We start from the raw sequence: 112704 nt of genomic DNA, 5'->3' as shown, positions 1-112704 counted from the left end.
GCCGAGATCCCTGCGCTCATCGCCGAGGGCAAGGGCGACGTGATGATCACCGAGACCTACGAGGCCGTGGTCTACAGCAAGGCCGACCCGCGCCTTCACGCCGCCTTCATCGACGCGCCGCTCACGCCCAAGAGCTACCTGGGCTTCATGCTGCCCAAGGACGATGCGGACTACACCCGGGTGATGAACTTCGTTTGGGGCCAGGTGGACAGCCGGGGCGTGCTCAAGCAGGCCGCCGACAAGTGGCTCAAGTGATACTGATGATGACGATGGTGGCGCCCGCCTGACGGTGCGAACCCGCGCCCTGTGGCGGGCGCGGCTGCCGCAGAACCGGCGTGCGGCTGCTGCAGATCACTCCGCAGGAATCTCGGGCTCGATCAACTGCGCCAGCAACTGCAGCGATTCCTGCCACCCCAGGTAGCACATCTCGGTCGGGATCACTGCAGGGATGCCGGCCTGCACGATGGACACCTCGGTGCCCACCAGCACCTTCTTGAGCACGATGCTGGTGCGCATCTCGCCGGGCAGGTTGGGGTCGTCGAAGCGGTCGGTGTGCACGATGCGCTCGCCGGGCACCAGCTCCAGGTACTCGCCGCCGAACGCATGCGTCTGGCCGTTGCCGAAGTTGGTGAACTGCATGCGGTAGGTGCCGCCCACGCGGGCATCCAGGCTCAGCACCCGGCCCGTGAACCCGTGGGGAGGCAGCCATTTGCACATGGCGTCTGCGTCCAGAAAGGCGCGGTACACCCTCTCTGGCGGGGCGCGCAGCACGCGGTGCAGGGTGACTGTGCCGCTGGCTGCAGCGCTGTGGCTGCTGTTGTCGCTGGGATCGCTGGTCGTCATGGGTTGTCTCCTTGGGGTGTCAACTACTCAGGGTGGATGAAGAAGGTGGGCAGCAGCGGGGGTCGCAGCTGTTCACATTCCTACGACGAACGGGGCAGGCCGTTTTCGACAACAGGCGGCCGGCGCCGGCATTTTTTTCTGAACGCCTGGCGCTGTCCAGCCCTGGCCTCAGGCGGCCACGGTGCGCACGCGAAAGCTCTCGCTGCCCTCGGCCCAGGCCAGCAGGCGGTCGATGTTGGGGTGCTTGCCAGGGAAGGCCTTGGCGTCTGCCGTGTGCTCGGCATACCACTCCAGCCCCAGCGCAGCGGCGGCCGGCGTGATGCTGCCGCCGTACAGGGCCGCCAGCGCGGCGTAGACGACCAAGGAGCCCGTCTGGCCGGGCTTGTTCTCAATGGTGGCCACGACCTGGTCGCCTGCATCCAGCAGCTGCAGGGCTGTGAGGTGGGTGGTGGCGGGGAGTTGCTTGAGGCGGTCTGCGAAGTTCATGGAAAAGGATGGGTCAAGAATAAAAATGGTTGCTACCGCCCGACAGAAAAGCGGCAGGTGCTATCAAAAAAAGAGCGCATGTGCTGGAAATCGCGCGCCTGCATTGTCCGCGACGCTAGCGGCCGCTCGATGCTGCAATGGCCGTGGATACAGCTTCGGTCGCGTTGACCAGATCCTTCACGAGCCGTTCATCTACATCAAGCATGCCTTCGTACTCACCCTGGTTGCGCACGTTGTGGCACTTGTCCAGCACACGCCAGACCGGCGGCCCCAACCCCAAGGTGTGCGGCAGTACCTGAAAGACAATGTAGCGATTGCCCGCGCGGTAGCCCCGACGCCGTAAAGCCGCCAGGCACAGGGCGTGTGCGGCGTTGTAGGCCAGATCAAACCTGCTTTCCAGGGCAAGGGCTGCGTTGTGCGCATCATGCAGGCGTGCTCTGCCAGTGCGCAGCAGGCCGGCAATCTCTGCCTCATCCGGTGGCTCGGCCTTGAGCTGTTTGCCGGGGCCAGAGAGGTTTTCAAGTGCTGGGTGCATGGAGTTGGGCCTCGCTGCCGATCAGCCAGATCTTGGGTTGCTCCCAGACGCGGTGGACAAACGCATTGTCATTGTCAAGGCGCTTGAACCAGTCAGCCGGGCTGTACAGCGTAGGGTTGACCTTGCGGCCCAGCGACACGGTGGCGCCTTCCAGAGCATCAAATACCTCGCCATAGCCCAGGGTGTCACTGACGATCATCACATCCACATCGCTGTGTGCCGTGTCCTGCTGACGCGCCACCGACCCATAGACGAATGCGCCATCGATGTGTGCTGCGAGCGGTGCCAGCGCCGAGCGCAGCACGTCGGCCAACCCCATGGTCTTGAGCACGAGGCCTCTCAGCTCGACAAACACCGGGGCGCTGGTGTTGGCTTGGTAGTGCTTCTGGTTCCCCTGGCGGCTCACCGTCAGCAGTCCTGCCGCCGACAGGGCTGCCAGCTCCCGCTGCACTGCGCCCGTTCCCGATTGCGCCAGTGCTATCACTTCGTTGGCATAGAAGCTGCGGTCAGGCGTACCAAACAGCACAGCCAGCACACGCTGCCGTACCTGGGGGAAAAGCGCATCGGCGATGGATAAGTTGCCGGTGAGATCAGTGGATGTACCCATATTGGGTTTCATCATACCTATTTTGGGTTTTTTTCTATGCCTGCCACACCCCAAACCCGGCCGAGCGCAGGTCGATGCCGATCTCGATCTCCCGGTCCACCGCGTCTTCGTAGCTCATGGGGTTGAAGCCTTCGTACAGGTCGGGCAACAGGCGCAGGCCGTATTGCGTGACGAACCGGTTGGCCTGGATGCCCGCCTTGTGCTTGTCGAACCGCACGTCCGGGTCCAGGCCCGTCATGCCCACGTACACGCAGGGCTTGCCGTCGATGTAGCCCGGGTTGTTCTTGCGAAAGCGCGGCTCCAGCAGCACGTCCTTCGAGAGCTCGACGACGTAGACGTGGTGATGGAGTTTGCGGCGGCGCATGGGTGGGTCGGTGCGTGGGCGCTGGTGGGCAGGACTGCGGTAGCTGGTTGGCCCGGCGCCACAGGCTGGGGCTGTGGCGCCGGGCCGGTTGTTCACTCGTCGTCGTTCCCCTGGCCGTCGTCACGCAGGCGGCGGTCAAGCTTGCCGCGCAGCGATTCGGTCTCTTGCAGGAACTGGTCCACCGGCACGGCAGGGGCCACGCGCAGGCTGGGCGGGAACAGGCTGCTCATGTACAGCGCGGAAGACAACCGCATGTTGTTCAGCCACTGTGCACCCAGCCACGACGGCACACCCACCACCACGGCGGCCACCACCATCAAAGCCAGGCCGACCCGTCGGCGTGGAAGCACGGTGGCCAGGTGGGCGTACAGCGCCCCTGCCAGCACCACCATGGCCAGCACGTTGGCGAACTGCGAGAACACTTCCAGTGAAAAAGCGAATGCCGTCAGATGCGCCACCACATGCACCGCATCCACCGCCAGGGCTGCGGCGCAGGCAATGCGCACATGGCGCCAGAACTGCAGCTGGCCCGCAAACACCTTGTTGACCGCTGCCCACATGCCCGACCAGGCGCCCAGCACGAGCAGCATCATCAGCAGCACGCTCGGCAGTGCCTTCAAGTACTGCAACGTGTCCCGGGCCTCCAGCCACGAATTGCCGGCTGCCGTGGCCACCATCAGCGTCACCAGGGCGGCTGTGGTGCCCGCCGTGCGCCACGGAAACGTCGGCAGCGCCTGCTCTGGGGCGATGGGGGTGTCTGCCAGGCGCAGCGCGACGTGGGTGCGGCCCAGGTCGATCTGCGTGCCTTCCGGCCAGTCGAAGCGGTCGCCTTCGCCGTGGCGCTTGCGGCCCAGGCGTGCGCCGTTGCGGGTGTGCAGTACCTGCACCTGCACGCCCATGGGCGCATCCACCGCGCGGTCGATGCGCAGGTGCGTGGGTGCCACGTGGGGGTCGTCCAGCACGAGGTCGCAGTCGAGGCCCCGGCCCACGGTGACCGGCCAGCGCGTGATGGGAGCGCGCGCCAACAGGGCGCCGTGGCGGTCGAAGGCTTCGATCAGTCCGAGGGTCGGCATCATGGTGCGGCCTCCCAGCGGAACGCCTTGAGGTAGTGGCTTGCCAGCTTCATGCCGTTGTCGAAAGCGATGCCTTGCACGTCCAGGCGGCCCAGCACGCCCTGGGTGGGCTGGTTGGTGCTCGCGGCCAGCACCGTCATGGTGTACAGGCCGGGCAGCTTGCGGTAGGCCGACATGCAGATCACCACGCGCATCGGCAGGCTGCCAGGGTCCACATAACGTTCGGAGCAATCGACCGCCGTCTGGTGGCGGTTGCCGCGCCGCAGAAACTGCTCGTTGGCAAAGCTTTGCGAGTACATGCGCCCGAACCGGGCGGCACCCAGGGTGGGGGCGTTGTAGGTCTCGTAGGCCAGGCGCACCGCGCCGGTGTTGAAGTCACCCGCCACCACATCGCTGTCGGCCCGGCACTGCGTGCGCTCCAGGTTCAGGCCGGGAAAGGCAGGATCGCGCCCCGAGCCCCAGCACCGGGCCAGTGCGTCGTCCGGCACCGGCACGCGGTAGTTGCCATGGCGCTGCTCGCGAAACGGTGCTTTTAGGAACCGGTCCGTCAGCAACTGCTGATGGCCCGTCAGCTGCCGGGTCATCTCGCCGTACGCGGGCTGGGTGATGGGCTCGGCAGCCGCTGCGCGCTGCACCAGCGCCTGCGCGAACTCGGCAGGAATCAGAAAGCTGACCTGCTCCCCATCGAGCCGCTTGGCCACGTTGATACCCAGCACCCGCCCCGCATCGTCCACCGCCGGGCCGCCGCTCATGCCGGGGTTGAGCGTGCCGCCAAAGAAAATGCGTGGGTAGAAGCTGCGCCGCACCAGCCCGTTGTAGGTGCCCTCGGTCACGGCAAACCCGATGTCCAGCGGGTTGCCCAGCGAATAGATGCGCTCGCCCTGCGCCAGGGCCTCGGTGGCGGGCCGAAAGCTCAGCACCGGCGCCGCGGCGGTGCGGGCCTTGGTGCGCAACACGGCCAGGTCGTGCTGCACATCGAACGCCAGCAACTCCACGTCGCCTTCCTGCCCCTCCATCGTCACGTACACGCCGCGATACCGCTCGGGCTCCAGCGCAAGCTGGCTGGCCACATGGAAGTTGGTGACGATCAGGCCGTCGGCGGACACGAAGAACCCCGAGCCGATGGACGCCTGCGTGTCGGCATTGCGCAGCAGCGTGCGGATCTGCACCAGCTTGTCGCGCGACAGCTCGTAGATGCGCCGTGCGTCGCGCGACAGCGCTGTGGCGGGCACCGGCACGGCCGCACCTGCTGTGGAAGGGTCTGCACTGCCGGTGGCCTCACCGCCAGGCGCTGACGGAGCTGTCGGTGCTGCCGGTGCTGCCGGTGCTGCCGGGCCGGGCGCCAAGGGCGGCAGCCCGCCTGCAGGGCGTGCTGTGCTGGCAGGCGCTGTGGGCGCAGGCGGCGCAACGGGTGCGTTCTGGGCGTGGGCTGACATGCAGGCCAGCAAGACAACGAAGGGTGTGACGAGCCGAATCGGCCAAGGCAGGGGAAGGGGCATCGGGGTATTCTATGAACGCTCTGCACTGTGCCCCGCGCCGGCTGTGGAGCCACCCCACGCCACGCACCCCCATTTCGCTTTTCACACACGCCACACCACCGCCATGCCAGACACCCATTCCTACCCCATCGGCACGCCCGGCCAGCCCTGGGGCGCCGCAGAGCGCGACCAATGGCGCGCTCGCCAGGTGCGCCAGCGCAGCTACGCCGATGACGTGCTTGCCGCCATCGAGGCACTGCGCGGCCGATTCGATGTGGAGATGTATGGCGATGTCGTTTATGCCGACGCCCACCACGCGGCAGAGCGCTTTCCCCTGCGGGCCCTGCGCAGCCGCCAGTGGAACGAAGGGTCGCCCAGCGTGCTGGTCACCGGCGGCGTGCACGGCTACGAAACCAGTGGCGTGCACGGCGCGCTGCGCTTTGTGGACACGCAGGCCGAGCGCTTTGCGGGCCGGGTCAACCTGCTGGTGGTGCCCTGCGTCAGTCCCTGGGCGTACGAGCGCTTCCAGCGCTGGAACTTCGACGCCATCGACCCCAACCGGTCCTTTCGCGAAGGCTCACCCGCGCAAGAGGCTGCCGCGCTGATCCGCCTGGTGGCCCCGCTGCGCGGCCAGTGGGCCGCGCACATCGACCTGCACGAAACCACAGACACCGACGAATCCGAATACCGCCCCGCCGTGGCCGCGCGCGACGGCAAGGTGTTCGAGCCGGGCAGCATCCCGGACGGGTTTTATCTGGTGGACGACACCGACAACCCGCAGCCCGCGTTTCAGCAGGCGATCATCGATGCGGTCAGCCGGGTGACGCACATTGCGCCTGCGGATGACCAAGGCGAAATCATCGGCTCACCGATGGTGGCGCATGGCGTGATCCACTACCCGATGAAGCAGTGGGGCCTGTGCGCGGGCATCAGCGGGGCGCGCTACACCACGACGACGGAGGTGTACCCGGACAGTGCGCGTGCCACGCCGGAGCAGTGCGTCGATGCGCAGGTGGCGGCGGTGTGTGCTGCGGTGGAGTTCGTGCTGGCTGAAGCGTCGAACTGAGGGGCTCTGCCGTTCAAGGCAGACGTCGCTGGGCTTCTTGGCCGCTCTTACAGGGTGCTTCCCAGCGCGCCCAGCAACCGGGCGCTCACTTCGGCCGCATCGGGCGTGGCGAACTGCATGTTGTGCTGATCGGTCAGCGCGCCGTGGCCCGGCTCCATGCCGCCGTCAGCGCCGTAGCCCATGGCTTTGAATTTCCAGACCGCGCCGATCTTTTTGAGTGAACCCAGGTGTGCGCCATCGGCCGTGTGGACTGCCACCACCGATTCGTTGACAGGCAATAACTGCAAGGGGCCTGCCACTGGGCCGGGCGGCATGTGGGCGAAGGTGGGTTTGACGGTAGGCGGTTGTTCGGGCGGGTTCAGCATTGCGCGGTTGTATCTCAAAAAGGGAGGTGATCACTACATCGCTGGCCTGGCAGTGGGTTCTTCCGTGATAACGCGCGGGGGATTGCAGGTCGGACGACATTAGCTGAAGGGACGCGCAAAATGGTTTGACCGAGACGATCGATTCAGCGCCGTGTGTTCGTTCTACAGCCGCCGAATTTCTCTCGACTTCAGACGCAATCAGCTATCGCGCCTGCCGGATTCCAGTGCGCTGTTGCCGCCTTCAGCTTTGCGTTGCAGCAGACAACTCACCCTACCTCGGAATGGGCGTGGCTGAGAACTGTGGGATGGGATATACCTACCGCATACCAGCACGAACAGTCAGCTGGGTCAGGGGGACGGTTCCACGAAACCACGAAGTGCAGAGATAACTCGATGCCGCCTGCTAGTGGGCCGACCTGAATCCGGATTCCTCTTTCGGAATAGAGCACTGAGTGCTGCGATGCAGAGATAGCGATCTCGGGCCCCAGCCGTTTTGCAAAACAGTCGTAGTCTTCAGTCCCAACGATGATCTTGTAGCCGAGCCCCTCCCAGCCCTGGGCTTCAAGCCATTCACCAGTTTCCGGCCCTGTACAAAGCGGCACATCGTCGGCCCAACTGCATTCGAACGTGACGCCTTCTGAGGCTTCGCCCGGCGTGCACTGCAGCAACACGATGTGGCAGCCAAGAACAGACATGCCGTCTGGAAGCGCTGGCTCGACGGATTTCCTGAATATGCGGGGGGCCTGATCCCACGCCCCACCGCCCACGCCGCTGCTTTTTGCGAGGAGTGAGAGATTACCGAGTGGAGTTGAAATGTATTGGCGCACTACGTTTTTCTTGACGCTGATTGCTGGAGCACTTGCGCGCGCTTAGGGCCATGGGTATCGGAGCCGCCAACACGTTTCACCCCTCCGGTGATCTCTTCATGATCGAGAAAATTTACTTCCCCCAGGAGTCCTTCAACCCCACCGCCAAGTTAAACACCGGCTTCCCCGCCCGGTGATCCACCCGGTCCGCCACAAAGTACCCGTGCCGCTCGAACTGGAACTTGTCGTCCGGCTGGGCCTTGGCCAGTGACGGCTCCACGATGGCCGTCACCACCGTCAGGCTGTTCGGGTTCAGGCTCTCGATGAAGTCCTTGCCGCCCGCGTCAGGCTGGGCGTCCAGGAACAGGCGGTCGTACATGCGCACTTCTGCATTCACGCCGTCGGCCACGCCGACCCAGGTGATGGCGGCTTTCACTTTGACGCTGTCGGCGCCGGGGGTGCCGCTCTTGGTGTCGGGCACCACGGTGGCCAGCACTTCGGTGATGGTGCCGTTGGCGTCCTTGTTGCAGCCGGTGCATTCGATGACGTAGCCGCCCTTCAGGCGCACCTTGTTGCCCGGGAACAGGCGCTTGTAGCCCTTGGGCGGCACTTCTTCAAAGTCTTCGCGTTCGATCCAGACTTCCTTGCCGATGGTGAAGTGGCGCTCGGGGCTTTCCACGCCTTCAGGGGGGTGGGGCAGGGAGGGCAGGGTGCAGGGCTCCAGGTGGCCGGCGCCCATGACGTCGTCCCAGTTGGTCAGTACCAGCTTGACGGGGTTGAGCACGGCCATGCCGCGGAAGGCCTTGAGCTCCAGGTCTTCGCGCAGGCAGCCTTCCAGGGTGCTGTAGTCGATCCAGCTGTCGCTCTTGGTCACGCCGATGCGCTCGGCAAACACCTGCAGCGATTCGGGCGTGTAGCCGCGGCGGCGCAGGCCGACGATGGTTGGCATGCGCGGGTCGTCCCAGCCGCTGACCTTGTGGTCGTACACCAGCTGGGCCAGCTTGCGTTTGCTGGTGATCACGTAGGTGAGGTTCAGGCGGGCAAACTCGTACTGACGGGGGGGCGGGTTGTTCAGCAGTCCGCCTTCCGTCAAGCGCTCCAGCAGCCAGTCGTAGAAGGGGCGCTGGTCTTCGAATTCGAGCGTGCACAGGCTGTGGGTGATCTGCTCGAGCGCGTCTTCGATGGGGTGCGCATAGGTGTACATCGGGTAGATGCACCAGGTGTCGCCCGTGTTGTGGTGTGTGGCGCGGCGGATGCGGTAGATGGCCGGGTCGCGCATGTTGATGTTGGGGCTGGCCATGTCGATCTTGGCGCGCAGCACCATGGAGCCGTCTTCGTGCAGGCCGGCCTTCATCTCGCGGAACTTGGCCAGGTTCTCGGCCGGGGTGCGGCTGCGGAAGGGGCTGTTCACGCCGGGCTTGCCGAAGTCGCCGCGGTTGACGCGCATCTGCTCGACGGTTTGCTCGTCCACGTAGGCGTGGCCGGCCTCGATCAGGTATTCGGCCGCGCGGTACATGAAATCGAAGTAGTCGCTGGCTTGGTAGGGCGGTGCGCTGGGGTGGCCGTTCCAGTCAAAACCGAGCCATTTCACGGCATCGATGATGCTGTCGACGTATTCGGTGTCTTCTTTTTCGGGGTTGGTGTCGTCAAAGCGCAGGTGGCATACGCCGCCGTAGTCACGCGCCAGGCCGAAGTTGATGCAGATGCTCTTGGCGTGGCCGATGTGCAGGTAGCCGTTGGGCTCGGGCGGGAAGCGGGTGCGGATCTTGGCGGGGTCGGGTTGGCCGGCCGCATGGTGGGCGGCGTCGCCCGGGGTGCCTCCCCAGCGGCGGGTGGCGTAGGTGCCTTTTTCCAGGTCGCTTTCGATGATCTGGCGCAGGAAGTTGCTGGGCTTGGCGGCTTCTGGGGCTGGTGCAGTGGCAGCAGCCGGTGTGCTGGCGGCTGGATTGACGGGGTTTTGGGTGCTCATCGGGTCATTTTAGGGCCCGGTTTCGTGAACGTTTACGCATGGAAACGGTCGAATGTACTTCCAGACACAACGTAAAGACAAATTTATGCCATCCTTTTGCCTACCTGGTGCGTTATGTACCGGTGAGGCGAGTCCATTTGGCTGGCTGTCCTCATTCAAAAGGAGATATCCATGACGAAATCCCGTTCTATCTATGCCTTGGCAGCTTCCGCTGGTGTAGCGCTGGCCCTGCTGGGTGGCGCGGGCGCCGCCCAGGCCCGCGACGTCAACTGGTCCGTGGGCATCGGCGTTCCGGGCGTGGTGGTAGGGGCCAGCAATGGCGGTTACTACGCACCCGCCCCGGTGTATGTGGCCCCCCCGCCTGTGTACTACGCGCCTCCACGGCCCGTGTACTACGCTCCCCCGCCAGCGTACTACGCCCCTCCACCTGCCGTGGTGTACTACGGTGACCGTGGCTACCGAGGCCATCGCCACCATCATCACCGCCATGACCGCGGCTACGGCCGCTGGGATCGTTGATCGTCCCAGCCCAGGTAGCCAGGCCTGACCGGCCCGGTTGCCGCAACTTGTAACCAACCTCTTGGGCGCTAGTCGCTCACAGGCAGCGTCTTTGCACAGGCTGCCTTTTACAGCGGCCTTCGGGCCGCTTTTTCTTTGGGGCGCGCAGGTGGCGGCACAGCATAATTTGGCACCCTTGCCCGCTGCATGGCGGGTGCAACCCCTCGGAGTGCATGTTTGTGAAAACCGTTTTCGTCCTCAATGGCCCCAACCTGAACCTGCTGGGCACGCGTGAACCTGCCGTGTACGGCGCGCACACCCTGGCCGATGTCGAAAAGCTGTGTGCCGACGCCTGCACGCGCCACGGTTTTGCGCTGCGGTTTCACCAAAGCAACCACGAAGGCGCGCTGATCGACTGGATCCACGAAGCAGGCCGCCTGCACGCGGCGGGCGAGCTGGCCGGCGTGGTGATCAATGCCGGGGCCTACACCCATACGAGCGTGGCGCTGCACGATGCCACCAAGGGCACGGGCATCACGCTGATCGAGCTGCACATCAGCAATGTGCACGCCCGCGAGCCGTTCCGGCACCATTCGTACATGGCCGCGGCCGCCAAAGCCGTGATGTGCGGCTTTGGCGTGCTGGGTTATGGCCTGGCCATCGACGGGCTGGCGCAGTTGCAGTCCCAGCAGGCAGCGGCCTGAGCCTGCTGGCGCTACCCGTCTTGTTTCTGTTGCACGCTAGCCCAGTACGCCCATGGCCACCGCATTGACGCCCCCACCGCTGGAGGTGCCCGAAGACGAGGTGGAGATCACCGCCATGCGCGCCCAGGGCGCGGGTGGGCAGAACGTCAACAAGGTATCGAGCGCGGTGCACCTGCGCTTTGACGTATGGGCGTCGTCTTTGTGCGAAGGGGTCAAGGAGCGCCTTTTGTCCCTGCGCGACAGCCGCATCACGCAGGACGGCGTGGTGGTGATCAAGGCGCAGCAGTACCGCAGCCAGGACCAGAACCGTGCCGACGCACTGCAGCGCCTGAACGCGCTCGTCAACACGGTCGCCGTGCCGCCCCGCGTGCGGCGTGCCACGCGGCCGACCTATGGCTCGCAGCAGCGGCGGCTGGCGGGCAAAAGCCAGCGCAGCGAAACCAAGGCGCTGCGCGGCCGAGTGAAGGATGGGTCCTGAGAGCTGTCAACGGACCCTGAGCAGGTTGCCGTTGTCGGGGTGGCGATTTTTTGTTGCCCGGCGCATTGGCAGTTTTACCGCCTCATTAGCACCACCCGTGGAACGATCTGTCTGATGCACAGGGCTTGGTATCGCGGGCTGTCGGTCCTACATTCAATGCATCCCCCCCACGCAATGAATCCAAAGGACATCGCCATGTCTGCCACCGCCCCTGCTTCCCCTGTTGTTCCTGCACTGTTCGTCTCGCACGGCGCGCCGCTGTTTGCGCTGGACGCGGGCACCACCGGCCCTGCGCTCACGCAGTGGGGTGACAGCCTGAAGGCGCAGTACCCCGGGCTGCGCGGCGTGGTGATCATGTCGCCCCACTGGATGGCACGCTCGCCGCAGGTCATGACGGGCCCGCAGCCGGACACTTGGCATGACTTTGGCGGGTTTCCGCCCGCGCTGTACCAGCTGCAATACCCGGCCCCGGGCTCGCCCGCGCTGGCGCAGGAGGTGCTGGGCTTGCTGCAGGCTGCCGGCGTGGCAGCCCAGGGTGATGCGGCCCGCCCGTTCGACCATGGTGCCTGGGTGCCGCTGATGCATCTGTTCCCGCAGGCCGATGTGCCGGTGGTGCAGGTGGCCCTGCCCGTGGGCGCTGGGCCGGCCGAGGTGTACGCGCTGGGCGCGGCACTGCGCAGCCTGCGCGACCAGAACGTGCTGGTCATCGGCTCGGGCAGCATGACGCACAACCTGGCCGAGTTCTTTGGCGGCGAGCGCGAGCCCGCGCCCTACGTGCTGGAGTTCAGCCGCTGGATCGAAGCGGCCCTGGCGCGCGGCGACATGAAGGCGCTGCTCAACTACCGCAGCGAGGCGCCGCACTCACGCCGTGCACACCCGACCGAAGACCATTTTTTGCCGATCTTCTTTGCGCTGGGCGCCGCGGGCGACGATTTGCAGGCCCACTACCTGAGCCGCGAGGTGATGTACAGCATGCTGTCGATGGATGCGTTTGCCTTGCAGCCCGTGCATTGAGACGCCCCAGTTCGCCCACCTATCTATCTTCAAATCCGGCCCTGCCGCTCATCCATGCTTGATCTACCGCTCACCTTTTTGCAGCGCCCGGCCGCTGCCACCTCGCCCCGGCCCTGGCTGCTGGTGCTCATGCACGGCGTGGGCAGCAACGAGCAGGACCTGTTCGGCCTGGCGCCGCACATTCCCGAGCGTTTTCATGTGCTGAGCCTGCGGGCTCCGTTTCGCATGGGGCCGGGCTCGCACGCGTGGTTCGACTTTTCCATCGAGCCCAACGGCGAGCGCACCATCAACGAGGAGCAAGAAGCGCAAAGCCGCGCGCTGGTGGCCCAGGCCATCGCGTCCGCCGCAGAGCAACTGGGCATTCCGCCCGAGCGGGTGGTGGTGGGCGGCTTCAGCCAGGGCGGCATCATGGCGCTGTCGCTGCTGCTGACCCAGCCCGCGCTCATGCAGGCGGCCATGGTGTGGCACAGCCGCCTGCTGGCGCAGGTGCTGCCCCTGGCCGCGCCGCCCGATGCGCTGCGGGGCAAGCAGCTGTGGCTGAGCCACGGCACGCACGACAACGTGATCCCCCTGGCCCACGCACAGGCCATCGCGCAGCACATGGGCCCGCTGCCCGTGGCGGTCACGTACCGGGAGTTTCCAGGCGCGCACGAGATCCGCCCGGCGGAGCTGTCCGCCACCGTGACCTGGCTGGACTCGCTGGCTGGCCCGCCGGCGGCTTTCTGACCCGGCGGGCGGGGGCATAGGCCAGCACACCCACATCCTCCTGCGCACCGCAGGGCTGCCCGTGCCGTGCCGCGCCGCTCGCGCAGCGGTCGCGTGGCGAGGTCTGGGAAGGCACCGGCATCGCCCAGCGGGTACATGGCGTTACGCACCGGGCGCAGGCGCGGTTTCCAATGGTGCATTGCACCCCGCACGGGAACGCATGGCGGCCCACGCCGTCGTACCCATGGCGTGCCCCATGCACCGCCACAGGAGACCCGATGCCCGATCACGACACCGCCGAGTTTCGCCCCGCACCCGAGGGTGCATCGCCCCTGCCCAAAGTCGCCCTCGCAGCCCTGGGCTGCGCGGCCATCGCGGGCGCTGCGTGGTGGTTCTGGCTGCGCCCCGCAGAGCCCCAGCCCGCGCCATCACCGCCCCCGGTGGCTAGTGCGCCTGCAGCCCCGGCAGCTGCACCCCCCCTGCCCGAAGCCTCGGGTCCGCAGAACCTGGTCGATGGCCTCGCGCCCGCCGATGCCGCCTTGCCGCCGCTGGCGGAATCGGACACCCGCGTGACGGCCTTGCTCGGCGAACTGCTGGGCAGCGACAAGGTGACCAGGTTTCTGTGGACCGAAGGCTTCGTGCGCCGCGTGGTCGCCACGGTGGACAACCTGGGCCGCGCCCAGGCGCCGTCGCGCATGTGGCCGGTGCAGCCCACGCCCGAGCGCTTCACGGTGGAGGGTGTCGAGGGCGCGCAGACCATCGCCCCCGCCAACGCAGCGCGCTACAGCGCGGTGCTGGCCTTTGCCGAGGCCGTGCCGCTGGACGCCGCGGTGGCGCTGTATGCACGGCTTTACCCGCTGTTCCAGCAGGCGTATGAAGAGGTGGGCTACCCCCGGCGCTACTTCAACGACCGCCTGGTGGCCGTGCTGGACCACCTGCTGCTCGCGCCCGAGCCCAAGGGGCCGCTGCGCGTGAAGCTCCTGCCGGTGAACACCGACGTGCCCGACCTGCGGCCCTGGGTGCGCTACGAGTTTGCTGACCCGGCGCTGCAGGCCCTGTCGAGCGGCCAGAAGATCCTGGTGCGCATGGGGCCCGCCAACGCGGCGCGGGCCAAAGCGCTGATCCGCGAAGTGCGCCAGCGCGTCGCCACCGGAGCGGTGGCCCGCAAGCCCGTGCCGTAGTCCCGCACTGCGTGGGGCCGTGGCGGCAGGCTGTGCGGTGGGGATGGGCTTGGGGGCTCCAACCCCTGCGGCGGGTCAGGCCTGCGCCGGCCGTGGGCCGTGGCGCAGGGTCAGCAAGGTGCCCAGCGTCAGCGCTGCCAGGGCAAACGCCGGCCCGCCCAGGGCGCCCACGTGGTCCACCATCAGCCCGCCAAAGATGGCGCCGTTGGCAATCGCGATCTGAAACGCCGCCACCAGCAGCCCGCCCGCGCCCTCCGCCTGGTCGGGCGCGGCCCGCACGATCCAGGTCTGAAAGCCCACCGGAAACGCGCCGAATGCAAAGCCCCACAGCGTGACCGCCACCGCCGTGATGGCCGCCGACTGCCCGGCCACCAGCAGCACGGCGGCCAGCACGGCAATGACGGCACCACCGGCCACGATGGCCTGGCGCTCGCTGCGCCCGGCGATCCATCCCCCCACGAAGTTGCCGAAGAAACCGCCCACGCCATAGCCCAGCAGCACGGCCGTGATGGTGGCCACCGACAGGTGGGTGACCTGCTCCATCAGTGGGCGAATGTAGGTAAAGCCGGCAAAGTGCCCCGAGATCACCAGCAGCACCGCCAGCAGCGCCACGCGCACCGGCGGGCGGCGCAGCAGCTCGCCCAGTACCTTGAGGTTGGGGTTGTCGCGCGGGGGCAGGGCGGGCAGGGCCACCAGTTGCACGGCCAGCGTGACGAGGCTGATGCCGCCCGCCGCGACGAAGGCGCTGCGCCAGCCCCACATATCGCCCATCCACGCGCCGATGGGGGCCGCACACACGGTGGCCACCGACACCCCGGTCAAGATGAACGACATGGCCCGCGCAAACAGCGAGGCCGGCACCAGCCGCATGGCCAACGCTGCCGACATAGACCAGAACCCGCCCAGCGCCACGCCCAGCAGCACCCGCGCCGCCAGCAGCGTGGCCATGCTGCCGGCCAGGGCCGACATCACGTTGGACAGCACCAGAAGCAGCGTGAAGGCGATCATCACCAGCCGGCGGTCGATGCGGCGCGTGAGCAGCGGCAGCGACGGGGCGGCCACGGCGGCCACCAGCGCGGTGACGGTGACCGCCTGGCCCGCGGCCCCATCGCTCACGCGCAGGTCGCTGGCCATGGCGGTCAGCAGGCTGGCGGGCAAGAATTCGGCCGTGACCAGGCCGAACACGCCCAGCGCCATGGACGCCACGGCCGCCCAGCGGGCCTCGGCGGGCTCGGGGGTGGCGTGGGGGACGGGTTCGAACGCCGATGCAGGTACGGAGTCGGCATCGGCCACGGCGCCCATGGGCGCATCCAGGCAGGTGGAGCAGGAAGAAGAGGAGGACACGGGCAAAGCCTTGGGTTGGAACGGACGTCCATGCTAGGGATAAGATGTCGGCGTTTCCATGCCGTAAAAGCCGAAATGCTTGACTTTTCATCCAGATCGTTTGACCAGGTGCCGCAGCCGCCGTGGGTGGAGCCGCCGGACCTGCTGACCCAGATCCTGCTCGGCCTGCGCCTGGACGGCGTGGAGTATGGCCGCTGCGTGCTGCACCCGCCCTGGGCCATCGCTTTTCCGGCGCAGCGCTCGGCGCGGTTTCACTTCGTGGGCCACGGCGGCGCCTGGCTGCGCACGCCGGGCAGCGAATGGCAGCGCCTGAACATGGGCGATGCAGTACTGCTGCCGCACGGAAGCTTCCACGTGCTGGCCAGCTCGCCCGACGTGCCGCCGGTGGACATCGACTCGCTGGCGCGCAAGGCCGTGTCTGAAAACATCTACCTGGTGGATGGCCGCGAGGCGGGCCGCGCGCCCCTGGGGGCCCCGGTTGCGCCGCCCCCGCCGCTGGCGCCCGACGTGCTGTTCAGCGGCGCGCTGCGCTTCAACCTCGACCCGCTGCACCCGCTGATGGCCATGATGCCTGCCGTGATGATGGCCGGCGACCTGGCGCGGCGCGACGCCACCGTGCCCGTGCTGCTCGACGCCATGGAGCGCGAGGTGGCGCAGGACCGCATGGGCGCCTGCGCCATCCTGGCGCGCCTGGCCGACGCCCTGGCGGCCAGCATCATCCGCGCCTGGGTGGAATGCAGCTGCAACAGCCCCACGGGCTGGATCGCCGCCGTGCGCTGCCCGCGCATCGGCAAGGTGATCGCCGCCATCCACGCCGAGCCCGAGCGCGACTGGAACGTGCCGCTGCTGGCCGACCTGATGGGTGCCTCGCGCTCGAGCTTTTCCGAATCGTTCACGCGCACCATGGGGGAGAGCCCGGCGCGCTACGTGGCCAAGGTGAAGATGTCGCAGGCCCGCCGCTGGATCGCACGCGACGGCATGCGCGTGGCCGTGGCGGCCCATCGGCTGGGCTACGAGTCCGAAGCCTCCTTCAGCCGCGCCTACAAGCGGATCATCGGTCACCCGCCCAGCACGGCGCGTGCGGAGTGATGGAAGCTGGACGATGGAGGAAGAGCAGGGCGCTGGAGCCCGAACGCTATGCCCGGGGCAGCGGCAGCGCCGTCTTGTAGCGCACCTGCTTGAGCGCAAAGCTCGAGCGGATCTTTTCCACGCCGGGCATCGGGGCGAGCTGCTCCACGATGAAGCGCTCCAGCGCCGAAATGTCGGCCACGGCGACGCGGATCAGGTAGTCGCTGTCGCCGCTCATCAGGTAGCACTCCATCACCTCGTCGTGCTCCGCGATGCGGCGCTCGAAATCGGCCAGCGCCTCCTTGCTCTGCGCCTTGAGGCTGATGCTGATGAATACGTTGAGCCCCAGCCCCAGCGCCGCCGCGTTGGCCAGCGCCACATAGCGGCTGATGACGCCTGCGGCCTCCAGCGCCTTCACCCGCGCAAGGCACGGCGAGGGCGACAGGTGCACACGCCGCGCCAGCTCCACGTTGGACAGGGAGCCATCGGCCTGCAGCTCGGCCAGAATGCCCAGGTCCAGGGTATCGAGTTTCATATGCTGCAGTTTATTGTTTTTGCGGCATAAGCTGCTGGTATTGCGCTGCATCGGCTGCAAAACGGCAACTCATTCGGGGTGGGCATGGCTACAGTGCTCTGCATGAACGCGCTCACACCCCATAACCTGCTGCTGGCGCCCGGCGCCGTCCCCGACATCGACCCCGAGGAAACCGCCGAGTGGCGCGACGCCTTCCTGGCCCTGGTGGCCACCGAAGGCCCGGAGCGCGCGCGCCACATCCTGCAAGAGCTGGTGCGGCTGGCGCGCACGCAGCGCATTGGTTGGCAGCCGGACCTGAATACCCCGTATGTGAACACCGTGGCCGCGCAGGACCAGCCTGCCTTCCCCGGTGACCTGGCTGTTGAAGAGCGCGTGGCCTCCATCGTGCGCTGGAACGCGCTCGCCATGGTGGTGCGCGCCAACCAGGCGTATGGCGAACTGGGTGGCCACATCGCCAGCTACGCCAGCGCGGCCGACCTGTTCGAGAGCGGCTTCAACCACTTCTTCCGCGCCCGCGAAGGCGTGGGCGAGGGGCAGCACCGGGGCGACCTGGTGTTCTTCCAGCCGCACAGCGCGCCGGGCGTGTATGCGCGGGCGTTCCTCGAAGGCCGCCTGTCCGAGCAGGACCTGATGCACTACCGCCAGGAGCTCACCGCGCCGGGCGCGGGTGCGCAGGGCCTGTCGAGCTACCCGCACCCCTGGCTGATGCCGGACTTCTGGCAGTTTCCCACCGGGTCGATGGGCATCGGCCCCATCAGCAGCATTTACCACGCGCGCTTCATGCGCTACCTCACGCACCGCAACCTGCTCGACTGCAGCCAGCGCAAGGTCTGGGGCGTGTTCGGCGACGGCGAGATGGACGAGCCCGAGAGCATGAGCGCGCTGACCCTGGCCGCGCGCGAGGGCCTCGACAATCTGGTCTGGGTGGTCAACTGCAACCTGCAGCGCCTGGACGGCCCGGTGCGTGGCAACGGCCGCATCATCGACGAGCTGGAGCGGCTGTTCGCCGGCGCGGGCTGGAACGTGGTCAAGCTGGTCTGGGGCAGCGACTGGGACGGCCTGTTTGCCCGCGACCTGACCGGCGCCTTGGTGCGCACGCTCGAAGGCACGGTGGACGGCCAGATGCAGACCTTTGCCGCCAAAGACGGCCGCTTCAACCGCGACAACTTCTTCGGCCAGAACCCCGAACTCGCGGCCCTGGCCCAGGGCATGACGGACGAGCAGATCGACCGCTTGAAGCGCGGCGGGCACGACCTGGTGAAGATCCACGCCGCGTATGCCGCGGCCGCGCGCCACCAGGGCCAGCCCACCGTGATCCTGGCGCACACCAAGAAGGGCTACGGCATGGGCACGGCCGGCCAGGGCAAGATGACCACGCACAGCCAGAAGAAGCTCGACGAGACCGACCTCATCGAGTTCCGCAACCGCTTCAACCTGCCGCTCACCGACGAGCAGGCCACGAGCCTCGCGTTCTTCAAGCCCGCGGAAGACAGCCCCGAGATGCGCTACCTGCGCACCCACCGCCAGAACCTGGGCGGCTACCTGCCGCGCCGCGAGACGGCCTGCGAGGTGCTGCCCGTGCCGGCCATCGAGGGCTATGCACAGTTCGCGCTGCAGGCCGATGGCAAGGAGATGAGCACCACCATGGCCTTCGTGCGCATGCTGGGCAGCTTGCTCAAGGACGCCACGCTGGGCCCTCGCATCGTGCCCATCGTTGCCGACGAGGCGCGCACCTTCGGCATGGCCAATTTGTTCAAGCAGGTCGGCATCTACAGCAGCGTGGGCCAGCGCTATGCGCCCGAGGACATCGGCTCGGTGCTGAGCTACCGCGAGGCGCTGGACGGCCAGATCCTGGAAGAAGGCATCAGCGAGGCCGGCGCCATCGCCAGCTGGACGGCCGCGGCCACCAGCTACAGCGTGCACGGCCTGGCGATGCTGCCGTTCTACATCTACTACTCGATGTTCGGCTTCCAGCGCGTGGGCGATGCCATCTGGGCCGCCGCCGACCAGCGTGCGCGCGGCTTTTTGCTGGGCGCCACGTCGGGCCGCACCACGCTGGGCGGCGAGGGCCTGCAGCACCAGGACGGCAGCAGCCACCTGGTGGCTGCCACCATCCCCAACTGCAAGGCCTACGACCCGGCCTACGCGGGCGAAATGGCCGTCATCGTCGACGCCGGCATGCGCGAGATGGTGACCGAGCAGCGCGACGTTTTTTACTACGTCACGCTGATGAACGAGAACTACGCGCAGCCTGATCTGCCCGCCGGTGCGGCAGAAGGTGTGCTGCGTGGTTGCTATGTTTTCAGGAGCTACCCGCGCTTGCTGGACGAGCGGCAGGGGGCTTTTTTACCTCAAACCGTGACCCTTCTGGGCTCGGGCGCGATCCTCACCGAAGTGGTCAAGGCGGCAGAGTTGCTGGCCGCCGAGGGCGTGGAGGTGACGGTGATCAGCGTGACCAGCTGGAGCGAGCTGGCACGCGACGGCGTGGCGTGCGAGCAGCGTGCCATCGCGGGAGAAGATGAGCCGGGGACCCCCTGGCTTGCAGCGCAACTGGCCGCCACGAGCGGACCGGTGATCGCTGCGACCGACTATGTGCGTGCCGTGCCTGAGACGGTGCGCGCCTTTGTGCCGGAGGGGCGCAAGTACCTGACGTTGGGGACGGATGGGTTCGGGCGCAGCGATACGCGGGCGGCGTTGCGTGCGTTCTTTGGGGTGGATGCGGAGGCGGTGGTGCGGGCTGCGAAGTTTGCGATGGGGGCTGCAGCGAACCGGTGACGGGTTGGGTGCTGTCTGCGTTGCCGATTGCGGGGGCTGTACCTGGGTGCTCTCCTGCCAGTGTTCTTGCGGGGGGCTGTGCTTGGGTTGAGGGCGGAGGCCGGGGTGTGCGCCCGGCGGCGCAGTAACTTTCTCTTGCGTCGCCAAGAGAAAGTCACCAAAGAGAAGGCGACCCCCAGTCTGCGTCCCCCNCGGTAGAGGCCGATTTCACTGCCACAAGTGTTCTTGCGGGGGGCTGTGCTTGGGTTGAGGGCGGAGGCCGGGGTGTGCGCCCGGCGGCGCAGTAACTTTCTCTTGCGTCGCCAAGAGAAAGTCACCAAAGAGAAGGCGACCCCCAGTCTGCGTCCCCCATTCGCCCTGGCGGGCGAACGGGGGCAACCTGCGATGCTCGGGCCGGGGGTGGCGTCGCAGAACTCGCTGCGCGGGGCCGTTGGCCCCGCTCCGCTCAAACATCTGCGACGAGCTAGATCACGAAGCGTGTGTGTCCTGCGGCACACACGCCCACCCCCGGNCTCGCTGCGCGGGGCCGTTGGCCCCGCTCCGCTCAAACATCTGCGACGAGCTAGATCACGAAGCGTGTGTGTCCTGCGGCACACACGCCCACCCCCGGCCCTGCGCTTCTCGGCGCAGCCAGCAGGGGGTGAACACCACCCGGCTGCTGCCTGGGCAGCGGCGCCGGGGGTGGGGGACGCGCTGCGCGCTGCCCACAGGGTGGGTGCGGTCGCACTGCCCGAGCCGATGGGCTGCGAGTTGACCAAGGCTCCATAAATCCATACTTCGTCTGTAGACAACTGCCCGCCGCTTCTCCAGCATTTGTGACACGCCAGATCGCGAAGCGACCGTGCCGCATCGCGCGCTGCCCACAACACTGGCGCGGCCGTCCTGCTCAGGCCGAAGCGCAGCGAGGCAACCCGGGCCGAGCGAAGCAATGGCCCGTGTGGAGCCCGCTCCCCACCCCTGCTGGCTGCGCCGAGAAGCGCAGGGCGTGGGGTGGGTGCGTGTGCCGCAGGACACACGCACTTCGTGNGATGGCCCGTGTGGAGCCCGCTCCCCACCCCTGCTGGCTGCGCCGAGAAGCGCAGGGCGTGGGGTGGGTGCGTGTGCCGCAGGACACACGCACTTCGTGATCTGACTCGTCGCAGATGTTTGAGCGTAGTTTGGCCCGCGGCCAAACGCAGCGAGTTCTGCGACGCCACCCCACGACCGAGCATCGCAGGTTGCCCCCTTCGCCCAACGGGCGAAGGGGGACGCAGACTGGGGGTCGCCTTCTCTTTGGTGACTTTCTCTTGGCGACGCAAGAGAAAGTTACTGCGCCGCCGGGCGCACACCCCGGCCCCGCCCCTCGCAAAGCCACACGGTAACCATGCCAACGCAGCCAAACACAGCCACGCACTAGTCGAACACAAGCCCAACTTAGCCCAACTCACCACCCCCCAAACCGCCCCCATTCCCCCACCACCACCCCACCGTCCACCGCCCGATACTCCCCATACTGCGCCCCCGTCGCACACGCATGGTTCGGCAAGATCCGCAACTGCATCCCCACCGGAAACCGCCGCGCAATATCCCCCACGCCCGGCGCATCAGAACCACCGGCCAGCGACAGGATCCCGTGCTCCTGGTTCGCACCACTCAGCACATACCCGTCCAGCACAGCCCCATCCACATCGCACACCTGCCCATACCCATAGTCGCGCGACTGCTTTTGCGTCCCCCGGTCGCGGCTCATGGCCATCCAGCCGGCGTCCACGATGGCCCAGCCCTTGTCCACCTGGTGGCCGATCACGGTGGTCAGCACGCTCAGCGCGATGTCGTCGGTGCTGCACACCCCCACGTTGTGCATCACCAGGTCGAAGAACACGTACACGCCCGCACGCACCTCCGTCACGCCCGTGAGGTCGCGGGCCGACAGGGCCGTGGGCGTGGAGCCCACGCTCACCACGGCGCAGGGCAGGCCCGCTGCGCGCAGGCGTTCGGCCGCGTGCACACAGCCGGCGCGCTCCTGCTCGGCCAGGGCGGTGAGGGCCTCGGGGGTGTTCAGGTCGTAGCTGCCGCCCGCGTGCGTCATGACGCCGGCCAGGCGCATGCCGCCCGCGTGCAGTACCCGGCCCACGTCGATCAGCGCGGCTTCATCGGGGCGGATGCCCGAGCGGTGGCCGTCGGTGTCCACCTCGATCAGGACCTCGAGCACCTCGCCGTGCTCGCGGCCGAAGTCGACGATGGCCTGGGCTGCGGCGACGTTGTCGGTGACGATCTTCAGATCACATCCCTGGCGGCGTAGCGCCAGCACCTGGGGCAGTTTGTGCGGCACGGTGCCCACGGCGTACAGGATGTCGGTGATGCCGTGCGCAAAGAACTGCGCTGCCTCCTTGAGGGTGGACACGGTGATGCCCTGCGCGCCGGCCGCGATCTGCGCCTGGGTCACGGCCGGGCACTTGGCCGTCTTGGCGTGCGGGCGAAAGCGCACGCCCAGCGCGTTCATGCGCTCCTGCATGCGCGCGATGTTGCGCTGCATGCGCGGCAGTTCGATCAGCGCGGCGGGCGTGTCGACCTGTGACAGGGGGATCGCAGGGGAGGTGGTGGGGGCTTCTTGCATGGCAAAGGGTCCTCGTTGTGTGGCTGGATCACCCTGCGAGCAGGGCGAAAAAACGCTCCATGTCCACATTGCCGCCGCTGATCAGCACGCCCACTTTCTTGCCCTTGAGCTCTGCAGCCTGTGCACGCGCCGCCGCAAAGCCCAGGCAGCCCGTAGGCTCCACCACCAGCTTCATGCGCGTGGCAAAAAAGCGCATGGCGTCCACCAGCTGGGCATCGCTCACGGTGAGGATGTCGTCCACGTCGCGGTGGATGATGGGGAAGGTGATGTTGCCCAGGTGCTGCGTCTGCGCGCCATCGGCAATGGTCTGGGGCGTGTCGATGTGCACGATGGAGCCGCTGCGAAACGACTGCTGTCCGTCGTTGCCCGCCTCGGGCTCCACGCCGTAGAGCTTGCAATGGGGCGACAGTGCACGGGTGGCCAGGGCCGATCCCGAGAGCAAGCCGCCGCCGCCCAGGCAGACGAAGAAGGCGTCCAGCTCGCCCACCTCTTCGAACAGCTCCTTGGCCGCCGTGCCCTGGCCGGCGAGCACGTCGGCATGGTCATACGGCGGGATCATGGTCAGGCCATCGCGCTCGGCCAAGTCGCGGGTGATCTGCTCGCGGTCTTGCGTGTAGCGGTCGTAGAACACCACGTTGGCGCCGTAGCCCTGCGTGGCCGCGACTTTGGAGGCGGGGGCGTCCTGCGGCATGACGATGGTGGCGGGCATGCCCAGCTCGCGCGCGGCCAGGGCGATGCCCTGTGCATGGTTGCCCGACGAGAACGCGATCACGCCGGCCTTGCGCTGCGTGGTGTCGAACTGGGCCAGCGCGTTGTAAGCACCGCGGAACTTGAACGCACCCATGCGCTGCAGGTTCTCGCACTTGAAGAACACCTGGGCGCCCATCTCCTCATCTAGGATGCGCGAGGTGATCACGGGCGTGCGGTGCGCAACGCCCGCAATACGGCCAGCGGCGGCCACGACGTCGTCGTAAGTGGGGAGACTGTTTGCAATCGGGGTGGTAGTGGTCATGGCAACGATAGGTGGTGGTTGAAAGCGGGATGGAAGCGGAATGAAGAGGGGAGGGTGCTGGAGGGCTGGTACCTGTCACCACGGCCAGGCCATCGCAGTGCCCACGCCCTGCGCCACGGCCCGCGTGTGCAGCATGCGGGCGACGGTGAGGTCCTGCAGGGCCAGGCCCGTCATGTCGAACACGGTGATGTCCTGCGCGTCACGCGCCACCTGCACCTGGCCCGTGATCACATCGCCCAGTTCGGTGCAAGGCAGGCCGGGTGGCGCCCACTGCAGTTCGCCCATCTGGCAGGCTTGCGTGGCGTCGTCCACGACCACGCGTGCGCGCTCCAGCAGGCCTTCGGGCAGCTCGCGCTTGCCCCTGGTGTCGGTGCCCACGGCGTTGATGTGCGTGCCCGGCTGCACGGCCGCTGCGTCGAACAGCGTTCCGCCGCCCGGCGTGGCGGTGATCACCACGTCGCTCGCGGCCACGGCGGCATTCGCGTCGGTGGCCAAGGCGATGTCGCAGCGGTCGGCAAACGCCGCCTCAAGGCCTTCGTTTCGCTGCCCACCGTGCGCCACATAGCGCACCCGCCGCAGCGCGGGCAGCACCTGCAGCGCAAAGCGCAACTGCACGCGCGCCTGCACGCCGGTGCCGAAGAGGCACAGCTGCTCGCTGTCCGCCCGTGCCAGTTGCTGCAGCCCCAGCGCGCCGGCCGCGCCCGTGCGCTCGGTGGTGATGGCATTGCCATCCAGCACACACAGCGGCCGGCCGGTGGCGGGGTCCATCAGCATGACTGTGGCCTGGTGCGGCTCGCCGCCCTGCGCGCGGTTGGCGGGCCAGAAGCCCGCGGCCTTGAATCCCAGCAGCCCCTGCGCGGGCACGTCGCCCGACTTGATGCCGAACACACCACCCGTGGCCAGGGCCTCGCGCACCACAGGGAACACGCGGCCCGCGCGCTGGCTGTGCAGGGTGAAGGCCTCGTGCACGGCGGCCAGCACAGCCTGCGGCTGCAGCAGGGTGCTGACCTGGTGGGTGTCGAGCAGCAGCAGGGCGGCCTGTGCGCGGTCGATGGGTGTGGGGTGGGCGCTCATGCCGTCACCTCACTTGGCCACGTCGCCATACACCGTGGCGCGCGATACACCCAGGTGCTGCGCCACCACCTCCATCGCGCGGCGTACCTCCAGGCTGCCCGACTCGCGCAGTTCGCGTAGCAGCGCGCGCCGCTCGGTGGCTTTGAGGGCCCGTGGTGCGGTAGACAGGCGCGCGGCGAACTGGTCGATGCGCAGGCGGATCGCATCGGCCCCCGCAGGGTCGAGCGACTCGGTGAGCCCCGTGTCGCCGTCGATTGCGGTGAACTGTCCCACCACGCTCTGCAGGCTGCGAAACAGCGTGAGGTCTACGTTCAGGCACAGCGCGGCGATGTACTCGCCCGACGAATCCTTGATGCCCACCGATGTGCTCTTGGCCTGGCGCCCGTCGGCAAACTGGTTGGCGTAGTTGGCGATGACCTGCGGGTAGTCGGGGTCGGCAATGCGCGCCAGGCCCAGCTCGGTCGTCGGCTCGCCCACGGCCCGGCCCGAGAGGTTGTTGTGGATCGCGAGGATGGATTGCCCCGGGTCCAGCAGGTCGTGCACGACCACCTCGCAAAACGGCGCAAAGGTGGCGGCCAGGCCCTGCGCGACCTGCTCGATTTGCGACAGCAGGACGGTGTGTTCGGCGGTGCGGGGGCGCGCTGGCCGTGCAGTCCGTTGACGGAGTGTTGGTGGCGTGGAAGGCGTTGGGCGGGTCATGTCGACAATTTATCCAAAAATGGACAAATTGTCAAAATCTGGAATCCAGACTCAATCGCGGAGCCGAGTCATCCGGCCGCTACGCAGCGTCATTTGGACATGCGCCAACGACAGCCTTCAGTCGTATCCACCGCAATGCAACGCTGCGCTGGTCAACGTGCAGAGCGGCACGACGCTGCGGCAGAGCGCGTGTCAGTCCGTGTGGGCAGGGCGCTGAAAGAACGCGTCCAACACCGGCATCAACGTCGGGAACTCCTGCCCAAACCGTTGGCGATTCACGAAGTAGGCCTCGCAGGCCACGGCGAAAAACTCCGAAGGCGAGGTCGCGCCGTACGCATCCAGCCAGGGCCGCTCGGCGCCGAAGCGTTCAGACATGATCACGCGTTCGCGAAACTGCTCGTACGCCGGCTCCCAGGCGGACCACCAGGCCTCGTACGCGGCGCGGCCGGTGCGCGCGCCCATGAAGCCGGATGGCAATGGCGGGCAGCCGTTGGGTTCGCCGCTGCGCATGTCGAGCTTGTGCACGAACTCATGCACCACCACGTTGTGCCCGCGCTCGGTGTTCTCAGCCGCGTTGGCGATGTGCTGCCAGCTGAGCATGATGGGGCCGCGGTCCATCGCCTCGCCCAGCAGCACCTGGGCCTGTTCGTGCACCACGCCGGCTTCGTCCATCACCTGCCGGCGTGCCACGGCTTCGCCAGGGTGCAGCACGATGGTGACGAAATCGTCGTACCACTTGAGGGCCTTGGCCGGGTCGCCCCAGTGCAGCAGGGGCAGGCAGGCCTGGGCGGCGATGTCGATGGCCATCGCGTCGGTGACCTCCAGGTCGTGCGCGCCGTGGAACCGCTTTTCGTGCAGGAACAAGGCGCTGAGCGCCCGCAGCTTGGACTGGTCGTGCAGCGACAGTTTGGCCAGGAAGGGATAACGCTGCAGCGTTTGCAGCCACAGTGCGGCCGAGATGTCGGGCACAGGGGCGACGGTGGTGCGCACGTGGCGCCAGAGCCGGTTGAGGATGGGGGGCATGGTGTCAGAGCATGCCCGCAAAGGCATGCCGCTGGAATTCAAGACTCACCCTACCTGGGGCCAAGGGGGATGCGTTCCAAGCCCGCTTGCGACAAACGCAGTGTTTCCAGGCGGGGGGGCAATGCGGCGGCATCCCAGTCGCTGAGCACCACGCGCTTCAGGTCCGGGGTCAGGGCATGGGTGGCGGGGCGGTGGGTGTGGCCGTGCACCATCGTGCCGGCCCCGGCGGCCTGCAGCCAGCTGATAGTGGCGGGGCCATCCACGTCGGCGTAGGTGACGCCGGATTGCTTCTTGGCCTCGCTCTCCTGGCGGATGCCGCGGGCCTGGGCGCGGCGCGTGGCCAGGGGCTGGGCCAGAAAGGCCTGCTGCCAGGCGCTGCTGCGCGCCTGGATGCGAAAGCGCTGGTAGTCCACATCGTCCAGGCACAGCAGGTCGCCGTGGCTGAGCACGATGCGCTGGTGGCCGAAGACAAGGACCGTGGGGTCTGCGAGGCCGGTCATGCCGGTACGCTGCAAGAATGCGGGCCCCGCCAGGAAGTCGCGGTTGCCGTGCATGAAGTACAGCGGCCGGCGCTGCGATGCCGCGCAGAGGGCGGCGCAGCCCTGGGCCTCGAAGCTGCCGGGCTCGTCGATGGCGTCGTCGCCCACCCACACCTCGAACAGGTCACCCAGAATGAACAGCGCGTCAGCCGTCGTGGTGTGCAGGTAGTGCTCGAAGGCCGCCACCGTGGCCGGCTCGCTGGCCTGCAAATGCAGGTCTGAAATGAATTCGACCGTGCGCCAGTGCGAGGGAGCGATGAGCTCCTCGAACCGGGGCACGGTCGTGGTCACAAAAAGGCTTGGGCTTGTGCTTATGTCGATCATCCCCTGGGCTGCGTGATGTACGCGGGGCCCGCAACCGGGGCCGCCGCAGCGCCACAGGGGAATGTCATGTTCAGAGTGCCACGGCCTTTTCGATGATCACGTCTTCCTTCGGCACGTCGTCGTGGAAGCCCTTGCGGCCCGTCTTCACGGCCTTGATCTTGTCTACCACGTCAGTGCCGCCGACCACCTTGCCGAACACGGCATAGCCCCAGCCCTGGGCCGACGGTGCGGTGTGGTTCAGGAAGCCGTTGTCGGCCACGTTGATGAAGAACTGGGCGGTGGCCGAGTGCGGGTCGCTGGTGCGGGCCATGGCCACGGTGTAGTTGGCGTTCTTCAGGCCGTTGTTGGCTTCGTTCTCGATGGGCGCGTCCGAGTTCTTCTGGTTCATGCCGGGCTCGAAGCCGCCGCCTTGCACCATGAAACCGGGGATCACGCGGTGAAACACGGTGTTGTTGTAGTGGCCCTTGTTCACGTACGACAAAAAGTTGGCCACCGACTTGGGGGCCTTGGCTTCGTCGAGTTCGAGGGTGATGACGCCGTAGCCGGCAATGTGCAGTTCGACTTGGGGGTTGCTCATGGCAAGGTTCTTTCGATCAATGAATCAATGAATCAGCAAAAAAAGGGATCACTTCACCAGCGTGGCGGAGTTGATGGTGACGGGGGTGTTGGGCACGTTCTGGTGCGGGCCCTTGTTGCCCACGGCCACGGCCTTGATCTTGTCGACCACGTCGGTGCCGCTCACCACCTTGCCGAACACGGCATAGCCGTGGCCGTCGGGTTTGGGGGCATTCAGCATGTCGTTGTCCTTCACGTTGATGAAGAACTGCGAGGTGGCTGAGTTGGGGTTGCCTGTGCGCGCCATGGCGATGGTGTAGTTGTCGTTCTTGAGGCCGTTGTTGGCTTCGAGCGCGATCGGGGGCTTGGTGGGCTTTTGCTGCATGTCGGCAGTGAAGCCACCGCCCTGGATCATGAAGCCGTTCATCACGCGGTGGAACACCGTGCCGTCGTAGTGCTTGTCGTTCACGTAGGCGAGGAAGTTCTCGACCGTCTTGGGTGCCTTGGCAGGGTCGAGTTGCACGACGATGTCGCCCATCGAGGTGGCCAGCTTGACCTTGGGGGCCTCTTGCGCCTGCACATTTGCTACGGAAAACGTAGCTGCCAGCGCAATGCTGGCAAGCGCCAGGGTCGAATTTCTTCTGGAAATCATCCAATCACTCCTTCGAAAAATATCTGCCATTGTTGGCCCCGCCGCGCCCAGTACTGGCGCTTGACCGGGCCCGTGCGGGCGCCTTCGGCGACTTCGCCGAACGTTACCACCATGGTGTCGGCGGAATCTGTCCACCGAAGGTAAGACTTGTCTTTGAGATGGAGTTCCCGGCCCTGCAGTGCGCGGGTCTCGGCCTTGAGCACGTGGGTCCACTCTTCGAGCGGCTTTTTGCGGTAGGTCTGGAAGTCCGGCGCATAAAAGCCCAGCAGGCGCGTCATGTCGCCCTGCGTTTTCGCGTTGCGCCAGGCGTTGAGCACGGCCTCGAACGACTTGCGCTCGGCGTTCACGCTGTGCGGTGCCACCCACTGCAACTGGCGGGCGATGACGACGGGCGTCGAGCGGGGCTCCACCGTGCGCAGGATGCGCTCGAGGTCGGGGTTGGCCAACACCAGGCAGCCATCGGTGGCCAGCGGTGCGCGCGCGAACTGGTCGGGCGGGGTGCCGTGCAGCCAGATGCCGCCGCCGGTCTTGCCCCGGCTTTGGTCCAGCGGGTTGGGGTAGTTGATGGGCAGGGCGCCCGCGCCGTAGAAATCCTTGAGCGTGGCGGGGTCCAGGCGGCTGGTGATGAAGTACACCCCGAGCGGCGTGCGCTGGTCGCCTTCGGCGGCTTTTTCGGTGCCCAGCTTGCCGACGGACGCATAGTAGTCGGCCACCAGCTGCAGGCCCTTGCCCGTGTTCTCGAACAGGTACAGGCGCGAGCGGGATGCGTCCACGGCGATGGCATGGCGCGAGCGCGGCGACAGCTCCAGGAACTGCGCCGGGATGGTGTTCGCGGGCGGGCGGCTGCGCTGCGCGTCGACGCGCTGGCGCGACTCGTTGCGCAGCTCTTCGAGCACGGCGGAGGCCTGGATGCTGCGGGTGGAGTCGGGCACGGGCACGTCGCCCATGCGGCGGATGGGCCGCGTGCGCGACATCATCAGGTCGCCCACGGCCAGCTGCGCCAACTGAAAGTTGGGGTAGTCGCGCGCCAGGCTTTCGGCCTGTGCCAGAGCCTCGCGCTGGCGGCCTTCGCCGATGAGCTTGTACACCGCCAGCAAGCGCGACTCGGCCTGGCCGTCGCGCAGCTCGGTGGGCTTGTCTGCAGGCTTGGCCGCGTGGGTGGGCTCGGCAGCGGCGCGGCGCGGCTTGTGGCTTTGCGCCAGGGCCACCGGTGGGGCGGCCTGCACCAGCGCCGCCAGCAGCAGGGTGCCAGCCGCGGCCCGGCGGCGTCGTGCGGTCAGCTCCACCAGCATGCGTGTCTTTGGTTCAGAGGTGGCAGAAATGAAAAAACGCCTGCGCGGCAGGCGCAGGCGCTGTGTCTGGCGCCACGATCAGCCGCCCGTGGATTCGCGGACGATGGCCCAGCGGCCGTTGTTGTTCACCAGGTCCAGCGTCTTGCGGCTGGTGACGTTGAGCGAGTCGGCGCTGTAGGCCTGGCGAAAACTCGCCTTGGCCTTGTCGCCGCTGACGGTCACGCTGAGGTCCGACACCCGCACGCTGATCTTGGACTTGCCCACGATGCGCGATTCGCGCTCCTTTTCCCAGGCGGCACGTGCCTGGCGGCCGGGTGGGTCGAAAGACTTGTCGTACGCACCCAGGTAGGCGCTCATGTCCTTGGCGGCCCAAGCTGCGGCCCAGGCCTGCACGGCGGCGGTGACTGCTTGCACGGAGGCGTCGGACGCGGCTGCGGCTGGGGCAGGAGCCGGGGTGGCAGCCGGAGCCGGTGCGGCAGAAGCTGGGGCCGCTGCTGCAGCAGGCGATGGCGCGGCGGCTGGTGTGGGTGCTGCAGCGGGTGCAGGGGCTGGTGCCGCCTTGACCGCCGGTGCCGGTGCTGGTGTCGGCGCTGGCGTAGCGACCACCACCGGCGCGGGCGCAGGGGCAGGCTTGGGCGTTGCAGCAGCCACGGGGGATGGCGCGGCAGCGGCTGCCGGGCGGCCCGACTTATTGGCAGCATCGGCAGAGAACAGCTCGCGGATCAGTGCCAGCTTGGGCTTGACGGTGTTGGCGTTGGTGGCGTCGAGCTGCAGGGCCTTGTTGTAGGCCTGGCTGGCCAGCTTGGCGTAGATGTCGCCCAGGTTCTCGTGCGCGGTGGCGTAGCTCGGGTTGGTGCGGATCGCCATCTCCAGCGCCGTGCGGGCCTTGTCGAGCTGGTTCTGGTTGGCGTAGAGCACTGCCAGGTTGTTGTAGGGCTCGGGCAGCTCCGGGTACTCTTCCGTCAGCTTGGTGAAGGTGGTGATCGCGTCGGCGGGCTTGCCGCTGTCGGCCTGCGCCACGCCGCGCAGAAAGCGCAGTTGCGGGTCGCGCGGGTTGGCTGCCAGGCGCTGGTCGGCCTTGGCCAGCGCTTCGGCGGACTTGCCCGTCTTGAGCAGTTGGGCGATGTCTGCGTAGTCATCGGCATGCGCCACACCCGTGCTCAACAGCGCGGTCAGCGCCACCAGGCGCAGAAGTCGTGGAAGTGTGCAGAGGACTGGCTTCATGGGGGGATTCCGGGGAGTTGGGCAGCGGCCCGCAGGAGCGGGGGCTTATACTGCGGCGGATTGTAGCTGAGGGGGTTGTCATGACGGAACGCTGTTGCCGCGGGTGATTTCGCTGTAGGCCCCACGCCGGGCCAACCCTCGCCGGGGGCCATTGCCCCCAGCTGCCGGGTGAATTTTCATTCACCCACCACCCCATCCCCCGTTACCAAAATCCCATGAGTTTGCGCATCTACAACACGCTGTCGCGTGCATTGGAAGACTTTTCCCCGCTCGAACCCGGCCATGTGCGCATGTATGTGTGCGGCATGACCATCTACGACCTGTGCCATATCGGCCACGCCCGCATGATGATGGCGTTCGACGTGGTGCAGCGCTGGCTCAAGAGCAGCGGCCTGCGTGTGACCTACGTGCGCAACATCACCGACATCGACGACAAGATCATCAAGCGCGCGCTGGAGCGGGGCATCACCATCCGCGAGCTCACCGACGAGATGATCGCGGCCATGCACCAGGACATTGGCCTCTTGGGCATCGAGCCGCCCTCGATCGAGCCTCGCGCCACCGAGTACGTGCCCCAGATGCTCTCGCTCATCGGCCAGCTGGAAGGCAAGGGCCTGGCCTACCGCGCGAGCAACGGCGACGTGAACTACTCCGTGCGCAAGTTCGACGGCTACGGCAAGCTGTCGGGCAAGTCGCTCGATGAGCTGCGCGCCGGCGAGCGCGTGGCCGTGCTGGACGGCAAGGAAGACCCGCTCGACTTCGTGTTGTGGAAGTCCTCCAAGCCCGAGGAGCCGCCCGAGGCCAAGTGGGACAGCGAATTCGGCTCCGGCCGCCCCGGCTGGCACATCGAGTGCTCGGCGATGTGCGGCGCCACGCTGGGCGAGACCTTCGACATCCACGGCGGTGGCGCCGACCTGCAGTTCCCGCACCACGAAAACGAGATCGCCCAGAGCGAGGGCGCCACCGGCAAGCCGCTGGCCAAATTCTGGGTGCACAACGGCTTCGTGCGGGTGGACAACGAGAAGATGTCCAAGAGCCTGGGCAACTTCTTCACCATCCGCGACGTGCTCAAGACCTACGACGCGGAGACGGTGCGCTTTTTCATCGTGCGCGCCCACTACCGCAGCGCGCTGAACTACAGCGATGCGCACCTGGACGACGCCCGCCAGGCCCTGAAGCGCCTGTACACGGCGCTGAGCCTGGTGGCACCTGCGCAAGTCCCCGCCATCGACTGGACGAACCCCTACGCCGCGCGCTTCAAGGCGGCGATGGACGAAGACTTCGGTACGCCCGAGGCCGTGGCCGTTCTGTTCGACTTGGCCAGCGAGGTCAACAAGACCCGGTCGGCCGAACTGGCCGGCCTGCTCCAGGCCCTGGGCGCTTGCCTGGGGATTCTGCAGGGCGACCCCAAGGCCTTTCTACAGGCCGGTGCCGGTGCCAGCGGTGCCGACATCGAAGCGCAGATCGCCGCCCGCGCCGCCGCCAAGGCCGCCAAGAACTTTGCCGAGGCGGACCGCATCCGCCAGGCACTGCTGGCCCAGGGCATCGTGCTCAAAGACTCCGCCGCCGGCACCACATGGGAAGCAGCGCAGTGAGCCCGTGTTTAATGCAAAAAATGCGCCTGTCGCACGTGGGATAAGCGGTGGCAGCTACTAAAAAGATAGCGGGCGACACCGCGGACTCGCCGTTGGCGCCCCCCACGCCGGAATACTGGGCCGAGGCCTGCAAGCACCTGATGAAGAAGGACCGGGTGATGAAGCGCCTGATCCCGCAGTTCGGCGACGCCGCGCTGCGCACACGTCGCGACGCGTTCGTTACGCTGGCGCGCTCCATCGTGGGCCAGCAAGTGTCCGTGACCGCGGCGCAGGCCGTATGGGAGCGCTTTGTGGCGCTGCTGCCGCGCGGCATGAAGCCCGCCAGCGTGCTCAAGCTCAAGATCGACGACATGCGCGCCGCCGGCCTGTCGGCCCGCAAGGTGGACTACCTGGTGGACCTGGCCATTCACTTCGAGAGCGGCAAGCTCCATGTGAAGGACTGGGCGGCCATGGACGACGAGGCCATCATTGCCGAACTGGTCGCCATCCGCGGCATCGGCCGGTGGACGGCCGAGATGTTCCTCATCTTCTACCTGATGCGGCCCAACGTATTGCCCCTGGACGACCCGGGGCTGATCGCCGGCATCAGCCACAACTATTTTTCGGGCGACCCCGTCAGCCGCAGCGACGCGCGCGAAGTGGCGGAAGCCTGGAAGCCCTGGTGCAGCGTGGCGACTTGGTATATTTGGCGCTCGCTCGACCCCCTGCCGGTGCAGACTGAATGAACAGATGGAACGGTGGCTTGAACGGCTGACGACGCCGCCTGACGCGCTTTTACAAAACTCGTTACATGTCGGTTACAGTGCGGGCCATTCGTGGCCGCCGCTTACCGGCATGAGCCTTTAGGAGAATAACGTTGGCGAAAAAGACCTTTCTGGATTTCGAACAGCCCATCGCGGAACTCGAGTCCAAAATTGAAGAACTGCGCTACGTGCAGACTGAAAGTGCCGTCGATATCTCGGAAGAAATCGACCAACTCAGCAAGAAGAGCCAGCAGCTCACCAAGGACATCTACAGCGAGCTGTCGCCCTGGCAGATCACCAAGATCGCCCGCCACCCCGAGCGCCCGTACACGCTCGACTACGTGCGCGACATCTTCACTGACTTTGTCGAGCTGCACGGTGACCGCCACTACGCGGACGACCTGTCCATCGTGGGGGGCCTCGCGCGCTTCAACGGCCACGCCTGCATGGTGCTGGGCCACCAGAAGGGGCGCGACACCAAGGAGCGCGCTGCGCGCAACTTCGGCATGAGCAAGCCCGAGGGCTACCGCAAGGCCCTGCGCCTGATGAAGACGGCCGAGAAGTTCAAGCTGCCCGTGTTCACCTTCGTGGACACGCCCGGCGCCTATCCGGGCATCGACGCCGAAGAGCGCGGCCAGTCCGAGGCCATCGGCCGCAACATCTTCGAGATGGCGCAACTGGAAGTGCCCATCATCACCACCATCATCGGCGAAGGCGGCTCCGGCGGCGCGCTGGCCATTAGCGTGGGCGACCAGGTCGTGATGCTGCAGTACGCGATCTACTCCGTGATCAGCCCCGAAGGCTGCGCGTCCATCCTGTGGAAGACCAGCGACAAGGCCCAGGAAGCAGCCGATGCGTTGGGCATCACCGCCCACCGCTTGAAGGCCCTGGGCCTGGTGGACAAGATCGTGAGCGAGCCCGTGGGCGGCGCCCACCGCGACCACAAGCAAATGGCCGCGTTCTTGAAACGTGCCCTGGGCGATGCGTTCCGCCAGGTGGCCGACCTCAAGGTCAAGGACCTGCTGGACCGCCGCTACGAGCGCTTGCAAAGCTACGGCCGTTTCAGCGACACCAAGGCGGACAGCCGCTGATCCTGCTGTGCAGCATTGCGCGGCGTCAGACACGCCGGCATGCATTACATCTATGGACAAAGACAAAGACAAAGACGGCCCTTCGGGGCCGTTTGTCGTTTGAGCCCAACGCAGTAAAGAGCGCAGGTGTAACCGCTGGCGAAGGGGTTGCAACCGGATGTAGCATGGTTGTGCCCTCCGCCGTCGGGGGATGCAGGAGTCCCCATGTCGTTGCTCAAGTCGCTCAAAGGTCAAATTCTTGCACTGTCGTCGGCCTGCCTGGTGCTGGCACTGCTGGTGCTCACCGTGGCCAATTTTCTGGTGGCGCGCAGCCAGGCGCGGGACAGCCTCATTGAAGAAAGCCTGGCCACCGCCAAAAGCCATGTGGAAACCATCGAGGAGTGGGGGCGCGGCAAGGCGTTGATCGTCGCCGCCTCCGTGGCGGCATTCCACGAGCCCGAACCGGTCAAGACACTGGCTTTGCTGCGCGACGCAGGCAAGTTCTCCACGTTCTACTTCGGCTTTGCCGACAAGAAATACGTTTTCTCGGAAACGCGCAACCTGCCGGCCGACTATGACCCGACCGCGCGGCCCTGGTACAAGCAGGCCGCAGCGGCTGGCGGCCCGGTCATCACGCCCCCCTACATCTCCGCATCCGATGGCAAGCTGGTCGTCACCTTCGCGTCGCCGGTGGGTGCGGGGTCGGCCCTCAAGGGCGTGGCTGCGGGCGATGTGTCGATGGAGTCCGTCGTGGCCACTGTGTCGTCGGTGCGGCCCACGCCCCAGAGCTTCGGCTTCATGGCGTCGAGCGACGGCAAGATCATTGCCCACCCTGATGCAGCACTCACGCTCAAGCCGCTGACCGACCTGGCGCCCGCCCTCACGTCTGACAAGCTGCAGGCTGCCGCCAAAAGCCGGGAGCTGCTGGGCATCGAGATCGGCGGCCGCCAGCGGCTGCTGACGGTGGTGCCCATTGCGGGCACCAGCTGGATGCTGGTCGTGGCGCTGGATGAAAGCGAAGCGCTGGCCCCCATCCGCGCCATGCTGACCACGTCGGTCGTGTCGAGCATCGTGGTGCTCGCGATTGCGGTCGCGCTGCTCGCCGCGGTGCTGACGCAGCGCCTGCGCCGCCTGACCCAGGTGCGGGACGCCATGCACGAGGTGGGCGAGGGCGACGGCGACCTGTCGCGCCGCATCGACACCCACGGCGAGGACGAGTTGGCCCAGATCGCATCGAGCTACAACAACTTTGCCGGCAAGCTCTCGGGCGTGCTGGGCCAGATCCGCGAGGCCAGCGGGTCGGTGCGCGTGGCGGCCGAAGAGATCGCCACCGGCAACCAGGACCTGAGCGGGCGCACCGAACTCACCGCATCGAGCTTGCAGGAGACCTCGGCGTCGATGCAGCAGCTCACCGAAACCGTGCGCCAGAACGCCGACGCAGCGCGGCAGGCCAACCAGCTCGTCGCCCAGGCGTCCAGCGTGGCTCAGCATGGCGGTGCGGTGGTGGGCAACGTGGTGACCACCATGGACAAGATCAACGCGGCCTCGCGCAAGATCAACGACATCATCGGCGTGATCGACGGCATCGCCTTCCAGACCAACATCCTCGCGCTGAACGCCGCGGTCGAGGCCGCGCGTGCCGGCGAGCAGGGCCGGGGTTTTGCCGTGGTGGCGGGCGAGGTGCGCAGCCTGGCGCAGCGCAGCGCCGAGGCCGCGCGCGAGATCAAGACGCTGATCAACACGTCGGTCGAGCAGGTCGAAAACGGCTCGCGGCTGGTGAACGACGCGGGCACCACCATGACCGACATCGTGACATCGGTGCAGCGTGTCACGGACATCATGGCGGAGATCACCGCGTCGACCAACGAGCAGAGCACCAGCATCGGCGAGGTCGGTCAGGCCGTAGCGCACCTGGACCAGATGACGCAGCAGAACGCCGCGCTGGTGGAGCAGAGCGCGGCGGCGGCGCAAAGCCTCAAGGACCAGTCGGTGCGTCTGTCCGAAGTGGTGGGCACCTTCCGGCTGTCTACCGATTCGGCGCACTCCGCGCCGCGCCTGACAACGTCGCGCGGCTGACGTCCTGTGGATGCCGCGGTCGCCGATGCGGCTGCAGTGCGGGACGCTGCAGCGCTGGGGTAGCGATGGGACAGCAATGGGGCGGTGTGTGCGGACGCCGCGATAATTCGCCCCTATGGGAATGGGTTGCTGTCGTTTGGAACTTATAGAACGCGTCATCGTGCGTCGTGTCGGCGTGTGTCGTGCTGATCGGGCCGGGCACGTCACAACCGCAATGTCAGAGGGCCTGGCGTGACACAACCTTTCGACGCCGCTATCCAGGCATTCGCGCCAGCGCTTCCGTTGGCCGTGGGCCTGAGCGGCGGCGCCGATTCCACCGCCTTGCTGCTGGCCTGCGCGCGACGCTGGCCCGGCCAGGTGCGGGCCATCCACGTGCACCATGGCCTGCAGGCAGCCGCCGACGGCTTCGAGCACCACTGCGTGGCCCTGTGCCAGGACCTGAACGTGCCGTTGGCCATCCGCCGCCTGGATGCGCGGCCCGCGCCCGGCCAAAGCCCGGAAGACGCGGCCCGACAGGCCAGGTACAAGGCTTTGGATGCCGTAGCGCTGGATAGGCAAGCGCCAGAAGCTATCAAATCCATAGCATTGGCCCAACACGCGGACGACCAGGTCGAGACCGTGCTCCTGGCCCTGTCGCGCGGTGCCGGCGTGGCAGGCCTGGCGGCCATGCCCGCGCAGTGGGAGCGGTCAGGCCTGCAGTGGCACCGCCCGCTGCTGCAGGTGTCCGCGGCCGATGTCCGCAGCTGGTTGCGCGCCCAGGGCCGCACCTGGGTGGAAGACCCCACCAACACCGATGAGCGCTTTACCCGCAACCGCATCCGAGCCCAGCTTCTGCCCGCCCTCGAGGTCGCCTTCCCCGCGTTTCGCGACACCTTCGCGCGGTCTGCATCGAACGCAGCGCAGGCCGCAGAGCTGCTGGACGAGCTGGCTCTCGAAGATGCGCAACGGGTGGGCACGCCGCCCTCGATCCAGCTGTTGCAGGGCCTGGGTCGGGCGCGCCAGGCCAACGTGCTGCGGCACTGGCTGCGCACCGTCCACCAGACCACTCCCGCCGCGGCGCAGCTCCACGAGCTGCTGGGCCAGGTCGCGGCCTGCACCACACGGGGCCACCGCATCCACATCAAGGTAGGGCGGGGCTTCGTGGTGCGAAACGGTGCCCACCTCGATTGGTGCAGTCCCCAGGTGTTGGTCCGCTAATCTGTCCAAACCAACGGCATTTGATCGTTCACCACACGGCCGCACCTCGATGGGCTCTGCTGCGCAACCACGTGGGCGTGGCCGCCGAGATGTTCGGCGTGCTGAGGGCAGCACGCATCATCATCCAGATGATCTCCCCCTCCAACATCACGAGGCCTCGGTCGTGATCGACGAGAAATACGTGGAGCTGGCAGTGCGCAGCCTGCACGAGGCATTCGCGCAGCCTCAGCACGCCGCCTGATCCGCCAGAACCGCCTCCGAAATGAGGCATAATAGTGGGATTGGAAACGTGACCGAGTGGCCGAAGGTGCTCCCCTGCTAAGGGAGTATGGGGTGTAGAGCCTCATCGAGGGTTCGAATCCCTCCGTTTCCGCCAAGATAAAGCCTAAGTGATTGACTCACTTAGGCTTTTTTCTTTAGCGGGGTGTTTTCCCGCTCAGACATTCGCCCAAAAATGACCCGGTAGAGTTTTCAGGTGTGCCGCAATCGATTGCACAGCTGCTTTCCTGGAGATGTTTTCATCCACTTTGGTGTCACGCGCAGGCTGATTGGCGTGGCCCTCGTGGTGGCAAGTGGGGCAGTACACCGCCGCCTAAAATCAGGTATGCGCCACGATGCTCCCATTCCCTTTCTATCCGGTGGCGGTCGTGCCACGGAACTGATTCTCCGCCGTGATTGGTCAGGGCATCCTTTGGGGCAGCCGGAACAATGGCCCGAGGGACTCAAAGTAGCGCTCAGTCTGGTGCTCAACTCTCCCGAGTCCATGATCCTGTGCTGGGGTCCCCAGCTGCACTTTTTCTTCAACGAGACCTACATTCCATTGCTCGGTCCCCGGGTGGACTGGGCCATGGGTGCCTTGTTCGATGAGGTCTGGTCGGATGCGCTCGAGCAGGCCCATCCGATCATTGCCGAGGCGATGGCCGGCAGGAGCCAGCGCTTCAATGATCTGCACTGGAAGCTGTCCACAGACCGCGGCATGGCGGACACCTGGTGGACGTTTTCGTACTCGCGCATTTTGGGCGCCGATGGTGAGGTGGCGGGACTTTTCATCTTCACCAACGAAACCACGGCCAAAGTCCTGGCGGACACGGCCCTGCGCGAAAGTACCGAGCGTCAGCGCCAGACCCTGCAGCAGATGCCTGGATTCGTCAGCATTCTGTCTGGGCCGGAGCACAGGTTCGAGTACGTCAACGATGCCTATGTCGAGATATCCGGAGCCCGCGATTTCCTCGGCCGTACGGTGCGCGAGGTGTTTCCGGAACTGCAGAACCAAGGGTTCTACGAATTGCTGGACAAGGTCTATGCCACGGGAGAATCCTATTCTGCCCAGGCCACGCCGATCCACCTCGACAATCGGGCCGCAGATGAAGCAGACCGCTACATCGACTTGCGGTATGAGCCTGTCCGTGACCCCCGTGGCGCCGTCACCGGCATTTTTGTCGGCGGCTACGACGTCACCGAACAGGTCAAGGCTCAGCGCGCCTTGGCCGAAGCCAACCAGAACCTGGCGCAGAGGGTGAACAGCACAGTGCGCGAGTTGATGGCCACCGAGGATGCTTTGCGGCAGGCCCAGAAGATGGAGGCAGTGGGGCAGCTGACGGGAGGTCTGGCCCACGATTTCAACAACCTGTTGACAGCCATCACGGGCTCCCTGGAGTTGATGCAGCGGCAGATTGCACAAGGCCGGACCACGGAAATCAATCGCTATGTGACGGTGGCCCAGGGGGCTGCGCGCCGCGCAGCCGCATTGACCCATCGATTGCTGGCATTTTCCCGTCGCCAGACGTTGGACCCCAAGGCCGTGGATGTCAACCAACTGGTCGCTGGCATGGAAGAGCTGATCCGCCGCACGGTGGGACCCGCCATCCACATCGAGACGATCGGAGCGGCCAACCTTTGGGCCACCCTGGTTGATGCACCGCAGCTCGAAAGTGCGCTGCTCAACCTGTGCATCAATGCGCGCGACGCCATGCCGCATGGCGGCCGCATCACCATGGAAACCGCGAACGTCTGGATGGATGCGCAGGCGGCGCGAGCGCAAGGCCTGGCCGCTGGACAGTACGTGACGCTGAGCGTGACGGACACCGGCGCTGGCATGACGCCGGAAGTGCAGGCCAAGGCATTCGATCCCTTTTTCACCACCAAGCCCATGGGCCAGGGTACTGGCCTCGGTCTGTCCATGATCTACGGCTTTGCCCAGCAGTCGGGTGGGCAGGTACGCATCCATTCGGAGGTGGGCGTTGGCACCACGATGTGCATCTACCTGCCGCGCCACACCGGCACGCAAGACAATAGCCTGCCATCGGACAAGCAGTTCGTGCCACTGAGCTCGCAGAACGGAACGGTGCTGGTCGTGGACGATGAATCCGCCGTGCGCATGCTGATGAGCGAGGTGCTTCAGCAACAGGGTTACACCGTGCTGGAAGCCGTCGATGGAAGTACGGGACTGCGGGTGCTGCAGTCCGATTCCGTCATCGATCTGTTGGTCACCGACGTGGGATTGCCCGGCGGCATGAACGGTCGTCAACTCGCCGATGCAGCCCGCACGGTGCGTCCACGGCTAAAAATCTTGTTCGTCACGGGCTATGCCGAGAACGCGCTCGTTGGAAGCGGGCACCTGGAGCCTGGCATGGCGGTGATGACAAAACCCTTTTCGATCGATGAGTTCGGTATGCGTGTTCGCGAGATGATCTGAGAGTGGAGAGTGGCCGTCGGACGAATCCCATCGCGCCCGCAGCCGCGAGGATTGGATTCTCGGGGCCACTCAATCAGGCAATGTGGCGTGTGGCAGCGAATCTCCAAGCTAATGCAGTGGATTGCCGAAGCAGCCAGCAGCGAGCGGATTACGGCGTGCCCGTGCCTGCTTAAAACACACGGATTTCAGCAAGGTCGGGGATGTACCTGTCCTGTAGGCTCCAGCCGACGCCACGCAACGGCTTTTACCCGCGCTCGGCCAACTCATCGGCGCCTAACCTATCGGTCATGCAAAGCCATATTGCTTGCATAAAACCTAACGGAGGAATCACCATGAATACCGATCAAGTCAAGGGCGCTCTGAAAGAAGTTGCTGGTAAGGTTCAAGAAAAGACCGGCGAAGTGATCAACAGCCCTGAGCAGCAAGCCAAGGGTGCCGCCAAGCAAGTTGAAGGCAACGTTCAAAAGAACTACGGCGACGCCAAGGAAGCCATCAAGGACGCTGCAAAGTAACCTTGAGTTGACCTGCATACTTTCGGGGTTCAGCCCCGAAGGATGACCAAAAGCCCTGTATCAGACAATGTGCAGGGCTTTGTTGTTTGCGCCTGGGAATGCTCGATGTTCGAAGGCGTGTAGTCGCCCCTCCGCCCATCGAGCCCAGATGCTCGAATGGCCGTCAATGGTAATCATCACGCTGCAAAAACGTTGGAAAAAGAAGAGGCCGCATTAGGCCTCAGCCATCACTCTTCGATAGAAGCACTCCACCGATCACCCCAGCCCCGAGCCCCGACGCGAGCAATCTCGCGGCGGTCGCGTTTGGTGGGGCGGCCTTCTTGCAGGGTGGCAGATGGCTCCGGGGCCAGCCGGCGTTGTTCGGCCAATTGCTCGCGGGCGGCGGTGCTGTCCGGCGTTTCTTCGTACAGCTGTTGGGCTACGGGGGCAGGGCCGCGGTAGCCGCTCAGGCCGCGCACCACGACGCTACGGGCCACGGGGCCCTGGCGCAGGGCCACGGTATCCCCGCAGCGCAGGTCGCGGGCCGGCTTGGCCGCCTGGCCGTTGACGGTGACGCGGCCTTTGGATATCTCTTCCGTGGCCAGGCCGCGGGTCTTGTAAAAACGGGCGCACCAGAGCCACTTGTCCAGGCGCATTGTCTCCAGCGTGGTAGTCATGCAGCAGATTGTGCCGCGAGTGCGGCGTCAGCATTGTCAGTCGAGGTTTGTGACAGGGGTAGGCGCACCACGGCGTCCAAGCCTGCTACGCGGCTGCCGGCCATGCGGTTGGTCAGCACGATGCTGCCACCGAGCGCGTGCACGATTTCGTGGCAGATCGCCAAGCCCAGGCCGCTGCCGGTGCGCACGTCGCCGGCAGAGAAGGGCTGGAACAGGCGCGCTGCCAGCTCGTCGTCGATGCCGCTGCCGTGGTCGCTCACCGTGAGCGCCACATGGCGGCCATCGGTGCGCAAATCCACCGTCAGCTCGCTGCCCAGCGGCGCGTGGCGCACCGCGTTGTGCAGCAGGTTGCGGCTGAGCTCGCGCAGCATCCATTCGTGCGCCTGCACCGGCGCCACTTCGGTGTGTATGCCGAAGTCCAGGTCGCGCTGGGCGATCAGCGGAGAAATTTCCAGCGCGACCGTGCGCAGTATCTCGTCCATGCGCGTGATGGGCGGCGCGCTTTGCTGGCGCAGTTGCTCCACCTTGGCCAGAGCCAGCATCTGGTTGGCCAGCTGCGTGGCGCGGTCTACGGTGTCGCTGATCTCCTGCAGCGCCTGGCGGGGCTCCACGTCGCCGCGCAGTGCCGATTGCACCTGCGTCTTCAGCACGGCCAGCGGCGTGCGCAGTTGGTGCGACGCATCGCGCACAAAGCGCTTTTGGTGCCGCAGCAGGTGGCGCAGGCGCTGCATGACTTGGTTGGTGGCGTCGATCAGCGGCTGCAGCTCACGCGGGGCGGACGGGGCGGCGATGGGGCTCAGGTCGCCCTCCCTGCGGGCCTGAAGCTGGTGGCTGAGCTGGCGCACCGGGTTGGTGGCGCGCTGCACGACCAGTGCCACGGTCAAGGCCACCACGGCGATCAGCAGCGCCTGGCGCAGCAGGGTGTTGCGCAGGATCTGCAGCGCCAGGGTCTCGCGCACCTCCAGCGTTTCTGCCACCTGGATCACGGCCATGGCGCGCCCGCTGGAGCTGGCCACCGGCTGCAGCAGCACGGCCACGCGCACCGGCAGGCCGCGAAAGGTGTCGTCATAAAAATCGACCAGCGCGGCATAGGGCGGGCGGGTAGGGATGGTGCCGCGCCACAGCGGCAGTTCGTCAAACCCCGAGATCACCTCGCCTTTGAGGTTGGAGACGCGGTAGTACATGCGGCTCTGGTTGTCTGCCTCGAACGCTTCCAGCGCCGAGTAGGGCACGGTGGCACGCAGGTGGGCGTTGTCGTCGTAGCCCGTCACGTCCAGTTGCTCGCTGATGCTCTTGGCCGACGCCAGCAAGGTCCGGTCGTAGGCGGTGTGCAGCGAGGCCAGGGTCTGGTGGTACAGGCTGTAGGTGTTGTAGGTGATGAACACCGCCACCGGCACCAGAATGCCCAGCAGCAGGCGCCGGCGCAGCGAATGCGGTCGAGGCTCCCGGGGCGTGCGGGCCGTGGCGGTGGGTGCCTCGCGGTCCGTCATGCGTCCGTCCGCAGCAGGTAGCCCAGGCCGCGCAGCGTCATCAGCGTCAGGCCCGTGCCCACCAGCTTCTTGCGCAGCCGGTAGACCACCACTTCGATGGCCTCGTACTGCACGTCGAGCTGGCCGGGAAAGACCAGCTCATACAGCCGCTCTTTCGTCACCGCGTGGCCGGGCTGGGCCAGCAGCGCGTGCATCAGGGCCAGCTCGCGCGGGGTGAGTTCCATGACCTCGCCGTTCAGGTAGATGGCGCCGCTGTTCGTGTCGTAGCGGATGGCTCCGATCTGCAGGATGCTCGGGGGCAGGGCGGTGTTGGCCACCGGGTCCGCGCTGCGCCGCACCAGGGCCCGCAGCCGGGCCTCGAGTTCGTCCAGGTCAAAAGGCTTGGGCAGGTAGTCGTCCGCACCCGAGTTCAGCCCCATGATGCGGTCGCCCACCGTGCCACGGGCGGTGAGGATGATCACCGGCGTGCGCAGCCCGCGCGTGCGCGCCTGCTGCAGCACCTGCAGGCCGTCGAGCCCCGGCAGGGTCAGGTCCAGAACCACCGCGTCCGGCGGCTGCGCGGCCCACTGCGCCAGCGCAGCCCGCCCATCGCCCACGGGCGTCACCTCCATACCGCGCCGGGTCAGGGCCCGGTGCAGCGTGGCCTGCATGGTGGGGTCGTCTTCTACGAGCAGCAATTTCATGCGCGGGACCATATCACTGTGACGGGCAGGCTGTATGCATCCAGCCAGATTTGCAAAAAGGCATTTCGGGCCCTTCACAGAGTCTATCTGCCGACACCCCCGCTGCGACACCGGCGCGCCCTAATGCCAGGCCACGGGGTGCGTCCCCCTTCAGGGGGAAGGCGCGCAGCGCCTCAGGGGGTTTTCCCTAAGCGTTTGGACAGCCGTTTGACAGGCAGGGCGCGCATCATCGAAAGGTTCGACAAACCATAAGGAGAGCTGATGCGTCGCGATACCTTCCTCAAGTCCCTGGCCGCCATGGCAGCCGTGGGTGCCTTGCCGCTGTCTGCCCATGCTGCGGCAGCCATCAAGATGATGATTCCTGCCAACCCTGGTGGTGGCTGGGACACCACGGGCCGTGCCCTGGGCAAGGCCATGCAGGATGCCGGCGTGGCCAGCTCGGTCACTTATGACAACAAGGGCGGCGCTGCCGGCGCCATCGGCCTGGCCCAGTTCGCCAACGCCAGCAAGGGCGACCCCAACGCGCTGATGACCATGGGCGCCGTGATGCTCGGCGGCATCATCACCGGCAAGCCACCGGTCGGCCTGGACAAGGTGACCCCCCTGGTGCGCCTGAGCAGCGAATACAACGTGTTCGTGCTGCCTGCCAACTCGCCCTTCAAGTCGATGAAGGACGTGGTCGACCAGCTCAAGAAGGACCCCGGCAGCGTGAAGTGGGGCGGCGGCTCCCGCGGATCCACCGAGCACATCGCAGCGGCCATGATCGCCCGCGAAGTGGGCGTGGACCCTGCCAAGATCAACTACGTGGCCTTCCGTGGGGGCGGTGAAGCCACTGCGGCCATCCTGGGCGGCAACGTCACCGTGGGCGGCAGCGGCTACAGCGAGTTCGCCGAATACATCACCGCCGGCAAGATGCGCGCCGTGGGCGTGACCTCTGCCACGCGCCTGAAGGGCGTGAACGTGCCCACGCTCAAGGAGCAGGGCATCAATGTGGAGATCGGCAACTGGCGCGGCGTGTACGGCGCAGCCGGCATCACCGCCGAGCAGCGCAAGGAACTGGTCGACGCGCTGTCCAAGACCTACAAGCACAAGTCCTGGCAGGACGCCATGGAAAAGAACGGCTGGACGCCGGCTTGGCTGGCGGGCGACGATTTCGCCAACTTCGTGGATGCCGAGTTCGCCAGCCTGCGCGCCACGATGGCCAAGTCCGGAATGATCTGACCGGCTGCACGCCCGGGGGCGGCGCGCGCACTGCGCTGCGCCGCCGCACCGGGCAGCGCGCCATTCAGGGCTCCATGCAGCCCTGTCGTTGTTTTCGCGGAATAAAAACATGACACAACAACATTCCTCTCGCTCCACGGGCTTGCAGACCGTGGTCGGTGCCGGCGTTCTGGTGCTGGGCTGCCTCTTGGCCTGGGGCGCCACCTCCATCAGCTCCGAGGCGGGCTATGGCGGCGTGGGCCCCAATTTCTTCCCTTGGGTAGTCGCCATCGTGCTCGTGTTCTGCGGTGCACTTTCCATCCTGCAGGCCCGCACGGGCGGCTTTCGTGACCTGGAAGAAGCGTCTGGCGACGAGCAGGCCCACTGGAAGGGCTTCGTCTGGGTGTCCGCAGGCCTGTTGCTCAATGCGCTGCTGATCACCACCATCGGCTTCATCCTGAGCTGTGCGCTGTGCTTCGTGCTCGCGGTGCGGGGCTTCAAGAGCTCCGAGGGCAGGCTCGATCTGGGCGCCAAGGCCTGGATCAAGGACCTCTTCATCGGTGTGGCCGTGGCCGCGCCGGTGTTCTGGATGTTTACCCAACTGCTGGCGATCAATCTGCCCGGCCTCACGAACACGGGATGGCTGTAAAGCCCGCACACCATGGATACCTGGAACCTTCTGCTGCAGGGCTTCATCACTGCAGCCACTCCCATCAACCTGATGTGGGCCTTCGTGGGCTGTGTCATCGGCACCGCCGTGGGCGTGCTGCCCGGCATCGGCCCCGCAGTGGCCGTGGCCATGCTGCTGCCCATCACCGTCAAGGTGGAAGCCACCGCATCGATGATCTTCTTTGCGGGCATCTACTACGGCGCCATGTACGGTGGCTCGACCACCTCCATCCTGCTCAACACGCCTGGTGAGGCCGGGTCCATGGTGACGGCCATGGAGGGCAACAAGATGGCCAAGAACGGCCGCGCCGGTGCGGCGCTGGCCACGGCGGCCATGGGCTCGTTCGTGGCGGGCACCATCGCCACCGTGCTCGTGACCTTCTTCGCCCCCGTGGTGGCCGAATACGCCGTGCGCCTGGGCCCGCCCGAGTACTTCATGCTCATGGTGCTGGCCTTCACCACCGTGAGCGCGGTGCTGGGCAAGAGCACGCTGCGCGGCATGGTGGCGCTGTTCGTCGGCCTGGCCCTGGGCCTGATCGGTATCGACCAGCTGACCGCGCAAGCCCGCTACACCGCCGGTGTGCCCGAGCTGATGGACGGCATCGAGGTGGTGCTGATCGCGGTGGGCCTGTTCGCCGTGGGCGAAGCCCTGTACAACGTGATGTACGAAGGCAAGACCGAAGAGACGCAGAACAAGCTGACCAGCACGCACATGACCAAGCAGGAATGGCGCCGCTCCTGGCCCGCGTGGCTGCGCGCCACGGCCATCGGCTTCCCGTTCGGCACCGTGCCGGCCGGCGGCAGCGAGATCCCGACCTTCCTGAGCTACGCGGCCGAGAAGAAGCTGAGCAAGCACAAGGAAGAGTTCGGCACGACCGGCGCCATCGAAGGCGTGGCCGGCCCCGAGGCCGCCAACAACGCAGCCATCACGGCCACGCTGATCCCGCTGCTCACGCTGGGCATTCCCACGTCGAACACCACGGCGATTTTGCTGGGCGCGTTCCAGAACTACGGCATCCAGCCCGGCCCGCAGCTGTTTACCAGCAACGGCGCACTGGTGTGGGCGCTGATCGCGTCGATGTACATCGGCAACGTCATGCTGCTGATCCTGAACCTGCCGCTGGTGGGCCTGTGGGTCAAGCTGCTCAAGATCCCCAAGTCGTACCTGTACGCGGGCATCCTGGTATTTGCGACCCTGGGTGTGTACGGCATGCGCCAGAGCGCATTCGACCTGGTGCTGCTGTACGCCATCGGCCTCTTGGGCGTGGTGATGCGCCGCTTCGACTTCCCCGCAGCGCCTGTGGTGGTGGGCATGATCCTCGGCCCGCTGGCCGAAGCGCAGATGCGCAATGCGGTCGCCATCGGCGAAGGCAAGTGGACCATCTTCTTCGAGCGCCCCGGTTCGCTGACGCTGATGATCATCGTCGTGGCCGTGCTGATCCTGCCCCGCCTGGCACGCCGCTGGGCTGCCCGCAAGCTGGCACTCGCGCAGGGTTAGACCCAGACCCGACCGGCTGTCTGCACCAACAAAAAAACCGCGCCTCCCAGCGCGGTTTTTTTATGGGTCAGCAGCAAAGTCATCGCAAGCCAGACACCGAAGGCCCTGACGTCCTTCCATGCCCTCCCCACCAGGCGGCTTGCTCAACGAGGCATGATTCTATCATAAAATGCGAATAGTTCTTATTTGCAAGGGTGGTGCATGCATTCACTTCCGCAGGAGTTTCTGGCGCTGTGCCGCCAGCTGGGCGACGCACAACAGCGCTGCAGCGCCGCCATCGCCATGCAGGCTGCGCAGATCGATGCCTTGACCGCCGAGGTGGTGCGCCTGCGCGGGGCGGTCGTGCTGCGCGACACGCGCCTGGCCATTGCCCGGGACGAGCTGGAGCAGCTGCAAGCTGCGCACCCCGGGCTGCCCCGCCGCAAGGCCATGGCGCGGCACATAGGCCAACTGGCAGAGCGCATCACCGCCTTGTCGCGCGAGTGCCTGCGCTGGCGCCAGGCAGCGTCGCAAGGCGCGCGCGCGGCGGTGCAGGAAGGGCTGGGAGGGGCTGACAGGGCAGGGCTGATTCATCCGCCAGCCACTGCCGCAGCGCATGTTTCGGCACCGCTGCCTGCCGCACCGCTCCCGCCTGCGGCGCAGGCCTTTCAGCCCCGGCCCCATGCCATGGTGCGCAACGATGTCGAGGCGGCAGAACACATGGCCCTGGATGCCAACCTGGCCGCCGCCGACCTGGTGATCTGCCAGACCGGCTGCATCAGCCACGACCAGTACTGGCGCGTGCAGGACCACTGCCGCCGCACCGGCAAGCCCTGCATCCTGGTAGACCAACCCCTGGCCGTGCGCGAGGCTGAGGTGCTCGCGGCGATCCAGCCCATGGTGGTGCTGCGGATGACGCGGTCGCAGTATCCGGCGGGGGTGGACGGAGGCATCGAGGCATCTGCACTTTTGAATGAAAATGCCACCTAGCGCTGGATGGTAAAGCGCCAGCAGCTATATTTTGTATAGCAAATGGTGCTTGCAGTACCTGCACCCGCCGCCGCGGTGGTGCGGCCCCGCCCAGCGCCGCCGCGCTACCATCCGCGGATGTCTTTGCTCACCGATGACGCCCCCGCCCTGCCGCTGGACGCCCAGGGCATTCTGGAACTGGCGGCGCGCTCCATGTTCCAGCTGTTCTCCAGCGTCAGCCAGGGCATGTTCCTGGTGGACCGCAGCGGGCGCATCGTGTGGGTCAACGAGGGGTACCAGCGCTTTCTGCCCGACCTGGGGTTCTCGTCGGTCGACCAGTTCGTCGGCCGCACGGTCGAAGAGGTGATCCCCAACACCCAGATGCGCCGCGTGCTGGAGACCGGCCAGCCCGTGCTGATCGACCTGCTGACCAACAAGGCCGGCACCTTCGTCGTCAGCCGCATCCCGCTGCGCGACGACGCCGACCGCGTGATCGGCGCCATCGGCATCGTGCTGTTCGACCACCCCGAGACCACGCTGCAGCCGCTGATCAGCAAGTTCGCTTTGCTGCAGCGCGACCTGGACGACGCGCGGCGCGAGCTGGCCAGCCAGCGCCGGCGCAGCCTGGCCGTGGCGGGCGATGGCGAGCGGCGCTCCAAGTACACCTTTGCCAGCTTCATCGGATCGAGCCCCGCCGCCGCCGAGGTCAAGCGCCAGGCGCGGCGCGCGGCGCAGTCGCAAAGCCCCGTGCTGCTGCTGGGCGAGACGGGCACCGGCAAAGAGCTGTTGGCCCACGCCATCCACGCGGCGTCCAGCCGCGCGGGCGGCCCCTTCGTCAGCGTCAACATCGCCGCCGTGCCCGACACCCTGCTGGAGGCCGAGTTCTTCGGCGTGGCCCCCGGCGCCTACACCGGCGCCGACCGCAAGGGCCGCGACGGCAAGTTCAAGCTGGCCGATGGTGGCACGCTGTTCCTCGACGAGATCGGCGACATGCCGCAAAGCCTGCAGGCCAAGCTGCTGCGGGCGCTGCAGGAAGGCGAGATCGAACCCCTGGGCTCCAACAAGCTCGTGCCCTTCAACGTGCGCATCCTGGCCGCCACGTCGCGCGACCTGGCCGCACTGGTGCGCGAAGGCAAGTTCCGCGAAGACCTGTTCTACCGCCTGCACGTGCTGCCGGTGCGCGTGCCGCCGCTCAGGGTGCGGCGCAGCGACATCCCCGCGCTGGTCGAAGCCCTGGGCGAAGACCTGGCGCTGCGCAACGGCACGCCCCCGCCCGAGCTGCTGCCCGACGCGCTGGCCCTGCTGGCCGGCCAGCCCTGGCGCGGCAACATCCGCGAGCTGCGCAATGTGCTGGAGCAGGCGGTGATGCGCTCGGACTCGCAGTCCATCGATGCCGCACAGCTCGAGCGCGTGCTGCGCGAGGCCGGCGTGGAGCCCGCAGCACCCGTGCAGGACACCACCGCCGTGGTGGTGGAGGCCGAGGATGAATCGCGCTACCTGCGCCCCCTGGCCGAGCAGGTAGCCGAGCTGGAGCAGCGCGCCATCCACGCCGCCATGAAGGCCCATGGCGGCAACAAGCTGGCCACCGCACGGCAGCTGGGCATCTCGCGCGCCACGCTCTATGGACGTCTGGAAAACCCTGAATAAATTTCAGGCAAATGTCTGAAATTCAGGCAATTTGACTGTATTGATTTCAGGCATAGGCTTGGCGGTACTCAGAAAATTTCTTTGAAAATCAACAGCTTGCACCTTGGCACGAACTGTGCAATGTTCAGGCATCAACACAAAGGAGACATCGCCATGCACCGTCGCACCCTGGTCGCCCTCGCTGCCGCAGCAGTCACCGCAGCCGCCACGCTGTCCGCCCCCGCGTTCGCCCAGTCGTCCGGCGAGATCCGCATCGCCCACATCTACAGCAAGACCGGCCCGCTGGAGGCCTATGGCAAGCAGACCCAGACCGGCCTGATCATGGGCCTGAACTACGCCACCGGCGGCACCATGACCGTCAATGGCAAGAAGCTCGTCGTCATCGAAAAGGACGACCAGGGCAAGCCCGACCTGGGCAAGAGCCTGCTGGCCACCGCGTACTCCGACGACAAGGCCGACATCGCCGTGGGCCCCACCTCGTCCGGCGTTGCGCTGGCACTGCTGCCCGTGGCCGAGGAGTACAAGAAGATCCTGCTGGTCGAGCCCGCCGTGGCCGACTCGATCACCGGCGACAAGTGGAACAAGTACATCTTCCGCACCGGCCGCAACAGCAGCCAGGACGCCATCTCCAACGCCGTGGCGATCGACAAGGAAGGCGTGACGGTGGCCACGCTGGCCCAGGACAACGCCTTCGGCCGCGACGGCGTCAAGGCCTTCAAGGACTCCATCAAGAAGGCCAAGCTCTCGCACGAGGAATACCTGCCCGCCGCCACCACCGACTTCACCGCCGGTGCCCAGCGCCTGATCGACAAGCTCAAAGACCAGCCCGGCCGCAAGATCATCTGGATCGTCTGGGCCGGCGCCGGCAACCCGTTCAAGATCGCCGACCTGGACTTGAAGCGCTACGGCATCGAGATCGCCACGGGCGGCAACATCTTGCCGGCCATGGCCAGCTACAAGAACTTCCCCGGCATGGAAGGCGCCACCTACTACTACTTCGGCATCCCCAAGAACCCGGTGAACGAAGCCATGGTGGCCGCGCACTACAAGGAGTTCAAGACCCCGCCGGACTTCTTCACCGCCGGCGGCTTCAGCTCGGCCATGGCGCTGGTCACCGCGCTCAAGGCCACGGGGGGCGACACCAACACCAACAAGCTCATCAAGACCATGGAAGGCATGAGTTTTGAGACCCCCAAGGGCAAGATGACCTTCCGCAAGGAAGACCACCAGGCCATGCAGAGCATGTACCACTTCAAGATCAAAGTGGACCCGGCCTTCGCCTGGGGCGTGCCCGAGCTGGTGCGCGAGATCAAGCCTGAAGAGATGCAAGTGCCGATTCGCAACAAGCGATGAACGGTTTGCGTGGCCCCGCTGGCTGACGTCCGTTCAGTCCGGCGGGGATCCATCCTCGCGGGGGCGGCCGCCCCTTTTTTTCCAGTGGATTGATGCATGAACCTCCGGGTCTACACGGAGGCTGGGTCAGACTTTCTCAAAATTATTTGGAGACAAGACAACATGGCTTTCAATTTCATCCGGGCGGCTGCAGCAGGGGCTGCTTTGGCACTGTGCGCATCAGGCGGCGCTCACGCTGCCGTCAACCTCCCCGCACTCAAGATCGACAAGACACAGACCACCGTGTCGGGCCTGTCGGCCGGCGGCTTCATGGCCGTGCAGCTGCACGTGGCGTACTCGGCCACCTTTGCCAAGGGCGCGGGCGTGGTCGCCGGCGGGCCGTTCTACTGCGCCGAAGGCTCCATCATCAACGCCACCGGGCGCTGCATGGCCAGCCCCGCCAGCATCCCCACCAGCACGCTGGTGAGCACCACCAACACCTGGGCCAGCCAGGGCCTGATCGACCCGGTGGCCAACCTGCAGAACTCCAAGGTCTACCTGTTCTCGGGCACGCTCGACAGCGTGGTCAAGACCGGCGTGATGGACGCACTGCGCACCTACTACAACAGCTTCGTGCCCGCGGCCAACGTGGTCTACAAGAAGGACATCGCGGCCGAACACGCCATGGTCACCGACGACTACGGCAACGGCTGCTCCACCAAGGGCGCGCCCTACATCAGCGACTGCAACTTCGACCTGGCCGGCGCCATGCTGCAGCACCTGTACGGCACGTTGAGCCCGCGCAGCACTGCTGCGCTGCCCACGGGCAACTACGTCGAGTTCAACCAGAACCAGTTCATCACCAACCACGGCATGGCCACCACCGGCTGGGCCTACATTCCGCAGGCCTGCCAGGCGGGCGGCACCGCCACCTGCAAGCTGCACGTGGTGCTGCACGGCTGCAAGCAGAACATCAGCGACGTGCAGCAGCAGTACGTGCGCAACACCGGCTACAACCGCTGGGCCGAGACCAACAACATCGTGATGCTCTACCCGCAGACCAGCACCGCAGCCACCAACAGCTGCTTTGACTGGTGGGGCTACGACAACGCCAACTACGCCAAGAAGTCCGGCCCGCAGATGGCCGCCATCAAGGCCATGGTGGACCAGGTCTCCAGCGGCGGCGGCACGACCAACCCGCCCACCAACCCGGCCTTGCCCGCCCCCACGGGCGTGAGCACCTCGGGCGCCACGGCCAACTCCATGGTGGTGGGCTGGAGCGCTGTCTCGGGCGCGGCCAGCTACAACGTCTACCGCAATGCGAACAAGGTCAACGCGCTGCCGGTGAGCGGCACGAGCTACACCGACACCGGCCTGGCCGCCTCCACCACCTACAGCTGGACGGTGCGCGCCGCCGACGCCAACGGTGCCGAGGGTGCGGCATCCACCGCTGCATCCGGCACCACGCTGGCCGCGTCCGGCGGCGGTGCCACCTGCACCACCGCCAGCAACTACGCCCACACCATGGCCGGCCGGGCGTATGTGTATGGCGGCTACACCTTCGCGCTGGGCTCCAACCAGAGCATGGGGCTGTGGAACATCTTCGTGAACAACACCTTGAAGCAGACCAGTCCGAACTACTACGTCATCGGCACCTGCCCTTGATCGCCAGGGCACGCAGTGCGATACAGAATCAAATGAAATGAAATGAAGTGACCGCCTGGCGCCTGGCCTTGAGGGCAGGGTGCCAGGCCCACGGACCCAGAGCGCCTCACAAAGCTCAGCGCAGCGGTTTGGGCTAGGCGCTGCGCCGCAGGCAGTACGCAAGTACGACAAGGCGCAGCAACGACGCCCAAAGAGCTTTTTGAGACGCTCTAAAAGAGAGAACAAAGACAGTGAAAGTGAAGCACTACCCATGAGCACCTTGTCCACCAAGGACTTGACCATCCGCTTCGGCGGCCACGTGGCGGTCAACGCCGTGACCTGCTCCTTCGAGCCCGGCACGCTGACCGCCATCGTGGGCCCCAACGGCGCGGGCAAGACCACGTACTTCAACCTCATTTCGGGACAGCTGCGCGCCACGGCGGGCAGCGTCACGCTGGGTGGGCAGGACCTCACGGGGCAGTCCGTCTCGGCGCGCACGCATGCAGGCCTGGGACGGGCGTTTCAGCTCACCAACCTGTTCCCCAACCTCAGCGTGCTGGAGAACGTGCGCCTGGCCGTGCAGGCCACGCAAGAGGGCAAGCACCGCCGGGGCCTGAACCTGTGGAGCATCTGGAGCGACCACCGCGACCTGACCGACCGCGCCCGCGCCATCCTGCAGGCCGTGGCGATGCTCGACCGGCAGGACACGCCTGTGGCCAGCCTGCCGCACGGCGACCAGCGCAAGCTTGAAGTCGCGCTGCTCATGGCGCTGGAGCCGCAGGTCTACATGTTCGACGAACCCACGGCCGGCATGAGCCACGACGAGGCCCCCGTGATCCTGAACCTGATCCGCGAGCTGAAGAAAGACAAGACCAAGATCATCCTGCTGGTAGAGCACAAGATGGACGTGGTGCGCGAGCTGGCCGACCGCATCATCGTGTTGACCAACGGCACCCTGGTGGCCGACGGCGTGCCCTCCGAAGTCATCGCCTCGCCCGTGGTGCAGGAAGCCTATCTCGGCGTGACGAAGGAGGCGGCCGCATGACGACCCCCAACACCCACAACAACGCGGGCAACCTGCTCGAACTCAAAGGCGTGCACACCCACATCGGCGCGTACCACATCCTGCACGGCGTCGACCTGGCCGTGCCCAAGGGCCAGCTCACCATGCTGCTGGGCCGCAACGGCGCGGGCAAGACCACCACGCTGCGCACCATCATGGGCCTGTGGCATGCGTCGCAGGGCAGCATCCACTTCGCGGGTCGCGACATCACGGCCATGAACACGCCCGCCATCGCCGGCATGAACATCGCCTACGTGCCCGAGAACATGGGCATCTTCGCGGACCTCACGGTGAAGGAAAACATGCTGCTGGCCGCGCGCGGCGCCAAGAACGCCGCGCAGATGGACACGGCCCGGCTCGAATGGATCTTCCGGCTCTTCCCGGCCGTGGAGAAGTTCTGGAACCACCCCGCGGGCAAGCTCAGCGGCGGACAAAAGCAGATGGTGGCCGTGAGCCGCGCCATCGTCGAGCCGCGCGACCTGCTCATCGTGGACGAGCCCAGCAAGGGCCTCGCGCCCGCCATCATCAACAACATGATCGAGGCGTTCGACCAGCTCAAGAAGAGCGGCGTGACCATCCTGCTCGTCGAGCAGAACATCAACTTCGCCAAGCGGCTGGGTGACACCGTCGCCGTGATGGACAACGGCCAGGTGGTGCATGCAGGCAGCATGGCCGCGCTGGCGCAAGACGAGGCATTGCAGCGGTCGCTGCTGGGGCTGGCACTATGACAAACACTCTGAATTTCAAGCCTTTTGGTGCTCTATCGCTGGATAGGCAAGCGCAAACAGCTATCAAAAGCGTAGCAAACTCTGCCACAGCACCCACACGCCCAGGAGGTCCGGCATGAGCATCATCGCCCGCGACTTCGACTGGAAACCCCTGGCGCTGGTGCCGGCGCTCGCGCTGGTGGTGCTGCCCTTCATCGGCTCGCCCAGCACCTGGCTCACGCTCACGGTGGCGGGCCTGGCCATGGGCATGATCATCTTCATCATCGCCTCGGGCCTCACGCTCGTGTTCGGCCTGATGGACGTGCTCAACTTCGGCCACGGCGTGTTCATCGCGCTCGGTGCCTTCGTCGCCACCAGCGTGCTGGGCGCCATGGGCGACTACACGCAAAGCGCCGACCTGTGGCGCAACCTGATGGCGGTGCTGCCCGCCATGCTGGTGGCCATGGCCGTCGCAGGCGCGGTGGGCCTGGCGTTCGAGCGCTTCATCGTGCGGCCCGTGTACGGCCAGCACTTGAAGCAGATCCTCATCACCATGGGCGGCATGATCATCGGCGAAGAGCTGATCAAGGTCATCTGGGGCCCCGCGCAGATCCCGCTGCCGCTGCCCGAAGGCATGCGCGGCTCGCTGCTCGTGGGCGACGCCGCCATCGAGAAATACCGACTGATCGCCGTGGCGGTGGGCCTGGTGGTCTTCGGCGTACTGGCCTGGACGCTGTCGCGCACCAAGGTCGGCCTGCTCATCCGCGCGGGCGTGCAGGACCGCGAGATGGTCGAGTCCCTGGGCTACCGCATCCGCCGCCTGTTCGTGGGCGTGTTCGTCGTGGGCTCGGCCCTGGCGGGCCTGGGCGGCGTGATGTGGGGCCTGTACCAGCAGAACGTGATCCCGCAGATGGGCGCGCAGGTCAACGTGCTGATCTTCATCGTGATCATCATCGGCGGCCTGGGGTCCACGGGCGGCGCCCTCATCGGCGCGCTGCTGGTGGGGCTGATGGCCAACTACACCGGCTTTCTGTTGCCCAAGGTGGCGCTGTTTTCCAACATCGCGTTGATGGTGGCCATCCTGCTGTGGCGTCCGCAGGGCGTCTACCCAGTCGCCAACCGTTGAAGAGGAGCCCCACAACATGCTGAACCGACTTCTCTCCGGCGACTACCCGCGCAGCAAGTTGCTGGCGGTGATCCTCGTGGCCATCTTCCTGGGGCTGGCGTTCGCGCCGTTCCTGTTCCCGGGCGTCAAGGCGCTGTCCGTCGCGGCCAAGGTGCTGATCTTCGTGGTGCTGGTCGCCAGCTTCGATCTGCTGTTGGGCTACACCGGCATCGTGAGCTTTGCGCACACCATGTTCTTCGGCATCGGGGCCTACGGCATCGCGGTGGCCACCACGCGCATGGGGCCGACCTGGGCCGCACTGGGCGTGGGGCTGGGTGGCGCGCTGGTGCTCTCGCTGCTGCTGTCGCTGGCCGTGGGGCTGTTCTCGCTGCGGGTGCGCGCCATCTTCTTCGCGATGATCACGCTGGCCGTGGCGGCGGCGTTCCAGACGCTGGCCTCGCAGCTGTCGGACATCACCGGCGGCGAAGACGGCCTGACCTTCAAGGTGCCCGAGATCTTGTCACCCAGCTTCGAGCCGTTCGACGAGCCCTTCCTGGGCGTCACGCTGGACGGGCGGCTGCTGTGCTACTACCTGCTCTTCGTGGTGGCCGTGGCGCTGGTGCTGGCGCTGCTGCGCATCGTGAACTCGCCCTTCGGCCGCGTGCTGCAGGCGATCCGCGAGAACGAGTTCCGCGCCGAGGCCATCGGCTACCGCGTGGTGGTGTACCGCACCACATCCAGCGTGCTGTCGGCCCTGTTCGCCTGCTGCGCGGGCGCCATGCTCGCGCTCTGGCTGCGCTACAACGGGCCGGACACCTCGCTCAGCTTCGAGATCATGATGGACTGCCTGCTCATCGTCGTGATCGGCGGCATGGGCACCATCTACGGCTCGGCCATCGGCGCCGTGCTGTTCCTCGTGGCGCAAAGCTACCTGCAGGATTTGCTGCGCCTGGGCAGCGAGGCCGCGTCGGGTCTGCCCTGGCTCTCCGGGCTGCTGTCGCCCGACCGCTGGCTGCTGTGGCTGGGCGTGCTGTTCGTCCTGTCGGTCTATTACTTCCCCACCGGTGTGGTGGGGCGCCTGCGCGCGGCCGCGGCGCGCAAGGCCTGAGCACCACACGTCCGCCAGCGCGGACGTGGGTGGCGCCCGCAGGAGCGGGCGTGGGTGAGGTGCGGGGTAGCTGTGTAAAAAAGTGAAGACAAAAACAGGAGACAAGCACATGGTGAAGAAAAGCATCCACGGGGGCCTGCGCCCCTTCGTCCCCGCGGCCCTGGCGGCAGCGGTCCTCGCGGCCTGCGGCGGCAATGGCGGTGACAGCAGCAACAACAACGCACCCGCGCTGAACGCCAAGCCCGCGTACCTGGGCGCCATCAGCGAGACCAGCTACGACGGCACCAGCAACGACCTGCTGACCGCAGGCCTCGGGGCCAGCGGCCTGGCCGCAGCCCTGCCGCCGGCCTCTGCCGACCCGCTCAAGCCCACCGCGGCCGAGCTGCGCCGCACGGCCATCCACACCAACTACCGCGGCATGCTCGACATGACCGCCGCGGGCGGCTACGGCCTGCTGTACGGCCCCAACGTCGATGCGCAGGGCAAGGTCACCACCGGCGAGGGCAAGGTGGCGGGCACCGAGTACATCGCCTTTGCCGACGACGGCACGGGCCGCAAGAACGTCACGCTCATGGTGCAGGTGCCCACCACGTTCAACCCGGCCAAGCCCTGCATGATCACGGCCACCACCTCGGGCTCGCGCGGCGTGTACGGCGGCATCTCCACCGGCGAATGGGGCCTGAAGAAGGGCTGCGCCGTGGCCTACTCGGACAAAGGCACGGGCGGCGCACCGCACGACCTGCAAAACGACACCGTGCCGCTCATCGACGGCACACGCGCCACCGCCGCCGCGGCGGGCAAGAACGCGGCCTTCAACGCCGGCCTCACCGCCACCGAGCTGGCCGCCTTCAACACCGCCACGCCCAACCGCTTTGCCTTCAAGCACGCGCACTCGGGCCAGAACTCCGAGAAGGACTGGGGCACTACCACGCTGCAGGCGGTGGAGTTCGGCTACTACGTGCTCAACCAGCGCTACGGCAACACCGACGCCGCCGGCCAGCGCCTGAAGACGCTCACGCCCGCCAACACCATCGTCATCGCGTCCAGCATCTCCAACGGCGGCGGCGCCGCCATTGCCGCGGCCGAGCAGGACACGCAGGGCCTCATCAGCGGCGTGGCCGTGTCCGAGCCGGCGCTGGAGCTGCCGGCCAACCCGGGCGTCACCGTGCGCCGCGGCAGCACCACCGTCGCCGTCACGGGCAAGACGCTGGTGGACTTCACCACCTACGCCAACCTGTACCAGGCCTGTGCGTCGCTGGCGGCCTCGGTCAGCACCAGCCCCTACGCGGCTGCGTACGCTGCGGGCTTTGCCAGCGCGGCGCTGCCCATTGCGCCCAACCGCTGCGCGGCACTGAAGACCGCCGGGCTGCTGTCGGCCTCCGCCACCGCCACGCAGGCCGAAGAGGCGCTGCAAAGGCTGCGCGACTACGGCTGGGAGCCCGAGTCGAACGACCTGCACGCATCGCTGGCCGCGTTCGAAGTCGCGCCCGCCGTGGCGGTGACCTTTGCCAACAGCCTCTCGCGCGCCAGCGTGAAGGACCACCTGTGCGGCTTCAGCTACGCCGGTGCCACGGCAGCCGGTGCGGTGGCGCCGCTCGCACCCGCCGCGCTGGCGGGCATGTTCGCCACGGGCAACGGCGTGCCGCCATCGGGCGGCATCCAGCTTATCAACAACCAGGGCAGGCTGGGCGCCGCGCGCGACTTTCTGTCGGTGTCCGAGTCCGGCGTGGCCGACTGGAACACGCCCGGCGCGCTGTGCCTGCGCAACCTGGTCACCGGCACCGACGCCGCCGCCAAGAAGCTGCAGGCCGGCGTGGACGAGACCCGCCGCAACGGCAACCTGCGCGGCAAGCCCGCCATCATCGTGCACGGCCGCGCCGATGCGCTGCTGCCCGTGAGCCACACCTCGCGCCCCTACGCCGCGCTGAACAAGAAGGTCGAGGGCGCGGGCAGCAAGCTCAGCTATGTGGAAGTGGCCAACGCCCAGCACTTCGACAGCTTCATCGGCCTGCCCACCGTGCTGCCCGGCTACGACACCCGCTATGTGCCGCTGCACGTGTACCTGAACCACGCGCTCGACGCGGTGTACGAGCACCTGGCCAACGGCAAGGCACTGCCCGCCAGCCAGGTGGTGCGCACCGTGCCGCGCGGCGGCGTGGCCGGCAGCGCGCCCGCCATCACCGCGGCCAACGTGCCACCACTGGCCACCACCCCCGTGGCCGCCAACGCCATTGCCGTCACGGCAGCAGGCGCCATCACCATCCCTGACTGACCGCAAGGAGCTTCGCAAGACCACCGCAGTCCAGCCCCCCAGGGTGAGCACAGGCCCCGTGCCCGCGCTCACCGGAAGGCTGCGCGAACGACATCCGAACGGAGACACGACACGATGGAAAAGCTCAAACGATGGACCCGCTGCGCAGCCTCCAGGCTGGCGTCAATGGCGTCAATGGCGGCAATGACGGTGGCTGTGTGCAGTGCCGCCCTGGCGCCCCCGCTGCACGCGGCCGAGGTCGTGGTGGGGCAGGTGGCCCCGCTGTCGGGCGTGCTGGCCAGCACCGGCGCGCAGATGGTGCTGGGCGGCAAGATCTACTTCGACTGGGTCAACGCCCAGGGCGGCGTGCACGGCGCCACCATCCGCCAGGAGGTGGTGGACGACGCGTACAAGGTCGCAGACACCGTGCGCCTGACCCGCGGCATGCTGGCGCGCCCCGACGTGGTGGCGCTGTACGGCTTTGCGGGCACCGCCAACATCACGCAGCTCTTGGCCGACGGCGTGCTGGAGCAGGGCGGCGCCGCGCTGGTGGCGCCGTACACGGGCGGCGAGTCGCTGCGCAGCCCGTTCAACCCCTGGATCTTTCATGTGCGTGCGGGCTACGTGGACGAGACCGAGCACATGGTGCAGCAGCTCACCACCCTGGGCATGAACCGCGTGGCCGTGATGTACCAGGACGACGGCTTCGGCAAGGCGGGCCTGGCGGGCGTGGAGGCGGCGCTGGCCAAGCGCAACCTCAAGCTCGTGGTGGCCGCGGGCTACGAGCGCAACACCGACCAGGTCGATGACGCCGTCAAGGCCATCAAGGCCGCCGATGTGCACGCGGTCATCATGATCGCCATCAACAAGCCCGCCGCCGCGTTCATCCAGCGCTATCGCGAGCAGGGCGGCGGCGCGCAGCTGTACAACATCTCGGTGGTGGACCCGACCGAGCTGGTCAAGCTCGCGGGCATCAAGAACGCGCACGGCCTGGGCATCAGCCAGGTGGTGCCCTACCCCTACCGGCCCCAGCTGCCCGTGGTGCGCGAGTACCAGTCGCTGCTCAAGAAATACGCGCCCGACGCCGAGGTCAACTACACCAGCTTCGAGCAGTTCCTGGGTGCCAAGGTGCTGGTCGAGGCGCTGCGCCGTGCGGGGCCTGTGCCCTCGCGCGCCCGGGTGGTCAAGGCGCTGGAATCGCTGCAGAGCTACGACCTGGGCGGCATCACGCTCGGCTACTCGCCCACCAACCGCATCGGCTCGCGCTATGTGGAGGTCACCGTCATCGGCAGCAACGGCCGCCTGATGAAATAGTACGGATATGCCTTCAACCGTTGAACGTCGTTGGTTCGCCTTGCCGTGCTACAGCACTGTCTGCGGCTCCCGCCTGGTTGAACGGTCGAATGCACATCCGTCCATGCCGCCCCGCATACGCAGCCGCCCGCCGTTTTCCATTTTCGTTTTCGTCCCCAAAGGTTGCCACCATGTCCCCCACTTCGCGCTACGCCACCTGCGCCGGCTATGAGATCCACTACATGGAGTGGGGCGCACCCGATGCGCCGGTGGTCATCGCCTGGCACGGCCTGGCGCGCACCGGGCGCGACATGGACGAGCTGGCGGCCCACCTGGCGCCACGCTTTCGCGTGATCTGCCCCGACACCATCGGCCGGGGCCTGAGTCAGTGGGCGCGGGCGCCAGAGGACGAATACCAGTTGTCTTTCTACGCACGCATCGCGGCCGACCTGTTCGACCAGCTCTCCATCGACAAGGCGCACTGGGTGGGCACATCGATGGGCGGGGCCATCGGCACCGTGTGCGCGTCGGGCCTGTTCGAGCCGCAACTCAAGGGGCGCATCACCAGCCTGCTGCTCAACGACAACGCGCCCCGCCTGGCCGATGCGGCGCTCGAGCGCATCAAGGCCTATGCGGGCCAGCCGCCATCGTTCGGCACGGTGCAGGAACTCGAAGCGTTCTTCCGGCAGGTGTACCAGCCCTACGGCTGGCTCAGCGACGCGCAGTGGCGCCGTCTGACCGAGACCTCTACCCGCCGCCTGCCCGACGGCCGCGTGACGCCGCACTATGATCCGGCCATGGTGCAGCAGTTCACCCACCACACCAACGACTACCTGATCTGGGACCACTACGACGCGCTGGACATCCCCGTGCTGTGCCTGCGCGGCGAGCAGTCCGACCTGGTGCTGAGCGACGTCACCGCCGAGATGCTGACCCGCGGCCCCGGCGCGCGCGGCCAGGCCCAAGTGATCGAAGTGGCCGGCTGCGGCCACGCCCCGGCGCTGAACGTGCCCGCGCACTTTGCGCTGGTCGACAGGTTTCTGGTGCACGGCGTGAAGGACCCCGGCCCGGCCGAGCCCGCCGTCGTGCGGTCTGCCGGCGGCGCTGGCCTGCATGCGAAAGCGCCGGTGCAGTACCGCGCCGCCACGCACCTGCAGTGGCCGTGATGGCTGTGATGATTGCGGCACAGCGATGAAGAAACTGCTGGCGCTGACCGCCTCGCACCTGCTGGCCGTGGCAGTGGGCTTTGGCGCGGGGGTGTACGTGCTGCCCATCCTCATCGCGCCGGCCAGCCCCACGCAGCAAGACCTGCAGCCCAGAGCGTCCACCGCGCAGTGGACGGCCACGCTGCGCCGCGACCTGAAAGGCAGCGACGCGCTGCACTGGGGCGAGGGCACGGTCCACATCGGCCCGCATAGCATCAGCCTGCAGGGCAGGCTGGCCCCCGGGCCCGACTACAAGCTCTACCTGTCGCCCCAGTTCGTGGAGACCGAGGCCGACTTTCTGCGCATCAAGCCGCAGATGCTGCGCATCGGCGACGTCAAGACCTTCGACAACTTCATCGTCCCGGTGCCGCAGGGCGCAGACCCTGCCAAGTTCAACACCGTGGTCGTGTGGTGCGAGACGTTCGGCCAGTTCATCACCGCAGCGCAGTACCGCTAGCGGTGCGCGACCCGGTGGTGGCTGTCGGGGCTTTGGCGGTTGCCGCAGCCGTGGTTACGGTTGCTGCTGGGCCAGTTGCGCCAGGGCAGCCTGCACGCCCGCCAGGCCGCCGACCCGCTGGTCGTTGATGAAGACCTGCGGCATCTGCCGTACCGACGGCCCGCACTTGGCATAGAAAGCCAGGCGCTCGGCCTCGTCGTCGATCTTGATCTCTTCAAAGGGCAGGGCGCGCGACTGCAGCAGCTTCTTGACGGAGTCGCACTGCGGGCAGGCGGACTTGGAATACACGGTGATTTTGAGCGTCATGGGCGCAAGTTTACGGGCGCCGCCGCCCGCCTGCGCGGCTGGGGGCATCGGCCGGCTGCGGCACAATGGCGGCGGCAGGGGTGTTGCTGCCTGGTGCCGGGCTCGCCATGCACCACCCGCCTTCACCGCAGCCAGCCGCCCCGTTCAACTGTCTGTTCAATCCGCACGCCCAGCCACTGCACCCTGGTATCTCTGCACACCCATGCGCATGCGCAAGAAGCACGACCTGCCGCACAAGACCTGCCTGCACTGCGGCCGGCCCTTCACCTGGCGCAAGAAATGGGAGAAGGTGTGGGACGAGGTGAAATACTGCTCCGACCGCTGCCGCAGCGAACACAAGCGCCAGCGCCCCGCCGGTGGCGGCAGCACCGGCCCCTGACCGGCCAGCCCGCAGCGGCCTTCGGCCTACAAGCCCGCTGATGGATCGTTTTGCAGATGGAAGCCTCAGCGCTTCTCCGCCTCACGGCGTCACGGCGTCAGCGCCTGAACCGGTCCCCATTGAAATACGTCAGCTCCACAAAATCCGTCCCGTTGTGGTCCTGCGGCCCATACCGCAACTCAAAGCCACCCATGTCGTACGGCCGCATGGAATGCAGCGCCTCCATCAGCTTCTCGCGCGACGCGGTGCGGCCCGCGCGGCGCAGCGCCTCGATCATCAGGCGGCCGCTCACATAGCCTTCGAGCGACGAATACCCCGGCGCGCTGCCCTCCACGCGCTTGAGCGCGGCCTGGTAGGCCTTCACCACCGGTATCGCCACGCTGTCGGGGTTGGGCACCACCTGCGCCACCGTGATGCCCTTGGCCGACTCGCCCAGCGCGGCCAGCAGCGGGCGCGAGCCCAGGAACGAAATCGAAAAAGCCGGCGCCTTCACCCGCGCGCGCAGCGCCTTGTAGAACGGAATCCCCATTGCCCCCACCGACAGCGACGTCAGCGCATTGGGCTGCCACGCCGCAATCTCGTCCACCGCACGGGCAATGCCCTCGGGCGTCTCGGTCACGAGGAACGCCTTCCACGCCGTGTTGCCATACGCCTTGGCCGCCGCGTCGAACGCCGCCAGCGTCGCCTTGCCAAACGGGTTGTCGAAGTACGCCACCGCGCACTTGGTGAACCCGGTGGAGCCCAGCTGCTGCACGATCTTGCTCAGCTCCTGCGCATAGCTGGCACGCGCATGGAACACCAGCGGGTTGAAGGGCCGCAGCGCGTCCGACCCCGTGGCCGGCGCTATCACCGGCACCTTGGCCGCCATGGCCACCGGCAGCGCGCCCATCACGCTGGTGGTGCCGCCGCAGCCCAGCAGCGCAAAGGCGCGCTCCTGCTCGACGAGCTTGCGGGCGTTGTCCGTGGCCTTGGCCGGGTCGCCGCCGTCGTCCAGGCTTACCAGCTCGAGCTTGCGCCCGTCCACGCCGCCCTTGTCGTTGGCCTCGATGAACGCGGCGTTGATGCCCTTGTTCATCTCCACAAACGGAAAGGCCAGCGGCCCGCTGAGCGCCGCCGTCTGGCCGATGCGCCAGGCCTCGGCAGGCTGCGCGTGCACCCACGCGGGGGCCGTGGCGGCCGAGGCCGCCGCAGCGGCAGTAAGCAACCGGCGGCGCGTGAGTGGCGGCGGGGCGCAAGGGGTTGCAAGGGTGGGCATGGGCCGGGTCTCCTGTCGTTATGTGTCCTGCCAGCCGGGCCCGCACAGGGCGCACCCGCCGCTGGCGGCGCGGCCAGTATCCAGCGCGGCCCGGCCCGCACCGGTCGGGGAAAACACTGGCTGCCCCCCCCCGCGCGTCACCTTGGAGACTGGCCCCGGCCCGCGTCGTGGCTACCCACGCCTGCGCAACTGGGCCCACCCATCGTGCCGCTCGGCGCTGCCCGAACATAATCCAGCGGCAGCGCCACACCACATCCCTTTGACCACCCCCATGACCCCACCCCCGCCCCGCGCCCACACCCTGCGCTTGGTGCTGGGCGACCAGCTCAACCCCCTGCACAGCTGGTTTGCCGAGCACGATGCCGGCGTGGTCTACGTGCTGATGGAAGTGCGGCAAGAGACCGACTATGTGCTGCACCACGCGCAAAAAATCCTGGCCATCTTCGCCGCCATGCGCGACCTGGCGCGCCAGCTGCGCGCGGCCGGCCACCGAGTACGCTACGTCGCCATCGACGACGCGAGCAACCGCCAGTCCCTGCCCGGCAACCTGGCCGCGCTCATGGCGCACTACGGCGCGCAGCGCCTTCAGTACCAGCACCCCGACGAATGGCGGCTGGACGAGCAACTGCGCACCTGGGGGGCGGAGCAAACCTTTGCCGTCGAGGCCGTGGGCAGCGAGCACTTCTACACATCCCGCACCGAGGTGGCCGACACGTTCCGAGGACGCCCGCAGTGGCTCATGGAGCACTTCTACCGCCGCATGCGCCAGCGCCACCGCGTGCTGATGGACGAGGTGGGCGAGCCCGAAGGCGGCCACTGGAACTACGACCACGACAACCGCAAGCCCTGGCCCGGCACGCCCGCCACCCCGCCCGATGCACGCCCCACGCACGACCACAGCGCGCTGTGGGCCACCATCCAAGCCGCGGGCGTGCAAAGCTTCGGCAACCCCCAGGCCGCGCAACTGCGCTGGCCCCTCAACAGGGCACAAGCGCTGGCGTGGCTGGACCACTTCATCACCACCACGCTGCCGCACTTTGGCGCGTACGAAGACGCCATGAGCACGCGCAGCGCGCGGCTGTTCCACTCGCTGCTGTCGTTTGCGCTCAACACCAAGATGCTGAACCCGCGCGAGGTCGTGCAGCGCGCCGAGGCTGCCTACCGCGCAGGCACCGCCCCGCTGCCGGCGGTGGAGGGCTTCATCCGCCAGATCCTGGGCTGGCGCGAATACGTGCGCGGCATCTACTGGGCCCACATGCCCGGGTACGACGAGCGCAACGCCCTGGGCCACACCGCGCCGCTGCCCGACTGGTTCTGGACCGGCCACACCCGCATGCGCTGCATGCAGCACGCCGTGGGCCAGTCGCTGGAGCACGCGTACGCCCACCACATCCAGCGCCTCATGGTCATCGGTAACTTCGCGCTGATGGCGGGCCTGAGCCCCGCCGCCGTGCACCGCTGGTACCTGGGCGTTTACATCGACGCGTTCGAATGGGTGGAGGTGCCCAACACCGTGGGCATGAGCCAATTCGCCGACGGAGGCCTGCTGGCCACCAAGCCGTACGTGAGCAGCGCCGCGTACATCGACCGGATGAGCGACTACTGCACCGGGTGCCACTACGACAAGAAGCTGAAGGTGGGCGAGCGTGCGTGCCCGTACAACGCGCTGTACTGGGACTTTTTTGCGCGCAACGAAGCAGTGCTGGGTAGCAACCTGCGTCTGGGCATGGTGTACCGCCAGCTGCAAAAGATGCAGGGCCCGCAACTCGATGCGCTGCGCGAACATGCTGCTGGCCTGCGCACGCGTCTGGATGCGTTGTAGGCCCGCCGTTCCTCCAACCACTCGCCACCTCAACCGCAGGATCGCGCCATGTCTGAATCACAGCACCCTGCCACGCCGTTGACGTCCCTGCAGTCTCTGCCCCACGGCTACCGCGCCCTCGTTATCGGTGCCACCGGCGCCATTGGCGGTGCCCTGCTGGCCCGCCTGCGGGCCGACCCCCGTTGTGCCGACGCTGTAGGCCTGGGCCGCCACACCACTCCGGCAGTGGACCTGGACGACGAGGCCACCATTGCCAACGCCGCCCAGCACCTCCAGGCCCAGGGCCCGTGGCACTGCATCATCCACGCCGCCGGCATGCTGCACGGCCCCCACGGCCTGCCTGAAAAGCGCCTGGGCCAGATGAACTACGCGCAGATGGAGGCGACCTTTCGCACCAACACATTTGGCCCAGCGCTGGTGCTGGCCCACTTCGCGCCGCTGCTGCCCAAGCAAGAGCGCAGCCTGCTCGCCGTGCTCTCGGCGAAGGTGGGCAGCATTGGCGACAACCGCCTGGGTGGCTGGTACAGCTACCGCGCATCGAAGGCCGCGCTCAACATGCTGCTCAAAACGGCGTCCATCGAAATGGCCCGCACCCATCCAATGGCGGTGCTGGCGGCACTGCACCCGGGCACTGTCGACTCGGCGCTGTCGGCGCCGTTTCGCGGGGCAGAGATAGGGCGGCCTGCCGAAGAGGCCGCTGCCGATTTGCTGCGCGTGCTCGATGGCCTGAGCGCGGAGGCCACCGGGGGCTTTTATGCGTACAGCGGTGAGGAGCTGCCGTGGTGACTGCACGGCTCAATGCTATTGTTTTGATACCGTCTGCCGTTGAGGGACAAGCGGTAGCGGCCTATTAGGCTTAAAAAATGCCGCTGGTGCGACTTCACATCGGCATGCAGGCGGCCGTCATCCTTGCCCTGACGCCGTGGATGAAACCGAGTCACGACCGGCCGGCTCCTACAGCGGGCCAATCCCAAACTTGCGCAACCGATAAGCCATCGTCGCCCGGCTGATCCCCAGCAGCCTTGCCGCAGCAGCCACATTGCCCCCCGCGCTGTGCAGCGCCTGCCGCAGCAGTTGTTCCTCGGCCTGGTGCAGCGGCGCAATCGCTGGCGGGGTGGTGGGCGCCGGGTTCCAGCTGGGTGCCGGGTGCGACGGCGGTGTGTTTTGCCGGGCCACTGCAGCAGCCCCGCGTTGTGCCTGCCCCGCCGCATGCAGCGTGCCGGTGCTGTTCGCATTCAAGTGCAGCGACATGCCGCCGCAGCCGTGCTGCTCACCGCCGGCAAACAAGTGATGCGGCTCAATCGGCTCGCCGTCGGCGGCCAGGATCACGCCGCGCTCGATCAGGTTCTGCAGTTCGCGGATGTTGCCGGGGAACGGGTGGTGGAACATTGCCTTGACCGCCGCCTGGCTGAAGCCCGGCACCTGGCGCTGGTGCTTGCGCTGGTAGTGCGCCAGAAAGTGGCTCATCAGCAGGGGGATGTCGTCGCGCCGGTCGCGCAGCGGGGGCAGGTGGATGGGGAAGACATTCAAGCGGTAGAACAAGTCTTCACGGAAGGTGCCTGCGCGCAGCGCCTGGCGCAGGTCCACGTTGGTGGCGGCGACCAGGCGCACGTCCACGCGCACGGTGCGGGTGCCGCCCACGCGCTCGACCTCGCCCTCCTGCAGCGCGCGCAGCAGCTTGCCCTGGGCGACCAGGCTGAGCGTGCCGATTTCGTCCAGGAAGAGGGTGCCGCCGTGCGCGCGCTCGAAGCGCCCGGGACGCGATGTGCCAGCGCCGGTGTAGGCGCCGCGCTCCACGCCAAACAGTTCGGACTCGACCAGCGTGTCGGGGATGGCGGCGCAGTTGATGGCCACGAAGGGCTGGTCTTTGCGCGGGCTGATGCGGTGCAGCATGCTGGCGAACATCTCTTTGCCCACGCCCGATTCGCCGGTGAACAGCACCGTGGCATCGGTGGGGGCCACGCGCTGCAGCATGTGGCACGCGGCGTTGAAGGCGGACGAGGCGCCGACCATGGTGGCCTGGGCGGTCTGGCCTTGTGCACGCACCGCCGCGGCAGTGCCAGCGCTGCTGGGCGTGGCCGTTGGGCCCGCTGGCACGCCCAGGTACGTGGTGCGCGCCTTGCCCTGCGCCCCGCCGGGCAGCGACGCGGGTGGGGTGCCTACGAAGTCCTGGGCGTTCAGGTAGAACAGGTCCTGCTCGGGGTCGTCCCACAGCTCGGCCGACTTGCCCACCACGCGGCAGTGCGCGGCGCCGGACGAGCGGCAGTCCACCTCGCGAAAGACGATCATGCGGCCGAACAGCGTGCTGACGTAGCCGGTGGCGTAGCCCACCTGCATCCAGCAGGCGGGCGACCCGCCCACGCCGTAGGCCGCGATGTGCTCGTCGTCTTCGCTGGAGTTGTGCCACAGGAACTCGCCCTCGTACGTGCCTGCGTCGGCGTCGTACCGGGCGTGGACGACTTCTACCTGCACCACGCCCTCCAGCGCGTGCAGGCGGGTGCCGGCCATGGCGGCGGCGGTGGGTTCAGCGTCGGGCCACTGCTGGCGCACCAGGCGGGCGTCGCGGGCACCGCTCACGTAGCCTGCGCGGGTCAGCAGGCCACGGGCCTTGTCCAAGCCGATGCTGTCGATCAGCTCGCGCCGCAGCGATCCCAGGGCTTCGGAGTGCAGCAGGATCATGCGCTGGTCCTGCAGCCAGATGCGCCCGTCACCGGGCGAGAAGAACAGGCATTCGCTGATGTCGGCCACCGTAGGATGGGCGTGCTGGCTCACTCCGACAGTGTCAAACCCGCCCAGGGCAGACGGCTCGGCCGCGGCAAGCAACCCCCCGGCCTGCACGGTGGCGGTGCTGCGGCTCAGATCGGCCAGGGACACACGGCGTCGGGACATGGAGTTCTCCAGCAGTCATCAACAATGGATCAGAAAGTGATCAGAAAGTGATCATTTGAGCAATTGGTGAAATGCCAATTGTTTATGAATGGTAACTATTTGCCCGCCAAAGATCGCACCCGCCCACCGTGTTCGAGCCTAGGGAAAGTCCGTAGCGCCTCCTCTCAAAAAGCCCCCGTCTGCGGCGTGTCAGGGGGTGGTGGCCCGTCGGTCTGGTACGCCCGTTGCAATGGGAGGTGACACCCCCGCGGCACTGCGGTGGGTGGCGATGTCAACCAAGGAGCAATGCAATGGGTGTTTCAGAAAAACCGGGCCTGCTGGACAACCGCCTGTGGGCGGGCAAGGCCTTTGATGGAGGATGGGAAACGTCGCTCGGCACGGCGCGTGACGCGGTCGAGCCCGCCACGGGCCAGGTGCTCAGCCGCGTGGGCATTGCCAGTGCGGTCGACATGCAGGCCGCCATTGGCCGGGCGCAGCAGGCGCAGGCTGCCTGGGCGGCGACGGGGCCGCGCGAGCGTGCGGCGGTGTTCCACCGTGCGGCGCGCATTTTTGAGCAGCACTTTGATGAACTGGCCCTGGCCGTGGCCCGCGAAACCGGCGGCATCCTGCCCAAGGGCCAGCACGAGGTGCGCGAGGCCATCACGCTGAGCCACCTGGCCGCAGCCCTGCCGATGCAGGCACAGGGCCAGGTGCTGCCCAGCACGCCCGGCCGACTGTCGATTGCGCGGCGCGTACCGCATGGGGTGGTGGGGGTCATCTCGCCGTTCAACTTCCCGCTCATCCTGGGCTTTCGCTCTGTGGCCCCGGCGCTGGCGCTGGGCAATGCGGTGGTGCTCAAGCCCGACACGCGCACACCGGTCAGCGGCGGCTTCATGATGGCCCGCGTGTTGGAAGAAGCGGGCCTGCCCCAAGGCCTGCTGCAGGTGGTGCCCGGCGATGCCGAGGCCGGCGAGGCGCTGGTGGTGGACGAACGCGTGCCCATGATCGCCTTCACCGGATCGCCCGCTGTGGGCCGCCGCATCGGCGCGCTGGCGGGGCAGCACCTCAAGAAGGTGTCGCTGGAGCTGGGCGGCGCCAACAACCTCATCATTCTGGAAGATGCCGACCCTGATGCTGCGGCCAGTGCGGCTGCGTTTGGCGCGTGGTTTCACCAGGGCCAGATCTGCATGGCAGCCAACCGCATCCTGGTGCACGCGTCGATCGCCGACGCGATCCTGCAGCGCCTGGTGGGCAAGGCCACGCACCTGCCCGTGGGCGACGGCGCCAGCGGCCAGGTGGCCCTGGGGCCGATGATCGACGCCAGGCAGCTGCAGCGCTTCGACCAGGTCATCCACGACAGCGTGGCCCAGGGCGCCAAGCTGGAGGCGGGTGGCACCTTTCACGGCCTGTATTACCAGCCCACGGTTCTGTCGTGCGTCAAGCCGGGCATCCGTTCGTTTGACGAAGAACCCTTCGGCCCCGTGGCCAACCTCGTCACCTTCCGCACCGACGACGAGGCCGTGCAGCTGGCCAACACCGGCCAGGGCGGCCTGGCTGCCGCCGTCATCAGCCCCGACGTGGGCCGCGCCATGGCCATCGGCCAGCGGCTGCGCGCGGGCATGGTCCACATCAACGACCAGACGGTGAACGACGAGTGCACCAACCCCTTTGGCGGCCCCGGTGTGGCGGGCAATGGGGGTAGCGTGGGCGGGCCTGCGGACATCGACGAGTACACGCAGTGGCAGTGGATCACGATCAAAGACGCGCCGCCTGCCTTCCCGTTCTGAACTTGCAAACCTTTGGTGCGGCGTAGCCGCACCAAAGACCTGTGCTCGCCCTCTCACCAAAAAAACAGGAGACAACTTCCATGACCCTCAACAACAAAACCATCGTCGTCACCGGCTGCTGCTCGGGCATCGGCGCGGACTTTGCCAAGCTGGCCCGCCAGCAAGGCGCCCGCGTGATCGGTGTGGACCGCAATGCGCCCACACTCACGCTCGACGGCTTCGTGCAGGTCGACTTGGGCGACCCGGCCGCCATCGACGCCGCCGTAGCGCAGCTACCCGCACAGGTGGATGCGCTGGCCAACATTGCGGGCGTGCCGGGCACATCGCCCGCCGAGCTGGTGGGCCGGGTCAACTACCTGGGCCTGCGCCATGTCACGCACCGCCTGCTGGAGCGCATGGGCGAGGGCGGCTCCATCGTCAACATCGCATCCATCCTGGGCGCCGAGTGGCCCCAGCGGCTGGAGCAACACCGCACCCTGGGCGCTACCGCCAGTTTTGACGAAGGTGCGAAGTGGCTGGCTGCCCACCCGGTGGCGCAAGACACTTGCTACCAGTACTTCAAAGAGGCGCTGATCGTGTGGACCACCACGCAGTCGCAAAAGATATTCATGGAGCGCGGCGTGCGCATGAACTGCGTGGCCCCCGGGCCGGTGTTCACGCCCATCCTGGGCGACTTTGTGCAGATGCTGGGGCAGGACCGCGTGGAGAAAGACGCGCACCGCATGAAGCGCCCCGCCTTCAGCGATGAGGTGGCACCCGTGATCGCCTTTCTGTGCAGCGACGCGGCGCGCTGGGTGAGCGGCGCCAACATCCCGGTGGACGGGGGGCTGGCGTCGACCTACATGTGATCCGCCGAGTGCTGCAGGCCCGCAAACCAGTCACTGCGCAGTCACCGCGCAAGCACCACGCTATCACTGGCCCCAGAACGCGTCCTCCTGCGCCGGGTCGCTGGAGAACAAACGCACCTCCACGATCTTTCCATCGCTGATGCGCAGCAGATCCACGCCGGGCTGCTGCAGCGTCAGGCCGTCGCGGTGGCCCGCGAATTCAATGCTCACGGCCACCCAGTCTCCGTTGGCCATGTAGTGGTCGGCCCGGGTGATCGCGAATGTCCCGTTCGACACGGCCATCATCCGGCCCAGCATCTGGCCCACGGCAGCAATGCCGTGGTGGGTGCCCGAGAACTGGTTGTTGCCGGGCTGGTGCCAGACCACGTCGGGCGAGATGACGTGGGCCAGGGTGGCTTGGTCGCCGGTCTGGGCAGCCTTGATGTAGACCTGGGCGATATCGATGGGGTGCATGGGGTTTCCTTGGGTCAGCGTGAAGCGGGTTGGTTGTGGTTATCGCCCCCGTGTGGTGTGATGGGCGACGAGGTGATTGTTGGACAATCGAATGCCAAAGAACCGGTTGAAACGGGCCGGATGGCTGTCACTTCAGGACATTTCTCTGCAGCCTTGCACCACTCGCCACCATGGCCCCACGTCGCCCCCAGCCCACTGCAGCGCGCCAGCCCGACATCCAGCACCTGAGCTATCAGCCGCAGGGGCTGTACCCGCTCGATCTGGAGATATTCCGGGTCTCGGACCTGCGCAAACGAGTGGGCGGCGAGGCGCTCGCGTCGACGTACCGCTACGCCTTTCCCACGCTGATCTTCGTGACGGAAGGCACCTGCATCCATCTGGTGGACTTCGAGTATGTGCGCTGCGGCCCGGGCTCGGTGCTGGTCCTGCGGCCCGGCACAACCCACAGCTTTGGAGACGCGCAGGACTGGGATGGCTGGATGGTCCTGTTCCGCCCCGAGTTCCTGTGGTCAGCGCCGCCGGCCGTGCACGCTCAAGCACCGGTGGAAGGGCTGGAAGGGCTGGACGGGCTGCCGCCGCCGTGGGTGCTTGATGGCAGCACCGCGCAGGTCGTCGCCCACACCATTGCGCAGATGCACCACGACACGCAGACCAGCGCAGCGTCGCTGCAGGCCCCTGCCTTGTTGCGCTACCAGCTGTACGCATTGCTGACGCGGCTGCGCATGGCGCACGAGCAGCAGTCGGCGCAGCGCGCCGCCCCGGGGCGCGCGTTGCAAAGGTTCAAGGCGTTTGAATTGCTGGTGGAAAAGCACTTTGCCACCTGGCACCAGCTGCCCAGGTATGCGCAGCAGCTGGGCTGCTCTGAAAAAAGCCTGGTGCGCGCATCGCTGGACGCGGCGGGGGTCACGCCCAAGGCCTTCATCTCCGCCCGCGTGGTTCTGGAGGCCAAGCGCCTGCTGGCCCACACCGTCTGGCCGGTGGCGCGCGTGGCCGAGAGCCTGGGCTACAACGACCTGGCGAACTTCGCCAAGTTCTTCAAACGAGAGGCGGGTTGCACCCCCACCGAATTTCGCAACAGGCAGACCACCCACCACACCCGCCCAGCGGAGTAGGCCGGGCGCCCGGCCCTGGCACACGCAACCTGATCGGCGCCGCCGCCGCGCGTGGACCGCCGCGTATTGTCGGCCGCTGTCCACCGCGTCGGGCACGCTGCGGTTCTGCACGTGGCGCCGCCACGGCCGATGTGCCTTGTGCAGCGCCAACATCTGCCATACCGCACCGCAGAAGGCCGCCTGGCCGTGCCTGGCCGCCTACGCGGGTGATTGCGACCGTGCGATGACAGCGATGACCTGCTCCAGCGCAGTGGTGCCTGCCCGCTGCACAGCGCTGGCATCGCTCGTGATATCGATGTGCGAGCTATTGAGGCCCACCGTCATTTCCGTGAAGCCCGCCAGCGCAGCGTTTGAGAAATGAGCGCCCGCCAGCGCCAGCGGCCATTCTTCTGGCGGCAGCACCGCCACATCCACCGGCTTGTCGATGGTGGCCGACACCGCGTCCGCCACATCGTGCGGGCTGTAGTCTTGCGGCCCTGTCAGCGTCACTGCGCAGGTCTGCGTCCATTCTTCCTGCATCAGGGCAGCGGCAGCCCTGCCGACATCCACCGTGGCCACCATCGGCAGCCGCCGTTGCGCTGGTGCCAAGAACGTGGGCAAGGTGCCCGTGCGCACCGCCTGTTGAACCAGCGGCGTCCAGTTCTCCATGAAATAGGCCGCGCGCAGAAAGATGGTCGGCACGCCCGCGTCGCCCACCCGCTGCTCGAACACGCGGTTCATCGCTATCCACCCGATCTTGCTGTCACGGTCTGCGCCCACCGAGGACAAGGCCACCAGCCTGGGCACGCCCGCGGCGACGGACGCTTTGGCTACCGTGTCGGCGATCAGCGCCGCCCGCTCGAACAAGTCTTCATGGCCATAGTGCTGAGGGCAGACCACATAGGCCCCCCGCACGTTGCGCAGTGCGCGCGCCATGGACGCCACATCCGTCAGGTCGGCCACGGCCACCTCTGCGCCGCGCTCGGCCCACGGTTGGCCCTGGGCCGGGTTGCGCACCACCACGCGCACCCGTTGGCCGGCCTGCAGCAGCGCGTCGGCGGCGGCAGCGCCGGTGCGGCCTGTCACGCCAAATACAGCGTAGGGCAGTGAGGAAACAGTCATGCAAAAACTCCTATTCAAGATGAACAGGAATGGTGGATGATGGCCCGCAATGCATCAATGACATGGAAGGCATACCGAGAATGCACCCAGTGGATTTGTCGATGGTCGACCTCAACCTGCTCAAGCTGTTTGAAGCACTCGTTCGCGAGCGCAGCGTGACCCAGGCAGGCCTGCGCCTGGGCTTGAGCCAACCGGCCGCCAGCCGGGCACTGGGGCGCCTGCGCCGCATGCTGGGCGACCAGCTGGTGGTGCGCGGCAAGCTAGGGCTGGACCTGACGCCGCGCGGCGAAGCCTTGGCAGGCCCGGTGAGCAAGCTGCTGGACGATGCACGCGGCATCGTGTCGCCCGCGGTCTTCGACCCCGCCGCGGCCACAGGCCGCATCACCATCGCCGCGCACGACCACCTGAGCATCGTGGTGCTGGCCGGCCTGGTAGCGCGCCTGGAGCGCCAAGCGCCCGCGTTGAGCCTGCACATCGCGCAGCCCGCCGGCGACAACGTGCGGCTGATCGAACAAGGCACCGCAGACCTGGCGCTGGGTATCTTTGATGCGCTGCCCGGCAGCCTGCATCGGCGGGGGCTCTATACCGACAGCATGGTGTGCGTGGTGCGGGCCGGCCACCCTGCGGCGCAAGGTGCCTTCGGGCTGGACCGTTACGTGGCACTGCGCCATGTTGCGGTGACGATTTCAGGCGTGGGAGAGAGCGCTGTGGATGTCGCCCTCTCAGCCCAGGGGCTGACCCGCCACGTCGCGCTGCGGGTGCCGCACTTTCTGGCGGCCGCCATGCTGGTTGCAGACAGCGACATGGTCCTGACCCTGCCCAGCCGGTTTGCACGTTTGATGGCCAAGAGGCTTCCGCTGGCGCTGCTGGACTTGCCGCTGCAGGTGGCGCCGTTGTCACCGGCCATGATCTGGCACGAGCGGTTTCACGGCGACCCGGCGCATGCGTGGGTGAGGCAGCAGCTGGTGGATGTGGCTGTGTCGTTGGGTGTGGAGGCGTAGGCGGCGTGTGAGCACCGCGCCGCAGGCGCATTGGCGGCAGTGGCCCGATTGCGGCCCTGCTGTGCGTCGCGGCAAGCACCCGGTTGCGGCCAACTTCTCCGTCGCAGCCCTACATCGCGGTGCGAGCGCTACGACGTGCGCGCACCGTTGATCGTCACCTCGCGTCTTTCTGATCAGTCCGTATTGACATATCTATCTACTAGTAGGTAGACTGCACTCATGGCTACATCAGACACCGCTGCAGACATTTTGAGAACCGCGAGGACGCTGCTCGTGGCGGGCGGCTATGACAGCTTTAGCTACGCCGACATCGCCAAGGTGGTCGGCATCCGCAACGCCAGCATCCATCATCACTTTCCGAGCAAGGCGGAGTTGGTGCAGGTGCTGGTCAAGCAGTACCGCGAGGAGGCTGCGGCTGGCATGGCGGCGTTGAGCGAGAGCGTGCCGGATGCGCTGGCACAGCTTCGCGCCTACGTGGGGTATTGGCAAAAATGCATCTCGGACGGCAGTGCGCCCCTGTGCATCTGCGCGTTGCTCGCAAGCCAGATGCCCATTCTTCCGGAGGCTGTGGCGCTGGAGGTTCGTGCGCACTTCAATGCCCTGTCGGCTTGGCTAGAGCAGGTCCTGCGGGCCGGCATGCGGCAGAAGTCTGTGCACTTGAAAGGGACTGACGCCGCCGAGGCTGAAGCATTCATCGCCACGGTCCACGGCGCCATGTTCTCAGCCCGCGCCTACGGAGATCCGGCGGTGTTCACCACGATCGTCGGCCCGTTGCTTCAACGCCTTGAGAAATCTCCCGCAGCGTGATCGCGCGTGGCTGTCGTGCCACCGAATCGCGCAGATGTTCCCAATTGACCCACCACAGGAAACCCCATGTCTGGAATCTCCCTCATCGGTTGGCTGCACACGCTGGGCAGCCTGCCTGCCATCCCCGCCGCCATCTACATGTTCGCGCGCAGCGGAAGGATCGTGCCGCGGTCACGTCTCGGCGTGCTCTATCTGGTCTGCATGCTGATCGGCGCAGGCACGGTGTTTCTGGTGACTCACCAGGCGGCCGGGTATGCCGTCGGTGCGCTGACGCTCCTGTTCCTGGCGGTCGGGTATGGCGTCGGACATCTCCCGGCTTTGAAGCGGGCTTCAAGCTATATCGAGACCATCGCACTCACGCTGACGTTCTTCCTGCTGATGGTGCCCACCGCGACTGAGACGCTGAGACGCCTTCCGCCCGGCGATCCTGTCGTGTCGAGCCTTCAATCGCCGCTGCTCCAGGGCGTACACATCGCGCTGCTTGCGTCGCTTGTCGTGGGACTCACGATCCAGATCGTGCGTCTGCGCAGGCGCAAGGGTGCCTTCGGTCAGAGCGGTTCTCTTTGAAACGTGAAGGGCGTCTCTGACACCTTTTATTGAAACACGCACACGCCCGATGACTGACTTTTGGCGCGGTACATCGCGCTGTCTGCGGCGCGCAGGTAGTCGTCCACCGTCGCCAGCCCGGATGCACTGCTGACAAGTCCAATGCTCGCGCCACTGATCACGGTGTGTTCGCCGACCACATAAGGCGCTGCGAGGGCGGCGGCGATCTGATGGGCGCGGTTGCTGGCCTCAGCGGGATCAATGGACTCCAACAGCACATTGAATTCGTCGCCACTCATGCGGGCGACCATATCAACCGCCCGCACGCAGGATTCGAGCCGCCGCGCCACCTGCTGCAACAGCCGGTCGCCCACATGATGTCCGTAGTTGTCATTGACGGCCTTGAACCCGTTGAGATCCAGCAGCAGCACGGCGAACATTGTGGTTCCATCGCGCGTTGGCACGCCATCACCATTCGCAGCCTCGTTCTGGTGCAGCGCCATGAGATTCGCGAGGCGATCGCGGAACAACGGCCGGCCAGGCAAGCTGGTCAGCGCATCGAAGGAACTGCCACGGTCAGCCAGATCGATCAACGAGCCCGCCATGCGCACCGCAACGCCGTCTTCAAACTCGGCGAGCCCGCGCCAATTGACCCACACCAGCCGTCCAGCCGCGTGGAACGCGCGGAAATCCACCGAAAAGTTCGGGCTGTTCCCCGACAGATGCCTGCGGTAGGCCACCTGCACGCGCACGCGATCTTCGGGATCGATGAGTTGCTCCAGAAAGCTCCAGCCACCGTCGTGTACATGATCGCCGCTACCCAGCCCGACGATCTGGTGAAAGCGCCCGGACACATGCAGGGCGTCGGTTCGCAAGTCCCAGTACCAGATGCCGTCATTGGATCCGAGGGTCGCCAGCGAATAGCGGTTTTCGGAGCGCAACAACTCCAGTTCGGTGTTCTTCTGCCGGGTGACGTCGATCATCAGACCGATCATGCGGTTCGGCCGCCCCGGCTCGACCACTGCGCGGCACAGATCGCGCACCCACACGACCTTGCCGGATTTCGCAATCAGCCGATAACTCATCTCGTAGGCATAGCTGTGCGTCGCGTTGTAGGCGGCATCGTCGATCATCAAGGCAGCCTCCAGGTCGTCGGGATGCACATGCGCCCGCCAGAAGCCCGGGTCAGACCGCCACTCCTCCACGGAGTAGCCGAACAAGCGTTCGACCTGGGGGCTCAGGAAAGTATTGCCCACGCCGATTTCAGCTTCCCACACTACGCCGTCAATGGTTTCCAGCAGGCGCAAGAAGCGCTGGCGAATCTCCACCAGCACCTGCTCGGTGACCTCGTTGATCTCGATCAGCACACCCTGGCGGCTGATCACCCGCTCCTGCGCATCCGTCTCCGGGTGGAGTTTCAGACGCACCCAGCGATAGTTCGCGTCGGCAAATCGCAACCGGAACACCGGCATGCCCGAGCGCATGGTGCCAATGTCGCCGGCATGCACAAATTCAAGCAGAGACCTGCCGAGCGCTGCCTCCACCGAATGGCCGGTGAGTGTTGTCCACGCCGGATTCAAATAAGTGATCTCCCACACCGCATCGGTCTGCACCACCGCCTCGGGCAGCAGTTGCAGTAGTTTTGCGGACGTCGTGAGAGTGATAGGCATGCAGGGCTGTCGCGAAAAGGGAATCAGGTGAAGCCAACGGATAGCAAAGTCAACCACACCAGATCAAGTATGGGAGGGGTTTTGGGCAGGCTAGCGCCATAAACCACTGACGAGTCGTTGGTCGATTGGCAGGTCATGATCGAAGCAGTTGCTCAGCCCGTCGAACGTGAATGACGGCAATCAACGTTGACCGACTGCTTTCCTTTGGTCGCCACCGACCGCTACGAGTCAAAACCGTCAGTCTAAGATACTGAGAAGCGGTCGGTTCCGCGGTACCAGTTGAGTCGCGAAACGATATGGCAGCAGTACCTTCTCCAGCGCCACTCGGGCCGGGGAAAGTCGAAGCGCCCAACAGTCGCTTCGCTGCATTCAGCGCGAGCACAAGCGAAACCGGCGACTGACTCCAGACACTGCAGAGCCGAGTCCGGACATGGCAGCTTTAAGCTGGTTGCTGACGTTAAGCCCGCGGTCGTTGAACCACTGTTGCGATCAGAAGCAGACATTCGAGAAATCTCAGCGCCCGAGGCCTAGACCAAGCCCAAGTTGTCTGTGGCTTTATCGACTTTCAAGACCGTGATGCGTTGGCGCGCGGTGCGTCCGCGCTTCGCGCGTGGCCTCCCCTATGCCTAAGGGGCTCAGGCTTTAACCGCAGGTGCCACGGCCGCGCCCTCGATGCAATGTCGTCGCAGGGCTTCTGCCACGAATCCAGATGCTTTCATCTCTTCCACAAAAGATGCCAGGTAAGCTGCTACTTCTGCGGGGCGGACCTTGGGGCATCCCATGGCTTGCTGGATGACCATGAAATGGCCGGGCAGGATGCGGTGACCAGGGAAGCGACTCAAATCCGATTCCAACTGCTGCCTGACCCCCGCGGCCACATCGGCCTGCGTTTGCACGAATACATCGATCACAGTGGGCGAGGTGGGTGCACGTTCGATCGCCGCGGCCTTGAGTTCTCGTGTAAGGTACAGGTCGTAGGCGCTGCCCTTGCCCACCACCACGCGGATGCCGGCACGGTCTACATCGCGATTGGCGTGCAGCGGCGACGCGGTGCGGACCATGTAGCTGCCTTCGATCAGTACGTAGGGCGCGGTGAAAGCGATGCCCTGGCCGCGCACCGGATCCACTGCGAAAAAGCCGAAGTCGGCCTCTTCGGCCATCACCGCTTCGACTGACTTGCCCGCCGCGTCGAACACCACCAGATCCATCGGTAGGCCCAATCGCTGTGCCAGCAGGCGCGCCATGTCTACAGACACACCACCGACTTCGCCGGTGTCAGCATTGCGGTGGGCCAGGATGGGGTTGCCAAGATTGATGGAGGCGCGCAGGCGTCCGGTGGGGGCGAAGGCCGAGCGGAGAGTGTCGGTGATGGTGTTCATGCGAAGGGATGCGGGAAAAGGCCAGGGGATGCGTCAACTGCGTGCCAGCAGTTCGCTGATCTTGGCGAGGTTGGTGAGGGTTGCGCCCAGGTGCTCGCGCATGGCCGCAGCCGCGTCAGCGTTGCGGCCTTGTTCCAGAAGTTCAAGCAGATGGAGGTGCTGGCGGCAATGCTCCGGATAGCGCTGGCGGTCCTGCATGGAGCGGTAGGAAAGCAGGCGCCGTACCCGGTTGACGCGACGGATCGCGTCGATGAAAAAGGCGTTGCCAGAAGCCGCAACCAGCGACTCGTGGAAATTCACGCCGCGGTCGTGCAATTGGTCCGCCGAGTCGGTCTCGATTCCGCCTTCGAGCAGATGCACCTCGGCCGCGCGGCAGCGAGCCAGCACTTGGCTGTCGAGCCTGTAGCCCGGCTCCAGCAGGGCGGCGGGCTCCAGTGCGAAGCGCAGGCGATAGGACTGCAGGAGGCTGTCGGGTGTGGTGAGCATGGGCGAGAAGGCCCAGCCGTAGCCGGGCTTCTTCTCGATCCAGCCCTCCTTGGCAATGCGGCCCAGCAGGGCCTGCAGTTGCGCAGGAGTGAGTCCATAGCGGGTCTTGAGCAGGACTTCTGTGACCTCTTCGGGCAACTCGCCCTTGAGCCGGTCTTCGGCCACCTGGAAGTACAAGCGGGTGCCGGCGTCCTGGCCTTCCAGGCCCAGTCGACGGTTGATCTCTTCGGTGGGTGCGTGGATGCCCTCACCAACAAAAAAACCCCGGTTGCGCTCGCGCTGCAATAGACCTTGTTCGTGCAGGTAGATCAGCGCTTCATTGATGGGAGAGCGCGATACGCGCAAACGGTCGGCGAGCATCTGCGCGGGCAGGTGCGCGCCCGGGGCAAGCTGGTCGTGGCGGATCAGTTCAAGCACGCGAAGAACGATGGTTTTGTCAACACTCATGGTCTGACATCGTAAAGCGCACGCAGCCCCCTGTCGCGGCATCAGGTTGCGGCCACCGCTGCGTGTGCGGCCAGTTGCTCGCGCAAGATGGTTGGGATCACGCCGCCCTGTTTCAACAGTCGTACCTCCAGCTGCGTTTCGACGGCAACCGTTGCCGTCAGAGAGTGGGTAGACCCATCGGCGCGGTGGAGCACCACGGCCACACGCGCGCGCGGCTTCAGGTCGGCAGGATCGGCCCGTACCTCCAGCCGGTCGCCAGGCACCAGACTCAGGGTCGCCGGGTGATCGCCTGGCGCGAACTTGAGCGGCAGGATTCCCATGCCGATCAGGTTGGAACGGTGGATGCGCTCGAAGCTCGCCGCCAGCACGGCGCGGATGCCCAACAAGCGCTGGCCCTTGGCCGCCCAGTCCCTGGAGGAGCCTGTGCCATAGCGTTCGCCGGCCACCATTACCACGGAATCGCCTGCGTCGCGGTATCGCTGTGCCACCTCCCAGATCGGCGCGATCTGGCCGCTGGGTACGTGCAGGGTATGCGCCACCGGCGCCTTCGGCGCCAGCAGGTTGACCAGAGTCTTGCTATGGAAGGCGGCGCGCACCATCACCTCCCAGTTGCCGCGGCGCGAGGCGAATACGTTAAGGTCGTTGCGGTCGTCGCCGCGCGCAACCAGAAAGTCCGCCACCAGGCTGCTCTTGGGGATCGCACTGGCAGGCGAGATGTGGTCGGTGGTGACGTCGTCACCCACCACCAGCAATGGAAACGCCGTGTAGTGCCCCAGCTGCGAGCGTTCTGATAGGGAGGCAAATGGCGGGCGGCGCAGCGCGTTCGATGCGTCGCTCCAGGGGAAGACCGGCGTATCGGGCGCTTCCAAAGCGTGCCACAGGGGGTTGGCGCTGGCAATGTCGAAGGCCCGGCGAAAGTCCAGAGGGTCCAGGGCTGTTTTCAAGGCCGCGTCGATGGCTTCACGCGTGGGCATCAGCTCACGCAGGAAAACCGGTTGGCCATCACTGCCTATGCCAAGCGCTTCGTCGCGAAGGTTGCGCGCGGCATCCCCCGCCAGCGCGAAGGCCACCACCAGCAGCGGCGACATGATGAATGCGGCTTCGATATCAGGGTGCACGCGTCCGGGAAAGTTACGGTTACCCGAAAGAATGGCCACCGCCTTCACCGCACCCTGTTGCTGGGCCAGGGCCACTGCCTCGGGCAGTGGGCCGGAGTTGCCGATGCAGGTGGTACAGCCGAAGCCCACGATGTCGAAGCCCACCGCCGCCAGCGCTTCGTCCAGCCTGCAGCGACGCAGGTAATCCACAGAGGCCGGCGACCCGGGCGCGAGCGAGGTCTTGACCCACGCTGGCACTTTCAACCCTCGCGCTCGCGCGGCCTGGGCTAGCAAGCCAGCGGCGATCAGCAGGGCGGGGTCGGATGTATTGGTGCAACTGGTGATGGCGGCCAGCGCTACCGGGAAAACAGGCAGTGAGGCAAGCCGTTCTCGGGCAATTGCTGGCTCAAAGCCCAATTGGGCCAGTGCTTCGCCGGTTTGCGTGTGATCCAGTAGGTCCTGCGGGCGGCGCGGGCCCGCGACCTGTACGCCGATCTGGTCCAGCGCAATGGTGATCGTGTTGGTGAAGCGCGGTTCGGCCTCTGGAGCAAACCACAGCCCGTTGTGGCGGCAGTAAGCCTCCACCAGCGCAATGTGCTCTTCGCTGCGGCCCGTACCGCGCAGATAGTCGAGCGTCTTCCCGTCGACCGGGAAGAAACCGGTGGTGGCGCCATATTCTGGCGCCATGTTGGCGACCACGCAGCGCTCTCCAGCGCTCAGGGTCGAAACACCCGGACCGTAAAACTCGACAAACTCGCCCGCCACGCCCAGCGCGCGCAGCCGCTGCGTGACCGTCAGCGCCAAGTCGGTGGCCTGGGCAGCGCCCATCAGCCGTCCGGTCAACTTCACGCCGATCACATCCGGCACACGCAGCATGGTCGGCATGCCGAACATCACCGTTTGCGCCTCTAGCCCGCCCACGCCCCAACCCAGCACACCAATTCCGTTGACCATCGGAGTGTGGCTGTCGGTGCCAAGCATCATGTCAGGCACGGCCCACGTCTCACCGCCGCGCTCCACTGTGGTCACTACCGTGGCCAGCTGTTCGAGGTTGATGGTGTGCATGATCCCCGTCCCCGGCGGGTGGATGCGCACGCGGTCCAGGGCCTTCGAGGCCCAGCGCAGAAAGCGGTAGCGCTCTGCGTTGCGGCGGATTTCGATCTGCAGATTGTCCGTGCGTGCGCCAGGCGTTGCATAGGCCTCCACAGCCAGCGAGTGGTCCACGGACACGTCCACCGGCAACACTGGGTTGAGCACGCGCGGGTCCACACCGGCTTCGGCCAGTGCATCGCGCATGGCGGCAATGTCCACCAGGGCGGGCGTGCTGGTGGTGTCGTGCATCAAAACGCGGCCTGGTTGATACGGCACCTCTGCCTCGCTTCGGCCCGTGTGCAACCATGCCAGCACCGCAGCCTCCGCTACCTCGCGCTCCGTGCCTTCGGTCTCCCGCGCAATGTTCTCCAACAGCAGGCGAAGCACGACGGGCAGCCGCATGTAGCGAGCTCCGTAGCGCGCGCTCAGATCCACGCAACGGAAGGTGCTGGACCCGACCGCCAAACGCGCAGAGTCGGGTGAGTAGGTGTTTTCCATGATTTCTATTTTGCATTTGTTATTCTTAAAATGCAATCAAGCGTTAACCCTAGGCCCCATTTTTGGCGACCGTTCCACCGTACGCCCTGCAGTTGTCCACCCCCTAAAGCCTCGGCTCTAAGTCACGGCAGTCCCGTCACCTCGTTCCCGAAAACCCCAGGAGAGATCAATGAATAGCCTCTTGCTAAATCGACGCACCTTCGCCATGGCCGCAGCCGTGTGGGTGTCCGTTACCGCCTTGCCTCAGTCTCACGCCCAGACAACGCTGGACCTCAAGATCACCGCTCCTGCCGGTGCTGGCGGCGGCTGGGACGGTGCTTCGCGCGCACTGCAACAGGTGATGATCGCCACAGGCACCGCCAAGTCGGTGCAGGTCGTCAACGTGCCCGGTGCGGGCGGAACGGTTGGCCTAGCCCAGTTCGTCAACGGTTCCAAGGGTGACGGCAACCAGTTACTGACCATGGGAATCACTATGGTCGGCGCGATCCTGACCAACAAGGCTCAGGTGACGCTGGATGCTGTCACGCCCATCGCCCGGCTGACCGGTGACGCTTTGGTGATCGTGGTGCCAGCCAATTCGCCACATAAGACCGTCAAGGATCTGGCTGCAGCGCTCAAGGCCGACACGTCCAAGGTGGTCTGGGCCGGTGGCTCGGCTGGTGGTGCCGATCACATCCTGGCGGGCCTGGTGGCCAAGGCAGCAGGTGGCGACGCGACCAAGCTGAACTACGTGCCTTTCTCGGGCGGTGGCGAAGCCCTGGCCGAAATGCTTGGGGGGCGTGTGACAGCCGGCATCTCCGGCTACAACGAGTTCGAAAGCATGATCAAGGCGGGCAAGCTGCGTGCGCTTGCACTGTCGTCGGGCGCGCGCATGGCTGGCGTTGACGTGCCCACCATCAAGGAGCAAGGCCTGGACGTGGAGCTGATGAACTGGCGAGGCATCGTCGCGGGCCCCGGTATCAGCGCCGCTCAGAAGGCGGCCCTGTCCGCTGCGGTGGAAAAAGCGGTGAAGTCACCTGAGTGGGCTGCAGTACGCAAGCAACGCGGCTGGGACGACGCCTACCTGAACGCCGATGCGTTCGCCGCGGAACTCAAGCGCGAACAGGTCAGCGTGAAAGACGTGCTAACCACCATAGGTCTTGTGAAGTAACTCCTGTGAGCCGCTGCGCCGCTTCCTTCAGAAGACGTCCTCACCCTGTGGCCGGCGGAGCCGTTCCACAGGTACTCAGGAAGAGGGTAGTCGCCCCGATTGATTTTTGCGTCGCATAGCGGCATTGGAAAAATGACATGAACACTGACTCACACACTTTTGGCCCCGGCTGGCGAACGCTGGCCGGGATTGCCCTGGCCCTGCTGGCGTTGGCCCTGCTTATATGGCTGGACGCCAATAGATTGCCGGAACAGGTGACGGTCGGCGTTGGGCCTGCGGCAGCCATGCGGATAGTTGCCTTGTTCGTCGGGGGCCTGGGTGTGGCCCACGGAGTGCTGGCCTGGGGCCGTCGCGTGCCTGAGGTCGAGGAGGGCGTCACCCCGCGCGATGTGTCTCCTGTAACCAACCCTGCCGGGCTCGCCTGGATTCTGGGTGGTCTCGTGGCGCTGGGCGCGTCGGTGCATTTCGGTGGCGGCTTCGTCCTCGGAGCCACAGCATTGTTCGTCAGTACTGCGCGCGCCTTTGGGCAGCCTCTGGGCGTTCGCTCGGTGGGCCTCGGCTTTGTGCTGACCACCCTCGTATTTTTCTTCTTCGCCAGGGTGTTATCGCTGTCGCTGCCCGCGGGTCCTTTTGAGCGACTGCTGCTGGCCTGAATTGATTCCCATGGAAACTTTAAATCTTTTGTGGACCGGCTTGGCCGTGGCCCTCCAACCCGGCAATCTGGTGTTTGCCGGGATCGGCGTGCTTCTGGGTACGCTGGTCGGCATTTTGCCTGGCATCAGTCCATCGCTCACGGTGGCGCTGCTCCTTCCGGTCACGTTCAAACTGGACCCAACTGGGTCGATCATCATGTTTGCCGGGATCTACTTCGGCGCGATGTACGGTAGCTCCACCACCGCAATCCTGCTCAACACGCCAGGTGAAGCTGCCTCCATCGCGACCGCCATCGAGGGCCATAGTATGGCCAAGGCAGGGCGAGCCGGAGCCGCGTTGTCCACCGCCGCCATCGGCTCATTTGTGGCCGGGTCCATTGCCAGCGTTGGGCTGGCGCTTCTGGCGCCGCTCATTGTGGAGCTCGCAGTCTCGTTTGGCCCCTGGGACTACTTTGCGCTCATGGTTCTGGCATTCATCACTGTGTCCGCAACCTTCGGCGACTCCGTGCTTCGTGGACTCACCAGCTTGGCGCTGGGACTGGTGTTTGGCCTGGTGGGTATTGACAAACTCACCGGCCAAGGGCGGCTTGCTTTCGACATCCCCAACCTGCTCGATGGAATTTCCGTCACCACCATGGCGGTGGGATTGTTTGCCATTGGCGAATCCATGCACGTGGCCTCGCGTTTTTCTGGCATCGCTGACAAGGTGGAAGCCGTGCGCGGCTCACTCTGGATGACTAAGGAGGAATGGAAGAGATCGTGGAAACCATGGTTGCGCGGCATTGGCCTGGGCTTCCCCATCGGCGCGCTGCCGGCCGGCGGTGCCGAGGTGCCCACGCTTCTTTCATACACCATCGAACGCAAGCTTGCGGCGAAACCCGAGGAGTTCGGGCGCGGCGCCATCGAAGGCGTTGCAGGTCCGGAGTCGGCCAACAATGCTGCAGCCACCGGCACCATGGTGCCTCTGCTTGCACTCGGGCTACCCACCTCAGCCACTGCCGCCATGATGTTGGCCGGTTTTCAGCAATACGGGTTGGTCCCCGGTCCGCTGCTGTTCATCACCAACGCTGACTTGGTGTGGGGCCTGATTGCCAGCTTTATGGTGGGCAACCTCATGCTGCTGGTGCTCAACCTGCCTTTGGTGGGCCTGTGGGTCAAATTGCTCTCCATACCGCAGCCGTGGTTGTACGCAGGCATCTTGGTATTCGCAGCAATGGGAACACTGGCTGCCAATCCTTCATTGACTGAGCTGGGTCTGCTGGTGGCGTTCGGTGTAACTGGGTACCTGATGCGCTGCTGGGATTACCCCTTAGCCCCCATGATCGTGGGCCTGATCCTCGGACCTATGGCCGAGAGCCAGTTTCGGCGAGCCCTGCAGATCAGCTTGGGTGATCCCTGGGTGTTCTTCAAGCATCCTGGATCGGCCGCACTGCTGTCGCTCGCTCTGGTGGCACTGCTCGCCCCACTGCTCTTCAAGCAACTGCGGGCGTTCAAGGGGGATGACGCCTGACCTGCAGTACGGTCGACTAGTTCCATGAGCCTGTCCTTGCTCGCCCGGTCAAGCGCCGCCAGCAAGATGGCTGGTGGCGTTCATCGCGCAGGCCCAGCACCCAGTTTGTCGTTGATGGGAGTCGGCATCAAAGGAGCCGCCAAAACACCCTGGACCGTGCGAATCACCATGGAAACAAATACCTTTCAACACCAGATGGCCCGTGACCAATACGACAGCTTTGCACGAGCAAGCGGCAGTAGAAATGTCGAAAACCAATGACAGCACCCGCCGCAAAGCTGCCGCCAGCGAGCGTGGCACCGCGCTCGTTACCGCCCCCGCGCGCGTCTGCCACGGCTTGTATGCCCCGCACTCTGGCAAGCCTTCCGATACGCCCGCAGCGTCTGCTCCGCCCGCTGCAGCACCGTGGCTTCCACCGCGGTCGCCTGCCCACCTGCATCGCCCGCACGCGGGTCAGCACTCCCGCCCGCATCCGCCAGGGCTTCGAGCAACTCCGCCGGACTCATGCCCGATGCCTCCCCCGTCAGCAACGCAATGCCCTCGCTCACATGCCCCATGGTGTACACGCGGAACAGGCCGCGCTCCACGGCGTCGAGCACGCTGCGGTCCAGCATCAGGTGGCGGCGGTTGCGGGTGGGGATCAGCACGCCCTGGGTGCCGTCCAGGCCGGCGGACACGCAGGCCTGGAACCAGCCTTCGATCTTTTCGTTGATGCCGCCCACGGGCAGCACCTCGCCGTGCTGGTTCAGCGCGCCGGTCACGGCGATGCCCTGGTGCAGGGGCAGGCCCGACAGGCTGGACAGCAGGGCGTAGAGCTCGGCGCACGATGCGGAGTCGCCCTCCACGCCGCTGTATTCCTGCTCGAACACGATGGACGCATTGAGCGCCAGCGGCGCCACGTGGCTGAACAACGCGGTCAGGTAGCTGTGCAGGATGAGCACGCCCTTGTCGTGGATGGGGCCGGACATGTCGACCTCGCGCTCGATGTTGAGCAGGCCCTCTTGCCCGGCAAAGGTGCGCGCGGTGATGCGCACCGGAAAGCCGAACCGGTAGTCGCCCAGGTCGATCTGCGTCATGGCGTTGATCTGGCCGGTGACGGCGCCCTGCAGGGTGATCAGGCGCTCGCCCTCGGTGATGGATTCGTGCAGCTGCTCTTCGGGGTAGTTGTGGCGCAGGCGCTGGGCGGCCAGCGCGGCAGCGACGTCGGGCGCCTCCACCAGCGCGCCGCCGCGGGCGCGGCACAGGGCGGCGCTTTCGATGAGCAGGGCCTCGGTGTGGGCGAACAGCGCGCTCTGGCGGCCCTGGTCGTCGGCGTCGCGGTGGGTCTGCTCCAGCAGCAGGGCCACGGCGCCGGCCGCAAAGTGGGGCAGGCCGCGCCGCTGGCAGCTGTGCGCCACGAAGATCGCGGTGGCCTGGCGCGTGGCGGGCGTGGCGGCAAAGCGCTCGGCAAAGTCCACCTTGGCCCGAAAGCGGCGTGCGGCGTCGGGGTCGGACTCCTGCATGGCGTAGTACTCGTCCACCGACCCGATGAGCACGATCTTGACGTCCACATCCACGGGCTCGGGCTGCAGGGCCGCGGCAGCACCACCGCCTCCGCCGCCACCACCGCCGCCTGCATGTGATCCGGCATTGCCTTCGTCGATCTGCAGCCGGCCGCAGCGCAGAAAGCGACGCAGGCGCGCCCACAGGCCTTCTTCGGCGGCCAGGTCGTACAGGTGCAGCAGGATGAAGCCGCCGTGGGCCTTGAGCAAGCTGCCCGCGTGGATGGCGGCATGGTCGGCCTGCACGGTGTCGGATTCGCTGCCGTGCTCGATGCCGCCGAACAGGCTGCGCAGGGTGGGGTGGTCTTCCACCAGCACGGGGGCGGTGGTCTGGCCGTGGTGGTCCACCACCAGGTTCACGCTGCAGCGCGCCAGCAGGTCGTCGAGCGCGTCCTGGCGGTCCTGCTCGGCGTCTTCGCTGTTGCTGCTGTTGCTGCTGCCGTCGTTGCCGTTCCGGTCATTGCGGTCGTCGCCAGCATCGCTGTCGTCGCCGATCTCGAAGAGGTCGATGTTCTGCAGCACGGCGTGTTCTACCTGGTCCAGCCACTGGCCCAGCTTCACGGCGTCCTTGATGATGGGCTCGCTCAGGCCCTGGCGGATGTCGTGCAGGGCGTGTTGCACCAGCGGCTGCACGGTCTGGCGGCGCAACTGGGCCAGGGCCTCGTCGCGCGCGCGCTCCAGCGGGCGGGTGGTCTCGATGAAGCGGGTGATCTCGGCGCGCAGCGCGTGTTCGGCGGTGTCGATCTCGGCGCGGCGCTCGCGGGGCAGGGCGCGGGCTTCGGCTTCGGACAGCGGCAGGCCGCCGGGGCCGATGAGGGTGAACACCATCTGCCCGTTCTCGCGCGACAGGCGCACCTGGCGGGCTTCGGCAAAGGCGTCGAGCGTGGCGAACGCGCTGCGCTCCTGCTCTTGCCAGGCCTGCTCGATGCGTTCGGCGTCGGCCTTGAAGTCGGGGCTGGCCAGGCGGCGCGGGATGTCGGCCTGCAGGTTCTTGCCCATGTCGGCCATGCGTTGGCGCAGCACGCGGCCCTGGCCGGGCGGCAGGCGCAGGGCACGGGGGCGGTCGGGCTGGTCGAAGTTGTGCAGGTAGCACAGGTCGGGCGGCACGGGCCGTGCGGCGGCGGCCGTCTGCATGGCCTGGCGCAGCAGCGACGCACGGCCGCTGCCCACTTCGCCCAGCACGAACAGGTGGTAGTCGGGCTGCAGCATGTTCAGCCCGAACTGCGCGGCGGCGTGGGCGCGCTCCTGGCCGATCCAGGGCAGGGGCAGGTCCTGCAGCTCGGCGGTGCTGGCAAAGCCGAGGGTGGCGGGGTCGATGGTCAGCCGCAGCTGGTGGGGAGCAAGGGGCAAGGCGGGCATGGGGGCGGGCGGGCGGCAGGCGGGTGCGTCACACGGCGCCTGCTTGGGGTTATGAAGTCAAATAGCTGCCTGCCGCTGGATGGTAGGGTGGTAGCAGCTATCAAAATGGTAGTAATCCGAAGGGCGGTCTGGGCGCTGGTCTGAGCGGGCCACGGTCAGACCGCGTGCGGGCCTGGGCCTCAGCCGCGCGCCACCGGGCACTGGCCCGCAGGGGCGCCACCGGCCAGCGCACGGCTTTTGGCGTCGGCCAGGGCTGCGGCGCCGGGCATCTCGGTGGGCCAGCCGGCCAGGTGCTGCTGGGCGATGCGCGACAGGGCGGTGATCCAGTGGTTGTTGTCGTTCAGGCACGGGATGTAGTGAAACTCCTGGCCGCCCGCGTGCAGGAAAGCCTCGCGCACTTCCATGTTGATTTCTTCCAGCGTCTCCAGGCAGTCGCTGGTAAAGCCCGGGCACACCACGTCCACGCGCCGCGTGCCGGCCTTGCCCAGCGCCTCGATGGTGGGCTGGGTGTAGGGCTCCAGCCACTTGGCCTTGCCAAAGCGCGACTGGAAGGTGATGCGGTAGCGCTCTTCGCGCAGGCCCAGGCGCTCGGCCAGCAGGCGGCCGGTCTTGCGGGCCTCGCAGTGGTAGGGGTCGCCCAGGTGCAGGGTGCGCTCGGGCACGCCATGAAAGCTCATCACCAGCTGGTCGGGCTGGCCGTGGTGCTTCCAGTGGGTTTCGATGGTGCGGGCCAGCGCGTCGATGTAGCCGGGGGCGTCGTGGTAGCGGTTGACGAAACGCAGCTCGGGCACGTGGCGGGTGCGTGCGGCCCAGGCGTACACCGCGTCGAACAGACTGGCGGTGGTGGTGCCGGAGTACTGCGGGTACAGCGGCAGGATCAGGATGCGCGTGGCGCCTTCGGCCTTTAAGGCGTCGAGCTGGCTGTCGATGGAGGGGTTGCCGTAGCGCATGGCGTGGCGCACCAGCACCGCGTGCCCGGCCTCGCCCAGCCAGCCGCGCAGCAGCGTGGCCTGCCTGGCTGTCCACACCGCCAGGGGCGAGCCCTCGGCCGTCCAGACGCTGGCGTATTTGGCGGCCGACTTGGCAGGGCGGGTGCGCAGGATGATGCCGTGCAGGATGGGCAGCCACGCCAGCCTGGGGATCTCCACCACGCGGTGGTCGCCCAGGAACTGCGCCAGGTAGCGCCGCACGGCGGGCGCGGTGGCTGCGTCGGGCGTGCCCAGGTTGCACAGCAGCACTGCGGTTCGCTCGGCCTGGCCGTGGGTGTAAGGGGGTTCGGGGCGGAAGGAGGGCATGCGGCATTTTCGCCCACGCGTGGTGCCTGGTGTCGAACAGGGCTTCGGCGTCATCGCAGGGGCCGTTTTGACGGCAGTCGGGTAATCCCCGATGCGGCTATGAAACCGGTTTCATAAACTCTGCGCATCCCATCCGAACCACCCACGCCGTGAATTACCAGTTCCAGTTCGACGCCGTTTTTGCCGCATGGCCGCTGCTGCTCAAAGGCACGCGGATCACCGTGCAGCTGTCGCTCACCGCCACGGTGCTGGGGCTGGTGGTGGCCGTGTTCTGCGCCTGGGGCAAGACGGGCGGGCCCGCGTGGCTGCGGTTCTTGATCAATGCGTACATCGAGGTCATCCGCAACACGCCGTTCATCGTGCAGCTGTTTTTCTTCTTCTTCGCGCTGCCCTCCATCGGCCTGCGCTGGTCGCCCTACACGGCGGCGCTGACCGCGATGGTGGTCAACCTGGGCGCGTACGCGGCGGAGATCGTGCGGGCGGGCATCGAGTCCATTCCCAAGGGGCAGATCGAGGCGGGCAAGGCGCTCAACCTGAAGCCTTGGGAGATCTTTCGCTTCGTCATCCTGAAGCCCGCGCTCAAGGCCATCTACCCCGCGCTCACCAGCCAGTTCATTTTGCTGATGCTCAGCTCGGCCGTGGTGTCGGTGATCTCGGCGGACGACCTGACGTCGGTGGCGGCCAACCTGCAGTCGCAGACGTTTCGCAGCTTCGAGATCTACATCGTGGTGGCGGTGATCTACCTGGCGCTGGCGCTGTCGTTCTCGGCGCTGTTCAAGCTGATCTACCAGCGCGCGCTCAACTACCCCGACCGTCGCTGAGGAAATCAAGTCATGCGTACCTTCGGACTCTCCGAATTCCTCTTCATCGTGCAGGCCGCGCAGTGGACGCTGGCGCTGTCGGCCATCGCGTTCGTCGGCGGCGCGCTGCTGGGCCTGGTGGTGGCGCTGTCGCGCACGTCTGAAAACGCCGTGGCGCGCAATGCGTCGCGGGTGTTCATCCAGGTGTTTCAGGGCACGCCGCTGCTGCTGCAGCTGTTTTTGATCTTCTTCGGCGCTCCGGTGCTGGGCCTGGACATCAACCCCTGGGTGGCGGCGGGTGTGGCGCTGGTGCTCAACAGCGCGGCGTTCCTGGCCGAGATCTGGCGCGGCTGCATCGAAGCGGTGCCGCGCGGCCAGTGGGAGGCCGCGCAGGCCCTGAACCTGAGCTACATCAACCGCATGCGCTTCGTGGTGCTGCCGCAGGCTTTCAAGATCGCGCTGCCGCCCACCGTGGGCTACACGGTGCAGATCATCAAGGGGACATCGCTGGCCGCCATCATCGGTTTCACCGAGATCACGCGGGCCGGGCAGATCATCAACAACGCGACCTTCCAGCCGCTGCATGTGTTCACGACCGTGGCGGCGCTGTACTTCGTGATCTGCTGGCCGCTGTCGCTGCTGGCGGCGCGCATGGAGCGCAAGCGGGCCCGGGCGCTGGCGCGCTGATGGCAGCGCCGCCAACGCCAACAGCGCCTTCGTTCATTTATTGCTTTTTTATCTCTCGTTCATAACCACTACCTGGAGACATGCCATGACCTTTTCTCTGCACCGCCGCACCGTCACCACCGCCTTGGCCGCACTGGGCCTGGGCGCCGCGCTCACGGCGTTTGCGCCGCTGGCCTCGGCACAGTCCGTGGCCGACATCAAGAAGAAGGGCGAGCTCACCATCGGCATGCTGGTGGACTTTCCGCCCTACGGCACGACCAACGCGCAGAACCAGCCTGACGGCTACGACGCCGACGTGGCCAAGCTGCTGGCCAAGGAGCTGGGCGTCAAAGCCAACATCGTGCCCGTCACCGGCCCCAACCGCATTCCGTTTTTGCTGACCAACAAGGTCGACGTGCTGGTGGCGTCGCTCGCCATCACGCCCGAGCGGGCCAAGCAGGTGCAGTTCTCGCAGCCGTATGCGGCCGCCACCATCGTGCTGTACGGCAAGACCGGCAGCGCCATCAAGAGCGCGGCGGACCTGAAGGGCGTGCGCGTGGGCGTGGCCCGTGCCAGCACGCAGGATGTGGCCGTGACCAAGGCCGCGCCCGAGGGCACAGAGATCCGCCGCTTCGACGACGACGCATCGGCCATGCAGGCGCTGATCTCCGGCCAGGTCGATGCCATCGGCTGCTCGGTCACCGTGGCAGCACAGATCGCCAAGCGCGTGCCCGCCAACACCTTCGAGAACAAGTTCAACCTGCTGCAGCAGGCCATGGGCATCGCCCTGCGCCCCGGCCCGGACGAACTGACCAAGGCCGTGAACGACTTCGTGGCGCGCAACACGGCCAATGGCGAGCTGAACAAGCTGTATCAGAAGTGGCTGGGCGCGGATCTGCCCAAGCTTCAGTAATCCATATCGCTTGAGCGTGAGCCCCAGCCACCCCAGGAGCCTTTGACAATGACGGACGCAGCCACGACGACGACCACCGCCGGTGCACCCCCCATCATCACGATGGAGGGTGTCAACAAGTGGTACGACAGCTTTCAGGTGCTGACCGACATCGACCTGTCGGTGCGCGCCGGCGAGCGCATCGTGATCTGCGGGCCGTCGGGCTCGGGCAAGTCCACGCTTATCCGCTGCATCAACCGGCTGGAGACGGTGCAAAAGGGCCGCATCGTGGTCGACGGCATCGAGCTGACCGCTGGCGGCAAGAACGTGGACGCGGTGCGTGCCGAGGTGGGCATGGTGTTCCAGCAGTTCAACCTGTTCCCGCACCTCACCATCCTCGAGAACTGCACGCTGGCGCCCATGCGCTCGCGCGGCATGGGCAAGGCGGAAGCGGAAGAGGTCGCCATGAAGTACCTCACGCGGGTGCGCATCCCGGAGCAGGCGCACAAACACCCCAGCCAGTTGTCGGGCGGGCAGCAGCAGCGCGTGGCCATCGCGCGCGCGCTGTGCATGGCCCCCAAGGTGATGCTGTTCGACGAGCCCACGTCGGCGCTGGACCCGGAGATGGTCAAGGAAGTGCTGGACACCATGATCGGCCTGGCCGAGGACGGCATGACCATGCTGTGTGTGACGCACGAGATGGGCTTTGCGCGCAGCGTGGCCGACCGCGTGATCTTCATGGCCGAAGGAAAAATTCTGGAGCAGGCCCCGCCGGCGCAGTTCTTCGGCCAGCCGCAGCATGAGAAGACGCGCCAGTTCCTGGGCCAGATATTGAGCTCGCACAACGCCCACTGAATGGGCTGAGCGTTGGCGGCGCAAGTCCCGACAGACACCAAGCCCTGTGAAAGCCCTGTGAAAGTCCTACCCACGGGCTTGAAAGAACACCCATGAAGGTATTGATTTCCCTGTCCTCCTTCGGCGCGGCCGAAACCGGGCGCCACGGCCAGCTGTGGTGCACCGGCCTGGCCCGCCAGGCGGGCGCCGACGGCGTGGAGGTGCGCGGCGAGCTGCTGCGCGATGCCGCCTCTGAGCTGCCTGCGCTGGCCGGCCGGGCCGCGGTGTACTCCAGCCCCGAAGGGCTGTGGACCCACGACGGTCTGCTCGACGAAGCTGCCCTGCAGCGCGGCATTCACGCATCGAAGGTGCTGCACGCACCGCGGCTGAAGATGTCCATAGGCGGCTTTGATGCTGGCTTGCCGTCATCGCAGGCATCGCTGCAGCAGCTGAAGGCGCTGCTGGCGGCGGCCCCGCAGGTGGAGCTGGTCATCGAGAACGACCAGACCGCCACCGCCGGCACGCTGGCCGTCCTGCAGGCGTTCTTTGCCGCGCAGGCGCAGGCCGGGCTCGACCTGGGCATGACCTTCGACATGGGCAACTGGCACTGGCAGGGCGAATGCCCGCTGCAGGCCGCGCAGGCCCTCGCGCCCCATGTGCGCTACGTGCACTGCAAGGGCGTGCAGCGCCTGCCGGCCAAGTGGATTGCGGTACCACTGGCCGAGTCAGTGGCGCCCTGGCGCGCCGTGCTGCGCGCGCTGCCGGCCGATGCGCCGCATGCCATCGAATACCCGCTGGTGGGCGACGACCTGGTGGCCGTCACGCGCGAGCAGGTGGACTTCATCCGTGCCGTGCGAGGTGCTGCATGAGCGGCGCTATTTCCAAATCCAACGACACCGCTTTCGACGTGGCGCTGTTCGGCGAGGCCATGCTGCTGCTGGTGGCCAACGAGCCCGGACCGCTGGAGAACGCCACGGGTTTTCACAAGCGCACCGCCGGGGCCGAGACCAATGTGGCCATTGGCCTGGCACGCCTGGGCCTGAAGGTGGGCTGGGCCAGCCGCCTGGGCACCGACTCCATGGGCCGCGCGCTGCTGGCCGCCATGCGCGGCGAAGGCATCGACTGCTCGCACGTGGTGTGCGACGCCACCCAGCGCACGGGCTTTCAGTTCAAGGAGCGCGTGACCGACGGGCGCGACCCGCAGGTCGAATACCACCGCAAAGGCTCGGCCGCCAGCCAGATGGGCCCAGCCGATGTGGACGAGCCCTGGCTGCGGTCTGCGCGCCACCTGCACGCCACGGGCGTGTTCGCGGCCATCTCGGACACCAGCCTGCAGGCCGCCATCCGCACGCTGGAGGTGGCGCGCGCCGCAGGCCGCACCATTTCGTTCGACCCCAACCTGCGCCCCACGCTCTGGGCATCGCCCGAGGCCATGCGCCACTGGATCAACACCTTGGCCGGATATGCCGACTGGGTGCTGCCGGGCATGGAAGAGGGCGTGTTCCTGACCGGCGAAACCACGCCCGAAGGCGTGGCGCGCTTCTACCGCGATCGGGGCGCCAAGCTGGTGGTTGTGAAGCTGGGCCGCGAGGGCGCCTACTACGACAGCGACGTGGCCGGCACCGGCCGCGTGCCCGGCGTGCCCGTGGCCCAGGTGGTGGACACCGTGGGCGCGGGTGATGGCTTTGCGGTGGGCGTCATCAGCGCACTGCTCGAAGGCTTGCCCGTGCCCGCCGCCGTGCGCCGCGGCGCCTGGATTGGCGCGCGGGCAGTGCAGGTGCTGGGCGACACCGAAGGCCTGCCCACGCGGGTGCAGCTGCAGGAGGCAGGCCTGTGAACGTGTCCGCATCGGCGGTGCAGGGCAAGCCCGAGCGCAAGAAGGTGCTGGTCTTTCGTGAACTGCCGCCCGACCAACTGGCGCGCCTTCAGGCCCTGCACGACGTGACGGTGGCCAACCCGCGCAAGCCCGAAGCGCGTGCACTGTTCGACGCAGCGCTCGGCCAGGCGCAGGGGCTCATCGGGTCGAGCTACCCCGTCGATGCCGCGCTGCTCGCGCGGGCGCCCCGGCTGGAGGTGGTCTCCAGCGTGTCGGTGGGCGTGGACAACTACGCCCTCGACGCACTGCAGGCGCGCGGCATCGTGCTGTGCCACACGCCCGGCGTACTGGACGAAACCGTGGCCGACACCGTATTCGCCCTGCTCATGGCCACCAGCCGCCGCGTGGTGGAGCTGGCGCAACTGGTGCGAAAGGGCTGCTGGACGAAGAACATCGGCGAAGACCTGTTCGGCAGCGATGTGCATGGCAAGACGCTGGGGCTGCTGGGCTTTGGCCGCATCGGCCAGGCCATCGCGCGCCGTGCGGCGCTGGGCTTTGGCATGCCCGTGGTCTACCACGCGCGCCGGCCGGTGGACCTGGCCGCCACGGCGCCTGAACTGGTGGGCAAGGCTGCGCACGTGCCGCTGGCCGAGCTGCTGGCGCAGTCCGACTTTGTGGTGGCCATGCTGCCGCTGTCTGGCAGCACGCGGGGCCTGGTCAATGCCGACGTCTTTGCAGCCATGAAGCCCGGCGCCATCTTCATCAACGGCGGGCGCGGCGCCACGGTGGTGGAGCAGGACCTGCTGCACGCGCTGGACCACGGCACGCTGCGCGCAGCGGGCCTGGATGTGTTTGCCACCGAGCCGCTGCCGCTCGACTCGCCCCTGCGCACCCACCCGCGCGTGACGCCGCTGCCGCACATCGGCTCGGCCACGCATGGCACGCGCCACGCCATGGCCGTGCTGGCCACCACCAACTTGCTGCAGGCGCTGGCCGGTGAGCGGCCTGCCGCCGTGTATAACGCCGCGCAAGCATGACCTCACCGACACCCGCACCATCCGCGACACCCGGCACGCCCCGCGCCCGCGCCACCATCGCCGATGTCGCGGCCGAGGCCGGCGTGTCCAAGGCCACGGTGTCGCGCTACTTCAACCACCGCGAGCGCCTGCTCAGCCCCGACATCGCCGCGCGTGTCGAGGCCGCCATCGCCAAGCTGGCCTATGTACCCAGCCCCATGGCCCAGGCGCTCAGCCACGGCCGCTCGCGCCTCATCGGCCTGGTGGTGGCCGACATCACCAACCCGTACTCGGTGGCCGTGCTGCGCGGCGCCGAAAAGGCGTGCCAGGAGGCGGGCTACCTGGTGATGCTGTTCAACCTGGGCAACGACCGCGAACGCGAGCGCGCGGCCATCGATGCGCTGGCGAGCTACCAGGTGGACGGATTCATCCTCAACACGCTGGGGCAGGGCGAGGGCCTGGCCGACGTGAACACGCTGCACGGCAAGCCCGCGGTGCTGGTGGACCGCCGGCACGCGGGCCTCGCCGCAGATTTTGTGGCGCTGGACAACGAAGCCGCTATGCGCGAAACCTGCGCGCACCTGGTGGAGCAGGGCTGGCAGAGCCTGCTGTATGTCACCCAGCCCTTGCAGGGCGTGAGCTCGCGGCTGGAGCGCACCGCAGCGTTTCGGGCGTGCATCGCGGCGCAGGGCCCAAAGGTGCGCGGCGAGGTGCTGGAGATCGATGCGCAGCAGGGCGAGGACGCCCTGGCCCGGGCGCTCGCAGAATTCCGCGAACGCGAGGGTTCAAAGGTGCGCTGCGCCGTAGTGGCCGGCAACTCGGTCGTCACGCTACGCGTGGCGGCGGCGGTGGCGCGGCTGCAGTGGACCTTTGGGCAGGAGCTGGGCTTTGTGGGTTTTGACGACCCCGAATGGGCGCCGCTGATTCGCCCGGGGTTGAGCACCGTGGCCCAGCCGACCGACGCCATCGGCCAGCGCGCCGCCCAGTGCCTGCTGGAGCGCATTGGCGGGCTGCAGGGGGCCGTGCGTGAGAACCTTCTGCCGGGCACGCTGATCGTGCGTGGGTCGTCACTGGGTGTGTGATCGGGATTGGCGGTCCATTATTCGATCGCATACCGCCTACCCGGTACCAGCCTGCCCGTACCATCCGCCCCATACCGTTCGCCCCATACCGTTCGGGCTGAGCTTGTCGAAGCCTCGCGCAGCGCTTCGACAGGCTCAGCGTGAACGGTTTTTGGGGTTTGTTGAGCGTGAACGGCAGTGGCGGTTGTTGAGCGTGAAGGGTGGAGTGTTCAGAGTGAATGGCGGCGGGTGCGCCCTACCAACCCACCACACCGTTCGGGCTGAGCTTGTCGAAGCCTTGCACAGCGCAGTCAATCCGCCGCAGCAAATCGCTGCGTTATGCTGTGCCATCGCAGTCCGGCCCTCCGCCGGGCCCTCCACCCACGCTGATTTTCTGCAGGTGCGCCCCCGTGCTGACTCCCTCCCTGGACATCCCCCGCATCCGCGCCATCACCATCGACCTGGACGACACGCTGTGGCCCATCTGGCCCACCATCGAGCGGGCCGAAGCCGTGCTGCTGCAGTGGATGACCGAGCATGCGCCCGCCACGGCGCGCCTGTTCCAGAGCACCGAGGCGCTGCGCGCCATCCGCAACCAGATGGTGAACCTGCGGCCCGACCTGCAGCACGACCTGAGCGCGCTGCGCCGCGAATCCATCCGCCTGGCACTGACCCAGGCGGGCGACGATGGCGCACTGGCCGAGCCTGCGTTCGATCTGTTCTTTGCCGAGCGCCAGCGCGTGACGCTGTTCGACGATGCGCACGATACGCTGGCCTTCCTGTCGTCGCGCTACCCGGTGGTGGCAGTGTCCAACGGCAATGCCGACATCCACAAGGTGGGCATCGGCCATTACTTCAAGGACAGCCTGAGCGCGTCGGTGCTCGGTGTGGCCAAGCCCGATGCACGCATCTTCCAGGCGGCTGCGCAGGCCGTGCAGGTGCAGCCGCACGAGGTACTGCACGTGGGCGACGACGCCACGCTGGATGCATGCGGCGCCATGGATGCCGGCATGCAGGCCGTGTGGCTCAACCCTGCCGAAGCCGCCTGGCCGTACGACACGCCGCCGCACGCTACGGTGAGCAACCTGACCGAACTGTGCCGGCTGCTGGCCTGACGCTGTAGCTGCGCCGTCAATGCACCATGCCCCGCCCGACGGGGCATTTTCTTGTCCCAGGTCAAGAACACGCCAGACGCCGCCTCCGCCGCCTTGATCGCGGCCAGCGGCCCGGCCACACTGCAGGCCATGCCGCGAAACCCCCCTGACCTGCCTGCCTTGCCTGCCGTGCGCACCATCGGGCTCATGCAGCCCATGACCTGGCTGGTGTTGGCCTGGCGCGACATGGCCCGCGCGGGCTGGGTGAGCTTTGCGCACGGGCTGGTACTGGCGCTGTTCGGCGCCGCGATCTTGGCGGTGGGCCACCACCGGTTCTGGCTGCTGGCCGGGGCGCTGTCGGGCTTTCTGGTGGTGGCGCCGGTGCTGGCCACCAGCCTGTATGCGCTGAGCCGCGCGCTGGAGCGGGGCGAGCCCGCCAACTTGCGCGTGGTGCTCAAGACCTGGCTCAATTGGCAGAACCACCACGTCCACAAATGGGGCAGCGACTACTGGTGCATGCTGCAGTTCGGCGCCTTGCTGGCCTTTGCGGCCACGGGCTGGGTGATGACGTCGGCCGCGCTCATCACGTTGCTGGCGCCCGTGCCCATCGCCACGCCGCTCGACTTCCTGCGCCACGTGGTGCTGGCACGTGAGGGCTGGCTGTTCGAGATCTGGCTGGCGCTGGGTAGCCTGATGGCGGCGCCGATTTTTGCCTCCAGCGTGGTGGCCATGCCGCTGCTGCTGGACCGGCGCGCCACGCTGCGGCAGGCGGTGCTGACCAGCTGGCAGGCCGTGCTGTGCAACCCGCTGCCCATGGCGTTCTGGGCGGCGCTGATCCTGGGCTTCACGCTGCTGGGGCTGGGCTCGCTGCTGCTCGGCCTGGTGGCGGTGATGCCCATGCTGGGTCACGCCAGCTGGCATGCGTACCGGGACCTGGTCGATGCGTCGAGCCTGCCCGAGCGGGATGCCGCCGCGAGTGCACCACGCGATAGCGGGGTGGCGCCGTGATCTTCGGCTTCACTGAGGCGCAGATCTCGGGCTTCTTTCTGACCTACGGCGTGGGAGCGTTCATCGCGTACATGCTGTTCATCATCGGCCAGCTGGCGTGGGAGTCCAAGGCCGGCCGGTTCGGCACCTTCGTGCTGTTCCTGGGGCTGGGCGTGGGCTTCATCGGCTTCCTGGCCAAGGTGGTCATCCAGTGGTGGCTTGAAAAGTAAACCGACAGCAGCAGTGCCACCGAGGCGTTGCGCTCAACCAGCCTTGGGCTTGCGCAATGTAGAGCGCACGGGTCGGCTGGATGATGGGCTGCGCGTGGCGGTGCGCCGGTGCTGTGCCTGGCGTGCGGCCTGGCGCAACAACCCTGCCGATGCAGCGACGCGCGGTTGGGCGGGACCCCGCCATCCCTGCGGCGCAGGCCAGTAGGCACTGGCGGGCAGGCCGTCGGCATGCACTGCGTGCCGTGCCAGCTGGCTGGTGCGGGGCGCCCACCAGCCAGCGCCCAGGTGCGACTGCGGTACGTGGCTGCGGGGCGGGCCGCGGCGGCGGCTGGGAGGGCCATGGAGCCTTGCCAGGGTAGGGGGCAAATAGCGAATTCTTGGCATGGCGGGTGCGTGCTCCGGCGGCATGATGGGGCGCCGGTAATAGGGTGGTGTGGCAAGTGAAAGCCGGTGGACGGCAGATCAAAGAGGGGCTGTGCGGGCCGGCTAGTAGCTGAGCTTGGGGTACCAGTCCGTGCCGCGCCCTTCGGGCGTCAGGTCCAGCAGCGACCACAGCGCAGCGATGTCCGGCGCGTCGCGCGGGTCCTGGCCGGGGTCTGCCATCTCACGCGTCATTTCGCTGGCCCAGAACAGGCGCACCTCGCTGCCTGTGCGCTGGAACACGATGAGCGCCGGGTACTCGCTGCCGTCCGGCAGCAAGATGCCCAGGTCCTGGGCGTAGTCGTCTCCCACGGTCTGTACAAAGCGCAGGTCCCGCCAGCCGCGCTCCTGCGCAAACGCCAGCTGGCGCTCCACCGGTGAGCGGCCCAGCACCTTCAGGGCCGCCTTCTGCTGCACGTCGGCGGCATTGCCGTTGACCGCGCCCAGCCAGTTGGTGCACATGGGGCAGGGTCTTTCGCGCTGCGGTCCGTACATCCAGAAGTAGGTGATCAGGGTGGTCTTGTCGCCGAACAGGTCGGCCAGGCCCTGATCGGCCCCATGCTCGTTCTTGAAGCGGTAGTCCTTGCGGATCACCGGGCCGGGTGGCAGGGCGCGCCGCTGCTCGGCCACGCGCGTCATGTGCCGGCGCAATTCGATCTCGTCGGCCAGCAGGGCGCGGCGCGCTGACTCGTACTGCGGCGATGCGCCGGGGAAGGGGGTGTGGGCGTGGCGGGCCAGTTCGGTGGCCGGCGTCAGATGGTCGGACATGGGCGTCTCCGGTGGTCGGCGTGTGCGTGGGGCTGTCTGTGCTTGCAGCCTCGCCCGGTGCGCCCAGGCGGCAGGTAGGAAAAGCCTGTAGTGCCGTGCAGGCGCAGTCCTTCAGGGCTGCGGCTGCGCACCGCCACGCCGCCGCAGCTACACGGCGTCAGCGCACCCAGGTCCGCAGGCCGAGGTCCTGCGCCAGGCGTCGGTAGTCCGCCAGGCTGCGCTGCACGAAGGCCTCGAGGTCTGCGCCCGTGAGTGCAAAGGGGTACAGCCCGTACTGGGCGCACAGGGCGGCATAGCCCGGGGCGGCCAGGGCGTCGTGCAGTGCCGCCGTCCAGGCGCGCACCGCGGCGTCTGGCGCGCTGGCGGCCATGTACACGCCCCGGACGGTGGGCCAGATCAGGTCCACGCCCTGCTCGCGGGCCGTGGGCAGGCCCGACAGGTTGCCCGCCAGCCGCTCTTTCGACAACACGGCCAGCACGCGCAGCGGTGCGCCCTGTGCCGCGGCCTGCATGGCCTCGGCCGCGTCGCCGGTGAAGACGTCGATGTGCCCGCCGCGCAGGGCCTTGAGCGCCTCGCCGCCGCCCTCGAACGACACGAAGCGCATGCGCTTGTGGTCCTGCCCCGCAGACCGCACCAGCTGGGCGGCCTTGATCCAGTCCTGGCTGCCCAGCGTGCCGCCCGCCCCGAACACGACGCGATTGGTGTCGCGGCGCAGCGCAGCGGCCACGTCCTGCAGGCGCTGGTAGGGCGCATCGCGGTGCACCGCCACCACGCCGTAGTCGGTGCCCAGCGTGGCGATCCAGCGCACGGCGCTGACGGGGTGCGGGCCGAACCGGCCCTGCGCGATGTTGAGCAGCGACCCGCTGGAGAAAGCCACCAGCGTGCCGGGCCCGCCCAGCCGCCCGGTGGCCACCTGGTCGAACGCCAGCGCGCCGATGCCGCCGGGCAGGTAGCGGGTGCGCAGCGGCGTGCGCGTGGGCCGCACGGCCTGCAGCGCCTGCCCGGCCAGGCCGCAGGTCAGGTCGAACCCTCCGCCGGGGCGTGACGGGGCGATGCATTCGGCGGGCTCGGTGGAGGCGTCGGCCACCGCCGCCAGGGCCGGCACGGGGCCGACGGCGCCTGCGCCCGCAGCCAGCGCTGCGACCAGCACTTGCCGGCGGCTCGGCAGCGCGGTGGTATCGCCCGGGTTCGGCCCGCCCCAGGATGAAAACGGCGTCCTCGCGGGCACCGAATCCGACAGGGTAGGGAGCGTGGGGGCCATATGTTTCATGAACGTGGCCACCAGAGTATGGCCAGAAGGCCTGGGCCGTCGCTGCGTGCCTCCAGTCGCAGGCGGCCGCGGTGGCGCTCGGCGATGGAGCGGGCGATGGCCAGCCCCAGGCCCGATCCGCCGGCCACGGCCTGCGAGCCGCGCCGGTAGCGGTGGCCCAGCGCGTCGCGCTCTTCGGGCGACAGGCCGGGGCCGTTGTCTTCCACGCTCAGGCTCCAGCCCAGGCTGTCGCCGGCGGCCGACACCGTGATGGTGCCGCGCTGCGGGGTGTAGGCGATCGCGTTGGCGGCCAGGTTGGTCAGCGCCTCGCGCAGCAGGCCGCTGTCGGCCACCGCGGCGATGTCGGCCGTGGCGGTGTGGATGCCGAAGTCGATCTGCTTGGCGCGGGCCTGGGGCAGCAGCTCCAGCGCCACGGTGCGCAGCAGCGCGGCCAGGTCGCACGGGGCCAGGTCCACGGCGGCGGTGTCGCTGCGGCCCAGGGCCAGCAGTTGCTGGGTGCTGCGCGTGGCCCGCGCGATCTCGTTGCCCAGGGCCGCCAGCGTGTCTTGCACCCGGGCCGCGTCGGGCTCGCGGCGGGCGTAGTCGATCTGCATCTGCAGCGTGGTCAGGTGCGTGCGCAACTGGTGCGATGCGTCGTCCAGAAACTGCCGCTGCTGCGCCACCAGGCCTTGCGTGCGGCCCATCTGCGCGTTGACGGCGGTGACCAGCGGGCGGATGTCGGCGGGCAGGTCATCGCCAGCGATGGGCGTCATGTCGTCGGGGCTGCGGGCCTGGACCTCGCGGGCCAGGCGGGCCAGGGGACGCAGCGCCAGAGCCAGCGTGGCCCCTGTGCCCAGCACCATCAGCGCCAGCACCAGGCCGTCGCGCAGCGCCGCGCGTCGCACGAAGCGGCGGGTGAAGTCCTGCCGCGACTGCGTGCTTTCGGCCACCTGCACCAGCACGCTGGCGGACTCAGGGGGCGAGCCTGTGGTCGCACTGGGGTTCGAGCCCGTGGCTGCGGCAGGCCCGTCCACCGCGCGGCGGTACGCGGCCAGCCGCACCGACTCGCCGAAGTAGGTGGCGTCGTAAAAGCGCGGCACGCCGGTCTCCAGCGCGCCCGGCGGCAGGGGCAGGTCGGCGTTGCCCAGCTCCACCAGCCCATCGGACGATGCCACACGAAAGTACACGCGCCCGCTGGCGGTCAGCTCAAAGAATTCGAGCATGGTGTAGGGCAGCTCGGCCGACAGGCCGCCGGACGCGGTGGAGATGTTGGCATCGATGGATTTGAGCGCCCCCAGCAGCGACCGGTCGTACGCCGCGTTGGCGGCCTCCAGCGCGTCGTGCCGCGTCATCCACAGCTCCACGCCGGTCACCACCGCCAGCAGCGGCAGCAGCAGGCAGGCGAGAAGGCGCCAGAGGCTGGCACGGCGAAGCCGCTGCATCAGGGCCACAGCGGCGCCCCATGCCGGTCATGGCGCCGGGCCGTCGATGCAGGCGCGGCGCAAGCGAGCGCCACCGTGGATCTGGCTCCGCCAGTCCACCGGTGGCGTCCCCCCGCAGGGGTGAAGACGCGCAGCGGCTCAGGGGGGAACATCACCAGCCTCCAGCGCATAGCCCAGGCCCCGCAGCGTGACGATGCGCACGCCGCTGCCGTCGAGCCGCTTGCGCAGGCGGTGCACGAACACTTCCACCGCCTCGGGGTGCACGTCTTCATCGCCCACGAACACGCGGTCCAGGATCTGCTGCTTGGAAAACGGCTCACCGCTGCGCTGCACCAGCACCCGCAGCACACCCTGCTCGCGCGGCGACAGGGCCAGCGGCTCGCCGTGCAGCACGAACTGCTTGCGGGCGGTGTCGTAGGCCAGCGGGCCGCAGGCCAGGCGTGGTGGGTCAGTGCCGCGTGCGCGACGCACCAGGGCGTGCAGCCGGGCCTCCAGCTCGGCCAGCTCGAACGGCTTGGCCAGAAAGTCGTCGGCCCCCGCGTTGAGCAGCCGCACGCGCTCGTCCAGCGAATCGCGTGCGGTGAGGATCAGCGTGGGCAGCCGCTGGTCCCGGTCGCGCAGGCGCTGCAGCACCGCATGCCCGTCCATGCCCGGCAGGCCCAGGTCCAGCACCAGTGCGTCGTAGTCGTCGTGCTGCTGCAGCGACTTGTCGGCCACGCGGCCGTCGCTCACCCATTCCACCTGAATGCCCGCATGCTCCAGCGCCCGGCTGAGCCAGGTGCCCAGGCTGTGTTCGTCTTCGGCCAGGAGGATGCGCATGGGTGGGATGCTAATGCCGTTGTGCGTGGTCCAGCCCGCGCGCAAGCCGTTGGCACTGGCGCGCCCGCAGCCAGCGCCACCGTGGAGCGGGCTTTGCCCGGCCACGGGTGGCGTCCCCCTGGGGGGAAGACGCCAAGCGGCTCAGGGGGGCTTCTCTAGTCCGGCTTGACCTGCGCGCGCTTGAGCACCTTTTGCCAACGGGCCTGCTCGGCCGCGATGAACTGCGCGAACTGCGCGGGCGTGCCGCCGATGGCCTCGGCGGCGTCGCCGTTCAGGCGCTTCAATGAATCGGGCGCTTTGACGGCCTTGGCGGTTTCGATGGCCAGCTTGTCCAGGTGCTCCTTGGGCAGGGTGGCCGGGGCCAGCATGCCGTACCACTGGGTCATCTCAAAGCCCGGGAAGCCCTGCTCGGCCACGGTGGGCACGTCGGGCAGCTGGGGCAGGCGCTGGGCCGAGCCGGTGGCGATGCAGCGCACCTTGCCCGACTTGATGAAAGGCAGCAGGGCCGCGGCGCCCACGGCGGCGGCGTCGAGGCGGCCCGAGAGCAGGTCGGTCATCATGGGGCCGGTGCCGCGGTAGGGCACGTGCAGCATGAAGATCTCGGCCGTCATCTTGAGGTATTCGAACGCGAGGTGGCCCGCGCTGCCGTTGCCTGCCGAGCCGTAGCTGAGCTTGGCGGGGTTCTTCTTGGCGTAGGCGATGAACTCCTTGAGGTTCTTGGCCGGCACGTCGGGGTGCACCACGTACAGGCTGGGCACCTTGGCCAGCAGGCTCACGGGCTTGAAGTCCTTGTTGGCGTCGTAGGGCAGCTTGTCGAAGATGTAGGGGTTGACGGCCAGCGTGCCGATGTGGCCCAGGATGACAGTGTGCTGGTCGTCGGCGCGCGCCACCTCCGACATGGCGATGTTGCCGGCGGCGCCGGGCTTGTTGTCCACGAACACGCTCTGGCCCAGCGTCTTGGTCAGCTCGGCCGCGGTGGAGCGCGCAACGATCTCGGAGCTGCCGCCCGGTGCAAATGGCACGACGAAGCGGATCGACTTGGCGGGCCAGGCGGCCTGGGCCGACGCCAGCGTGGGCAGCATGCCGCCGAGCGCGAGGGCGCCGCCAGCGCCCAGCAGGTGGCGCCGGGTGGGGTGCAGGTGGTGGGGGAATTGTGGGTCGATGGGCATGTGTGTCTCCGAGAAAGCCAGGTAGGCATGACAGAACGCGATGGTGCGCGCTGCGGGCTTTCGGAATGCTGTCAGTCGGCCTGGGGTTTTCCCGGGGGGCGCGGCCGTCAGACGCTGGCCGCCACCGCAGTGCCGCTGAGCACCGCGCCTTCCAGCGTGGCGGGGTAGGGGCCGTCCACATAGTCGCCGCAGGCCGTCAGGCCGGGCAGCACCTGCAGGCCGGGGCGCGCGAGGCCGGGGGTGCAGGCGAAGGTGGCTCGTTTTTCCACCACGGTCTGCACGGGCTGCAAGGCGCTGATGCCCAGCTGCGCGGCCGCTTGCTGCAGCACCTGTTGCTCGATCTGGGAGCGCTCGCCGTCGCTGGCGCTCACCACGAAGGCCAGCAGCCCGTGCTGGCCGTCCAGCTGGCCGCGGTCGAACACAAACTGCGCGGGGCTGTGCGGCGCGCTGCGCAGTGCCAGCATGGGCTGGGGCAGGCGCGCGCCTTGGGCGTAGGCATAGACGGTGGTGATGGCCTCGAAGCGCAGGGCGCCTGCCAACGCGCTCCACGGGCCGGCACTCGCCAAACCGGCCTCGCCGGCCAAGCCGCCCACAAGCCGGCTGGCCTCCCACGACGGACATGCGAGGGTCACGTGGTCGAACACCGGCGAATCTTCAGCGGTGCCAAACGGCCCGGTCGCACCGACCACTTGCCAGCGTCCCCCAGGCTGCGGCTGCAGTCGCTGCACGCGCTGGCCGGTGATGACCTGGTGGCGGCCCTGGGCCTTCAGCCAGCGCACTGCAGGCTCGGGGAACAGCGCGCCCAGGTCAACGCGTGGCAGCAGCAGGTTGGAGCCGCCGCGCCCGCTGAACAGGCTGTCTTGCAGCACGCGCAAAAACACCTGGCCGCTGGCCTCGTGCGCGGGGGTGTTCAGCGCCGACACACACAGCGGGTCGATGAACTCGGCCATCAACCGGGGCGTGAGCGGCGCGCACAGGTCGGCCACCGAGGTCGCGGGCGCGCAGCGGAAGCCCTTGAGCTGCCACGCGGTGGCCGTGCGCAGCAGCGCCAGCTTGTCGCCAAGACTCCAGCCCTTGGCGCGCACGATGCCCAGCAGCGCGTCCAGCGGTGGTGGCAGGTCGGGCAGCTGCAGCCCCTGGCCGTCTGGGAAATGCAGCGTGAGCGGCAGGCGCAGCAGCGCGGTGCCCGCGTCCACCCCCACCAGGCGCATCAGGCGCAGGCTTTCAGCGTAGGCGCCGATGAGGATGTGCTGGCCGTTGTCGAGCGTGGCAGCCTTGCCCCCTGGCAGGGTGGCGGGCACAGCACGCGCCCGGCCGCCCACGGTGCGGGCGGCTTCGAACACCGTGACATCGCGCCGCGCCTGCGCGTGCGCGATGGCCGCAGCCATGCCGGCCCAGCCGGCGCCGATGACGGCGACTTTCATCTCAGTACTTCCAGTCGTTCAGATGGAGGGGACGCGCTCACATCCTGCCCAGGGCCTGCACCTTCCACGCCAGCCAGAACTTGCGCAGGGGGGTGAGGCGGATGCGCTGGTGCAGCACCTGGAAGTTTTCGTGCTCGATCTCGCGCAGCAGCGTGCGGTAGATGCTGGCCATCATGAGGCCGGGCTTTTGCGCGCGGCGGTCCGCAGCGGGCAGCAGGGCCAGGGCCTCGTCGTAGAGGCGGTGGGCACGCTCGGCCTGAAAGCGCATCAGCGCGGTGAAGCGGTCAGAGTACGTGCGCTTCAAGATCTCGTGCGCTTTCACGTCGAACTGCTGCAGCTCGCTGACCGGCAGGTAGATGCGGCCCATCATGGCGTCTTCGCCCACGTCGCGGATGATGTTGGTGAGCTGGAAGGCCAGGCCCAGGGTGTGGGCGTACTGGGTGGTGCGCTCGTCGGTCTGGCCGAAGATGCGCGCCGTGACTTCGCCCACGATGCCCGCCACCAGGTGGCAGTAGCCCTTGAGGCCTGCAAAGTCGAGGTAGCGCGTCTGCTCCAGGTCCATCTGGCAGCCGTCGATGACGGCCTGCAGGTGGCGTTGTTCGATGCCGTATTCGGCCGTGTGCGGCATCAGGGCCTGCATCACGGGGTGGGTGGGCTGGCCTGTATAGGACTTGGCCACTTCGGCCTGCCACCAGGCGAGTTTGGTGCGGGCCACGCCCGGGTCGGAGACTTCGTCCACCACATCATCCACTTCGCGGCAGAACGCGTAAAACGCCGTGATCGCGGCGCGGCGCGGCGCCGGCAGGAACAAAAAAGCGTAGTAGAAGCTGCTGCCCGAGGCCACGGCTTTTTGCTGTACGTATTGCTGTGGGGTCATGGGGTGAGATTCTCCCATGGGCCGGCGCGGCGGCTGGCGAGCCAAATTGCCGGCAGCCCGTGTTCTCGTGGGAAAGGGGGGCGGTGCCAGAGACAGGATGCGTTCCGCTCTGTGGCGGAGGCTTGGTGAAGGTGTACGACCTTTCTTGGTTCAGCGCGCAGCCTACGCAACTGGCACGCTCCAAGCGAGGGCACCCGTGGAACTGGCTTCGCCAGGCCACCGGGTGCGTCCCCCTCCGGGGGAGGGCGCGAAGCGACTCAGGGGGAGCGTTAAAACGCGATCTGCTCCACCCCGATGTCGCTCGGCCGGCGCAGGGCTTCCTTCATGAAGACGCTCATGGGCAGCAGCGTGCCCTGTTCGGAGCTGAACCACTTCTTGTACAAGGCGGCCAATTCGCCGTTCTGGATCATGCGGCGGGTGACGCGGTCCACGAGTTCCTTGAACTTGGGGTCTTCGCGGCGCAGGCCGATGCTGTAGGGCTCGACCGAGAGGCGCTTTTCCAGGAACTGGTACTCGTCCATGGACTTGCCCAGGCGGGTGAGCGGAATCCAGATGCCCGCGTCGTCAGCGAACGCGGCGTCGGCGTCGCCCTTGGCCAGGGCGTTCACGGCATCCAGCGTGCTGTCGACCGGCACGTAGTTGAACTTGCGCGCAAAGGTGCGTTCGTTGGCCTTGAGCAGGTTTTCGTTGGTGGTCTTGCCCTGCACGGCGATCTTCTTGCCCTGCAGGTCGTCCAGCGTCTTGATGCCGGAGGTCTTTTTCACCAAAAACGCGGACGACGCCACGAAGATGTGGTGGCTGAAGGCGATTTCCTTCTGGCGCGCGGCGGTGTTGGCCGTGCCGCCGCACTCCAGGTCCACCACGTTGTTTTTCACGTCGGTGATGCGGTTCTTGCCGTCGACCAGCAGGTAGGTCAGCTTCAGGTCGGGCCGCTTGAGCTCTTTCTTGATTTCTTCATAGATTTGCAGGCAGATGTCCACCGTGTAGCCCTGCACCTTGCCGGAGCTGGCGTCCTTGTACGAGAACGGCAGGGACTTTTCGCGGTGGCCCAGGCGCAGCTCGCCCGAGCTGGCAATCCGGCCCAGGGTGTCTTCGGCCCAGGCGGGGGCGTTGGCGGCAAACGCCAGGGCTGCCATCAGCGCCCAGGGGCGCAGCATCGAGGAGATTTTCATGAGAAAGACGAAGGAAAGGAAAAAAGCGAGGCTGTGACCGGCGCCGCGGGGCGCTGGCCGGGACACCCGGGCCGAAACCGCACGGTGTGCTGAGCGCGGATTGTGTACTGGCGCCGCGTCAGTGGTAAGCGGACTTGGTGGTGTGCGTCAGCATTCCACAACATTCACCGCCAGGCCGCCGCGCGAGGTTTCCTTGTACTTGACCTTCATGTCCGCGCCGGTCTGCATCATGGTCTTGATGACCTTGTCCAGCGACACCACGTGCTGGCCGTCGCCCCGCAGCGCCATGCGGGCCGCGTTGATGGCCTTGATGGCGCCCATGGCGTTGCGCTCGATGCAGGGGATCTGCACCAGGCCGCCCACGGGGTCGCAGGTCATGCCCAGGTTGTGCTCCATGCCGATCTCGGCGGCGTTCTCGATCTGCTCGGGCGTGCCGCCCATCACGGCGGCCAGGGCGCCCGCGGCCATCGAGCAGGCCACGCCCACCTCGCCCTGGCAGCCCACCTCGGCACCCGACAGAGACGCGTTTTCCTTGTAGATGATGCCAATGGCGCCTGCGGTGAGCAAAAAGGTGGCGATGCCATCCTCGTTGGCGGCGCTGCCTTCCCGGGCGCCTTGCAGAAAGTTGACGTAGTAGTGCAGCACCGCCGGGATCACGCCCGCGGCGCCGTTGGTGGGAGCGGTCACCACGCGGCCGCCGGCAGCGTTTTCTTCATTCACGGCCATGGCGTAGAGGTTCACCCAGTCCAGCATGGACAGCGGGTCGCGCAGCGCGGCCTCGGGGTGGGCCTTCAGGTTGCGGTGCAGTTCGGCCGCGCGGCGGCGTACCCGCATCGGCCCGGGCAGGTGGCCGGTGCTGGCGCAGCCGCGCTGCACGGCGCCGGCCATGGTGCGCCAGATGGCCAGCAGCTGGCGGCGCACTTCGGCGGCGCTGCGCCAGTGCGCCTCGTTGGCTGCCATGAGTTGCGCCGGGCTGAGGCCGGTGGCCTGGCACTGGGCCAGCAGTTCGGCGCCGGTGCGAAAGGGGTGCGGCAGGCCCTGCGCGTGGCCGGCGCTGCCGGGCTGTGCGCTGCCGACCTGGTTCAGCACGCGCTCCCCGGCGGCATCGATGACGAAGCCTCCGCCCACCGAGTAGTACTCGCGCTGGGCGATCTCCGTGCCCTGCGCATCGAACGCGTGAAAGCACATGCCGTTGGGGTGCAGGGGCAGGCTCTTGCGGCGAAAGAGCAGGTGCTCCTTCTCGATGAAGGGCACGGTGCGCTCGCCCAGCAGGTTCAGCGTCTGGCTGGCCCGGATGGCGGCGATGGTCGGGTCGATCTGGTCCGGGTCGATGGTATCGGGCTCAAAGCCCGCCAGGCCCAGCAGCACGGCCTTGTCGGTGCCGTGGCCCACGCCGGTGGCTGACAGCGAGCCGAACAGTTCGACCGCAATGCCCTGCACCGCGGCCAGGCCCGGGCCGGCCTGCAGGTGGCACGCAAACTGCCGCGCCGCGATCATGGGCCCCACGGTGTGGGAGCTGGACGGGCCGATGCCGATCTTGAAGAGGTCGAAAACGCTGACAGACATGGTGGTGTGCGGGTGTCCGGGTAGGTCCGAGGCTGCATGGATGCCATGCCGGGCATGGAAAGCAGCGGTGGCGCGGGTGGCGCCACCGCTGGTGTGTCTGTCTTTGAGAACAGGGTCTGAAACAACATCCTTCGTACCGCCAGCGCTCTTGGTGCTGGAGTGGGCGAGAGGCTAACTGCGCCGGGGCTGGGCGGCACACGCGCAAACCCTGAGTACCGCGGAGGCGCCCCTCCGGACGCTGTTGTGGCATCCCATCAAAATATCAAAAATGATAGCGGTTAGCGCGCTCCAGGAGCGCGGTAGCGGCTGTTTTTGATCATTTTCTGCAGCATGAATCGGCCGCTGAATGGCCGCGCTTGCCACCCATGAATGTTTCTTACAGTCGGTCGGCGGGCGTGCTGATCGGTAGTTCAGCCGGTCAGTCCGCCGGGGTGGCGGGCCGGGCGACCACCAGGGCCATTCCCAGGTCGGCGTGCGGCGTGGCGCAGGGTGGTTGCCGCACCAGGCGCGCGCAGCCAGAGCGGCGTGCGGCCCAGGTGTGCAGCAAAGCCTCGACCCCCGGGCAAGCTGCAGGCTCGCGCACGAAGACCTCGCATGACACAATTCCATCCAGGCTGGCTCCGGCCTCGTGCACCAGGCGCTCGGTGGTGGCCAGCACCTGGGCGAACTGGCGCTGGGTATCTTGCGTGTCTGCCCCGGCCGGTGCGGCCCCTGCGATGTACGCCACGCGCACGGACAGCGCGCCGGGCCTGTGCCGTACTCCGACGCACAGTGGCAGGCGGGCCGCGCTCGGGGGCCAGGGGTTTGCGATGGGCGTCATGCGGCAGGCGCCGGGGGCGTGGCTGCCGGCCTGCGGATCGCCTCCGCCCACACCGTCCAACGGAGAGTCAGTGTGCGCTGGACAGGGCCCGCAGCACGCTGAGCGGGGCCCGGCTTGGCCTGCCTGCGGGCGGGCCGCAACGGGCCCGTGCAGGCACGGCACATAATGAGTAAATCTATCCAGTCGGTCGGCGTGCTTCCATGCATGACGCTTATCGTACGAAGCAGTGCAGTGCACGACTATCGACAATATTTCTGCCAATCATGAATTCATCTCATGTAAGCGATGCTTGGCTGGCCGCTGGGTCTGCATTCGCCCCGGTCGCAGGCAGCGCAGCACGCCGCCTGCCGCCCCTGAACATGCTGCGCGCCTTCGAGGCGGCCGGCCGGCTGCTCAGCGTGACCCATGCCGCCCGCGAGTTGAGCGTGACGCAAAGCGCCGTCAGCCACCAGATCAAGGCGCTGGAAGAGTGGCTGGGCGTGGCCCTGGTCGGGCGCGACGGCCGGCGCCTGGCGCTAACCACGCCGGGCGCCGCGCTGCTGCCGGGGATCACCAGCGCGCTCGACCTGATGGCGCAATCCACCGCGGGCATTGAGCGGCTTACCCGCCGCAACACGCTGGTGGTGAATGCCACGGCCACGCTGGCGTCGCAGTGGCTCATTCCACGCCTGGCGGGCTTTTGCGCGCAGATGCCGGGGCTGGATGTGCAGCTGGTCACGACGGCGGGGTTCATGGATTTCGAGCCGGCGCAGTACGACGTGTCGATCCGCTGCTTTGCCGATGCCGACCTGGCGGCGCTGCCCGAGCGCAGCGGGTGGCGGGACGTGAGCCTGGGCGCCTTCATTCCCGACAAGCTCACGCCCGTGTGCAGCCCCGCGCTGCTGGCGGACGGCCGGGCCGTGGCGTCGCCCCAGGGGCTGGCGCGTTTCACGCTGCTGCACAGCCGGTCTACGCCGCTGGTGTGGCAGCAGTGGCTGGGCGAGGCGGGTGCGCCCGACCTGCAGCCCGCGGGCGACCTGGTGTTCGACCATGTCCACCTGAGTGTGCAGGCCGCCATCCAGGGCCTGGGCGTGGCGCTGGGCAACCCACGGTTCCTGGGCGACGCGCTGGCCAGCGGGCTGCTGGTGATGCCGTTTGCCGATGTGTTGTCGGGCGACAAGACGTTCTATTGGCTGCGGCCTGCACGCGCCGCGCAGGACCCAGCGTCGGTGGCGTTCTGCGACTGGCTGTCGGCAGCCTGAGGCTGCGGGCGCTGCCTTGCGCCGGGCTCGCGCCTCACATCACCACGGCGCGCGCCAGCATCACGCACCAGTCCCACGCATTAAGGCGCGGGCGGGTGTGCAGGCTGCCGCCCTGCAGTGCATCCACCTTGTCGAGAATGCGCAGGCCGCC

At 67.1% G+C, this 112704-nt stretch carries 104 protein-coding genes, 1 tRNA gene and 1 pseudogene (2 of these 106 cut by a window edge); 59 read left to right on the top strand and 47 right to left on the bottom strand.

The features are described 5' to 3' along the window. On the top strand, window positions 1–255 hold the end of the coding sequence (locus ASF16_RS17330) for a transporter substrate-binding domain-containing protein (RefSeq protein WP_056170035.1). It extends 531 nt beyond the left edge of the window; 255 of the gene's 786 nt are visible here — the last part of the coding sequence; its start codon lies beyond the left edge, outside the window; the stop codon is at window positions 253–255. A 96-nt stretch (window positions 256–351) separates the two neighbouring features. Here the strand turns inward: ASF16_RS17330 and ASF16_RS17325 are convergent, their stop codons facing one another. The 7 genes from ASF16_RS17325 to ASF16_RS17295 all read right to left on the bottom strand — a co-directional run bounded on the left by ASF16_RS17325 (window position 352) and on the right by ASF16_RS17295 (window position 5344). Beyond that, window positions 352–843 carry an SRPBCC family protein gene (locus ASF16_RS17325; RefSeq protein WP_056170032.1) on the bottom strand — a complete coding sequence of 164 codons (492 nt, stop codon included), beginning with the start codon at window positions 841–843 and terminating at the stop codon, window positions 352–354. Between the two features lie 168 nt (window positions 844–1011). Beyond that, complete coding sequence (locus ASF16_RS17320) at window positions 1012–1329, bottom strand: DUF2322 family protein (protein WP_056170029.1); 318 nt, start codon at window positions 1327–1329, stop codon at window positions 1012–1014. A gap of 115 nt (window positions 1330–1444) precedes the next feature. Next, window positions 1445–1864, bottom strand: a complete 420-nt coding sequence (locus ASF16_RS17315) for a hypothetical protein (RefSeq protein WP_056170026.1) — start codon at window positions 1862–1864, stop codon at window positions 1445–1447. Next, complete coding sequence (locus ASF16_RS17310; protein ID WP_082517003.1) at window positions 1848–2471, bottom strand: nucleotidyltransferase domain-containing protein; 624 nt, start codon at window positions 2469–2471, stop codon at window positions 1848–1850. The genes ASF16_RS17315 and ASF16_RS17310 overlap by 17 nt, the downstream gene beginning before the upstream one ends. 34 nt (window positions 2472–2505) lie before the next feature. Further along, window positions 2506–2835 carry a hypothetical protein gene (locus tag ASF16_RS17305; RefSeq protein WP_056170019.1) on the bottom strand — a complete coding sequence of 110 codons (330 nt, stop codon included), beginning with the start codon at window positions 2833–2835 and terminating at the stop codon, window positions 2506–2508. A gap of 92 nt (window positions 2836–2927) precedes the next feature. Beyond that, a complete protein-coding gene (locus ASF16_RS17300) occupies window positions 2928–3911 on the bottom strand; it encodes an FHA domain-containing protein (protein WP_056170017.1) in 984 nt (327 codons plus the stop codon). Next, window positions 3908–5344, bottom strand: a complete 1437-nt coding sequence (locus tag ASF16_RS17295) for a serine protease (RefSeq protein WP_304439421.1) — start codon at window positions 5342–5344, stop codon at window positions 3908–3910. The genes ASF16_RS17300 and ASF16_RS17295 overlap by 4 nt, the downstream gene beginning before the upstream one ends. 166 nt (window positions 5345–5510) lie before the next feature. Between ASF16_RS17295 and ASF16_RS17290 the strand changes: the two genes are divergently transcribed. Then, on the top strand, window positions 5511–6452 hold the full coding sequence (locus ASF16_RS17290; RefSeq protein WP_056170011.1) for a M14 family metallocarboxypeptidase: 942 nt from the start codon (window positions 5511–5513) through the stop codon (window positions 6450–6452). Window positions 6453–6499: 47 nt separating this feature from the next. Here the strand turns inward: ASF16_RS17290 and ASF16_RS17285 are convergent, their stop codons facing one another. The 3 genes from ASF16_RS17285 to ASF16_RS17280 form a co-directional block, all read right to left on the bottom strand. Continuing rightward, a complete protein-coding gene (locus tag ASF16_RS17285) occupies window positions 6500–6817 on the bottom strand; it encodes a hypothetical protein (RefSeq protein ID WP_082517002.1) in 318 nt (105 codons plus the stop codon). 266 nt (window positions 6818–7083) lie between these two features. Beyond that, window positions 7084–7644, bottom strand: a complete 561-nt coding sequence (locus ASF16_RS26250) for a hypothetical protein (protein WP_156372121.1) — start codon at window positions 7642–7644, stop codon at window positions 7084–7086. Window positions 7645–7756: 112 nt separating this feature from the next. Then, a complete protein-coding gene (locus ASF16_RS17280; RefSeq protein WP_056170009.1) occupies window positions 7757–9592 on the bottom strand; it encodes a glutamine--tRNA ligase/YqeY domain fusion protein in 1836 nt (611 codons plus the stop codon). Between the two features lie 171 nt (window positions 9593–9763). Between ASF16_RS17280 and ASF16_RS25570 the strand changes: the two genes are divergently transcribed. The 6 genes from ASF16_RS25570 to ASF16_RS17255 all read left to right on the top strand — a co-directional run bounded on the left by ASF16_RS25570 (window position 9764) and on the right by ASF16_RS17255 (window position 14172). Further along, a complete protein-coding gene (locus tag ASF16_RS25570) occupies window positions 9764–10111 on the top strand; it encodes a hypothetical protein (RefSeq protein WP_082517001.1) in 348 nt (115 codons plus the stop codon). Window positions 10112–10323: 212 nt separating this feature from the next. Further along, window positions 10324–10794 carry a type II 3-dehydroquinate dehydratase gene (gene aroQ, locus ASF16_RS17275; RefSeq protein WP_056170006.1) on the top strand — a complete coding sequence of 157 codons (471 nt, stop codon included), beginning with the start codon at window positions 10324–10326 and terminating at the stop codon, window positions 10792–10794. Window positions 10795–10846: 52 nt separating this feature from the next. After that, window positions 10847–11272, top strand: a complete 426-nt coding sequence (gene arfB / locus ASF16_RS17270; protein WP_056170004.1) for an alternative ribosome rescue aminoacyl-tRNA hydrolase ArfB — start codon at window positions 10847–10849, stop codon at window positions 11270–11272. A 195-nt stretch (window positions 11273–11467) separates the two neighbouring features. Beyond that, window positions 11468–12286, top strand: a complete 819-nt coding sequence (locus ASF16_RS17265; RefSeq protein WP_200926922.1) for a class III extradiol ring-cleavage dioxygenase — start codon at window positions 11468–11470, stop codon at window positions 12284–12286. Between the two features lie 54 nt (window positions 12287–12340). Beyond that, window positions 12341–13012: an alpha/beta hydrolase gene (locus ASF16_RS17260; protein WP_056169997.1), complete on the top strand. Its 672-nt coding sequence runs from the start codon at window positions 12341–12343 to the stop codon at window positions 13010–13012. A 257-nt stretch (window positions 13013–13269) separates the two neighbouring features. Beyond that, window positions 13270–14172, top strand: coding sequence for a DUF3014 domain-containing protein (locus ASF16_RS17255; protein WP_056169994.1), 903 nt, complete (start codon window positions 13270–13272; stop codon window positions 14170–14172). 75 nt (window positions 14173–14247) lie between these two features. Here ASF16_RS17255 and ASF16_RS17250 read toward each other — a convergent pair whose 3' ends face one another. Beyond that, a complete protein-coding gene (locus ASF16_RS17250; RefSeq protein ID WP_056169991.1) occupies window positions 14248–15474 on the bottom strand; it encodes an MFS transporter in 1227 nt (408 codons plus the stop codon). Between the two features lie 117 nt (window positions 15475–15591). Between ASF16_RS17250 and ASF16_RS17245 the strand changes: the two genes are divergently transcribed. Then, window positions 15592–16605 (top strand): AraC family transcriptional regulator, encoded by a 1014-nt coding sequence (locus ASF16_RS17245; RefSeq protein WP_056169988.1) that lies wholly within the window; start codon window positions 15592–15594, stop codon window positions 16603–16605. A gap of 46 nt (window positions 16606–16651) precedes the next feature. On the opposite strand, the gene ASF16_RS17240 is transcribed toward ASF16_RS17245, so the two are convergent. Then, window positions 16652–17119, bottom strand: a complete 468-nt coding sequence (locus tag ASF16_RS17240) for an Lrp/AsnC family transcriptional regulator (protein WP_056169985.1) — start codon at window positions 17117–17119, stop codon at window positions 16652–16654. Window positions 17120–17221: 102 nt separating this feature from the next. On the opposite strand from ASF16_RS17240, the gene mdeB reads away from it, so the two are divergent. Beyond that, window positions 17222–19894, top strand: a complete 2673-nt coding sequence (mdeB, locus tag ASF16_RS17235; protein ID WP_056169982.1) for an alpha-ketoglutarate dehydrogenase — start codon at window positions 17222–17224, stop codon at window positions 19892–19894. Between the two features lie 1423 nt (window positions 19895–21317). On the opposite strand, the gene ASF16_RS17230 is transcribed toward mdeB, so the two are convergent. The 10 genes from ASF16_RS17230 to ASF16_RS17185 form a co-directional block, all read right to left on the bottom strand. Then, window positions 21318–22490: a DSD1 family PLP-dependent enzyme gene (locus ASF16_RS17230; protein ID WP_056169979.1), complete on the bottom strand. Its 1173-nt coding sequence runs from the start codon at window positions 22488–22490 to the stop codon at window positions 21318–21320. Window positions 22491–22518: 28 nt separating this feature from the next. Beyond that, a complete protein-coding gene (locus ASF16_RS17225; RefSeq protein ID WP_056169975.1) occupies window positions 22519–23502 on the bottom strand; it encodes a threo-3-hydroxy-L-aspartate ammonia-lyase in 984 nt (327 codons plus the stop codon). 75 nt (window positions 23503–23577) lie between these two features. Then, window positions 23578–24576: an ornithine cyclodeaminase family protein gene (locus ASF16_RS17220; protein WP_056169970.1), complete on the bottom strand. Its 999-nt coding sequence runs from the start codon at window positions 24574–24576 to the stop codon at window positions 23578–23580. 9 nt (window positions 24577–24585) lie between these two features. Beyond that, window positions 24586–25275, bottom strand: a complete 690-nt coding sequence (locus ASF16_RS17215; RefSeq protein ID WP_235507416.1) for a transcriptional regulator — start codon at window positions 25273–25275, stop codon at window positions 24586–24588. 192 nt (window positions 25276–25467) lie between these two features. Continuing rightward, a complete protein-coding gene (locus ASF16_RS17210) occupies window positions 25468–26298 on the bottom strand; it encodes a zinc-dependent peptidase (protein ID WP_056169967.1) in 831 nt (276 codons plus the stop codon). A gap of 50 nt (window positions 26299–26348) precedes the next feature. Further along, entirely contained in the window at window positions 26349–27128 is a 780-nt protein-coding gene (locus ASF16_RS17205; RefSeq protein ID WP_056169965.1) for a UDP-2,3-diacylglucosamine diphosphatase, read from the bottom strand. Between the two features lie 103 nt (window positions 27129–27231). Continuing rightward, window positions 27232–27738, bottom strand: coding sequence for a peptidylprolyl isomerase (locus ASF16_RS17200; protein WP_056169962.1), 507 nt, complete (start codon window positions 27736–27738; stop codon window positions 27232–27234). 48 nt (window positions 27739–27786) lie between these two features. Continuing rightward, on the bottom strand, window positions 27787–28368 hold the full coding sequence (locus ASF16_RS17195) for a peptidylprolyl isomerase (protein WP_056169959.1): 582 nt from the start codon (window positions 28366–28368) through the stop codon (window positions 27787–27789). Further along, window positions 28365–29660: a L,D-transpeptidase family protein gene (locus ASF16_RS17190; protein ID WP_082516999.1), complete on the bottom strand. Its 1296-nt coding sequence runs from the start codon at window positions 29658–29660 to the stop codon at window positions 28365–28367. Before ASF16_RS17190 ends, ASF16_RS17195 begins: the two co-directional genes overlap by 4 nt. 78 nt (window positions 29661–29738) lie before the next feature. After that, a complete protein-coding gene (locus tag ASF16_RS17185; RefSeq protein ID WP_056169955.1) occupies window positions 29739–30884 on the bottom strand; it encodes a tetratricopeptide repeat protein in 1146 nt (381 codons plus the stop codon). A 215-nt stretch (window positions 30885–31099) separates the two neighbouring features. Here ASF16_RS17185 and cysS point away from each other — a divergent pair, with 215 nt between their 5' ends. The 9 genes and pseudogenes from cysS to ASF16_RS17140 all read left to right on the top strand — a co-directional run bounded on the left by cysS (window position 31100) and on the right by ASF16_RS17140 (window position 40772). Further along, window positions 31100–32479, top strand: a complete 1380-nt coding sequence (gene cysS / locus ASF16_RS17180; protein ID WP_056169953.1) for a cysteine--tRNA ligase — start codon at window positions 31100–31102, stop codon at window positions 32477–32479. A gap of 47 nt (window positions 32480–32526) precedes the next feature. After that, entirely contained in the window at window positions 32527–33204 is a 678-nt protein-coding gene (locus ASF16_RS17175; RefSeq protein ID WP_056169951.1) for a DNA-3-methyladenine glycosylase, read from the top strand. Window positions 33205–33335: 131 nt separating this feature from the next. Beyond that, window positions 33336–34313: an acetyl-CoA carboxylase carboxyltransferase subunit alpha gene (locus tag ASF16_RS17170; RefSeq protein ID WP_056169948.1), complete on the top strand. Its 978-nt coding sequence runs from the start codon at window positions 33336–33338 to the stop codon at window positions 34311–34313. A 204-nt stretch (window positions 34314–34517) separates the two neighbouring features. Further along, window positions 34518–36368, top strand: a complete 1851-nt coding sequence (locus tag ASF16_RS17165; RefSeq protein WP_056169945.1) for a methyl-accepting chemotaxis protein — start codon at window positions 34518–34520, stop codon at window positions 36366–36368. Window positions 36369–36599: 231 nt separating this feature from the next. Then, entirely contained in the window at window positions 36600–37565 is a 966-nt protein-coding gene (gene tilS / locus ASF16_RS17160) for a tRNA lysidine(34) synthetase TilS (protein ID WP_056169942.1), read from the top strand. A gap of 59 nt (window positions 37566–37624) precedes the next feature. Continuing rightward, a pseudogene (locus tag ASF16_RS26855) lies at window positions 37625–37806 on the top strand (ACT domain-containing protein); the annotation flags it as partial. Between the two features lie 42 nt (window positions 37807–37848). Then, window positions 37849–37941 (top strand) — tRNA-Ser (locus tag ASF16_RS17150). A 228-nt stretch (window positions 37942–38169) separates the two neighbouring features. Further along, window positions 38170–40260: a PAS domain-containing protein gene (locus tag ASF16_RS17145; protein ID WP_056169938.1), complete on the top strand. Its 2091-nt coding sequence runs from the start codon at window positions 38170–38172 to the stop codon at window positions 40258–40260. 332 nt (window positions 40261–40592) lie between these two features. Beyond that, window positions 40593–40772: a CsbD family protein gene (locus ASF16_RS17140; protein ID WP_056169935.1), complete on the top strand. Its 180-nt coding sequence runs from the start codon at window positions 40593–40595 to the stop codon at window positions 40770–40772. 227 nt (window positions 40773–40999) lie between these two features. On the opposite strand, the gene ASF16_RS17135 is transcribed toward ASF16_RS17140, so the two are convergent. The 3 genes from ASF16_RS17135 to ASF16_RS17125 are packed head-to-tail and all read right to left on the bottom strand — an operon-like array spanning window position 41000 to window position 43613. Further along, window positions 41000–41428: an RNA-binding S4 domain-containing protein gene (locus tag ASF16_RS17135; protein ID WP_056169933.1), complete on the bottom strand. Its 429-nt coding sequence runs from the start codon at window positions 41426–41428 to the stop codon at window positions 41000–41002. After that, the gene (locus ASF16_RS17130; RefSeq protein WP_056169930.1) at window positions 41425–42918 is read right to left on the bottom strand and encodes a sensor histidine kinase; all 1494 of its coding nucleotides are present in this window, start codon (window positions 42916–42918) and stop codon (window positions 41425–41427) included. The genes ASF16_RS17135 and ASF16_RS17130 overlap by 4 nt, the downstream gene beginning before the upstream one ends. Then, window positions 42915–43613: a response regulator transcription factor gene (locus tag ASF16_RS17125; RefSeq protein WP_056169927.1), complete on the bottom strand. Its 699-nt coding sequence runs from the start codon at window positions 43611–43613 to the stop codon at window positions 42915–42917. The genes ASF16_RS17130 and ASF16_RS17125 overlap by 4 nt, the downstream gene beginning before the upstream one ends. A 249-nt stretch (window positions 43614–43862) precedes the next feature. Here ASF16_RS17125 and ASF16_RS17120 point away from each other — a divergent pair, with 249 nt between their 5' ends. The 15 genes from ASF16_RS17120 to ASF16_RS17050 all read left to right on the top strand — a co-directional run bounded on the left by ASF16_RS17120 (window position 43863) and on the right by ASF16_RS17050 (window position 61728). After that, window positions 43863–44822, top strand: coding sequence for a tripartite tricarboxylate transporter substrate binding protein (locus ASF16_RS17120; RefSeq protein ID WP_056169924.1), 960 nt, complete (start codon window positions 43863–43865; stop codon window positions 44820–44822). Window positions 44823–44931: 109 nt separating this feature from the next. Further along, window positions 44932–45450: a tripartite tricarboxylate transporter TctB family protein gene (locus ASF16_RS17115; RefSeq protein ID WP_056169921.1), complete on the top strand. Its 519-nt coding sequence runs from the start codon at window positions 44932–44934 to the stop codon at window positions 45448–45450. A 12-nt stretch (window positions 45451–45462) separates the two neighbouring features. After that, complete coding sequence (locus tag ASF16_RS17110; RefSeq protein ID WP_056169918.1) at window positions 45463–46968, top strand: tripartite tricarboxylate transporter permease; 1506 nt, start codon at window positions 45463–45465, stop codon at window positions 46966–46968. Window positions 46969–47169: 201 nt separating this feature from the next. Next, window positions 47170–47937, top strand: a complete 768-nt coding sequence (locus ASF16_RS17105) for a DUF2325 domain-containing protein (RefSeq protein WP_056169916.1) — start codon at window positions 47170–47172, stop codon at window positions 47935–47937. Window positions 47938–48054: 117 nt separating this feature from the next. Then, window positions 48055–49563 (top strand): sigma-54-dependent Fis family transcriptional regulator, encoded by a 1509-nt coding sequence (locus ASF16_RS17100; protein WP_056170676.1) that lies wholly within the window; start codon window positions 48055–48057, stop codon window positions 49561–49563. A 153-nt stretch (window positions 49564–49716) separates the two neighbouring features. After that, window positions 49717–50916, top strand: a complete 1200-nt coding sequence (locus ASF16_RS17095; protein ID WP_056169913.1) for a substrate-binding domain-containing protein — start codon at window positions 49717–49719, stop codon at window positions 50914–50916. A 162-nt stretch (window positions 50917–51078) separates the two neighbouring features. Further along, complete coding sequence (locus ASF16_RS17090) at window positions 51079–52560, top strand: PHB depolymerase family esterase (protein WP_056169910.1); 1482 nt, start codon at window positions 51079–51081, stop codon at window positions 52558–52560. 250 nt (window positions 52561–52810) lie between these two features. Further along, window positions 52811–53584 (top strand): ABC transporter ATP-binding protein, encoded by a 774-nt coding sequence (locus ASF16_RS17085; protein WP_056169909.1) that lies wholly within the window; start codon window positions 52811–52813, stop codon window positions 53582–53584. After that, a complete protein-coding gene (locus ASF16_RS17080) occupies window positions 53581–54330 on the top strand; it encodes an ABC transporter ATP-binding protein (protein WP_056169906.1) in 750 nt (249 codons plus the stop codon). The genes ASF16_RS17085 and ASF16_RS17080 overlap by 4 nt, the downstream gene beginning before the upstream one ends. A 115-nt stretch (window positions 54331–54445) precedes the next feature. Next, window positions 54446–55435 (top strand): branched-chain amino acid ABC transporter permease, encoded by a 990-nt coding sequence (locus ASF16_RS17075; RefSeq protein WP_056169905.1) that lies wholly within the window; start codon window positions 54446–54448, stop codon window positions 55433–55435. Window positions 55436–55451: 16 nt separating this feature from the next. Then, window positions 55452–56522, top strand: coding sequence for a branched-chain amino acid ABC transporter permease (locus tag ASF16_RS17070; RefSeq protein ID WP_056169902.1), 1071 nt, complete (start codon window positions 55452–55454; stop codon window positions 56520–56522). A 109-nt stretch (window positions 56523–56631) separates the two neighbouring features. Further along, window positions 56632–58794, top strand: a complete 2163-nt coding sequence (locus ASF16_RS17065; protein ID WP_056169899.1) for a D-(-)-3-hydroxybutyrate oligomer hydrolase — start codon at window positions 56632–56634, stop codon at window positions 58792–58794. 174 nt (window positions 58795–58968) lie between these two features. Next, the gene (locus ASF16_RS17060) at window positions 58969–60087 is read left to right on the top strand and encodes an ABC transporter substrate-binding protein (protein ID WP_369817168.1); all 1119 of its coding nucleotides are present in this window, start codon (window positions 58969–58971) and stop codon (window positions 60085–60087) included. A 170-nt stretch (window positions 60088–60257) separates the two neighbouring features. Continuing rightward, on the top strand, window positions 60258–61232 hold the full coding sequence (locus ASF16_RS17055; protein ID WP_056169893.1) for an alpha/beta fold hydrolase: 975 nt from the start codon (window positions 60258–60260) through the stop codon (window positions 61230–61232). Between the two features lie 25 nt (window positions 61233–61257). Continuing rightward, window positions 61258–61728 (top strand): DM13 domain-containing protein, encoded by a 471-nt coding sequence (locus ASF16_RS17050; protein WP_056169890.1) that lies wholly within the window; start codon window positions 61258–61260, stop codon window positions 61726–61728. A gap of 54 nt (window positions 61729–61782) precedes the next feature. Here the strand turns inward: ASF16_RS17050 and ASF16_RS17045 are convergent, their stop codons facing one another. Continuing rightward, window positions 61783–62034 (bottom strand): glutaredoxin, encoded by a 252-nt coding sequence (locus ASF16_RS17045; protein WP_056169887.1) that lies wholly within the window; start codon window positions 62032–62034, stop codon window positions 61783–61785. A gap of 202 nt (window positions 62035–62236) precedes the next feature. Here ASF16_RS17045 and ASF16_RS25565 point away from each other — a divergent pair, with 202 nt between their 5' ends. Next, window positions 62237–62413 carry a DUF2256 domain-containing protein gene (locus tag ASF16_RS25565; RefSeq protein ID WP_082516998.1) on the top strand — a complete coding sequence of 59 codons (177 nt, stop codon included), beginning with the start codon at window positions 62237–62239 and terminating at the stop codon, window positions 62411–62413. 97 nt (window positions 62414–62510) lie between these two features. Here the strand turns inward: ASF16_RS25565 and ASF16_RS17040 are convergent, their stop codons facing one another. Beyond that, window positions 62511–63668: an ABC transporter substrate-binding protein gene (locus tag ASF16_RS17040; RefSeq protein WP_082516997.1), complete on the bottom strand. Its 1158-nt coding sequence runs from the start codon at window positions 63666–63668 to the stop codon at window positions 62511–62513. Window positions 63669–63939: 271 nt separating this feature from the next. On the opposite strand from ASF16_RS17040, the gene ASF16_RS17035 reads away from it, so the two are divergent. Beyond that, a complete protein-coding gene (locus ASF16_RS17035) occupies window positions 63940–65490 on the top strand; it encodes a cryptochrome/photolyase family protein (protein WP_056169880.1) in 1551 nt (516 codons plus the stop codon). A gap of 48 nt (window positions 65491–65538) precedes the next feature. After that, window positions 65539–66276 (top strand): SDR family NAD(P)-dependent oxidoreductase, encoded by a 738-nt coding sequence (locus tag ASF16_RS17030; RefSeq protein ID WP_056169877.1) that lies wholly within the window; start codon window positions 65539–65541, stop codon window positions 66274–66276. Between the two features lie 168 nt (window positions 66277–66444). On the opposite strand, the gene ASF16_RS17025 is transcribed toward ASF16_RS17030, so the two are convergent. Continuing rightward, entirely contained in the window at window positions 66445–68379 is a 1935-nt protein-coding gene (locus ASF16_RS17025; protein ID WP_056169873.1) for a sigma-54-dependent Fis family transcriptional regulator, read from the bottom strand. A gap of 290 nt (window positions 68380–68669) precedes the next feature. On the opposite strand from ASF16_RS17025, the gene ASF16_RS17020 reads away from it, so the two are divergent. Both ASF16_RS17020 and ASF16_RS17015 read left to right on the top strand, forming a co-directional pair. Continuing rightward, on the top strand, window positions 68670–70145 hold the full coding sequence (locus tag ASF16_RS17020) for a benzaldehyde dehydrogenase (RefSeq protein WP_056169870.1): 1476 nt from the start codon (window positions 68670–68672) through the stop codon (window positions 70143–70145). A gap of 80 nt (window positions 70146–70225) precedes the next feature. After that, window positions 70226–70993 (top strand): coniferyl-alcohol dehydrogenase, encoded by a 768-nt coding sequence (locus ASF16_RS17015; protein ID WP_056169866.1) that lies wholly within the window; start codon window positions 70226–70228, stop codon window positions 70991–70993. A gap of 63 nt (window positions 70994–71056) precedes the next feature. Here the strand turns inward: ASF16_RS17015 and ASF16_RS17010 are convergent, their stop codons facing one another. Beyond that, complete coding sequence (locus ASF16_RS17010; protein WP_056169863.1) at window positions 71057–71446, bottom strand: nuclear transport factor 2 family protein; 390 nt, start codon at window positions 71444–71446, stop codon at window positions 71057–71059. A gap of 170 nt (window positions 71447–71616) precedes the next feature. Between ASF16_RS17010 and ASF16_RS17005 the strand changes: the two genes are divergently transcribed. Then, window positions 71617–72558, top strand: coding sequence for an AraC family transcriptional regulator (locus ASF16_RS17005; protein WP_056169860.1), 942 nt, complete (start codon window positions 71617–71619; stop codon window positions 72556–72558). 198 nt (window positions 72559–72756) lie between these two features. On the opposite strand, the gene ASF16_RS17000 is transcribed toward ASF16_RS17005, so the two are convergent. Beyond that, complete coding sequence (locus tag ASF16_RS17000; protein WP_056169857.1) at window positions 72757–73659, bottom strand: NmrA family NAD(P)-binding protein; 903 nt, start codon at window positions 73657–73659, stop codon at window positions 72757–72759. Between the two features lie 80 nt (window positions 73660–73739). Between ASF16_RS17000 and ASF16_RS16995 the strand changes: the two genes are divergently transcribed. The 3 genes from ASF16_RS16995 (at window position 73740) to ASF16_RS16985 (ending at window position 76034) form a co-directional block, all read left to right on the top strand. Beyond that, window positions 73740–74660 carry a LysR family transcriptional regulator gene (locus tag ASF16_RS16995; protein ID WP_056169855.1) on the top strand — a complete coding sequence of 307 codons (921 nt, stop codon included), beginning with the start codon at window positions 73740–73742 and terminating at the stop codon, window positions 74658–74660. A gap of 219 nt (window positions 74661–74879) precedes the next feature. Then, window positions 74880–75467, top strand: a complete 588-nt coding sequence (locus ASF16_RS16990) for a TetR/AcrR family transcriptional regulator (protein ID WP_056169852.1) — start codon at window positions 74880–74882, stop codon at window positions 75465–75467. Between the two features lie 66 nt (window positions 75468–75533). Next, a complete protein-coding gene (locus tag ASF16_RS16985) occupies window positions 75534–76034 on the top strand; it encodes a hypothetical protein (RefSeq protein WP_056169849.1) in 501 nt (166 codons plus the stop codon). Between the two features lie 26 nt (window positions 76035–76060). Here the strand turns inward: ASF16_RS16985 and ASF16_RS16980 are convergent, their stop codons facing one another. From ASF16_RS16980 to acnA, 4 genes are all read right to left on the bottom strand, one after another. Next, window positions 76061–77683, bottom strand: a complete 1623-nt coding sequence (locus tag ASF16_RS16980; protein ID WP_056169846.1) for a sensor domain-containing diguanylate cyclase — start codon at window positions 77681–77683, stop codon at window positions 76061–76063. 635 nt (window positions 77684–78318) lie between these two features. Next, a complete protein-coding gene (locus tag ASF16_RS16975) occupies window positions 78319–79062 on the bottom strand; it encodes an ABC transporter substrate-binding protein (protein ID WP_056169843.1) in 744 nt (247 codons plus the stop codon). Window positions 79063–79095: 33 nt separating this feature from the next. Continuing rightward, window positions 79096–79995, bottom strand: coding sequence for a GntR family transcriptional regulator (locus ASF16_RS16970; RefSeq protein WP_056169840.1), 900 nt, complete (start codon window positions 79993–79995; stop codon window positions 79096–79098). Between the two features lie 41 nt (window positions 79996–80036). After that, on the bottom strand, window positions 80037–82682 hold the full coding sequence (gene acnA, locus ASF16_RS16965; RefSeq protein WP_056169836.1) for an aconitate hydratase AcnA: 2646 nt from the start codon (window positions 82680–82682) through the stop codon (window positions 80037–80039). 169 nt (window positions 82683–82851) lie between these two features. Here acnA and ASF16_RS16960 point away from each other — a divergent pair, with 169 nt between their 5' ends. The 4 genes from ASF16_RS16960 (at window position 82852) to ASF16_RS26240 (ending at window position 86256) form a co-directional block, all read left to right on the top strand. Then, entirely contained in the window at window positions 82852–83832 is a 981-nt protein-coding gene (locus ASF16_RS16960) for a tripartite tricarboxylate transporter substrate binding protein (RefSeq protein ID WP_056169832.1), read from the top strand. 137 nt (window positions 83833–83969) lie between these two features. Next, window positions 83970–84485: a tripartite tricarboxylate transporter TctB family protein gene (locus ASF16_RS16955; protein WP_056169829.1), complete on the top strand. Its 516-nt coding sequence runs from the start codon at window positions 83970–83972 to the stop codon at window positions 84483–84485. Between the two features lie 10 nt (window positions 84486–84495). Next, window positions 84496–85995: a tripartite tricarboxylate transporter permease gene (locus tag ASF16_RS16950; RefSeq protein ID WP_056170672.1), complete on the top strand. Its 1500-nt coding sequence runs from the start codon at window positions 84496–84498 to the stop codon at window positions 85993–85995. A gap of 24 nt (window positions 85996–86019) precedes the next feature. Continuing rightward, window positions 86020–86256 (top strand): hypothetical protein, encoded by a 237-nt coding sequence (locus ASF16_RS26240; protein ID WP_156372118.1) that lies wholly within the window; start codon window positions 86020–86022, stop codon window positions 86254–86256. Window positions 86257–86303: 47 nt separating this feature from the next. Here the strand turns inward: ASF16_RS26240 and ASF16_RS16945 are convergent, their stop codons facing one another. Further along, entirely contained in the window at window positions 86304–88895 is a 2592-nt protein-coding gene (locus ASF16_RS16945) for a Lon protease family protein (protein ID WP_056169826.1), read from the bottom strand. Window positions 88896–89074: 179 nt separating this feature from the next. After that, entirely contained in the window at window positions 89075–90190 is a 1116-nt protein-coding gene (hemH, locus tag ASF16_RS16940; RefSeq protein WP_056169823.1) for a ferrochelatase, read from the bottom strand. A gap of 149 nt (window positions 90191–90339) precedes the next feature. On the opposite strand from hemH, the gene ASF16_RS16935 reads away from it, so the two are divergent. From ASF16_RS16935 to ASF16_RS16885, 11 genes are all read left to right on the top strand, one after another. Then, window positions 90340–91011: an amino acid ABC transporter permease gene (locus ASF16_RS16935; protein WP_056169820.1), complete on the top strand. Its 672-nt coding sequence runs from the start codon at window positions 90340–90342 to the stop codon at window positions 91009–91011. A 12-nt stretch (window positions 91012–91023) separates the two neighbouring features. Continuing rightward, window positions 91024–91677 (top strand): amino acid ABC transporter permease, encoded by a 654-nt coding sequence (locus ASF16_RS16930; RefSeq protein WP_056169818.1) that lies wholly within the window; start codon window positions 91024–91026, stop codon window positions 91675–91677. Between the two features lie 85 nt (window positions 91678–91762). Continuing rightward, complete coding sequence (locus ASF16_RS16925) at window positions 91763–92569, top strand: transporter substrate-binding domain-containing protein (RefSeq protein WP_056169816.1); 807 nt, start codon at window positions 91763–91765, stop codon at window positions 92567–92569. A gap of 48 nt (window positions 92570–92617) precedes the next feature. Further along, window positions 92618–93403, top strand: coding sequence for an amino acid ABC transporter ATP-binding protein (locus ASF16_RS16920; protein WP_056169813.1), 786 nt, complete (start codon window positions 92618–92620; stop codon window positions 93401–93403). A gap of 92 nt (window positions 93404–93495) precedes the next feature. After that, window positions 93496–94251: a sugar phosphate isomerase/epimerase gene (locus ASF16_RS16915; RefSeq protein ID WP_056169810.1), complete on the top strand. Its 756-nt coding sequence runs from the start codon at window positions 93496–93498 to the stop codon at window positions 94249–94251. Beyond that, window positions 94248–95219, top strand: a complete 972-nt coding sequence (locus ASF16_RS16910) for a sugar kinase (RefSeq protein WP_056169807.1) — start codon at window positions 94248–94250, stop codon at window positions 95217–95219. Before ASF16_RS16915 ends, ASF16_RS16910 begins: the two co-directional genes overlap by 4 nt. Further along, entirely contained in the window at window positions 95216–96235 is a 1020-nt protein-coding gene (locus ASF16_RS16905; protein ID WP_235507415.1) for a D-glycerate dehydrogenase, read from the top strand. The genes ASF16_RS16910 and ASF16_RS16905 overlap by 4 nt, the downstream gene beginning before the upstream one ends. After that, complete coding sequence (locus ASF16_RS16900; RefSeq protein ID WP_056169803.1) at window positions 96232–97296, top strand: LacI family DNA-binding transcriptional regulator; 1065 nt, start codon at window positions 96232–96234, stop codon at window positions 97294–97296. The genes ASF16_RS16905 and ASF16_RS16900 overlap by 4 nt, the downstream gene beginning before the upstream one ends. Window positions 97297–97685: 389 nt before the next feature. Continuing rightward, window positions 97686–98390 (top strand): HAD-IA family hydrolase, encoded by a 705-nt coding sequence (locus tag ASF16_RS16895; protein ID WP_156372117.1) that lies wholly within the window; start codon window positions 97686–97688, stop codon window positions 98388–98390. Window positions 98391–98519: 129 nt separating this feature from the next. Continuing rightward, complete coding sequence (locus ASF16_RS16890) at window positions 98520–99377, top strand: DUF2189 domain-containing protein (protein ID WP_056170662.1); 858 nt, start codon at window positions 98520–98522, stop codon at window positions 99375–99377. Next, window positions 99374–99586: a DUF2788 domain-containing protein gene (locus ASF16_RS16885; RefSeq protein ID WP_056169798.1), complete on the top strand. Its 213-nt coding sequence runs from the start codon at window positions 99374–99376 to the stop codon at window positions 99584–99586. Before ASF16_RS16890 ends, ASF16_RS16885 begins: the two co-directional genes overlap by 4 nt. A 486-nt stretch (window positions 99587–100072) precedes the next feature. On the opposite strand, the gene ASF16_RS16880 is transcribed toward ASF16_RS16885, so the two are convergent. The 10 genes from ASF16_RS16880 to ASF16_RS16835 form a co-directional block, all read right to left on the bottom strand. Next, on the bottom strand, window positions 100073–100774 hold the full coding sequence (locus ASF16_RS16880) for a DUF899 family protein (RefSeq protein ID WP_056169794.1): 702 nt from the start codon (window positions 100772–100774) through the stop codon (window positions 100073–100075). Window positions 100775–100931: 157 nt separating this feature from the next. Further along, window positions 100932–102044 carry a tripartite tricarboxylate transporter substrate-binding protein gene (locus ASF16_RS16875; RefSeq protein WP_235507414.1) on the bottom strand — a complete coding sequence of 371 codons (1113 nt, stop codon included), beginning with the start codon at window positions 102042–102044 and terminating at the stop codon, window positions 100932–100934. Next, complete coding sequence (locus ASF16_RS16870; RefSeq protein WP_056169791.1) at window positions 102041–103465, bottom strand: sensor histidine kinase; 1425 nt, start codon at window positions 103463–103465, stop codon at window positions 102041–102043. Before ASF16_RS16870 ends, ASF16_RS16875 begins: the two co-directional genes overlap by 4 nt. Window positions 103466–103603: 138 nt before the next feature. Continuing rightward, window positions 103604–104284, bottom strand: a complete 681-nt coding sequence (locus tag ASF16_RS16865; protein ID WP_056169787.1) for a response regulator — start codon at window positions 104282–104284, stop codon at window positions 103604–103606. A 155-nt stretch (window positions 104285–104439) separates the two neighbouring features. Then, a complete protein-coding gene (locus ASF16_RS16860; protein ID WP_056169784.1) occupies window positions 104440–105453 on the bottom strand; it encodes a tripartite tricarboxylate transporter substrate binding protein in 1014 nt (337 codons plus the stop codon). 107 nt (window positions 105454–105560) lie between these two features. Beyond that, window positions 105561–106877, bottom strand: coding sequence for a hydroxysqualene dehydroxylase HpnE (gene hpnE, locus ASF16_RS16855; protein ID WP_056169781.1), 1317 nt, complete (start codon window positions 106875–106877; stop codon window positions 105561–105563). A 37-nt stretch (window positions 106878–106914) separates the two neighbouring features. Further along, window positions 106915–107754 carry a presqualene diphosphate synthase HpnD gene (hpnD, locus tag ASF16_RS16850; RefSeq protein ID WP_056169778.1) on the bottom strand — a complete coding sequence of 280 codons (840 nt, stop codon included), beginning with the start codon at window positions 107752–107754 and terminating at the stop codon, window positions 106915–106917. Between the two features lie 269 nt (window positions 107755–108023). Then, window positions 108024–108926 (bottom strand): amino acid ABC transporter substrate-binding protein, encoded by a 903-nt coding sequence (locus ASF16_RS16845; protein ID WP_235507413.1) that lies wholly within the window; start codon window positions 108924–108926, stop codon window positions 108024–108026. 147 nt (window positions 108927–109073) lie between these two features. Continuing rightward, the gene (locus tag ASF16_RS16840; protein ID WP_056169775.1) at window positions 109074–110492 is read right to left on the bottom strand and encodes an L-serine ammonia-lyase; all 1419 of its coding nucleotides are present in this window, start codon (window positions 110490–110492) and stop codon (window positions 109074–109076) included. A 418-nt stretch (window positions 110493–110910) separates the two neighbouring features. After that, entirely contained in the window at window positions 110911–111312 is a 402-nt protein-coding gene (locus tag ASF16_RS16835) for a RidA family protein (RefSeq protein ID WP_156372116.1), read from the bottom strand. 263 nt (window positions 111313–111575) lie between these two features. Between ASF16_RS16835 and ASF16_RS16830 the strand changes: the two genes are divergently transcribed. Next, the gene (locus ASF16_RS16830; RefSeq protein ID WP_235507412.1) at window positions 111576–112553 is read left to right on the top strand and encodes a LysR substrate-binding domain-containing protein; all 978 of its coding nucleotides are present in this window, start codon (window positions 111576–111578) and stop codon (window positions 112551–112553) included. A 34-nt stretch (window positions 112554–112587) separates the two neighbouring features. On the opposite strand, the gene hpnC is transcribed toward ASF16_RS16830, so the two are convergent. Further along, window positions 112588–112704, bottom strand: the end of a protein-coding gene (gene hpnC / locus ASF16_RS16825) for a squalene synthase HpnC (RefSeq protein ID WP_369817167.1). 810 nt of this gene lie beyond the right edge of the window; only the last 117 of its 927 coding nucleotides appear in the window; the start codon falls outside the window, past its right edge; it ends in the stop codon at window positions 112588–112590.

It is taken from the genome of Acidovorax sp. Leaf78 (assembly GCF_001422735.1).
In the GTDB taxonomy this organism is placed as follows: Bacteria; Pseudomonadota; Gammaproteobacteria; order Burkholderiales; family Burkholderiaceae_C; genus Acidovorax.
Note: the sequence above shows the minus strand (reverse complement) of the source record. Positions and strands in the feature narration are given on the sequence as shown.

Excerpts from the sequence above, each read along its gene's own strand:
- ASF16_RS17325 (WP_056170032.1), bottom strand. The coding sequence starts at position 843 with ATGACGACCAGCGATCCCAGCGACAACAGCAGCCACAGCGCTGCAGCC.
- ASF16_RS17320 (WP_056170029.1), bottom strand. The coding sequence starts at position 1,329 with ATGAACTTCGCAGACCGCCTCAAGCAACTCCCCGCCACCACCCACCTC.
- ASF16_RS17315 (WP_056170026.1), bottom strand. The coding sequence starts at position 1,864 with ATGCACCCAGCACTTGAAAACCTCTCTGGCCCCGGCAAACAGCTCAAG.
- ASF16_RS17310 (WP_082517003.1), bottom strand. The coding sequence starts at position 2,471 with ATGGGTACATCCACTGATCTCACCGGCAACTTATCCATCGCCGATGCG.
- ASF16_RS17305 (WP_056170019.1), bottom strand. The coding sequence starts at position 2,835 with ATGCGCCGCCGCAAACTCCATCACCACGTCTACGTCGTCGAGCTCTCG.
- ASF16_RS17300 (WP_056170017.1), bottom strand. The coding sequence starts at position 3,911 with ATGATGCCGACCCTCGGACTGATCGAAGCCTTCGACCGCCACGGCGCC.
- ASF16_RS17295 (WP_304439421.1), bottom strand. The coding sequence starts at position 5,344 with ATGTCAGCCCACGCCCAGAACGCACCCGTTGCGCCGCCTGCGCCCACA.
- ASF16_RS17290 (WP_056170011.1), top strand. The coding sequence starts at position 5,511 with ATGCCAGACACCCATTCCTACCCCATCGGCACGCCCGGCCAGCCCTGG.
- ASF16_RS17285 (WP_082517002.1), bottom strand. The coding sequence starts at position 6,817 with ATGCTGAACCCGCCCGAACAACCGCCTACCGTCAAACCCACCTTCGCC.
- ASF16_RS17280 (WP_056170009.1), bottom strand. The coding sequence starts at position 9,592 with ATGAGCACCCAAAACCCCGTCAATCCAGCCGCCAGCACACCGGCTGCT.
- ASF16_RS25570 (WP_082517001.1), top strand. The coding sequence starts at position 9,764 with ATGACGAAATCCCGTTCTATCTATGCCTTGGCAGCTTCCGCTGGTGTA.
- aroQ (WP_056170006.1), top strand. The coding sequence starts at position 10,324 with ATGTTTGTGAAAACCGTTTTCGTCCTCAATGGCCCCAACCTGAACCTG.
- arfB (WP_056170004.1), top strand. The coding sequence starts at position 10,847 with ATGGCCACCGCATTGACGCCCCCACCGCTGGAGGTGCCCGAAGACGAG.
- ASF16_RS17265 (WP_200926922.1), top strand. The coding sequence starts at position 11,468 with ATGTCTGCCACCGCCCCTGCTTCCCCTGTTGTTCCTGCACTGTTCGTC.
- ASF16_RS17260 (WP_056169997.1), top strand. The coding sequence starts at position 12,341 with ATGCTTGATCTACCGCTCACCTTTTTGCAGCGCCCGGCCGCTGCCACC.
- ASF16_RS17255 (WP_056169994.1), top strand. The coding sequence starts at position 13,270 with ATGCCCGATCACGACACCGCCGAGTTTCGCCCCGCACCCGAGGGTGCA.
- ASF16_RS17250 (WP_056169991.1), bottom strand. The coding sequence starts at position 15,474 with ATGGGCGCCGTGGCCGATGCCGACTCCGTACCTGCATCGGCGTTCGAA.
- ASF16_RS17245 (WP_056169988.1), top strand. The coding sequence starts at position 15,592 with ATGCTTGACTTTTCATCCAGATCGTTTGACCAGGTGCCGCAGCCGCCG.
- ASF16_RS17240 (WP_056169985.1), bottom strand. The coding sequence starts at position 17,119 with ATGAAACTCGATACCCTGGACCTGGGCATTCTGGCCGAGCTGCAGGCC.
- mdeB (WP_056169982.1), top strand. The coding sequence starts at position 17,222 with ATGAACGCGCTCACACCCCATAACCTGCTGCTGGCGCCCGGCGCCGTC.
- ASF16_RS17230 (WP_056169979.1), bottom strand. The coding sequence starts at position 22,490 with ATGCAAGAAGCCCCCACCACCTCCCCTGCGATCCCCCTGTCACAGGTC.
- ASF16_RS17225 (WP_056169975.1), bottom strand. The coding sequence starts at position 23,502 with ATGACCACTACCACCCCGATTGCAAACAGTCTCCCCACTTACGACGAC.
- ASF16_RS17220 (WP_056169970.1), bottom strand. The coding sequence starts at position 24,576 with ATGAGCGCCCACCCCACACCCATCGACCGCGCACAGGCCGCCCTGCTG.
- ASF16_RS17215 (WP_235507416.1), bottom strand. The coding sequence starts at position 25,275 with ATGACCCGCCCAACGCCTTCCACGCCACCAACACTCCGTCAACGGACT.
- ASF16_RS17210 (WP_056169967.1), bottom strand. The coding sequence starts at position 26,298 with ATGCCCCCCATCCTCAACCGGCTCTGGCGCCACGTGCGCACCACCGTC.
- ASF16_RS17200 (WP_056169962.1), bottom strand. The coding sequence starts at position 27,738 with ATGAGCAACCCCCAAGTCGAACTGCACATTGCCGGCTACGGCGTCATC.
- ASF16_RS17195 (WP_056169959.1), bottom strand. The coding sequence starts at position 28,368 with ATGATTTCCAGAAGAAATTCGACCCTGGCGCTTGCCAGCATTGCGCTG.
- ASF16_RS17190 (WP_082516999.1), bottom strand. The coding sequence starts at position 29,660 with ATGCTGGTGGAGCTGACCGCACGACGCCGCCGGGCCGCGGCTGGCACC.
- ASF16_RS17185 (WP_056169955.1), bottom strand. The coding sequence starts at position 30,884 with ATGAAGCCAGTCCTCTGCACACTTCCACGACTTCTGCGCCTGGTGGCG.
- cysS (WP_056169953.1), top strand. The coding sequence starts at position 31,100 with ATGAGTTTGCGCATCTACAACACGCTGTCGCGTGCATTGGAAGACTTT.
- ASF16_RS17165 (WP_056169945.1), top strand. The coding sequence starts at position 34,518 with ATGTCGTTGCTCAAGTCGCTCAAAGGTCAAATTCTTGCACTGTCGTCG.
- ASF16_RS17145 (WP_056169938.1), top strand. The coding sequence starts at position 38,170 with ATGCGCCACGATGCTCCCATTCCCTTTCTATCCGGTGGCGGTCGTGCC.
- ASF16_RS17140 (WP_056169935.1), top strand. The coding sequence starts at position 40,593 with ATGAATACCGATCAAGTCAAGGGCGCTCTGAAAGAAGTTGCTGGTAAG.
- ASF16_RS17135 (WP_056169933.1), bottom strand. The coding sequence starts at position 41,428 with ATGACTACCACGCTGGAGACAATGCGCCTGGACAAGTGGCTCTGGTGC.
- ASF16_RS17130 (WP_056169930.1), bottom strand. The coding sequence starts at position 42,918 with ATGACGGACCGCGAGGCACCCACCGCCACGGCCCGCACGCCCCGGGAG.
- ASF16_RS17125 (WP_056169927.1), bottom strand. The coding sequence starts at position 43,613 with ATGGTCCCGCGCATGAAATTGCTGCTCGTAGAAGACGACCCCACCATG.
- ASF16_RS17120 (WP_056169924.1), top strand. The coding sequence starts at position 43,863 with ATGCGTCGCGATACCTTCCTCAAGTCCCTGGCCGCCATGGCAGCCGTG.
- ASF16_RS17115 (WP_056169921.1), top strand. The coding sequence starts at position 44,932 with ATGACACAACAACATTCCTCTCGCTCCACGGGCTTGCAGACCGTGGTC.
- ASF16_RS17110 (WP_056169918.1), top strand. The coding sequence starts at position 45,463 with ATGGATACCTGGAACCTTCTGCTGCAGGGCTTCATCACTGCAGCCACT.
- ASF16_RS17105 (WP_056169916.1), top strand. The coding sequence starts at position 47,170 with ATGCATTCACTTCCGCAGGAGTTTCTGGCGCTGTGCCGCCAGCTGGGC.
- ASF16_RS17100 (WP_056170676.1), top strand. The coding sequence starts at position 48,055 with ATGTCTTTGCTCACCGATGACGCCCCCGCCCTGCCGCTGGACGCCCAG.
- ASF16_RS17095 (WP_056169913.1), top strand. The coding sequence starts at position 49,717 with ATGCACCGTCGCACCCTGGTCGCCCTCGCTGCCGCAGCAGTCACCGCA.
- ASF16_RS17090 (WP_056169910.1), top strand. The coding sequence starts at position 51,079 with ATGGCTTTCAATTTCATCCGGGCGGCTGCAGCAGGGGCTGCTTTGGCA.
- ASF16_RS17085 (WP_056169909.1), top strand. The coding sequence starts at position 52,811 with ATGAGCACCTTGTCCACCAAGGACTTGACCATCCGCTTCGGCGGCCAC.
- ASF16_RS17080 (WP_056169906.1), top strand. The coding sequence starts at position 53,581 with ATGACGACCCCCAACACCCACAACAACGCGGGCAACCTGCTCGAACTC.
- ASF16_RS17075 (WP_056169905.1), top strand. The coding sequence starts at position 54,446 with ATGAGCATCATCGCCCGCGACTTCGACTGGAAACCCCTGGCGCTGGTG.
- ASF16_RS17070 (WP_056169902.1), top strand. The coding sequence starts at position 55,452 with ATGCTGAACCGACTTCTCTCCGGCGACTACCCGCGCAGCAAGTTGCTG.
- ASF16_RS17065 (WP_056169899.1), top strand. The coding sequence starts at position 56,632 with ATGGTGAAGAAAAGCATCCACGGGGGCCTGCGCCCCTTCGTCCCCGCG.
- ASF16_RS17060 (WP_369817168.1), top strand. The coding sequence starts at position 58,969 with ATGGCGGCAATGACGGTGGCTGTGTGCAGTGCCGCCCTGGCGCCCCCG.
- ASF16_RS17055 (WP_056169893.1), top strand. The coding sequence starts at position 60,258 with ATGTCCCCCACTTCGCGCTACGCCACCTGCGCCGGCTATGAGATCCAC.
- ASF16_RS17050 (WP_056169890.1), top strand. The coding sequence starts at position 61,258 with ATGAAGAAACTGCTGGCGCTGACCGCCTCGCACCTGCTGGCCGTGGCA.
- ASF16_RS17045 (WP_056169887.1), bottom strand. The coding sequence starts at position 62,034 with ATGACGCTCAAAATCACCGTGTATTCCAAGTCCGCCTGCCCGCAGTGC.
- ASF16_RS25565 (WP_082516998.1), top strand. The coding sequence starts at position 62,237 with ATGCGCATGCGCAAGAAGCACGACCTGCCGCACAAGACCTGCCTGCAC.
- ASF16_RS17040 (WP_082516997.1), bottom strand. The coding sequence starts at position 63,668 with ATGCCCACCCTTGCAACCCCTTGCGCCCCGCCGCCACTCACGCGCCGC.
- ASF16_RS17035 (WP_056169880.1), top strand. The coding sequence starts at position 63,940 with ATGACCCCACCCCCGCCCCGCGCCCACACCCTGCGCTTGGTGCTGGGC.
- ASF16_RS17030 (WP_056169877.1), top strand. The coding sequence starts at position 65,539 with ATGTCTGAATCACAGCACCCTGCCACGCCGTTGACGTCCCTGCAGTCT.
- ASF16_RS17025 (WP_056169873.1), bottom strand. The coding sequence starts at position 68,379 with ATGTCCCGACGCCGTGTGTCCCTGGCCGATCTGAGCCGCAGCACCGCC.
- ASF16_RS17020 (WP_056169870.1), top strand. The coding sequence starts at position 68,670 with ATGGGTGTTTCAGAAAAACCGGGCCTGCTGGACAACCGCCTGTGGGCG.
- ASF16_RS17015 (WP_056169866.1), top strand. The coding sequence starts at position 70,226 with ATGACCCTCAACAACAAAACCATCGTCGTCACCGGCTGCTGCTCGGGC.
- ASF16_RS17010 (WP_056169863.1), bottom strand. The coding sequence starts at position 71,446 with ATGCACCCCATCGATATCGCCCAGGTCTACATCAAGGCTGCCCAGACC.
- ASF16_RS17005 (WP_056169860.1), top strand. The coding sequence starts at position 71,617 with ATGGCCCCACGTCGCCCCCAGCCCACTGCAGCGCGCCAGCCCGACATC.
- ASF16_RS17000 (WP_056169857.1), bottom strand. The coding sequence starts at position 73,659 with ATGACTGTTTCCTCACTGCCCTACGCTGTATTTGGCGTGACAGGCCGC.
- ASF16_RS16995 (WP_056169855.1), top strand. The coding sequence starts at position 73,740 with ATGCACCCAGTGGATTTGTCGATGGTCGACCTCAACCTGCTCAAGCTG.
- ASF16_RS16990 (WP_056169852.1), top strand. The coding sequence starts at position 74,880 with ATGGCTACATCAGACACCGCTGCAGACATTTTGAGAACCGCGAGGACG.
- ASF16_RS16985 (WP_056169849.1), top strand. The coding sequence starts at position 75,534 with ATGTCTGGAATCTCCCTCATCGGTTGGCTGCACACGCTGGGCAGCCTG.
- ASF16_RS16980 (WP_056169846.1), bottom strand. The coding sequence starts at position 77,683 with ATGCCTATCACTCTCACGACGTCCGCAAAACTACTGCAACTGCTGCCC.
- ASF16_RS16975 (WP_056169843.1), bottom strand. The coding sequence starts at position 79,062 with ATGAACACCATCACCGACACTCTCCGCTCGGCCTTCGCCCCCACCGGA.
- ASF16_RS16970 (WP_056169840.1), bottom strand. The coding sequence starts at position 79,995 with ATGAGTGTTGACAAAACCATCGTTCTTCGCGTGCTTGAACTGATCCGC.
- acnA (WP_056169836.1), bottom strand. The coding sequence starts at position 82,682 with ATGGAAAACACCTACTCACCCGACTCTGCGCGTTTGGCGGTCGGGTCC.
- ASF16_RS16960 (WP_056169832.1), top strand. The coding sequence starts at position 82,852 with ATGAATAGCCTCTTGCTAAATCGACGCACCTTCGCCATGGCCGCAGCC.
- ASF16_RS16955 (WP_056169829.1), top strand. The coding sequence starts at position 83,970 with ATGAACACTGACTCACACACTTTTGGCCCCGGCTGGCGAACGCTGGCC.
- ASF16_RS16950 (WP_056170672.1), top strand. The coding sequence starts at position 84,496 with ATGGAAACTTTAAATCTTTTGTGGACCGGCTTGGCCGTGGCCCTCCAA.
- ASF16_RS26240 (WP_156372118.1), top strand. The coding sequence starts at position 86,020 with ATGAGCCTGTCCTTGCTCGCCCGGTCAAGCGCCGCCAGCAAGATGGCT.
- ASF16_RS16945 (WP_056169826.1), bottom strand. The coding sequence starts at position 88,895 with ATGCCCGCCTTGCCCCTTGCTCCCCACCAGCTGCGGCTGACCATCGAC.
- hemH (WP_056169823.1), bottom strand. The coding sequence starts at position 90,190 with ATGCCCTCCTTCCGCCCCGAACCCCCTTACACCCACGGCCAGGCCGAG.
- ASF16_RS16930 (WP_056169818.1), top strand. The coding sequence starts at position 91,024 with ATGCGTACCTTCGGACTCTCCGAATTCCTCTTCATCGTGCAGGCCGCG.
- ASF16_RS16925 (WP_056169816.1), top strand. The coding sequence starts at position 91,763 with ATGACCTTTTCTCTGCACCGCCGCACCGTCACCACCGCCTTGGCCGCA.
- ASF16_RS16920 (WP_056169813.1), top strand. The coding sequence starts at position 92,618 with ATGACGGACGCAGCCACGACGACGACCACCGCCGGTGCACCCCCCATC.
- ASF16_RS16915 (WP_056169810.1), top strand. The coding sequence starts at position 93,496 with ATGAAGGTATTGATTTCCCTGTCCTCCTTCGGCGCGGCCGAAACCGGG.
- ASF16_RS16910 (WP_056169807.1), top strand. The coding sequence starts at position 94,248 with ATGAGCGGCGCTATTTCCAAATCCAACGACACCGCTTTCGACGTGGCG.
- ASF16_RS16900 (WP_056169803.1), top strand. The coding sequence starts at position 96,232 with ATGACCTCACCGACACCCGCACCATCCGCGACACCCGGCACGCCCCGC.
- ASF16_RS16890 (WP_056170662.1), top strand. The coding sequence starts at position 98,520 with ATGCCGCGAAACCCCCCTGACCTGCCTGCCTTGCCTGCCGTGCGCACC.
- ASF16_RS16880 (WP_056169794.1), bottom strand. The coding sequence starts at position 100,774 with ATGTCCGACCATCTGACGCCGGCCACCGAACTGGCCCGCCACGCCCAC.
- ASF16_RS16875 (WP_235507414.1), bottom strand. The coding sequence starts at position 102,044 with ATGAAACATATGGCCCCCACGCTCCCTACCCTGTCGGATTCGGTGCCC.
- ASF16_RS16870 (WP_056169791.1), bottom strand. The coding sequence starts at position 103,465 with ATGCAGCGGCTTCGCCGTGCCAGCCTCTGGCGCCTTCTCGCCTGCCTG.
- ASF16_RS16865 (WP_056169787.1), bottom strand. The coding sequence starts at position 104,284 with ATGCGCATCCTCCTGGCCGAAGACGAACACAGCCTGGGCACCTGGCTC.
- ASF16_RS16860 (WP_056169784.1), bottom strand. The coding sequence starts at position 105,453 with ATGCCCATCGACCCACAATTCCCCCACCACCTGCACCCCACCCGGCGC.
- hpnE (WP_056169781.1), bottom strand. The coding sequence starts at position 106,877 with ATGAAAGTCGCCGTCATCGGCGCCGGCTGGGCCGGCATGGCTGCGGCC.
- hpnD (WP_056169778.1), bottom strand. The coding sequence starts at position 107,754 with ATGACCCCACAGCAATACGTACAGCAAAAAGCCGTGGCCTCGGGCAGC.
- ASF16_RS16845 (WP_235507413.1), bottom strand. The coding sequence starts at position 108,926 with ATGAAAATCTCCTCGATGCTGCGCCCCTGGGCGCTGATGGCAGCCCTG.
- ASF16_RS16840 (WP_056169775.1), bottom strand. The coding sequence starts at position 110,492 with ATGTCTGTCAGCGTTTTCGACCTCTTCAAGATCGGCATCGGCCCGTCC.
- ASF16_RS16835 (WP_156372116.1), bottom strand. The coding sequence starts at position 111,312 with ATGACGCCCATCGCAAACCCCTGGCCCCCGAGCGCGGCCCGCCTGCCA.
- ASF16_RS16830 (WP_235507412.1), top strand. The coding sequence starts at position 111,576 with ATGAATTCATCTCATGTAAGCGATGCTTGGCTGGCCGCTGGGTCTGCA.